Below are 110,299 nucleotides of genomic sequence, written 5' to 3'. Positions count from 1 at the left end.
GCCCCGCTGCCCCGCTGCCCCGCTGCCCCGCTGCCCCGCTGCCCCGCTGCCCCGCTGCCCCGCTGCCCCGCTGCCCCGCTGCCCCGCTGCCCCGCTGCCCCGCTGGTCCCGTGAGGTGCCGCGGCTCGTCCGCGCCGTCCGGCCGCCCGCTCCACCGCTTCCCCTGATGGAGGTCGACACCTACTGCGCGTCCCCGCCGGCTTCCTGACGCCCGGAAGGGTCCTCGCCGTCGGGAGCGGGGAGGCCGGTCGTGGCGTCGTTGCCCTCGTCCGAGCCGGCCGTCGCGGTCTCCGGGAGGGCGGGCGGCTCGTACCGGGGGCTGGGCGGCTCCAGCGGGTCCGGGCGTACGGCTCCGAGGACCGGGTTGGCCGCGATCGGGGACACCTTCACCGCGGCCCCCGGTCGCGGAGCCTGGACGACCCTCCCCCCGCCCAGGTAGATCGCGACGTGCGTGGCCTCGGGGAAGTAGACGACCAGGTCGCCGGGGCGCAGTTCGGCCAGGGGGATGTGTTCGAGTTCGGCCCACTGCTCCTGGCTGGTGCGGGGGATGGGGGAGCCGGCGGCCCGCCAGGCCTCGGAGGTGAGGCCCGAGCAGTCGTAGGACGCCGGGCCCTCCGCGCCCCACTCGTACGGTTTGCCGAGCTGGCGCACGGCGTAGCGCACCGCGCGGTCGCCCTCCTCGGACGGGTTGCGGTCGTCGCTCAGCGTGCCGGAGGCCATGATCTCGGCCTGGGCCTCGGCGACGCCGTCGCGTTCGAGGCGGGCGAGGGCCGTGAGCTGGTCGGCGGTGAGGGAGGAGAGGAGTTCCTCCACGTCGTCCAGCCGGCGGCGCACCGCGTCGCGTTCCTTCTTCCGGCGCTCGGTGAGGGTGAGCTGCTCGTCGAGGGCGGCGCGGGCCCGGCGGGCGAGGCCGTCGGCCTTGCGTTCGCTGCCCTCCAGCCGCCCCACCGTCTCCACGCGCTCGCGCGCCAACCGGCCGATCACATGGCCCTGGTCGAGGGCCCGTTGCGGGTCGCGGGCGAGCAGCAGCCGTACGTAGGGGGAGAGGTCGGTGCTGGTCTGGTACTGCCGGCTGGCCAGCCGGCCGGCCGCGCCCCGGCTCTCCTGGAGGGACAGGCGCGTCCTGGCCAGCGCAGCGGCGAGACGATCGGCCTCGGCCCGGCGTTCCTTCAGCTTCTCCTCGGTGGCGTTGTAGGTCTCGGTGGCCCGTTCGGCCTCCCGGTACAGCTTCTGAAGGTCCGTCAGCAGGTCGGCCACCGACCGTTCGCCGTCCGTCGGCGGTTCCGGCGCGGCCGCGGCGACCCCGGGGGCCAGCAGTACCTGCGCGGCCAGCGCCGTCGTACACACCAGGCGCAGCAGCCTTCCTGACACGTCATCACCTCCGCCGCGGGGCGGCCCCTCCGCCCCGCACGGCGAGCATCAGGTGTGCGTGCGGATCCCGCGCGCCGGGTGTGAGCGGTTCGGCGCAACGGCGTCACCCGTCGGCGTCGTCCCGCTCGCCTCACGGCGTGGCGGCGGGCTTCCGTCCCTCACGGCGTGGCGTCGGGCCTCGGCCCTTCCGGCGCGGCGCCGGGCCCGGCGTCCGGCTTCGACCACGGCCACTTCAGCCGGGTGTCCTTCTTCCCGCCCTCCGGGTCGTAGGCGTACTTCCAGCCCCGTTGCAGGCCGAGCTTCCCGCCGGGTCCGCGCGGCACGCGCCGGTAGACGAGGACGGTGGGCGGGCCGCCGGCGGCGTCCGGCACCGGGATGCGGTACGTCTTCGGCGGGTGGCCGGTCGGACCCAGCAGCACGGGGAGGACGCGGCCGTCCATGGGGCCGCCCTCGAAGGGGGTGTCTTCGCTCTTCACCGCACCAGTGTCGATCAGGTCTCCGCCGCGAGCGCACCGTGGAGCAGCTCGGCGGTCTGGGCGTCCCGCTCCGCGGTCACCGCGAGGACGGCGACGAACTGGTCGACCAGCCAGTCCCGCAGCTCGTCGGCGGGCGGCTGCTTGTCCTCGTCGAGCCAGATCAGCGAGGCCGCCTCGACCGCCGTGATCCACATCCGGACGGTCATCCGCAGCCGGGGCCCGGGATCGGACACGTCCAGGTGGCTGTAGATGCGCTCGGCCGCGGCCCGCCGTACGCCGTCCACGATGGCGGTCGTACGGGAGGTCTCGACGACGCTGCCGCCCTGGAGGAGGGCGCTGAAGCCGGCGTCGTGCCGGCCGACGAAGGTGAGGTAACGGTCCAGGGCGCGGGCGAGCCGGGGGAGCGGCGGGCCCTCGTGGGGCTCGTCGAAGCAGTCCCGCAGCTCGTCGGCGGCGGTCCGCAGCGCGGCCTCGTACAGCTGCTGCTTGCCGCCGGGGAAGTACCGGTACACCAGGGGCCGGGAGACCCCGGCGGCCTCGGCCACGTCGTCCAGCGAGACGTCCTCGGGGACGCGGTGCGCGAACAGCGACAGGGCGGCCTCCAGCAGCTGGCTGCGGCGCTCCTCGACGCTGAGGCGACGGTAGGCGGGGGCGGCGGGGCTCATGACGTGCAGCGTAATCGCCCGCCCCCGCGGCGCGCCTAGGGCGTGTTTCGAAAGTCCCGTCTGCCCGGCGGCGTCTGGCACGCACGCTCGCCGCGTTGTCGGGATCACCCCGATACAACCAGTATCGGGGCGACCCTCCGCCTTGCGATCGCACGCACCAGACGCCGCCGGGCCTGCCCTTCGGGCAGACGACGCCACTTTCGAAACACGCCCTAGGCCAGCAGCCCGGAAGACTTCCACAGTCGCCGTCCCACCCCGCGCAGCACGCCGATGTCGTCGAGGAAGTCCGTCAGGCGCTTCGCGCCGGTCTGCATGACCTCGCGGCGGTGGCCGCTGGCCCTGACCTGGGCGAGCGCCTCCCGCTTGTCCAGGCCGACGTTGGTGTAGACGTCGGGGTTCACGAAGGCCACCGAGAACACCCGGGCGAACTCGCCGGAGGTCACCCGCGTGAACTCCTGCGACCACTTCGGCGCGGTCACCATCTGCCGGCGCAGCTCCTCACGGGCGTACCGCACGTGCCGGGCCTCCTCCACCACGTGGATGCGGGTGACCCCCCGGATCAGGGTCTGGACCCGCTCGTCTGGGAAGGTCAGCCGCTGCATCCAGTCGAGGATCTCCTCGCCGAGCAGCGTGGCCGTGAAGGAGCCGGGCGTGGTGGAGACGGTCTTGAACAGGCGGCCGAGGTGCTGGTGGGCGCGGCTCACCGGGTACCAGGGGGTGCCGCCCTGCGCGATCAGCCGGGCGAACATCTTCGAGTGCCGGCACTCGTCCTCGATCTCGGTGAGCGCGTACCGCACGTGCGCGCTCGTCGCCGCCTTGTCGTAGATGTGCCGGCACAGCAGCTGCATCAGGATGATCTCGAACCAGATGCCGAGCGAGGCGAGTGCGGCGGCCTCGTGCTGGGACAGCAGGATCCGCTGCTCCTCGCCCATCTTCTTCCACAGCGGGGTGTCGTACAGCGACACCAGTTCCGGCGGCCAGAACCACTTGCCCTCCTCGAAGGGCGCGTCCCAGTCGAGCTCCCGGTCCGGGTCGAAGGAGTGCTTGGCGGAAGAGGCGAGCAGCCGCTCGGCCACCTGCTCCCGGTCCTTGAGCAGTCCGAGCGCGTCGCGCAGGCCGTCCAGCGCGTCGGCTTCCGTCAGGGTCGTCATGGCTGATCCACCTCGTCGTACGGGGGCGGGTACGGGGTCGTACGGCAAGTGGGCCGGGTCCAGTGGGGTCGGGTACGCGGTCGTGCGGGGGTTACCGGCGGTTCACTTGCCCAGTGCTCTTATGAGACTGCTTGTCAGCAAGCTCGTCAATCCCCTTCGCGGCAACGGTTTCCTCCCGGACCGCCCGACGGACCGCCGGACGGACCACCCGACGGACCGCCGGACGGAGCGGCCGACCGCCCGGCGACGCGGCCACGTCAGCCGGCGAGGGCACGGCCGCCCGCACCCGTGCCGGTGCGGGAAGCCCCCGTCTCACGGGGTGAGCACCGCCTCCATGACCGACCGCGCGATCGGCGCCGCGAGCCCGCCCCCGGTGATGTCCCGCCGCCGCGCCGCCGAGTCCTCCACCACCACCGCGACCGCCACCTTCGGCTCCATGTCCCGGTCGCCCTGCGCCCAGGAGACGAACCAGGCGTACGGCGTCCCGGCGTTGCCGATGCCGTGCTGGGCGGTGCCGGTCTTGCCGCCGACGGTCGCGCCCGCGATCGCGGCGTTCTTCCCGGTCCCCTCGCGCACCACGTCCGCCATCAGCTCCCGCAGCCGCCGCGCGGTCGACGGCCGCAGCACCTGCCGCGCCGGACGCGGACCGGCCGAGGCGACGGTCGCCCCGCCGCCGCGCGTCGTCCGCTCCACCAGGTACGGCGTCCGCAGCTGCCCCCCGCCCGCGACGGCCGCCGAGACCATCGCCATCTGGAGCGGCGTGGCCCGCGTGTTGTACTGCCCGATCGAGGACAGGGCCAGCTGGGCCCGGTCCAGCGAGGTGTCGAAGGTGCTCTGCGCGACGGCGAACGGGATCCGTACGTCCGCCGCGTTGAACCCGAATGCCTCCGCCGTGCCCACCATGTCGGCGAGCCCCACATCCACGCCGAGTTTCGCGAACACCGTGTTGCACGACCACATGAACGCCTCTCGCAGCGGCGCGTCCTCGCAGCCCTCGCCCCCGTTCGCCAGCAGCGTCCTCGTCCCGGGCAGCCGGTACGGCGCCGGCGAGTCGGTCGGCGCGTCCAGGTCCCTGATCACCCCCGCGTCCAGCGCCGCCGCCGCGGTGACCACCTTGAACGTCGACCCCGGCGGGTACGTCTGCCGCACCGCCCGGTTCAGCATCGGCCGGTCCGGGTCGGAGTTCAGCCGCGCCCACGCCCGCTCGACCTGCGGCCCGTTCCCGGACAGCACGGCGGGGTCGTACGACGGTGCCGACACCAGCGCCAGGATCCGTCCCGTCGACGGCTCCACCGCAGCCACCGCGCCCTTGCGCCCGGCCAGCCCCTCGTACGCCGCCCGCTGGGCCCGCGGGTTCAGGGTCGTCACCACGTTCCCGCCGGCCGACAAGGACCTGGTGACGTCGTTCCACAGCGGCAACGGCGCGAGCCGGGGGTCCGTACCGGAGAGGACGCCGTCGTGCGCGTGCTCCAGGAACGTCGTCCCGTACACCTGTGAGGAGAAGCCGGTCACCGGTGCGTACAACGGGCCGTCGAGGTAGGTCCGTTCGTAGCGCAGCTGCTCCCTGGTGTCCCGGGAGCCGGTGACCGGCACGTCCTCCACCAGGATGTCCCCGCGGGGCTGGCCGTAGCGGGCGATGGAGGCGCGCCGGTTGGCCGGGTTGCCGTCGTAGGTGTCGGACCGGACGACCTGGACGCGGGCGGCGTTGACGAGCAGGGCCACCAGGAGGAGGGCGCAGAAGAACGCGGCGTGGCGGATGTGACGGGACATCACGCGGTCACCTCGGATCGCCGGTGGCGGCCTCGGCGCGCGGCCGTGCCCCCCGGGCGGGACCTCCCGCCCTGCGGGAACCCCTCGCGCCGCACGCCGGTTCCCCCGGCCGTCCGCCCGCACGTCCGCCGAAGTCCGTTCACGGAGCTGCCTTCCCGTCGTACTGGCGTCGTGCCGAATTGCTGACGCGGATCAGCAGCGCCACGATCGCCCAGTTGGTGACGACCGAGGAGCCGCCCTGCGCGAGGAACGGCATCGCCATCCCGGTCAGGGGGATCAGGCCGGTCACCCCGCCCGCGATCACGAACACCTGGAGCGCCCAGATCGAGGCGAGCCCGACCGCCAGCAGCCGTCCGAAGGGGTCGCGCAGGGCCAGCCCGGCCCGGTAGCCGCGCTCCACCAGCAGCCCGTACAGCAGGAACAGCGCGGAGAGCCCCGCCAGGCCCAGTTCCTCACCGGCCGTCGCCAGGATGAAGTCCGACTTGACGGCGAAGCCGATCAGGACGGAGTGGCCGCGCCCGAGACCGGTGCCGAAGGTGCCGCCGGCGGCGAAGGAGAACAGCGACTGCGCCAGCTGGTTGGGGCCCTCGCCCGCCTCGATCGACGCGAGCGGGTGCAGCCAGTCCTCGACCCGGCCGTGGACGTGCGGCTCCAGCAGGCCGACGGCGGCCGCACCCAGCGAGGCCAGCACCAGCCCGACCGCGGTCCATCCGACACGGCCGGTGGCCACGTACAGCATCACCACGAACAGGCCGAAGAAGAGCAGCGAGGTACCGAGGTCGCGTTCCAGGACGAGGACGCCGACGCTCAGCAGCCAGATCGCGACGACCGGCCCGAGGACCCGGCCGGTCGGCAGCTGCATGAACCGGATCCGGCGGCCCGCGTGGGCGAGCGCCGTGCGGTTGGCCGCGAGGTACGCCGCGAAGAACACCGCGAGCAGGACTTTCGCGAACTCTCCTGGCTGGATGGAGAATCCGGCGACCCTGATCCAGATCCGGGCGCCGTTGACCGCCGGGAAGAAGATCGGCAGCGTCAGCAGGGCCAGCGCGGCGACCACGCACACGTACGCGTACCGCTGGAGCACCCGGTGGTCGCGCAGGGCGGCGACGACGAAGACGAACAGGGCCACGCCCAGCGTCGACCAGACGAGTTGGGTGGGCGCCGCCCGGTCACCGGGCGTCTCCAGGTCCAGCCGGTAGATCAGCACCAGCCCGATCCCGTTGAGCAGCACCCCGATGGGCAGCAGCAGCGGATCGGCGTACGGCGCGCGCAGCCGGACCGTCAGATGCGCCAGCAGCGCGAGCACCCCGAGCCCGGCGCCGTAGCCGGCGGCCCCGGGCGGGACGGTGCCGTTCCTGGCGAGGCCGACGGCGCAGTAGCCGTACACCGACAGCAGGACGGCCAGGACGATGAGGGAGAGTTCGACGCCGCGGCGCCTGGGCAGGCGCGCCACCGGGGCCGGCGTGTCCGCCGTCGGGGCGATGACTTCGGCTCCGGCGTGCATCATGTCCGGAACTTACCCAAATGGGGCTCCTTGTGGGCCTTGGTGGACGGTCGGTGTCAGCAGCGGCGCGGCGTGGGCCCGAGGTCGCGGATGTAGCGTGCCGCGCCGTAGGCCCACGCGCCGTCCCTGAGGAGTCACCACTGGGAGTTGCCGTCCACCTTCTGGCCGGTGGTCCGGCAGTGGACGGTGACGAGGTCGTCGCGGAAGGCGACGCGGACCACCTTGCCGCCGCGGTTCGGCGCGTTGCGCAGCAGCTTGTTCGCGGTGACGACGCCCTTGTACAGGCGCGGGGTCTGACGGTGGGTGCTGCCCTGACCGCCCTCGCTCGCGGTGGCGGGGGTGACGGCGGCCGCGGTGGCGGGGGTGACGGCGGCCGCGGCGGCGAGGGTGCCGGCGGCACGGGCTATGGCGAACCGGGTGAGGGCGGAGCGCAGGGGCATGGGGTGCCTCCGACAAGGGGGCGGAACCGACTTGCCGCCACATTAGGAGGAGTCGCTTCCGGCCGCCCGTCACGCTGCGCCATCGGGGAGACCGTGGCCGCCGGGGGGTGTGGTCCCGTCACGGGGAACCGTCTCCGGGGGGCGGTGTGTGAGGCAGCGTCAGCGTGGCCACCGCGCCGCCGTCCGGCGCGTTGGAGAAGGTCAGCCGGGCGCCCAGCACCTCCGCCTGACCGGCCGCGATCGTCAGCCCGAGGCCGTGCCCCCTGGCGCCCCCCTCGGTGCGGAAACGTTGCGGCCCGTGTGCCGTCAGGTACTCCGGATAGCCGTCCCCGTGGTCCCGCACGGTCACCACCGGCCCGTCCACCGTCAGCACCACCGGTGCCCGCCCGTGCAGGTGTGCGTTGGCGACGAGATTTCCGAGCACCCGCTCCAGGCGGCGCCGGTCGGTCTCGACCCGGGCGTCGCGCACGACCCTGACCTCGGTGCCGGTGTGCGTGCCGGTGCCGGTGCCGGTGTGCGTGCCGGTGCCCGTGATCGGGTGGGTGCCCGGGGAGGCGCTCGACGGGGCGCCGGAGGGGGCCGCCGCCGCCCGTACCACCCGGCGGGCCACCGCCCCCAGGTCCTCGGTGTCCGGCTCCAGCCGCTCGCGGCCGGTGTCCAGGCGGGAGATCTCCAGCAGGTCCTCGGTGAGCGTGCGCAGGGCGGCCACCCGGTCGCGCACCAGCTCCGTGGGCCGGCCGGGCGGCAGCAGCTCGGCCGCCGCGTGCAGCCCGGTCAGCGGGGTGCGCAGCTCGTGCGCCACGTCGGCGGTGAAGCGCTGCTCGCTCAGCAGCTTGCCCTGGAGCGAGGACGCCATCGAGTCCAGTGCGACGGCGACGGCGGCCACCTCGTCCTGCGGGCGGGTCGGATCCTTGGTCCGGGGGTCGTCCACGCGCGCGTCCAGATCACCGGCACTGATCCGCCGGGCGACCCGCGCGGTGGCGTGCAGCCGCCGCGTCACCCGGGTCACCGCGAACGCGCCGACCAGCAGCGTCGCCCCGATCGCCAGCGCCGACGACCACAGGATCGCGTTGTCCAGCGCCTCGATGGTCCGGGCGCTCTGCGCGTAGTCGACGGCGACCGCGAGGGCCCTTCCCCGCCCTCCGGGCTGGGGGACCCCCAGCTCGCTCCGCTCGCCGTCGGCCGGCCCGGCGGCCCACATCGTCGGCCGCCCGAGGTGCTCGGCGACCATCGTGCCGCGCTCTCCCGCCAGCGCCAGGTCCCGCAGCGCCGCGGGCAGCCCCGGCGGGTCGACGCCCGCGCCGGGGCCGAGCGTGTCCCCCGCCTCGAACGCCGTCGTGGCGTCCTCCAGCCGCGACAGCGCGAGATCGCGGGCCTCACCGACGGTCTGGTGGGTCACCGAGACGTGTACGAGGACGCCGAGCAGCGCGGCGAGCGCACAGCACATCACCGTGATGAACACGGCGGCCTTCACGGCGAGCGTGCCGGACCACCGGGGGAGCGCGAGCCTCATCGGCCGCTCACGGAGGTCGAGGGGGAGGCCCCCGGGGCGGACGTCGGCCGGAGCGGGTGGGTCGGCCCGTCGCCCCGCCGCTCGGTCCGCACCATCTCGTCGTGCGTGAGCAGCATCGCCCGCTGGTCCTGGTCCCACGTCCACTGGAGGCGGTACTCGTACCCGGCGACCTCGGAGGGCGAGCGGATGATCACCGACCGCCCGGCCAGCTCCACCCCGCTGACGGCGTCCTCCCACCCCATGACCTGCACCAGCCGGTGCTTGTCGACCGTGTACACGCGGACGGCCGTCAGGTCGCCGGGCAGCCGGCGGAAGCCCAGCGCCAGTTCGTCCCGTCCGTCACCGGTCAGATCCCGGTAGTACGGCCGCAGCACCGGGCAGGGGGTCCGCCCGGCGCCGCCCTGGTCGCAGTCGGCGATCCGGTCGGCCGTCTCGCGGTACGGCGCCTCGGAGCCGTCGTAGTCGCCCGGATGCGCGGCGATCTCACGGCGTACGACATCCACCGGGTCCACCCGGTGGATGTCGTCGGCGGGAACGGCGATTCCCTTCACGACCTCGGTGTTCACCTCGTCGATGTCGAACGCCGGACTCGACGCCGCCGGCAGGTCCGGCCACAGTTTCTCCGGACTGACCGCCGTCGGCGTCGCCCCCGCGCTCCGCAGCCCGCCGGCGTCGCCGCAGGCCGCGGTCGCCGACGCGAGCAGGGCGACGGCCGCCAGCGCGAGGGCGGTGCGGGTGGGACGCAGGTGCGGCACGGGGCTCCTGTGATCAGGGTGACGGGCGGCCCCGTACACCTTATTCATGGGGAAGTCCTTTTTGCGTACCGGTCGGGTGCCGGTCGACGGGCCGCTCGGGACATTCGGGACACTCGGAATGCTGGACGGATGGAGGGCCGGCGGGCCGGCGGCTGTCCGGCGTCCGTCCGTCCGGCGGCTGTCCGGCGTCCGTCCGTCCGGCGTCCGTCCGGCGTCCGTCCGTCCCGCGGCCGGACGACCGGAGAGCCGCGGGAGAACGGCTGCGGGACGGACGGGAGAACGGCTGCGGGACGGCCGGGAGGGTGGCCGTGGACCGCCGGGAGAAACGATTACTCGGCCAGCTCCTCCAGCAGCCGGGCCGTCGGCAGGCCCGCCTGCAGGTACTCGACGAACAGCTCGTTGTGCAGGGCCCAGGGAGAGCGCCGCGACCGTATCAGCCCGATCGCCTCGTCGGGCGAGTGGCCCCGGCCCACCAGCGCGTGGGCGACGACCAGGCCCGAGCGGTTGTATCCGTGCCAGCAGCGGACCAGCACCGAACGGCCCTCGTCCAACGCCTCACCGGCCGCCTCCGCCAGCCGCATCACCCCGGCGAGCTGGGTGCCGTCCAGCGGCCCGTCCGGTATGGGCCAGACATGATGCGGAACGCCCCGGTCGGGCCCGTGTCCGGGCAGCCGCAACAAGGTCTGGACGAGATCGAACTCGCCCCGTACCACCGCGAACTCCGGCTGTCCGCTCCGGCCGCGGAACTCGTGCCCGCCCATCCACAGGCCCGGCACGATCTCGCTCCACGGACTGTCCGGAGCCGGTACGTCGGGTTGCTTCCTGCGGGTCCGCAACGGCGCCTCCCCAACCGCGTCCCTGGGGCATGCCCAACTCCTCTCCAAGGTAATCGCCTCCTTGCCCCGCGGCACCCCGCCTGTTCCCATGGTCATGGGGTGATGGTGCATGAACGGACTGCGCGTCGTACCGACCTGGCACCACGGCCGGGAGCGGCTGTACGTCTGCCTGAAGGACGGCAGGAACATCGCCTGGTACGACAGGGAGGCCGGCCGGGTCAGCATCCTCGGCGACGATCGCCGGGCGGACGTCCTGGAGGTGCTCGGACCCTTCCTGACCGGCTCCGTCACGGTGGGCCCGCCCCCCGTCCCCACCCCCGCCGAGCTGGCCCGCCTCACCCTCCACCCCGACGACGACCTCGCCCCCAACCGCCCCGGCGAGGCCCTGCTGGTCGACCTGGACCGCGACCCCGGCCCCGCCCGCCTGCTGCGGCCCGACCCGCGCCGCCGCGCCCTGGAGGCCGAGCAGACGGTGGGCGAGCTGCTGGACCGGCTGGACGGCGCCGGCTGGCACACCCTGCACTCCGTCCCGCTGCCCGGCGGCGATCGTGTCCACCACCTGGCGATCGGCCCCGCCGGGCTGTTCGCCGTGCGCACCGTGTACGCCCGCAGGCAGCGGGTCCGCGTCGCCGACCCGGAGGTCGCCGTCGGCCGCCACGGCCCCCGGCCCCTGCTGCGCCGGGTCCGCGCCGACGCCGACCGCGCCTCCCACACGCTGACCGCCGAGGTCCGCCCGGTGCTGGTCCTGGTCGGCCCGGCCGACGTGCGCCTGGTCGGCGCCCCGCGCGAGGTGCGGGTGCTGCGGGACACGGAACTGGCGGGACTCGCACGACTGGGCGGCGTACTGAAACCGGCGGACGTGGAGGCGCTGCACGCGATGGCGCGCGACAGGAGGACCTGGACCTCCGGGGGCTGAGCGGTGCCGTGTGAACCGCGTCGTGCGCGCGAGCCTCGTGAAGGGGCGCGGGCGGACGCCCTTCCCCTTCCGTGAGGGCGCCGTACGATGAGGATCGCGTGAATAATGGCCATATGTCCTATGTGTGACTTTCGTCGGAGAGGTCAGGAGGGTGCTGCACGTGCGATCCCTATGGAACGGCGCCATCTCGTTCGGCCTCCTCAGCATCCCGGTCAAACTGGTGAACGCCACCGAGAGCCACTCGATCCCGTTCCGCCAGGTCCACATCGAGGACGGCGGGCGCATCCGCCACCGCAAGGTCTGCGAGCTGGAGGACCGCGAGGTGAGCCAGGCGGAGATCGGCAAGGGCTACGAGGCGGCCGACGGCACGATCATCCCGATCACCGAGGACGACCTGTCCCGCCTGCCGCTCCCCACGGCGAAGACGATCAAGATCGTGACCTTCGTGCCGGCCGACCGGATCGACCCGCTCCAGATGGACGCCGCGTACTACCTCCAGGCGGGCGGCGTCCTCGCGGCCCAGCCGTACACGCTGCTGCGGGAGGCGCTCAAGCGCAGCAACAAGGTCGCCGTCACCAAGTACGCGCTGCGCGGCCGTGAGCGCCTCGGCATGCTCCGCGTCGTCGGCGACGCGATCGCCATGCACGCCCTGCTGTGGCCCGACGAGGTCCTCGCCCCCGAGGGCATGGCCCCCGCCGCCGACGTCACGGTCCGCGCCAGGGAACTCGACCTCGCGGACACCCTGATGGACATCCTCGGCGAGGTCGACCTGGAGGACCTCCACGACGAGTACCGCGCGGCCGTCGAGGAGGTCGTCGCCGCGAAGGTGGCCGGCGAGGCGCCTCCCGAGGCTCCCGGCACCGCCCCCGGCGGCAGGGTCCTCGACCTGACGACGGCCCTGGAGAACAGCGTCCGCGCCGCGAAGGAGGCGCGCGGCGGACCGGCGGGGCGCGAGGAGGCCGGGGCAGGACACGGGGCGGCCCGCACGGCCCCGAAGCGGACCGGCGGCAAGAAGTCCACGTCGACGGCGAAGAAGACGGCGGCGTCCGCAAAGACGGCGGCGTCCGCGAAGACGGCCACGAAGTCCACCCAGCCGGCGAAGAGGACGGCGTCGACGAGCAGGAGCACGACGACGAGGAAGACGGCGGCGACCGCGAACAGCACGACGAAGAAGACGCCGGCGAAGAAGACGACGGCCCGGAAACGGTCGGCGTGAGAGTTCCGGCTTCGGTCGGCGTGAGAGTTCCGGCTTCGGTCGGCGTGAGGGTTTCGGCTTGAGCCTGACGCGCCCCGGGCCACCTCGAACACCTTGTCGCGACCGACCCGTGGCTGCCGGGCGGCGTATGCCTGGAAGCCGCCACGGCGTCCGGCGTCATCCACGTCCGCGATTCCAAGGCCCCCGCGCGCGCCCAACTCACCTTCTCCGCCCCGGAGTGGACGGCTTTCCTGACGTTCGCGGTCCGCGACTGACGACCGTTCGAACCCGGCGGTGCGCCTCGTCGGACCGAGGCCGCCGCCGGCCCCGGTGAGCGGTGCGGGCGCGACTGCCGAAAAGGCTCGCCGCACACGACGACCCTGACGGTCCGCGAACGCGGCCGGATCTCTTGACGCGTGAATTGTTACCGGTAACATCACCGTCGTCGGAGATTGTGCACCGCACTCCCACGCTCCCGTCGCGGGCCGGCCGGCCTCGGGAGTTCGCACGGCGGAGCAGCCCACGGCGCAACGCGCGAAGGCCGCACAGGGCGACCCGCACCGCCGGCCCTCGCCATCCGCACCGCCGGCACCGGCCCTCGGCCCTCGCCCTCAGCCGCCAAGCCCCCGAAGGGACCGCACATGTCCGCCCTGACCACCACCCCCGACGGCTTCCTCCTCGACGGCGCCCCCCTGAGGATCATCTCCGGCGCCCTCCACTACTTCCGGGTCCACCCGGACCACTGGCCCGACCGCCTCCGCAAGGCCCGCCTGATGGGGTTGAACACGGTGGAGACCTACATCCCCTGGAACCTCCACCAGCCCGAGCCCGGCACCCTCGTCCTCGACGGCCTCCTCGACCTCCCCCGCTTCCTGCGCCTCGCCGCCGGCGAGGGCCTGCACGTCCTGCTCCGCCCCGGCCCGTACATCTGCGCCGAGTGGGACGGCGGCGGCCTGCCCCACTGGCTCACCGCCGACCCCGGCATCCGCCCGCGCAGCAGCGACCCCCGCTTCACGGACGCCGTCGACCGCTACCTCGACCTCCTCCTCCCCCCGCTCCTCCCGCACATGGCCGCGTCCGGCGGCCCGGTCATCGCCGTACAGGTGGAGAACGAGTACGGCGCCTACGGCGACGACACCGCCTACCTCAAGCACCTGGAGGCCGCCCTGCGCACCCGCGGCGTGGAGGAACTCCTCTTCACCTGCGACCAGGCCGACCCCGAACACCTCGCCAAGGGCAGCCTCCCCGGCGTCCTCGCGACCGGCACCTTCGGCAGCCGGATCGACCGATCCCTGGAACGACTGCGCGAGCACCAGCCCCAAGGCCCGCTGATGTGCTCGGAGTTCTGGATCGGCTGGTTCGACCACTGGGGCGGCCCGCACCACGGCCGGGACGCGGCCGACGCCGCCGCCGACCTGGACCGCCTGCTCTCCGCGGGCGCCTCGGTCAACATCTACATGTTCCACGGCGGCACCAACTTCGGCTTCACCAACGGCGCCAACCACCACCACACCTACGCCCCCACCGTCACCTCCTACGACTACGACGCCCCCCTCACCGAGCACGGCGACCCCGGCCCGAAGTACCACGCCTTCCGCGAGGTCATCGCCCGCCACGCACCGGTCCCGGACGAACCGGCCCCCGCCCCCGCGCGCAAACTCCCGCCGACCACAGTGGAGTTGACCCACCGCAGGCCTCTCCTGACGTCGACCGTGGCGAAGGCCGTCCCCGCGCCCGCGGACCCCCTCTCCGCCGACGCCCTCGGCCGGCGCGCCGGCTACGTGCTGTACCGCACCACACTCCCCACGGAGGGACCCGGCCTGCTCCACTTCACCGGCGGGGTGGGCGACCGCGCCCAGCTCTTCGTGGACGGCGCCCCCGTCGGCGTACTCGAACGCGAGCGCCAGGAGGAGACCCTGCCGATCCGGGTGCCGCGGGCCGGAGCCGAACTCCACGTCCTCGTCGAGAACATGGGGCGGGTCAACTACGGTCCCCGCATCGGCACCCCCAAGGGCCTGCTGGGGCCGGTCACCTTCGACGGCACACCCCTGCACGGCTGGGACTGCCACCCCCTGCCCCTGGACGTCCCGCCGCCGCTGCCCTTCGAACCGGACCCCACCCCCCGGTCGGCGGAACCGGCCTTCCACCACGGCACCTTCGAGGTCGGGACCCCTGCGGACACGTTCCTCTCCCTGCCCGGCTGGACCAAGGGCCAGGCGTGGATCAACGGCTTCCACCTGGGCCGCTACTGGAACCGGGGCCCCCAGCGCACGCTGTACGTCCCGGCCCCCGTCCTGCGCCCCGGCACCAACGACCTGGTCCTCCTGGAACTCCAGGCGACCACCACCACCCGCGCCCACCTCACGGACGCACCGGACCTCGGCCCGGCGGCGCACTGACCCTCCCCGGCGCCGCCGCCCCGCTCCCGCCACCTGCCCACAGCCCCCGGCACCGCCCGGCCTATCCTGTGGACCGGCGGGAGCGGGCCCCGACGGCCGCGCCGCCACCCACACCACGGCCACCCCCCCCGCTTGCCCGCACCACCAGAACCGGACCCGCACCCGGGCCCGGACCGGAACCCGGACGGAGACCCGGGCCCGGACCTGGACCGGAACCCGGACGGGGACCTGGGCCCGGACGGAGACCCGGGCCAGGCCCGGGACCCGGGCCCGGACGGGGACCCGGACCGGCCGCATTCGGCGAAGGACGGAAGAGGGCACCCGATGACCCCGAGCGCCGCCGGCGACCCGGCGACCAAGGGAGGCCGCAGCCGCCGCAACTTCGCGGGCGCGCGCCCCGTGATGGCCGACGTGGCGCACCTGGCCGGCGTCTCCAAGCAGACGGTCTCGCGGGTGCTGAACGACCACCCGGCCGTACGCCCGGAAACCCGTGAGGCGGTCCTCGCGGCGATGCGTACGCTCGGCTACCGCCCGAGCCGCAGTGCCCGCTCGCTGGCCAGCGGGCGGACCCGGATGCTCGGGGTGATCTCGTTCGACGCGGCCCGCTACGGCCCCGCCTCCACCCTGACCGCGATCAACACGGCCGCGCAGGACGCCGGTTACCTGGTCAGTTCGATCGCGCTGGACACCGCCGACCGCGACACGGTCGTACGGGCGGCGGACCGTCTGTCGGCGGAGGGCGCAGACGGCGTGATCGCGATCGCCCCGCAGCTGCGCGTGGCGAAGGCGCTGGCGGAGGCCCGCCTGGACACCCCGCTGGTGGTCCTGGACAACGACCTCGGCGACGGCACCCCGGTGGTCACCTCGGACGCCCGCACCGGCGCCCGCAAGGCCACCGAACACCTCCTGTCCCTCGGCCACAGCACGGTCTGGCATGTGGCCGGCCCGAGCGGCTGGGCCGCGGCGGACCGCAGGGCGGAAAGCTGGCGGGCCACCCTGGAGACCGCGGGCGCCCCGGTCCCCGCCCCCCTCCTCGGCGACTGGAGCGCCGACTCCGGCCACGACCTCGGCCGCGAGCTGGCGCGAAACCCGGAGATCACGGCGGTCTTCGTGTCCAACGACCAGATGGCCCTCGGCGTCCTGCGCGCCCTGCACGAGGCGGGCCGCCGCGTCCCCGACGACGTCAGCGTGGTCGGCTACGACGACATCCCGGAGGCCGCCCACTTCCTCCCCCCACTGACCACCGTCCGCACGGACTTCACCGACATCGGCACCCGCGCCCTCCACGTCCTCCTCGACCGCATCGACACCCCGGCGGCGCCCCCGCCACCCCTGACGGTCACCCCCGTGGACCTGATCGTCCGCGACAGCACGTCGACACCGGCGCCGCGGGGCTGAGCTGCCTTCAAGCCGCCCCCAGCCCGAGCCACACCGCCCGCTGGCACGGAGCCGGACGCCGCCCTGCTGCCTTCAAGCCGCCCCCAGCCCGAGCCGCTTTGAGCGGCATGCCCGGCCGCCCGGGAGGACCATGGAGGAAAGAGACGGCATTCCACTGCGACCGAGGAGGTGGCGATCATGGTGGGACCCCTCGACCCTGCGGACTCCCACGAGCCACGGACGGCGCTGAAGAGGGAATGGGCCCACGAACGGCTGGAGAAGAAGCGCAAGCTCCGGGCCGACTTCGCGGCCTACGCCGTGATCAACGCGTTCCTGATCGTGGTATGGGCACTGACCGGAGCGGGGTACTTCTGGCCGGGATGGGTTCTCGGGGGATGGGGCGTCTTCCTCCTGCTCGACGCCTGGCAGGCGTACTTCCGCAGGCCCATCACCGAGGAGGACATCGATCGGGAGCTGCGCAGCATGCACTGACGGGCGGCACCCCGCGGGGAGGGACGGGCATCCCGGCCTGCCTGCCCGCGCCGCGTGCCTGCCGTGGAACGACGACCAGTACGGCCCGCTGCATCCGGCCGCCGCACGGCTGCCGCAACCGTGCGGGTACGGGTGGGGCTGTTGGTGCTGCTGGGACGTCGCAGCTTCAGTGACTGTTGTGGCGGCACAGACGATCGATCTCCGGCGGGCGCGGACGGTGCGAAGGCAGGCCCGTGACTAAGCGGGGTGAGCAGTGCTAGAAAGGGCGGATGGGAGACCGTTTTGCCCGAGTTGCGCACATATCGCGGCTATGGTCACTGGTGCGGAGGAACACGCGAAGCGTCGCGGGGCAGATGTTCCTCATGCAGGTGACCCTGGTGGTGCTGCTCGTGGCATTCGCCGTCTTCGCCCTCGTCCTGCAGTCACAGCGGCACACCAACGCCGAGGCCAAGCGGAGATCCACAGCCGTCGCGCAGACTTTCGCGCACTCCCCGGGCATGCTGTCCGCACTGCGAGCCCCCGATCCTTCGGCAGTCCTGCAGCCGCTGACCGAGGCCGGACGCAAGTCCGCGGGCGTCGACTTCGTCGTGGTGATGGACACCAAAGGGATCCGCTACACCCACCCTCTGCCGGACCGGATCGGGAAGCGGTTCGTGGGAAAGATCGAGCCGTCGCTGGCGGGAAGGGTCTACACCGAAAGCGTGGACGGCCCCCTCGGCCGGGAGGTCCAGGCGACCGTGCCCGTCCAAAACACCCGTGGCCAAGTGGTGGCCCTCGTCTCCGCCGGGCTGAAAGTCAAGAACGTGACCAGTCTGGTGGAGCGGCAGATACCGATCATCCTGACCGCCGGGGCGGGTGCACTCGCAGCGGCCACCGCCGCCACGGTGCTGGTGAGCAGGCGGCTGCGACGGCAGACCCACAGCCTGGCCCCGAACGAGATGACCCGCATGTACGAGCACCACGACGCAGTGCTGCACTCCGTGCGCGAAGGGGTGCTCATCGTCAATGACGAGGGGCGACTGCTGCTGGCGAACGACGAGGCCCGGCGGCTCCTGGAGCTGCCCCCGGAGGCGGAGGGACAGCACGTGTCCCGGATGCCGGCCCTCGAACCTGAAATCATGTCGCTGCTCAGCTCCGGCCGCGAGGCCAACGACGAGGTGCACCTGGCCGGACCTCGGCTGCTGGTGGTCAACCAGAGGCTCACGGACTGCGGCGGAGGCCCCAAGGGCACCGTGGTGACGCTGCGCGATTCCACGGAGCTGCGGGCCGTGTCGGGCAGGGCCGAGATCACAGGCGAGCGGCTGAAGCTGCTCTACGACGCCGGACTGGGCGTCGGTACCACCCTGGACGTCGTCCGAACGGCCGACGAACTCGCCCGGATCGCCGTCCCCCGCTTCGCCGACTTCGTCACCGTGGACCTGGCCGACGCCGTACTGCACGGCGAGGAACCGGAGACCACGGCAAAGGGGATGAGACGTGTCGCCGTATGCGGCATCCGCGACGACCATCCCCTCTACGAGAAGGGCCGGCTGATCGACTTCCTGCCCTCCACGCCCCAGGCACGCGGCTACGGCACCGGCCGCTCGGAACTGGTGGCCGACCTGTCCACCGCAACGGGCTGGCATCTGCAGGACCCGGATCGCACCGAACAGATCGTGGGCTACGGCATCCATTCGCTCGTAACGGCTCCGATCCAGGCCCGCGGTGTCGTGCTGGGCATGGTCAACTTCTGGCGCTCCGAGGAGCACGACCCCTTCTACCAGGAGGAGCTCTCACTGGCGGAGGAACTGGTGGCCCGTGCCGCGGTCAGCATCGACAACGCCCGCCGGTACACGCGCGAGCACGCCCTGGCGGTCACCCTCCAGCGCAGCCTGCTGCCCCGAGGCCTGCCCGAGCAGAGCGCCCTCGACGTCGGCTACCGCTACCTCCCGGCCCAGTCGGGTGTGAGCGGGGACTGGTTCGATGTGATCCCCCTGCCGGGCAGCCGCGTGGCGCTGGTCGTCGGTGACGTGGTCGGCCACGGCCTGCACGCCGCTGCGACCATGGGGCGGCTGCGGACCGCGGTGCACAACTTCTCCACCCTCGACCTGCCGCCCGACGAACTGCTCAGCCATCTGGACGACCTGGTCGGCCGCATCGACCAGGACGAGGCGGGCACGGACAGCCCCGCCGCCGTCGTGGGCGCCACCTGCCTGTACGCGATCTACGACCCCACGACGCGCCGCTGCACCATGGCACGCGCAGGACACCTGGCTCCCGCGCTGGTCGATCCCGACGGAAACGTCACCTTTCCCGACCTGCCGCCGGGCCCACCACTGGGTCTCGGCGGCATGCCCTTCCAGGCCGCCGAGCTGGACATCGCCGAAGGCTCCCAGCTCGTCCTCTACACCGACGGTCTCATCGAGGACCGGACCCGCGACCTCGACGAAGGAATGGAACTCCTGCGCAAAGCCCTGGCGGGTCAACCCGAGCGCGCGCCGGAGGAGAGCTGCCAGGCCGTGCTGGGATCCCTGCTGCCCGAACGCCCCACGGACGACGTGGCGCTGCTCATCGCCCGCACCCATGCGCTGCCGCCGGACCGGATCGCCGAGTGGGACGTGCCGCCCGATCCCGCTGCCGTCGCCGGGGTACGCGCCGCGGCGACCGACAAGCTCGACGAGTGGGGGCTGTCCGAACTGGGCTTCAGCACGGAACTGGTGCTGAGCGAACTCGTCACCAACGCCGTCCGCTACGGCTGCGACCCGATCCGCATGAGGCTGATCCACGACCGCACGCTGATCTGCGAGGTGGCCGACGGCAGCAGTACCTCGCCCCACCTGCGGTATGCCGCGACGACCGACGAAGGCGGCCGGGGCCTGTTCCTGGTGTCGCAGCTGACCGAGCGCTGGGGAACCCGGTACACCCCCCAGGGCAAGGTGATCTGGGCCGAACAGACACTGCCCGAACCCTGAGACGCCGCGTTTCCGCGCCCGGGGCGCCTCCAGCACTTCCGGACGCCGTTCCGACGCCCGCCCGGAGCGGGCCCGTAGGCGGACGCACACGCGAAGACCCCGGCTCCAGCGTTTCCGCTGGTGACGGGGTCTTTGGGCACCTCATGCAAGGTGCCCCCGGCAGGATTCGAACCTGCGCACACGGCTCCGGAGGCCGTTGCTCTATCCCCTGAGCTACGGGGGCGTGTCGGTCGCGTTGCTCGCGGCGACGGACAGAACACTACCAGCTCCCTCGGGGTGATCAGGAACGGGTTTCTCGGGGTGGGGGCGGGGCGGGTCCCCCGGAGGGGGTGGAAGTGGGGAAAACCCGGACGCGGTGGCCGGGCCCGACCTACTCTCGAGTTGTGTCAGGCGCTTCGGGCCGGGTGCTTGTTGTCGACGACAACAAGGTCATCCGGCAGCTGATCAGGGTCAATCTCGAGCTGGAGGGCCTCGAGGTCGTGACCGCGTCCGATGGTGCCGAGTGTCTGGAAGTCGTGCATCAGGTGCGGCCCGATCTCGTGACCCTCGATGTCGTCATGCCCCGGTTGGACGGTCTTCGGACCGCCGCGCGGCTCCGCGCCGACCCGCGCACCCGCGACCTTCCGCTCGCCATCATCAGCGCCTGCACGCAGTACGAGGTCGAAGCCGGCCTCGAAGCGGGCGTCGACGCCTTCCTCCCCAAGCCCTTCGATCCTGCCGATCTCGTCAGCCTCGTGCGCCGGCTCATCGAGGGGAAGCGGGGGGAGGGGAGCGGTGGTGACGCTCCTGGCGGTCTGGCCCGCGTTGACGGGGGACTGGGGCTCGACACCTCTCTCGGCACGGCCCCCGGTCTCACCTTCGGCGCAGCCTCCGGAGCCTGTCGCAGCACGGGTCCCGGTCTTGTCCACGGCCGCGGCTCCGGAGCCGCCCACACCCTGAGCCATGACCATGCCCCCGGCGGTGAAGGTGAAGACGAGGGGGAGGGCGACGGCGAGGGCAACGGTGCCGGGATGAGCAACGGGCACGGGCAGCGGTACGGGCACGGGCAGGGCTACGGACAGGGGCAGGGGCAGGGACAGGTCTACGGGCAGGGGCGTCTCGGTGGACCTCCGCCCGGTCACGGTCACCTCCACGGCCCCGGCCCTGCCCCCGCCTCCGCTCCCGGCTCCACTCCCACCCCCCTGGTCGAGCCCGTCGCCGAATGAGCCACTGGCTGCCTTCCTCCTCCCGGGGGCACCCCTCACCCGTCCACATCCCGGACACCCCCAAACCGGCTCGCATACTCACCCCCCTCCTCCCCTAGGCTTGTCCCGTGACCCCCGTCGAGTTGTCCCGCACCGTGCTGCACGCAGTGCGGTGTGCTGTCGACGACGGGGCGCTGAGGGTGGTCGTTCCCTCGCGGGTGGTGGTCGGGCCGCCCGGGGCGGGAGGGTGCGGGGACTACGCCACCAACGTCGCCCTCCAGCTGGCCCGCCCCGCCGGGCAGCCCCCGTTGCGGGTCGCCGCGCTGCTCCGGCCGTACCTCGTGCGTGAAGCCGGTGTCACCGACGTCGCGATCACCGGGCCGGGGTTCCTCAACATCAGCCTCGACCGGGCCGTCACGTCCGCCGCACTGGTCCGGCGGATCCTCGACGAGGGGCCGGGGTACGGCCGTACCGACGCCCTCGCCGGTCGGGTGTTCGTGTTGCGCGTGCCGTACGAGGTCCGTGCCGAGGTGGTGGCCGACGTGCTCGCGCGGATGGTCGGCTCGCAGGGCGGGCGCGTCGAGATCGCGCACGGCGACGGGGTGAACCTGCGGCCCGTGCCGGCGCCGGAGGATCCCGCTCCGCTCGGGCCGGACGCCGCCCGCTGGGCCCTGCTGCATCCCGCCCCGCACGACCGGCCCCGCATCACCGCCGATCATCTGGTCCAGAGCGAGAGCAACCCCCTCTTCCGGATCCGTTACGCCCACGCCCGCATCCGCGCCGTCGGCCGCAACGCCGCCGACCTCGGATTCCACGCCGCCACCCGGCCCGAGACGGCCCCGGCCGCAGCGGACCCGGTGGCAACGGACGCGGAGACGCCGGATGCCCCGGACACCACGGTCACCCCGGTCACCCCGGACCTCGTCGCGCTGCTCGCCGACCACCCCCGCGTCCTCGCCACCGCAGGCGGGCTCCCGCACCCCGATGCCCTCGCCGCTCCCTCCCGGCTCAGCCGGCACCTCCTGGCCCTCGCCGACGTGACCCTCGCCCACCTGCCCGCCGTGCTGCCCCGTGGGGACGAGAAACCCTCGGCCGCCCACCGGTCCCGGCTCGCCCTCGCCGAAGCCGCCGGGACGGTGCTGGCCGGCGGCCTGTCCCTGCTCGGCATCGACGCACCCGACCACCTCTGAGAGAGCACGCCCACGATGAGCCGTTCCGCACACCCCGCCGGGCCCCGTCACGCCGACGTCCTGCCGGAGGGGCACTATTCGGCACCGCCCGCCGACCTCAACTCCCTCGACCCCAAGGTGTGGTCGCGGACCGTCACCCGTGACGCCCTCGGGGTCGTCACCGTCGGCGGGATCGACGTGAAGACGCTCGCCGAGGAGTACGGCACCCCCGCCTACGTCCTCGACGAGGCCGACTTCCGGGACCGGGCCCGTGCCTGGCGCACCGCCTTCGGGACCGAGGCCGACGTCTTCTACGCCGGAAAGGCGTTCCTGTCGCGCGCCGTCGTGCGGTGGCTGCACGAGGAGGGGCTCAACCTCGACGTCTGCTCCGGCGGCGAGCTGGCCACCGCGCTCTCCGCCGGCATGCCCGCCGACCGCATCGCCTTCCACGGCAACAACAAGTCGACGGAGGAGATCGAGAGGGCCGTCCGGGCCGGTGTCGGGCGGATCGTCCTCGACTCCTTCCAGGAGATCGTGCGCGTCGCGCACATCGCCCAGTCGCTCGGCAGGCGGCAGCCCGTGCAGATCCGCATCACCGTCGGCGTCGAGGCGCACACGCACGAGTTCATCGCCACCGCCCACGAGGACCAGAAGTTCGGGATTCCGCTCGCCGGGGGGCAGGCCGCCGAGGCCGTGCGGCGCGCGCTGAAGCTCGACGGGCTGGAGCTGATCGGGATCCACTCGCACATCGGGTCGCAGATCTTCGACATGTCCGGCTTCGAGGTGGCCGCCCACCGGGTCGTCGGACTGCTCAAGGACATCCGCGACGAGCACGGCGTCGAGCTGCCCGAGATCGACCTCGGCGGCGGGCTCGGCATCGCCTACACCAGCGACGACGATCCGCGCGAGCCGCACGAGATCGCCAAGGCGCTGACGGAGATCGTCACCCGCGAGTGCGAGTCCGCCAGGCTCCGCACGCCCCGCATCTCCGTCGAGCCCGGCCGCGCCATCGTGGGGCCCACCGCCTTCACGCTGTACGAGGTCGGCACCGTCAAGCCGCTCGACGGACTGCGCACGTACGTCTCCGTCGACGGCGGCATGTCCGACAACATCCGCACCGCCCTGTACGACGCCGAGTACAGCGTGGCGCTCGTCTCCCGCTCCTCCGACGCCGAGCCGATGCTCGCGCGCGTCGTGGGCAAGCACTGCGAGAGCGGGGACATCGTGGTCAAGGACGCGTTCCTGCCGGCCGACCTGGCACCGGGTGACCTGATCGCCGTCCCCGCCACGGGGGCGTACTGCCGGTCCATGGCCAGCAACTACAACCACGTGCTGCGGCCGCCGGTCGTCGCCGTGCGCGAGGGCGAGGCCCGCGTCATCGTCCGGCGCGAGACGGAGGAGGACCTCCTGCGGCTCGACGTCGGATAGGCGCAGGCCGGCCGGATGGAAGATCTCCTGTCCGCCACCCCGTGGAAATGAAATAGATGTCTCACGATCCGGACCGGGGGCAGAAACCCCGGTCCGGTGAGTGAGACTGGAGCAACCGTAGACGGTATGAGGAAACGAGGTCGGATGATGCGTACGCGTCCGCTGAAGGTGGCGCTGCTGGGCTGTGGAGTGGTCGGCTCAGAGGTGGCGCGCATCATGACGACGCACGCCGACGACCTCGCCGCCAGGATCGGGGCCCCGGTGGAGCTGGCCGGAGTGGCCGTCCGGCGGCCCTCCAGGGTGCGCGAGGGAATCGATCCGGCGCTCGTCACCACCGACGCCACCGCGCTGGTCAAACGGGGCGACATCGACGTGGTCGTCGAGGTCATCGGCGGGATCGAGCCCGCCCGCACCCTCATCACCACCGCCTTCGAGCACGGCGCGTCGGTCGTCTCCGCCAACAAGGCGCTGCTCGCCCAGGACGGCGCCGCCCTGCACGCCGCCGCCGACGAACACGGCAAGGACCTCTACTACGAGGCCGCCGTCGCCGGCGCCATCCCGCTGATCCGCCCGCTGCGCGAGTCGCTCGCCGGCGACAAGATCAACCGTGTCATGGGCATCGTCAACGGGACGACCAACTTCATCCTCGACAAGATGGACTCCACCGGGGCCGGCTACCAGGAGGCCCTCGACGAGGCCACCGCCCTCGGGTACGCCGAGGCCGACCCCACCGCCGACGTGGAGGGCTTCGACGCCGCGGCCAAGGCCGCCATCCTCGCCGGGATCGCCTTCCACACGCGCGTGCGCCTCGACGACGTCTACCGCGAGGGCATGGCGGAGGTGACCGCCGCCGACTTCGCCTCCGCCAAGGAGATGGGCTGCACCATCAAGCTGCTCGCGATCTGCGAGCGGGCCGCCGACGGGGGATCGGTCACCGCGCGCGTGCACCCCGCCATGATTCCGCTGACCCACCCGCTCTCCTCCGTGCGCGGCGCCTACAACGCCGTGTTCGTCGAGTCGGACGCGGCCGGTCAGCTCATGTTCTACGGCCCCGGCGCCGGCGGTGCTCCCACCGCCTCCGCCGTGCTCGGCGACCTCGTCGCCGTGTGCCGCAACCGGCTCAGCGGGGCGACGGGGCCCGGCGAGTCGGCGTACGCCGCCCTGCCGGTGTCGCCGATGGGTGACGTCGTCACCCGGTACCACATCAGCCTCGACGTCGCCGACAAACCGGGCGTCCTGGCGCAGGTCGCCACCGTGTTCGCGGAGCACGGGGTGTCCATCGATACGGTGCGCCAGCAGGGTAAGGACGGCGAGGCCTCCCTCGTCGTCGTCACCCACCGCGCGTCCGACGCCTCCCTCACCGGGACCGTCGAGGCGCTGCGCAAGCTCGACACCGTGCGGGGTGTCGCCAGCATCATGCGGGTTGAAGGAGAGTAACCAGCAATGACCCACCAGTGGCGCGGAATCATCGAGGAGTACCGGGACCGGCTGCCGGTTTCCGACAGCACGCAGGTCGTGACGCTCCGCGAGGGCGGCACGCCCCTCGTGCCCGCGCAGGTGCTCTCCGAGCGCACCGGCTGCGAGGTCCACCTCAAGGTCGAGGGCGCGAACCCCACCGGCTCCTTCAAGGACCGCGGGATGACCATGGCGATCACCCGGGCCAAGGAGGAGGGCGCGAAGGCGGTCATCTGCGCCTCCACCGGCAACACGTCGGCGAGCGCCGCCGCGTACGCCGTGCGCGCCGGCATGGTCTCGGCCGTCCTGGTCCCCCAGGGCAAGATCGCGCTCGGCAAGATGGGGCAGGCCCTCGTCCACGGGGCGAAGATCCTCCAGGTCGACGGCAACTTCGACGACTGCCTCACGCTGGCCCGCTCGCTGAGCGACAACTACCCCGTGGCGCTGGTCAATTCGGTCAACCCGGTGCGTATCGAGGGGCAGAAGACGGCCGCCTTCGAGATCGTGGACATGCTCGGGAACGCCCCCGACATCCACGTCCTGCCGGTCGGCAACGCGGGCAACATCACGGCGTACTGGAAGGGGTACAAGGAGTACGCCGCCGACGGGATCGCCGGGCGCACCCCGCGCATGTGGGGGTTCCAGGCCTCCGGCAGCGCGCCGATCGTGCGCGGCGAGGTCGTCAAGGACCCGTCGACCATCGCCACCGCGATCCGCATCGGCAACCCCGCGTCCTGGCAGTACGCGCTCGCGGCGCGGGACGAGTCCGGTGGCCTCATCGACGAGGTGACGGACCGTGAGATCCTGCGCGCCTACCGGCTGTTGGCCGCCCAGGAGGGCGTCTTCGTGGAGCCCGCCTCCGCCGCGTCGGTGGCCGGTCTGCTCAAGGCCGCCGAGCAGGGCAAGGTCGACCCGGGCCAGACGATCGTGTGCACCGTCACGGGCAACGGTCTGAAGGACCCCGACTGGGCCGTGGCCGGCGCTCCGCAGCCGGTGACCGTCCCCGTCGACGCGGTGACCGCGGCCGAGCGCCTCGGGCTCGCCTGAGCGACGCCCGCGGGAAGCGGGGACGCCACTCGGCGACGCAGCCGCCCCCGTGCAGGAATGAAGGGCCTCACCTGGGGAAGTTCCTCCACGGAGGACTTTCCCCGGCGAGGGTGCACGGGGGGCTTGCGACACGCATCGTGCGCCTCCTGTGCGCCCTATGTCGCCACAGAACCTTCCTTCGATAGGCTGTACCGAACCCGCCTACCGCATGTGCCTCCGCATCTCGCGCGGGCACCGGTGCCGCGCCGTCATCAGCGGCCCGAGGGTCTTCGTACGTCATCGAAGCCGATCGAAGTCATTCGACCATCACGCAGCTCAAGGAGAGTCAACGAGCGATGGCCGGTCCAGCGTTCCGCGCCGCCGCCGTCCGGGTGCGCGTCCCCGCCACCAGCGCCAATCTCGGTCCGGGCTTCGACGCCCTGGGCCTCGCGCTGGGGCTCTACGACGACGTCGTCGTCCGGGTGGCCGACTCAGGGCTGCACATCGACATCGCGGGTGAGGGCAGCCAGACGCTGCCGCGCGACGAGAAACACCTCCTCGTCCGCTCCCTGCGCACCGCCTTCGACGTCCTCGGCGGCCAGCCCCGCGGCCTCGAGATCGTCTGCGCCAACCGCATTCCGCACGGCCGCGGCCTCGGCTCCTCCTCCGCCGCCATCTGCGCCGGGATCGTCGCCGCCCGCGCGGTGACCATAGGCGGCGAGGCCCGCCTCGACACCGCCGCCCTGCTGGAGCTGGCGACCGAGATCGAGGGACACCCCGACAACGTCGCGGCCTGTCTGCTCGGCGGGTTCACGCTCTCCTGGATGGAGGCCGGCGCCGCGCGGGCGATCAGGATGGAGCCTTCGGATTCCATCGTTCCGGTGGTTTTCGTGCCCGGGAAGCCGGTCCTGACCGAGACCGCGCGCGGACTGCTCCCGCGTACCGTGCCGCACGTCGACGCCGCCGCCAACGCGGGCCGTGCCGCCCTGCTCGTCGAGGCCCTGACCAGGCGCCCCGAGCTGCTGCTGCCCGCCACCGAGGACCGTCTCCACCAGGAATACCGCGCTCCCGCCATGCCGGAGAGCGCCGCACTGGTGGAGCGGCTGCGCGCCGACGGGGTTCCCGCGGTGATCTCCGGCGCCGGGCCGACCGTGATGGCCCTGGCCGACGCGGAGTCGGCCGACAAGGTCGAGCGGCTGGCGGGTGCCGAATGGGCCGCCAACCGGCTGAGCCTGGACCTTCAGGGGGCGAGCGTGCTGCCGCTCGCGCCCTCCGGCGACCTGTGAAAGCACACGGTTGCCGGATTTCGAGAGGGGGAATGTTTGTTGGATCCGGTAGTGTTAACCTCAAGTCTGCACCCGACCCCACCATGGCGAGGTGCTTCATGTCCCCCTCCGGGACAGACATTCTTCCGGGAGCTCCCCAAGCCGCACTGCGTTCCGTACGTCGTACCTGGGCAGTACGCCGTGCAGCGACGCTGAGCGGTCCGACGGGCACGCTCCGGAATAGGTGCGACCACGCCACGTGACACCGGGTGTCACGGATCGTCGCGGAAGCGCCATCACCAGAAATCTCTTCCGCCGCTTTGGCGGACCACCGCCCCGGCTTCGCCACAGCAAGGACCGAAGCCGGACAGCACAACCGGTCGCCGAGCCAGACAGGCCGACGTCCGCTCCAGGGAAGGACCCTTCGTGAGCGACACCACCGATCTGATGGGCGCACGTGTCGAGGAGACCGCTGCCGCGCCCGCCACGGACGCCTCCGCGCCTGCTGCCGGTGCCGGCTCCCGGCGGCGCCGCGGTACCGGCCTCGAGGGCATGGTGCTGGCCGAGTTGCAGCAGGTCGCATCCGGCCTCGGCATCAGGGGCACCGCGCGGATGCGCAAGAGCCAGCTGATCGAGGTCATCAAGGAGGCGCAGGCGGGCGGGGGCACCTCCGCCGCGAAGGCCCCCGCCGCGGACGCCACCGAGACCAAGCCCAAGCGCCGTGCCACCTCCAAGGCCCGCACGGGTGAGGACGCCGCCGGGAAGAAGGCGGACGCCGCCCCGGCCGAGGCCCCCGCCGAGAAGGCCGTGGCCCAGCAGCAGATCGAGATCCCCGGCCAGCCGGGTGGGGGCAACGAGGCCCCCGTCGAGCGCCGCCGCCGCCGGGCCACCGCCGACGCGGGCAGCCCCGAGACCGTCACGGCCGAGGCGAAGAGCGCCCCGAAGGCCGACACCGCGGTCGCCACGCAGACCGAGCAGGCCCAGCCGCAGGGCGACGCCAGGAGCGACGCCGACGGCGCCGAGGGCCGCCGCCGCGACCGCCGTGAGCGCGGCCGTGACCGCGACCGCCGCGGCAAGGGCGACGACCAGCAGGGCCAGGGCGGTCAGCGCCAGCAGCAGGGCCAGCAGGGCGGCGGCCGTCAGGACCGCCAGGACCGCCAGGACCGTCAGCGGGACAACGGGCCGCAGGACGACGACGACTTCGAGGGCGGCCGGCGCGGCCGTCGCGGGCGTTACCGGGACCGCCGCGGCCGCCGTGGCCGTGACGAGATCGGCGCGGCCGAGCCGCAGGTCGCCGACGACGACGTCCTGATCCCCGTCGCGGGCATCCTGGACATCCTCGACAACTACGCCTTCATCCGCACGTCGGGCTACCTGCCGGGGCCGAACGACGTGTACGTCTCCCTCGCCCAGGTCCGCAAGAACGGCCTGCGCAAGGGCGACCACGTCACCGGCGCGGTCCGTCAGCCGAAGGAAGGCGAGCGGCGCGAGAAGTTCAACGCGCTCGTGCGTCTCGACTCCGTCAACGGCATGGCGCCCGAACACGGCCGCGGCCGCCCGGAGTTCAACAAGCTCACCCCGCTGTACCCGCAGGACCGCCTCCGTCTGGAGACGGACCCGGGTGTCCTCACCACCCGCATCATCGACCTCGTGTCGCCGATCGGCAAGGGCCAGCGCGGTCTGATCGTGGCCCCGCCGAAGACCGGCAAGACCATGATCATGCAGGCGATCGCCAACGCGATCACGCACAACAACCCCGAGTGCCACCTGATGGTCGTCCTGGTCGACGAGCGTCCCGAAGAGGTCACCGACATGCAGCGGTCGGTCAAGGGCGAGGTCATCTCCTCGACCTTCGACCGCCCGGCCGAGGACCACACCACGGTCGCCGAGCTGGCCATCGAGCGCGCCAAGCGCCTGGTGGAACTGGGCCACGACGTCGTCGTCCTGCTCGACTCGATCACCCGTCTGGGCCGTGCGTACAACCTCGCCGCCCCGGCCTCCGGCCGCATCCTGTCCGGTGGTGTCGACTCGACCGCGCTCTACCCGCCGAAGCGCTTCTTCGGTGCCGCGCGCAACATCGAGGACGGTGGCTCGCTCACCATCCTGGCGACCGCGCTCGTCGACACCGGGTCCCGCATGGACGAGGTGATCTTCGAGGAGTTCAAGGGCACCGGCAACATGGAGCTCAAGCTCGACCGGAAGCTCGCCGACAAGCGGATCTTCCCGGCGGTGGACGTGGACGCGTCCGGCACCCGCAAGGAAGAGATCCTGCTCGCCCCCGACGAGCTCGGCATCGTCTGGAAGCTGCGCCGGGTGCTGCACGCCCTCGACCAGCAGCAGGCGGTCGAGCTGCTTCTCGACAAGATGAAGCAGACGAAGTCGAACGCCGAGTTCCTGATGCAGATCCAGAAGACGACGCCGGCGCCGGGCAACAACGACTGACGCGTTTCCTCGCAAGAGGGCCGCCCCCTTTCCGGGGGCGGCCCTTTTCGCTGTTCGGGGGAGGGGTACGATCACGCCCTTCGGTCATCTTTTCGACCAAGATCTTCCTGAACTCCAGATCCCGAGGGGGGACTTGAGCGGGTACACCCACGCCCGGGAGCGGACGGCACAGACGCCGGATCCGCATCGCCCTGCCCGTCGTCGCGGCCGGTGTCGCCACCGCCGTGGCCGGCGCGCTGTTCATGTCGAGCGCACAGGCCGCCGAGACCCCGCCGTCGCCCGCCCACAGCGGCCCGTCGGCCAAGGAACTGCGGCAGCGCCTCGCCACCGCCGTCACCGGTGACGACCTGCCCGGACAGACCGCGAAGGCCTCCCTGAGCGCCGGCACCGCCACCACCATCGATCCGAAGATCATCGGTGGCACGACGACGACCATCACCACCGCGCCCTGGATGACGCAGCTCTGGTACGGCGACGACCGGGGGACCGCCACCACCAGCGACGACATCGGCTTCTTCTGCGGCGGTGCCGTCATCGCGCCGACGAAGATCCTCACCGCCGCGCACTGCGTCAAGGGCTACAACTGGCACGCCCACGGCGCCGTCGTCACCGGCGCCACCCAACTCGCCACCGACACCGACCTGTACGGCGGGACCGTGACGGGCGTCTGGCGCCAGTGGAACCACCCGTCGTACAACGCGACGACCATCGACAACGACATCGCCGTCCTCACCCTGGCGAACCCTGTCAGGGCCACGCCGATCCGGATGACGACGGCCGCCGACACGGCCTCGTACAAGGCCGGGACGGACGCCAAGCTCTACGGCTGGGGGCGGACCACCTCCACCACCCAGGACATCTCCACCACCCTGAAGACGGCCACGCTGCCGATCCAGGCCGACGCGACCTGCGCGGGCTTCTACGGCGCCGACTTCGCCAAGGGCCACATGGTGTGCGCGGGCACCCCCGCCACCGGTGGCGACGAGGGCACCACCTCCGCCTGCAACGGCGACTCCGGCGGGCCGCTCGTGGTGAACAACCGCATCGTCGGCGTCGTCTCCTGGGGCGTGAGGGACTGCGTGGAGAACGGCGCGTACAGCGTCTTCAGCAAGGTCTCCACGTACGTCGGCGCCGTCTACCCGCGCGTCGACGACACCAACCTCAGCAATGACCAGTACGCCGACCTGTGGATGCGCAACGCCGCCGACAAGACCGGCTACGAGCGAGACTCCAAGGGCACCTCGCTCGCCGCGCGCGAGTCCTGGGGCAACTGGAGCGGGGTCAACCTCGTCCTGCAGACCGACCTCGACCGGGACGACTTCCAGGACCTGCTGGTGCGCCGCGCCTCCGACGGCGACGTCTTCTGGAAGCACTACGTGCCCTCCAGCGGCACCTGGGCCACCAAGCTGGTCGGCGACAACTGGAAGACCCGGCTGAGCATCGTCGCCCCCGGCGACGTCACCGGCGACTACCTGCCCGACCTGGTCTCCGTCGACTCCGGCGGCGCCCTGTGGGTCTACCCGGGCAAGGGCAACGGCTCCTTCGCCTCCCGCGTCAAGGCGGGCGTCGGCTGGAACTCGTTCAACGCCGTGCGCGGCCACGGCGACTTCAACGGCGACGGTCTGGCCGACCTGATCGCCCGCAAGAAGACCGGCGGCGCGGTGTACCTGTACAAGGGCCGCGGCAACGGCACCTTCGCGGCGGGCGTCAAGGTCGCCACCTGGAGCAACACCACGTACAACATGCTCGCCACCGTCGGTGACGTCAACGGCGACGGCAAGGCCGACCTCCTGGCCCGCACCCCCGCCGGCACGCTCTACCTCTACCGGGGCACCGGAAGCAACGGGAGCGCGGTCTTCTCCGCACGGCTCTCGCTGGGGACGACCTTCAAGCAGTACGACATCCTCGGCTGACCCCGCGGGTGAGCGGGGCCGGCCCCGCCCACCCGGTGACGCCGTGACGCCGTGACGCCGTGACGCCGTGACGCCGTGACGCCCTGTGCCCGACCTCCCGCAGGCCGGGCACAGGGCGTCACGCGGCCCCGTGCCGAGTTTCTCCCTCCGACGTGGCGGAGGACGATGGTGAGGATCACCCGAGACGTGAGGAGCACATGTCCGCCGAGAGCACGCCGGAGCCCGGCATACCGGGGGAGTCCGGCACACCTGACGAGCCGGGTGCCAGAGGCCCGCGGCAGTCGGCCACGGGCCGGCGCCGCGGGTCCCGCGCCCGGCGCAGGGGCCTGCTGATCGCGGCGTGGACCGCGGCGGGAGTCGTCGTCCTCGGCGGCGCCGGCCTCGGATACGTGTACGTCAGGCTCAACGGCAACATCCACAGCCTCGACATCGACCACGCCCTCGGCACCGACCGGCCCACCAAGGCCGACAACGGCTCGCAGAACATCCTCGTCCTCGGCTCGGACACCCGCTCCGGCGCCAACAAGAAGCTCGGCGGCGGCGCCGACGACGGCAGCGCCCGCTCCGACACGGCGATGATCGTCCACGTGTACGAGGGCCACGAGAAGGCCAGTGTGGTCTCCGTCCCGCGCGACACCATCGTCGACCGCCCCGCGTGCACCGACACCGAGGGCGGCAGCCACGACGCCGCGACCGGTGTGATGTTCAACTCGGCGTACACCACGGGCGGCGCGGCGTGCGCGGTCAAGACCGTCGAGGCGATCACCGGCATCCGGATGGACCACTACCTGGAGGTCGACTTCGCCGGCTTCGAGAAGCTGATCGACGAGCTGGGCGGGGTCGACATCACCACCACCGAGGACATCAAGGACCCCGACAGCCACCTGGACCTGAAGGCCGGCACGCACACCCTCGACGGCGAACAGGCGCTCGGCCTGGTCCGCACCCGGCACGGCGTCGGCGACGGCTCCGACCTCGGCCGCATCCAGCTCCAGCAGGCCTTCCTCAAGGCGCTGGTCAGCCAGATCGAGGACATCGGCCTCCTGAGCAGCGGCACGAAGCTGTACGCCCTCGCCGACACCGCCACCAAGGCCGTCACCACCGACTCCGACCTCGGCTCCCTGAACTCCCTGATGTCCTTCGCCGGCGGCCTCAAGGGCATCGGCGCGGCCGACATGACCATGGTCACGATGCCGGTGCGCTACGACCCCGCGAACCGCAACCGCGTCATCGTCGAGAAGGCGAAGGCCCGGCAGGTCTGGACGGCCCTGAAGGAGGACCTCCCGATCCCGAGGTCCGCCACCGAGGGCAACGCCACGGGCGAGGCCGCGGGCGTCGTGTCCCCGTCCTGACCGTCCGGGGTCCTGACCGTCCGGGGTCCGGCACCGGCAGTCCGGGGTCCGGCACCGGCAGTCCGGGGTCCGGCACCGACTGTCCGGGGTCCGGCACCGGCCGCGAAACCCGCCGGGAATAGATCGCCCCGCCCCCCCGGTTTTGGGGGATGCGGCCAGTCCTGGCAGACTGGTACGTCGGCTCCGGTTCACGCTTCCGCATCCCGCGGACGGCGACCCGGCGCCCTCCCGAAACCTAGGAGACACCTTGAAGCGCGACATCCACCCCGAGTACGTCGAGACGCAGGTCAGCTGCACCTGTGGCGCGTCGTTCACCACCCGCAGCACCATCGAGTCCGGTGCCATCCGTGCCGACGTGTGCTCCGAGTGCCACCCGTTCTACACGGGCAAGCAGAAGATCCTCGACACCGGTGGCCGTGTGGCCCGCTTCGAGGCCCGCTTCGGCAAGGCCGCCGGCTCCCAGAAGTAGCGAGCCTCATTTCGCCGGTCCACGGCCGCGCCCCCGCCCGGGGCGCGCGCCGGGACCGGCGTTTTTGGTCGCCCGCCTTCCCTTTCGTCCGCAGTACAGGAGCCCAGAGATGTTCGAGGCCGTCGAGGAACTCGTCGCGGAACACGCCGACCTGGAGAAGAAGCTCGCCGATCCGTCGGTCCACTCCGACCAGGCCAACGCGCGCAGGCTGAACAAGCGCTACGCCGAGCTGACCCCGATCGTCGCCACGTACCGCTCCTGGAAGCAGACCGGCGACGACATCGAGACCGCGCGCGAGTTCATCGCCGCCGACCCGGACTTCGCCGCCGAGGCCAAGGCGCTGGAGAAGCAGCGCGAGGAACTGACGGAGAAGCTGCGGCTGCTGCTCGTCCCGCGCGACCCGAGCGACGACAAGGACGTCCTGCTGGAGATCAAGGCGGGCGCGGGCGGCGACGAGTCCGCGCTGTTCGCCGGCGACCTGCTGCGCATGTACCTGCGCTACGCCGAGCGCGTCGGCTGGAAGACCGAGATCATCGACGCCACCGAGTCCGAGCTGGGCGGCTACAAGGACGTCCAGGTCGCCGTGAAGACCAAGGGCGGCCAGGGCGCCACGGAGCCCGGTCAGGGCGTGTGGGCCCGTCTCAAGTACGAGGGCGGCGTGCACCGCGTCCAGCGGGTCCCGGCGACCGAGTCCCAGGGCCGTATCCACACCTCCGCGGCCGGTGTCCTCGTCACGCCCGAGGCGGAGGAGGTCGACGTCGAGATCAACCCCAACGACCTCCGCATCGACGTCTACCGCTCCTCCGGGCCCGGCGGGCAGTCCGTCAACACCACCGACTCCGCGGTGCGCATCACGCACATCCCCACCGGAGTCGTCGCCTCCTGCCAGAACGAGAAGAGCCAGCTGCAGAACAAGGAGCAGGCGATGCGTATCCTGCGCTCCAGGCTGCTCGCCGCCGCGCAGGAGGAGGCGGAGCGGGAAGCCGCCGACGCCCGCCGCAGCCAGGTCCGCACCGTCGACCGCTCCGAGAAGATCCGCACCTACAACTACCCGGAGAACCGCATCTCCGACCACCGGGTCGGCTTCAAGGCGTACAACCTGGACCAGGTCCTGGACGGCGACCTCGACGCGGTGATCCAGGCCTGCGTCGACGCGGACTCGGCAGCGAAGCTGGCAGCCGCGTAAGGCACGTACGCACGACCGAGGACGACACGGAGGACTTGCGTGCAGCAATCATCTGGGGGACGTACCCCGAGCCCCCGCAGCCTGCTGCTCGCTGAGGTAGCTCAGGCCACCCAGCGGCTGGCCGACGCCGGCGTGCCCTCGCCGCGCAACGACGCGGAGGAGCTCGCCGCGTTCGTGCACGGGGTGAAGCGGGGCGGACTCCACTCGGTGAAGGACTCCGACTTCGACGCCCGGTACTGGGAGGTCATCGCCCGGCGCGAGCAGCGCGAGCCGCTCCAGCACATCACCGGGCGCGCCTACTTCCGGTACCTGGAGCTCCAGGTCGGCCCCGGCGTCTTCGTGCCGCGTCCCGAGACCGAGTCGGTGGTCGGCTGGGCCATAGACGCCGTGCGCGCCATGGACGTGGTCGAGCCGCTGATCGTCGACCTGTGCACCGGCTCCGGCGCCATCGCGCTCGCCCTCGCCCAGGAGGTCCCGCGCTCGCGCGTGCACGCCGTGGAGCTGTCCGAGGACGCCCTGGTGTGGACCCGCAAGAACATGCAGGGGTCCAGGGTCGACCTGCGGCAGGGCAACGCCCTGGACGCCTTCCCCGACCTCGACGGCCAGGTCGACCTGGTGGTCTCCAACCCGCCGTACATCCCCCTCACCGAGTGGGAGTACGTCGCCCCCGAGGCCCGCGACTACGACCCCGAACTGGCCCTGTTCTCCGGCGAGGACGGCCTCGACCTCATCCGGGGCATCGAACGCACCGCGCACCGCCTGCTGCGGCCCGGCGGCGTCGTCGTCATCGAGCACGCCGACACCCAGGGCGGCCAGGTGCCGTGGATCTTCACCGAGGAGCGGGGCTGGGCCGACGCGGCCGATCACCCCGACCTCAACAACCGGCCGCGCTTCGCCACCGCCCGCAAGGCGCTGCCGTGACCTTCCCCCGGACTTCGTCCGCTCCATCTGCTTCATCCGTTCCATCCGTTCCATCTGCTTCATCCGCTTCATCCGAGAGTTACGTGCACGAGGAGGCCCGCTAGACATGGCACGGCGATACGACACCAATGACGCGACCGACCGCGTGACGGGTCTGCGCGAGGCGGCGTCCGCCGTCCGCCGTGGCGAGCTGGTCGTCCTCCCGACCGACACGGTCTACGGCATCGGCGCCGACGCCTTCTCCAAGGAGGCCGTCGGCGACCTGCTGGAGGCCAAGGGCCGGGGCCGCAACATGCCCACGCCCGTCCTCATCGGCTCCCCGAACACGCTGCACGGTCTCGTCACGGACTTCTCCGAGCTGGCCTGGGAGCTGGTCGACGCCTTCTGGCCGGGTGCGCTCACCCTCGTCGCCAAGCACCAGCCGTCCCTGCAGTGGGACCTGGGGGACACCCGTGGCACCGTCGCCGTCCGGATGCCGCTGCACCCGGTCGCCATCGAGCTGCTGACCGAGGTCGGCCCGATGGCGGTCTCCTCCGCCAACCTCACCGGCCACCCGGCGCCGGAGAACTGCGACTACGCCCAGGAGATGCTCGGCGACTCCGTCTCCGTCTACCTGGACGGCGGCCCCACCCCCGGCAACGTCCCGTCGTCGATCGTCGACGTCAGCCGCGAGGTGCCGCTGCTGCTGCGGGCCGGCGCCGTCTCGGAGGACGAGCTGCGCAAGGTGGTACCCGACCTCGAGGTGGCGAATTGACAGCCCCTGACGCGGGGCGTGGCATAGGCAACGGGGAGCGTGCCGCGGAACAGACGACGACGTTCGGGTTCCCGCGCGACACCTTCCGCATCCTCCACGTCAGCACCGGCAACGTCTGCCGCTCGCCGATCACCGAGCGGCTGACCCGGCATTTCGTGTCGCAGCGGCTCGGGGTGCTCGGCGGCGGGCTGATCGTGGAGAGCGCGGGCACCTGGGGCCACGAGGGCGCGCCGATGGAGGCCAACGCGGAGACCGTGCTGGCCGACTTCGGCGCGGACGCCTCCGGCTTCACCGGCCGCGAGCTGCTCGACGAGCACGTCATCATGGCCGACCTGGTGCTGACCGCCACCCGGGACCACCGCGCCCAGGTCATCTCCATGGGCCACTCGGCGGGCCTGCGCACCTTCACGCTGAAGGAGTTCACCCGCCTGGTCGACGCGATCGACCCGGTCACCCTTCCCCCGCTGGAGGAGGGCGTGGTGATGCGGGCCCGCGCCCTGGTCCGCGCCGCCGCCGCGCTCCGCGGCTGGCTGCTGGCCCCCACGGCGGAGGCGGACGAGGTGTACGACCCGTACGGCGCACCCCTGCCCTTCTTCCGCTCGATCGGCGACGAGATACACCAGGCGCTGGATCCCGTGGTGACGGCGCTGACGGGAGTCCCGGCGCGGGCCTGAGACGCACACGACCCGCCGGGGGAAGCACGGGGTGCGCGAGGAGGCGGGAAGCGGGCGGCTGGAGCGGTGGCGGCCTACATTGGACGTACGTCACCGTCGACGCCCCGGAGCCCACCATGCCGGTCACCCATGCCATCGAGGCCGACGTCCTGCACCGGCAGGACCCCGCGCTCGCCGAGATCCTGCTCGGGGAACGCGAGCGGCAGGCGTCGTCGCTGCAGCTGATCGCCGCCGAGAACTTCACCTCGCCCGCCGTGCTGGCCGCGCTCGGCTCGTCGCTGGCCAACAAGTACGCCGAGGGCTACCCGGGCGCCCGCCACCACGGCGGCTGCGAGATCGTGGACATGGCCGAACGCCTCGCCGTGGAACGGGCCAAGGCGCTGTTCGGGGCCGAGCACGTCAACGTCCAGTCGCACTCCGGCTCCTCGGCCGTCCTCGCGGCCTACGCCGCCCTCCTGCGCCCCGGTGACACCGTCCTGGCCCTGGGCCTGGCCCACGGCGGCCACCTCACGCACGGCTCGCCGGCGAACTTCTCCGGCCGCTGGTTCGACTTCGTGCCGTACGGGGTGGACGCGGAGACCGGTCTCATGGACCACGAGCAGGTCCGCACGCTGGCCCGCAGCCACCGCCCCAAGGCGATCGTCTGCGGCTCCATCGCCTACCCCCGGCACATCGACCACGCCTTCTTCCGCGAGGTGGCCGACGAGGTCGGCGCCTACCTCATCGCCGACGCCGCCCACCCCATCGGCCTGGTCGCCGGGGGAGCGGCCCCGAACCCGGTGCCGTACGCCGACGTCGTGTGCGCCACCACGCACAAGGTGCTGCGCGGGCCGCGCGGCGGCATGATCCTGTGCGGCGCCGAGCTGGCGGAGCGGGTGGACCGGGCCGTGTTCCCGTTCACGCAGGGCGGCGCGCAGATGCACACCATCGCCGCGAAGGCGGTCGCGTTCGGCGAGGCGGCGACGCCGGCGTTCGCCCGGTACGCCCATCGGGTGGTCGCCAACGCGAGGGTGCTGGCGGCCCGCCTGGAGGCGGAGGGGATGGCCGTCACCACGGGCGGCACGGACACCCACCTCATCACCGTCGATCCGTCGCCCCTCGGCGTCGACGGACGGACCGCCCGCGGCCTGCTCGCGGCGGCCGGGATGGTCCTGGACTGCTGCGTGCTGCCCTACGGCGGAGCCGGCGGTGTCGCGGCCGCCCACCTGCGCGGACTGCGTCTGGGCACGGCCGCGGTGACCACGCAGGGCATGGGGGAGACGGAGATGGCGCGGATCGCCAAGCTGATGGCGGGCGTGCTGCGGGGCGAGGCCGAGGGCGGGCAGGTACGGGAGGAAGTGCGGGAACTGACAGCGGTGTTTCCGCCGTATCCCGGCTGAAGCGGGGCAGGCGCCGACCCGTGCACAGCCGCACGTGCAACCATCGTCGCTACCCGGAAGTCCCCAACCATATGCGTGCATCGCTAGGGTGTGGGGCTGAGATGGCCAGCGAGACCTGTGGGGAAGCCTGTGCGTGAATACCTGCTGACGCTCTGCGTGACGGCCGCGGTGACGTATCTGCTGACAGGGCCGGTACGGAAGTTCGCGATCGTCGCGGGGGCGATGCCGGAGATCCGGGCCCGTGACGTGCACCGGGAACCCACTCCGCGCCTCGGCGGGATCGCCATGTTCTTCGGCCTGTGCGCGGGCCTGCTGGTCGCCGACCACCTGACCAACCTCAACCAGGTCTTCGAGAAGTCGAACGAGCCGCGCGCCCTGCTCTCCGGCGCGGCGCTGATCTGGCTGATCGGCGTGCTCGACGACAAGTTCGAGATCGACGCCCTGATCAAGCTGGGCGGCCAGATGATCGCCGCCGGCGTCATGGTCATGCAGGGTCTGACCATCCTGTGGCTGCCGGTCCCCGGCGTGGGCACGGTCGCGCTGACCCCGTGGCAGGGGACCCTGCTGACGGTCGCGCTGGTCGTCATCACCATCAACGCGGTCAACTTCGTCGACGGCCTGGACGGCCTCGCCGCCGGCATGGTGTGCATCGCCTCCGCCGCGTTCTTCATGTACGCCTACCGCATCTGGTACTCGTACGGCATCGAGGCCGCGGCCCCCGCCACCCTGTTCGCGGCGATCCTGATGGGCATGTGCCTGGGCTTCCTGCCGCACAACATGCACCCCGCGCGCATCTTCATGGGCGACTCCGGTTCGATGCTGATCGGACTGGTGCTGGCGGCGGGCGCGATCTCCATCACGGGCCAGGTCGACCCGGACGTGATGAACCTGTTCTCCGGTTCGGAGCGCGCCACGGTCCACCAGACGGTCCCCGTCTACATCCCGCTGCTGCTGCCGCTGACCATCATCGCGATCCCGGCCGCCGACCTGATCCTGGCGATCGTGCGCCGCACCTGGCGCGGCCAGTCGCCGTTCGCCGCGGACCGCGGGCACCTGCACCACCGGCTGCTGGAGATCGGCCACTCGCACAGCCGCGCGGTGCTGATCATGTACTTCTGGTCGGCGCTGATCGCCTTCGGCGCCCTGACCTACTCGGTCAACTCCGCGTCCATGTGGATCGTCCTCGGTGTCGTGATCCTCAGCGCGATCGGCCTGGGCCTGCTCCTGCTGCCGCGTTTCACGCCGCGCGCCCCGCGCTGGGCCGAGTCCTTCGTGCCGCCCCGCTACCGGCGCCGCAAGGTCCTGCCGGAACCGGCGCAGGTCCCGGCGGCGGAGGCCGGGGAGGAGCGCGGGGACGGCGCCGAGGACGAGGAGCGGGCGCACCGCACGCCCGTGGCGGTGGGTGTCTCCGGGGCCAACGGGGCGACCGCCGTCGGGCCCCGCTCGCGTGCGGCAAGGTAAGAATCTGACTAGAGCATTGCCAAGTCGTGGGGAAACCGCGGGTGGGCAAAGATGCCCAATACCAGACAAGTGGTCGCGGTTCCTGCGCAGACGCGCAGTCTCACTCTCATGTGTGACACCGGGCACACCATCCAGGTAAAGACCTCATCAAATAGTTTGTGATACGGTTCACGAGAACCCCGGATGGAACCGAAGGACCGTGTGCCACGGCCCCTCGGTCGCGAGGTCGGCGTGCGGTCCTTCGCCCCTCGGACGGGGACTACGCTCGTCCATGACGACACCCTGCCCCCCTTTGAAAGCGGAGTTGCCGCCATGCCGTCCAACGACGTCCGGATTCTGGCTCAGGCCGCCGTGCCCACGGCTGCCGTCGGCGCGATCGCCGCCGTCGTCAGCGGCGTGGTCGCGGGTGGCAAGGGTGCGATCGGGGCCGGTGTCGCGACAGTGGTGGTCATCCTCTTCATGGGGATCGGCCTCTACGTGCTCCAGCGCACCGCCAAATCGCTTCCGCACCTGTTCCAGGCCATGGGCCTGATGCTCTACGCGGCGCAGATCCTGCTGCTGTTCGTCTTCGTGGCCGCGTTCAAGAACACGACGTTGTTCAACCCCAGGGCGTTCGCGGTCTCCCTGCTCGTCTGCACGCTGGCCTGGATCGCTGCTCAGGCGCGGGCTCACATGAAGTCCAAGATCCTCTACGTCGAACCCGAGCCGAGCGCTTCCGTCAAGGGCGAGCAGTCCCACAAATCGGGGCACTCGTCGTGAGAGGTAGGGCCGGGATAAAGGCGCCTGAGAGATCCTGCTATCGTCCGGTGCCAACTGCGGCATCGCGGGCGCGGGCATTCGAGCTGACGCCTGCTCAATCGCGAGGCGAGATGCCCCCAAGCCGCCCCCACATCCGTAACACCAGTCCCGTGCCGAACCGCGGCCCCGCGCCGCGCCGACACAACGAGGTTGCCGTACCTATGCGCCACGCTGAAGGAGCCCGCGGTGAGTGCTGACCCGACGCAGGTGCTCGCCTTCGAGACCGACTGCCACATCTTCGACGGCTGTGGCTTCCCGGCCCCCGGCCTGCACTCGTTCCTGTTCGAGCCCTTGCTGGGCCACCAGGACGACGCCGTCTACTTCAACAAGACGATGCTGCTGGCGCTGCTCGGCTCGATCGTCGTCATCGGCTTCTTCTGGGCCGCCTTCCGCAAGCCGAAGGTGGTCCCGGGCAAGCTCCAGATGGTGGCCGAGGCCGGCTACGACTTCATCCGTCGCGGTGTCGTCTACGAGACCATCGGCAAGAAGGAAGGCGAGAAGTACGTTCCGCTCGTCGTCTCCCTGTTCTTCTTCATCTGGATGATGAACCTCTGGTCGATCGTTCCGCTCGCCCAGTTCCCGGTCACGTCGATCATCTCGTACCCCCTGGTACTCGCACTGATCGTCTACGTCCTGTGGGTGTCGCTGACCTTCAAGCGTCACGGGTTCGTCGGTGCCTTCAAGAACTTCACCGGATACGACAAGTCGCTGGGCGCGGTGCTGCCGCTGTCGATGACGATCGAGTTCTTCTCGAACCTGCTCGTCCGCCCGTTCACCCACGCCGTACGACTTTTCGCGAACATGTTCGCGGGCCACACGCTGCTGCTGCTCTTCACGATCGCCAGCTGGTACCTGCTGAACGGCATCGGCATCGCCTACGCCGGCGTCTCGTTCATCATGGTCATCGTCATGACGGCCTTCGAGCTGTTCGTCCAGGCCCTTCAGGCGTACGTCTTCGTGCTCCTGACCTGCAGCTTCATTCAGGGCGCGCTCGCCGAGCACCACTGAGCACCGCCACCTCCCAACCCCCAGACGTCCGATGGCCAACCTCCCCATCGGTCCTTGAAAGAGAAGGAAGAACTGGCATGTCCCAGACTCTCGCCGCTGTCACCGGTGACCTGAAGGCGCTCGGCTCCATCGGCTACGGTCTCGCCGCCATCGGCCCCGGCGTCGGCGTCGGCATCATCTTCGGTAACGGCACCCAGGCCCTGGCCCGCCAGCCCGAGGCCGCCGGCCTGATCCGCGCCAACCAGATCCTCGGCTTCGCCTTCTGTGAGGCGCTCGCCCTGATCGGTCTGGTTATGCCGTTCGTCTACGGCTCCTGATCACTCAGGCTGACGACCAGCAACCCAGACGAAAGGCAACGACATGAGCCAGCTGCTCATTCTGGCGGCTGAGGGGGAGACGGAAAACCCCCTCGTCCCGCCGATCCCCGAGCTTGTCATCGGCCTCATCGCCTTCGTCATCGTCTTCGGCTTCCTTGCCTGGAAGCTCCTTCCGAACATCAACAAGGTTCTGGAAGAGCGCCGCGAGGCCATCGAGGGCGGTATCGAGAAGGCCGAGGCCGCGCAGACCGAGGCAAAGAGCGTGCTTGAGCAGTACAAGGCTCAGCTCGCCGAGGCCCGGCACGAGGCCGCGCGTCTGCGCCAGGAGGCGCAGGAGCAGGGCGCGACCCTCATCGCGGAGATGCGCGCCGAGGGCCAGCGTCAGCGCGAGGAGATCGTCGCCGCCGGTCACTCCCAGATCGAGGCCGACCGCAAGGCCGCCGCGTCCGCGCTGCGCCAGGACGTCGGCAAGCTCGCCACCGAACTGGCCGGCAAGCTCGTCGGCGAGTCCCTCGAGGACCACGCCCGCCAGAGCCGCGTCATCGACCGCTTCCTCGACGAGCTCGAGGAGAAGGCCGAGGCGTCGCGATGAACGGAGCGAGCCGCGAGGCCCTGGCAGCCGCACGCGAGCGTCTCGACGCGCTGACGGACAACACGTCCGTGGACGCGGCGCAGCTCGCCGCCGAGCTGGCGGCCGTCACCGCGCTGCTCGACCGCGAGGTGTCGCTGCGTCGGGTCCTGACCGACCCGGCGCAGTCCGGCGAGGCCAAGGCCGAGCTGGCCCAGCGCCTGCTCGGCACCCAGATCAGCGGCACCGCCGCCGACCTGGTCGCCGGCCTGGTGCGTTCCCGCTGGTCGCAGTCGCGCGACCTGGTGGACGCGCTGGAGCAGCTGGCGGACGTCGCGGACCTCACCGCCGCGCAGCGGGCCGGCACGCTCGACGACGTCGAGGACGAGCTGTTCCGCTTCGGGCGGATCGTCACCTCGAACGTGGAGCTGCGCGCTGCGCTGACCGACCGGAAGGCCACCGCGTCGGCCAAGGGCGAGCTGCTGCGCAGCCTGCTCGGCGGTCGGGCGGACGCGGCCACCGAGCGTCTGGTGACGCGCCTTGTGACCGCGCCGCGAGGCCGTAGCCTGGAAGCGGGACTCGAGTCCCTGTCCAAGCTCGCCGCCGCGCGCCGGGACCGCATGGTGGCCGTCGTCACCTCGGCGGTGCCGCTGAGCGACCCGCAGAGGCAGCGCCTGGGCGCCGCCCTCGCGAAGCTCTACGGCCGCACGATGCACCTCAACCTCGACGTGGACCCCGAGGTCCTCGGCGGGATCCGGGTGCAGGTCGGTGACGAGGTGATCAACGGCTCGCTCGCGGACCGTATCGAGGACGTCGCCCGCCGCATGGCGAGCTAGCAGCAACTCAACACGTAGTAGTTCTTACGGCCCTGGTTGGGCCGTGCAGAGGATGCAAAGTTTCTGGGGGAGCCCCCAGATCCCCCAAAGAAACTTCGGGCCCAACAAGGAGAGCAGGGAACCCAGATGGCGGAGCTCACGATCCGGCCGGAGGAGATCCGGGACGCACTGGAGAACTTCGTCCAGTCGTACAAGCCGGACGCGGCCTCGCGCGAGGAGGTCGGTACGGTCAGCCTTGCCGGCGACGGCATCGCGAAGGTCGAGGGCCTCCCCTCGGCCATGGCCAACGAACTGCTGAAGTTCGAGGACGGCACCCTCGGTCTCGCCCTCAACCTCGAGGAGCGCGAGATCGGCTGCGTCGTCCTCGGCGAGTTCAGCGGCATCGAGGAGGGTCAGCCGGTCACGCGTACCGGTGAGGTCCTCTCGGTCGCGGTGGGCGAGGGTTACCTCGGCCGCGTCGTCGACCCGCTCGGCAACCCGATCGACGGCCTCGGCGAGATCGAGACGTCCGGGCGCCGCGCCCTCGAGCTGCAGGCCCCCACGGTCATGCAGCGCAAGTCGGTGCACGAGCCGATGGAGACGGGCTACAAGGCCGTCGACGCGATGACCCCGATCGGCCGTGGCCAGCGTCAGCTGATCATCGGTGACCGTCAGACCGGCAAGACCGCTCTGGCCGTCGACACGATCATCAACCAGCGCGACAACTGGCGCTCCGGCGACGTGAACAAGCAGGTCCGCTGCATCTACGTCGCCATCGGCCAGAAGGGCTCGACCATCGCGTCGGTCCGCCGCGCGCTGGAGGAGAACGGCGCGCTGGAGTACACGACCATCGTCGCCGCCCCGGCGTCCGACCCGGCCGGCTTCAAGTACCTGGCGCCGTACACCGGTTCGGCCATCGGTCAGCAGTGGATGTACGAGGGCAAGCACGTCCTCATCATCTTCGACGACCTGTCGAAGCAGGCCGACGCCTACCGCGCCGTGTCCCTGCTGCTGCGCCGCCCGCCGGGCCGCGAGGCCTACCCGGGTGACGTCTTCTACCTGCACTCGCGTCTGCTGGAGCGCTGCGCCAAGCTCTCCGACGACATGGGCGCGGGTTCGATGACCGGTCTGCCGATCGTCGAGACCAAGGCCAACGACGTCTCGGCGTTCATCCCGACCAACGTCATCTCCATCACCGACGGCCAGTGCTTCCTGGAGTCGGACCTGTTCAACGCCGGTCAGCGCCCCGCGCTGAACGTCGGTATCTCCGTCTCCCGAGTCGGTGGTTCCGCGCAGCACAAGGCGATGCGACAGGTCTCCGGCCGTCTCCGCGTCGACCTGGCCCAGTTCCGTGAGCTGGAGGCGTTCGCCGCCTTCGGTTCCGACCTGGACTCCGCGTCGAAGGCGCAGCTGGAGCGCGGTTCGCGCATGGTCGAGCTGCTGAAGCAGGCGCAGTACCAGCCGATGGCCACCGAGGACCAGGTCGTCTCCATCTGGGCCGGCACCACCGGCAAGATGGACGACGTGCCGGTCAACGACGTGCGCCGCTTCGAGAAGGAGCTGCTGGAGTACCTGCACCGCAAGGAGCAGGGCCTCATGACCTCCATCCGCGAGGGCGCCAAGATGTCGGACGACACCCTGGCCGCCGTCGCGGACGCCATCGCCGAGTTCAAGAAGCAGTTCGAGACCTCGGACGGCAGGCTGCTCGGCGAGGACGCCCCGTCCGCCGCCAAGTGACGTAGGAAGGGACCTGACTCATGGGAGCCCAGCTCCGGGTCTACAAGCGTCGCATCCGATCCGTCACCGCGACCAAGAAGATCACCAAGGCGATGGAGATGATCGCCGCCTCGCGTGTCGTCAAGGCGCAGCGCAAGGTGGCGGCCTCCACGCCGTACGCGGCCGAGCTGACCCGCGCGGTCACGGCGGTCGGTACCGGCTCGAACACGCGGCACCCGCTGACCACGCAGGCCGAGAAGGTCGTGCGGTCCGCGGTGCTGCTCCTGACGAGCGACCGCGGTCTCGCGGGCGCCTTCAACGCCAACGCCATCAAGGCCGCGGAGCAGTTGACGGCGCGCCTCGAGTCCGAGGGCAAGCAGGTCGAGACGTACATCGTCGGCCGGCGCGGTCTTGCCCACTACAACTTCCGTGAGCGCAAGGTCGCGGAGTCGTGGACGGGCTTCACCGACGAGCCGACGTACGCGGACGCCAAGAAGGTCGCGGCCCCTCTGATCGAGGCCATCGAGAAGGAGACGGCGGACGGCGGTGTGGACGAGATCCACATCGTGTTCACCGAGTTCGTGTCGATGATGACGCAGACGGCGCTCGGCGACCGTCTGCTGCCGCTCAGCCTCGACGAGGTGGCCCAGGAGTCGAAGGCGAAGGACGAGATCCTTCCGCTGTACGACTTCGAGCCGTCGGCGGAGGACGTCCTCGACGCGCTGCTGCCCCGCTATGTGGAGAGCCGCGTCTACAACGCGCTCCTCCAGTCGGCCGCCTCCAAGCACGCCGCCACGCGGCGCGCGATGAAGTCGGCCACCGACAACGCCGGAGAGCTGATCGAGACGCTCTCCCGGCTTGCCAACGCGGCCCGCCAGGCCGAAATCACCCAGGAAATCAGCGAGATCGTCGGTGGCGCCAGCGCCCTGGCCGACGCGACCGCGGGGAGTGACCGCTAATGACCACCACTGTTGAGACCGCGACGGCCACGGGCCGCGTCGCCCGGGTCATCGGCCCGGTCGTCGACGTGGAGTTCCCCGTCGACGCGATGCCGGAGATCTACAACGCCCTCCACGTCGAGGTCGCCGACCCGGCGAACGCGGGCGAGAAGAAGATCCTGACCCTGGAGGTCGCCCAGCACCTGGGTGACGGCCTGGTCCGCACCATCTCCATGCAGCCCACCGACGGCCTGGTCCGTCAGGCCGCCGTCACCGACACCGGTACGGGCATCACCGTCCCGGTCGGCGACTTCACCAAGGGCAAGGTGTTCAACACCCTCGGTGAGGTGCTGAACGTCGACGAGCAGTACTCGGGCGAGCGCTGGACCATCCACCGCAAGGCCCCGAACTTCGACGAGCTCGAGTCGAAGACCGAGATGTTCGAGACCGGCGTCAAGGTCATCGACCTCCTCACCCCGTACGTCAAGGGTGGAAAGATCGGCCTGTTCGGTGGTGCCGGCGTCGGCAAGACGGTGCTCATCCAGGAGATGATCTACCGCGTCGCCAACAACCACGACGGTGTCTCCGTGTTCGCCGGTGTCGGTGAGCGCACCCGTGAGGGCAACGACCTCATCGAGGAGATGTCGGACTCGGGCGTCATCGACAAGACCGCCCTGGTCTTCGGCCAGATGGACGAGCCCCCGGGCACCCGTCTGCGCGTGGCCCTCGCGGGCCTGACCATGGCGGAGTACTTCCGCGATGTGCAGAAGCAGGACGTGCTGTTCTTCATCGACAACATCTTCCGCTTCACGCAGGCCGGTTCCGAGGTGTCGACCCTGCTCGGCCGTATGCCCTCCGCGGTGGGCTACCAGCCGAACCTGGCCGACGAGATGGGTCTCCTCCAGGAGCGCATCACCTCGACCCGTGGTCACTCGATCACCTCGATGCAGGCGATCTACGTCCCCGCGGACGACCTGACCGACCCGGCCCCGGCCACCACCTTCGCCCACCTCGACGCGACGACGGTTCTGTCCCGTCCGATCTCGGAGAAGGGCATCTACCCGGCCGTGGACCCGCTGGACTCCACGTCCCGCATCCTGGACCCGCGGTACATCGCGCAGGACCACTACGACGCCGCCATGCGCGTCAAGACGATCCTGCAGAAGTACAAGGACCTCCAGGACATCATCGCGATCCTCGGTATCGACGAGCTGGGCGAAGAGGACAAGCTCGTCGTCCACCGCGCCCGTCGCGTGGAGCGCTTCCTGTCCCAGAACACCCACGTCGCCAAGCAGTTCACCGGCGTCGACGGGTCGGACGTGCCGCTGGAGGAGTCCATCAGGGCCTTCAACGCGATCTGCGACGGCGAGTACGACCACTTCCCGGAGCAGGCGTTCTTCATGTGCGGTGGTCTCGAGGACCTCAAGAAGAACGCGAAGGAGCTGGGCGTCTCCTGACCTCGGGAGCCGCTGAGTCCTGAGCTGTGAGTTCGTGTGAGGGGGCGGGGGCGTCCCGCCCCCTCTTCCACGCCTATTAGACTTGTAACCAACACCCGGCAGACCCGCCGGGTGGTGACCCGAGGAGCCACCTTGGCTGCTGAGCTGCACGTCGCGCTGGTCGCGGCCGACCGAGAGGTCTGGTCCGGCGAGGCCACCCTGGTCGTCGCGCGCACCACGTCCGGCGACATCGGCGTCATGCCCGGTCACCAGCCGCTGCTCGGTGTGCTGGAGTCGGGCCCGGTGACCATCCGTACGAGTGACGGCGGAACGGTCGTCGCCGCGGTGCACGGCGGTTTCATCTCGTTCGCGGACAACAAGCTGTCCCTGCTGGCCGAGATCGCCGAGCTGTCGGAGGAGATCGACGTCCAGCGCGCGGAGCGGGCGCTCGAGCGCGCGCATGCGGAGGCCGACGCCGCCGCCCAGCGCCGGGCCGACGTACGACTGCGTGCGGCGGCGGTCCACTGACCCGGCTCGCCGTGTGACGACGTCACTCAGCCGCGGCCGGCACCGGAGCGATCCGGAGCCGACCGCGGCTGAGGCAGATCTGGATGTTTTTTCCGTTCCGTTACCTATTTTCGGTACCTAGGAGACGAGGAGGTCGGTGTCGATGGTCCTCGCTCTGACTGTGTGCGGAATTGTCGTGGCCCTGGTGGTGCTGGGGCTGTTCGTCTTCGGCCTGCGCCGCAGACTCATCCAGCGTTCCGGCGGTACCTTCGACTGTTCCCTGCGCTGGGACGTCCCCGAGAACGCGGACACGAGCGGAAAGGGCTGGAGCTACGGCGTCGCCCGCTACAACGGCGACCGCATCGAGTGGTACCGCGTCTTCTCCTACGCCTACCGCCCGCGCCGCGTGCTGGAGCGTGCCTCGATCGAGGTGGCCGGCCGCCGGCTCCCCGAGGGCGAGGAGGAGCTGGCGCTGCTGTCCGACGCGGTCGTCCTCACCTGCGTGCACCGGGGCACGCGTCTCGAACTGGCGATGAGCGAGGACGCGCTGACCGGATTCCTCGCGTGGCTCGAGGCGGCCCCGCCCGGCCAGCGGGTGAACGTGGCATAGCGTGGCACAGCGACGTCGGGGGGCCCCCCGCCGGGGGCGGGGGGGGGGCCCCCCGGGGGGGGCCGGGGGGGGCGGGAGCCCCACCCCGGGTGGTGTGGCGCCCCCCCCCCCCCGGGGGCGCGGGGCCCGCGCGCCCCGTATCCGGGGGGGGCGGGGGGGGCCCCCCCCGGGCCGGGGGGGGACGGGGGCGGGGGGGGCCCCCCCCCGGGGGGGCCCCCCCGGGGGGGGGGGGGGGCCCCCCCGACGTCGCTTGACCGGGCGGATCCTTACGACAGTCCGCTGTTGATGGCGCTCACCAGCTCGCCGTTGCCGGTGTCGCCGCTGAACTCCCAGAAGAAGGCGCCGCCCAGGCCCTGGTTCTTGGCCCAGGTCATCTTTCCGGCGATCGTCGACGGGGTGTCGTAGGACCACCAGTTGGTGCCGCAGTACGCGTAGGCCGTGCCGGCGATGGTGCCGGTGACGGGGCAGGACGTCTTGAGGACCTTGTAGTCCTCGATGCCCGCCTCGTAGGTGCCGGGGGCCGCTCCGGTCGCCGTGCCGCCGGGGGCGGCCTGGGTGACGCCGGTCCAGCCGCGGCCGTAGAAGCCGATGCCGAGCAGCAGCTTGGCGGACGGGACGCCCTTCGCCTTCAGCTTGGCGATGGCGTCGGCGGAGTTGAAGCCCGCGGCCGGGATCCCGGCGTACGAGGTGAGCGGGGAGTGCGGGGCGGTCGGGCCGTCCTTGTCGAAGGCGCCGAAGTAGTCGTACGTCATCACGTTGTACCAGTCGAGGTACTGGGCGGCGCCGCCGTAGTCGGCCGCGTCGATCTTGCCGCCGGAGGAGCCGTCGGCGGTGATGGCCGCGGTGACCAGGTAGTTCGGGCCGAACTCGGCGCGCAGGGCCTGCGAGAGGGTCTTGAAGGCGGCCGGCCCGCTGGTGTCACAGGTCAGGCCGCAGGCGTTCGGGTACTCCCAGTCGATGTCGATGCCGTCGAAGACGTCGGCCCAGCGCGGGTCCTCCACGACGGCCTTGCAGGACTTGGCGAAGGCGGTCGCGTTGGCCGCGGCCTGGCCGAAGCCGCCGGAGTAGGTCCAGCCGCCGAAGGAGTACAGCACCTTGATGTGCGGGTACTTCGCCTTGAGCTGGCGGAGCTGGTTGAAGTTGCCGCGCAGCGGCTGGTCCCAGGTGTCGGCGGTGCCGCTGACGGACTGGTCGGCGGTGTAGGCCTTGTCGTAGGCGGCGTAGGTGTCGTCGACGGTGCACTGCCCGTTCTTGACGTTGCCGAACGCGTAGTTGATGTGGGTGATCTTCGCGGCGGAGCCGGAGGTCACCAGGTTCTTGACGTGGTAGTTGCGGCCGTAGACGCCCCACTCGGTGAAGTAGCCGAGCTTGACCTTGCCGCCGGCGGGCGGGGGTTCGGTGGTGCCGCCGGTGGTGCGCACGGCGCGGGCGCCGCTGACCGGGCCGGTCTGGTCGGCGGTGTCACGGGCCTGCACGGTGTAGGAGTAGTCGGTGCCGGCGGTCAGCGCGGTGTCGGTGTACGAGGTCGTCGTCACCGTGGCGACCTTGGCGCCGTCGCGCAGGACGTCGTAGTTCTTGACGCCCTTGTCGTCGGTGGCCGCGCTCCAGGCCAGTTTCACCGAGGTGTCGGTGATGTCGGAGGCGGTGGGGGTGCCCGGCGCGGAGGGGGCCGCGTCACCGGGGACCGAGGTGCCGTCGCAGCTGCCGCCGTTGAGCTTGCAGTTGGACGGGGAGCCGGTGCCGGCGCCGTTGAAGCCGAAGGAGACGGAGGCGCCGGGGGCGAGGGAGCCGTTCCAGGACTTGTTCTTGGCGGTCCAGTGGGTGCCGGCGGAGGTGACGTCGGCGTCCCAGGCGGAGGTGACGGACGTGCCGGAGGGGAAGTCCCACTCGACGGTCCAGGAGCTGATGGTCGTGGTGCCGGTGTTCTTCACCGTCCACTTGCCCTCGAAGCCGGTGCCCCAGTCGGAGGGCTTGGCGTAGGTGGCGGTGGCGGATGTCGCGGCCTGGGCCGGGCTCGCGAGGCCGACCAGACCGGCCAGGGGGAGCAGCAGGGTCGCGAGACCTGCCACGGCTCTGTGTCCGAAGCGCATGCAGCGCCTCCTCTGTGAAAGAGCGGGGGTGGGGGGTGTGACTGAGCCTTCACACCCACGGTGCCGCGAGAATAGAAAGGTCTGGACCACAGGTCAATAGGTCTGGACCACTCTGCGGTACCCGGTTCCGGCCCGGCTCTAGATCCCCAACTCCTGCGCCAGCACGGCCGCTTGCACCCGGCTGCGCAGCTCCAGCTTGCCCAGCACTCTGCTGACGTGCGTCTTCACCGTCGCCTCGGCCATGTCCAGACGCTCCGCGATCCCCGCGTTGGACAGCCCCTCACCGAGACAGACCAGTACCTCCCGCTCGCGCCGGGTCAGCGAATCCAGCACCGCCGGATCGGTCTTCGGCCCCGGCGCCGGGCTCGCCGCGAACTCCGCGATGAGACGCCGCGTCACGGCGGGCGCCACGACGCCCTCGCCGCGCGCGACGGTACGGACCGCCTCGATCAGGTCCCTCGCCTCGGTGTTCTTCAGCAGGAACCCGGCCGCGCCCGCCCGCAACGCCCCGAACACGTACGTGTCGAGGTCGAAGGTGGTCAGCACCAGCACGTCCGCGAGCCCCTCCTCGACCACCTTCCGGGTCGCCGACACCCCGTCCAGCCGCGGCATCTGCACGTCCATCAGCACCACGTCCGGCCGCAATTCGCGGGCCAGCGACACCGCCTGCTCCCCGTCGGCGGCCTCGCCGACCACCTCCAGGTCGGGGGCGCTGCGCAGGATGAGGACCAGACCGGCGCGGACGGCGGACTGGTCCTCGGCGACGAGGACGCGGATCATGTGGTGACTCCCTCGGTGACGGCGGTGACGGCGGTGACGGAAAGGGCTGAGAGGGCTGAGGGGGCGGAGCGGACGGCGGCGGGCTCGGGGGCGCGGCTCACTCGGGAGGGTCCCCCTCGGTGATCGGCAGCGAGGCGCGGACGGTCCACGACGTGTCCTCGGGACCGGCCGTGAAGGTGCCGCCCAGCAGCGTGGCCCGCTCCCGCATCCCGACCAGGCCGGCCCCGGAGCCGGGCGCACGAGGGCCCTCCCGGTGGCCGTACGGGCTGGTCACCCGCACGTCGAGCACCCCGTCCCGCCGGGCGAGCGTGACGGCGACCGGGCCCGCCGAGGCGTGCTTGAGGGCGTTGGTCAGGGACTCCTGGACGATGCGGTAGGCGGCCAGTTCGACCGGTGCGGGCACCGTGCCGTGGTCGGCGTGCAGGGTCACGTCCAGCCCGTTGGCGCGGGCGCCCTCCACCAGGTCGCCCAGTCCGTCGAGGGTGGGGGCGGCGGCCGGTTCGCGGTCCCCGCTGCCGTCCCGCAGGATCCCGATCAGCCGCCGCATCTCGGCCAGGCCGTCCACGCTGTTCTCCCGGATCACCGACAGCGCCTGCCGCGAGGTGTCCGGGTCGTCCAGGGAGAGCGCGGCCGTGGAGTGGATGGCGATCGCCGAGAGGTGGTTGGCGACTATGTCGTGCAGCTCGCGGGCCATCCGGGCGCGTTCCGCGGTCACCGCCTGGGTGCGGTCCATCTCGGCGAGCAGCGCGGTCTGTTCGGCGCGCAACCGGGCGGCCAGGGCGGCGTCGCGGTGGTTGCGGACGATCAGACCGGTGGAGGCGGGCGCGAAGGACACCACCCCGACGGCCACCCCGATCAGCAGCGCCTCGGGCACCCGCCAGATGGCGAACGGCACCACCGTCGCCGCCACCGTCAGCAGCCCGACGATCCACGGGACGCGCCGGGCCGCGGCGGGCGTGCCGTACAGCACGGCCGCGTACACGAGGTCGGTGAACATGATCAGTGTGACGACGCTGCCCCGGGTGACCGTGTCCAGGGCCAGCGCGGCCGTGCCGGTCAGCAGCGCGGTGCGCGGGGCGGCCCGGCGCAGCAGTTCGCAGCCGGCCATCACCAGGAGCGGCAGCAGGACCGGCCAGCGGCCGTCGAACAGCACGAGCGGATCGTCGGCCGGGCGGACGCCCAGGCCGATGCCCCACAGCAGCACTCCGCCCAGGAGCCCGCCGACGGCGGCGACCACGTCGAAGCGGTGCGGGCGGGGAAGTCGGACGGCCATGCCTCCATCCAACACGGCCCGCACGTCCGCCGCCTTGTGCCCGGGAACGGTTCCGCACTGCATCTTTCGACGTACCGGGGGTTCGTCACCGGCGACGACGAACCGGGCCGCTCCGCGCGGGAGCCTGAGGGGGTGAGCGAGAGGAGAGAACCGTGATCGTCTGGTTGATCGCCGCCTGTGAGATCGGCTTCTGGGTGCTGCTGGCCCTGGGACTGGCCGCCCGCTACCTGCTCGGGTGGCGGCGCACCGGAGTGGTGCTGCTGCTGTGCGAGCCGGTGCTGGAACTGGTCCTGTTCGCCGTCACGGCGATCGACCTGCGCAACGGCGCCGAACCCGGCTGGGAACACGGCCTGGCGGCGCTGTACATCGGCTGCACCGTCGCCTTCGGCCCCTACACGATCCGCTGGCTCGACGGCCATGCCGCCCACCGCCTCGCCGGCGGCCCGCCGCCGCCCCGGCCGCCCCGCCACGGCCGCGCCCGCGCCCGCCACGAGGCGAAGCTGTGGCTGCGGACCGTGTGCGGCGGAGCCGTCGCCCTGGCCCTGCTCGAGTGCGCCGTCCGGTACGTCGGCGACTCCGGCGACGTCAGCTCGCTGCGCGCGTTCCAGTGGACGGCCGTACGCGCGGTCGGCATCCACGGTCTGATCGCCCTGTCGTACACGGTCTGGCCCCGCAGGGCCCCGGCGGTCGGCCGCGCGGACGGGGACGGGTCCGCGAAGGCGAAGGACCGGCCGGCGCGCACCTCCGCCGACAACCGCTAGCGGGCCCTCAGCGCTCCCCGCCGGGAACCCACAGGACGTCGCCCGCGGCCTTGTTGGCCGACCGCGCCAGGATGAACAGCAGGTCCGACAGACGGTTGAGGTAGGTCGCCGTCAGGGGGTTCATCACCTCGCCGTGCACCTCCAGCGCGGCCCATGTCGAGCGCTCGGCGCGGCGGACCACCGTGCACGCCTGGTGCAGCAGGGCCGCGCCGGGCGTACCGCCGGGGAGGATGAAGGACCGCAGCTTCTCCAACTCCGCGTTGAAGCGGTCGCAGTCGGCCTCCAGCCTGTCGACGTAGAACTGCTCGACCCGCAGCGGCGGGAAGTCCGGGTTCTCCGCCACCGGCGTCGACAGGTCCGCGCCCACGTCGAACAGGTCGTTCTGCACGCGGGTGAGGACCGCGACGATCGCCTCGTCGAGCCCGCCCAGCGCGATCGCCGTACCGATGACCGCGTTCGCCTCGTTCGCGTCCGCGTACGCCGCGATGCGCAGGTCGGTCTTGGCGACCCGGCTCATGTCGCCGAGGGCGGTGGTGCCCTGGTCGCCGGTCCTGGTGTAGATGCGCGTCAGATTGACCATGCCGCCAATCTAGACCGTCCCCGACGCCGTGCGGCGTGCCGTCCGTCACGGCGGCCGGACGCCGTCCGGGAGGGGGCCAATCGGTGCGAATCCGGCAGGAATTGAGGACGTGACCGGCGTCTCACGCCCTGAGACGTGAAACGCGTTACTAACCGGTCACACAGCGCCTCACGCCCGCTAGTGTCCGGCCGAGAGCCATACGGAGGGGAGTTCGCTCCGCCGGCGCGGAATGCGCCGGATGGTTGACGCCGGTGATATCGGACGCCAGAGCGGGCAGGGCTTTCTGGAAGCGCTGAAACCGCACGGGCCCCATGGGCCTCACCCCTGCGGGTGAATTCGGTATCGGTTCGCTCACAGACGGCAACCTCTGACCGCTTGGCGCAGTCAGACGATGCAACACCGGACAATCACCACCGCGGAGCACGAGACGCACGCTTAGGGGAGCGCTATGCACATCAGGGGCGACCACGTCGAGCTGGCCGTCGGGGGCCGCCTCGACGTCCGCAGCGCGGCGGACGCCCGTACGGTCCTGCACACGGCGGTCGACGACGGCGTCGGCGACCTGGTGCTCGACCTGTCCGAACTCGACTCCTGGGACGCCACCGGACTCGGCGTCATCATGGGCGCCCACCGACGGGCGGGCCGCTGCGGCCGTCGCCTGGTGCTGCGGGACGTACCGCCCCAGATGCAGCGCCTCCTGGTGGCCACCCGGCTGCACCGGATCCTCGCCATCGAGGGCGGCATCGGAGTGGAGTCCCTCCCGCGCGTGTGAGACCGTCGCCGGCGGGCACCCGAGGCGCGCAAACCTCACATGTACGACGCGCGCAATCCTCACCGGACCGTGACGTCTCGGACGGCACGGCACCCCGGGCTGTCGCGGATACTGTGCGAAGGTTTACGGTTCGTCTGCCCGCGCCCGCAGCCCTCGAGCGGGCACCGGACCAGAAGCGACAGCGCAGTGTGCAGCGAGGCCGGGAGGGGCTGTCTCCACACCACGCTCTTGGGGGGCTTGACCTATGGACCCGACGCACCGCGGACCCGAGGAGTACGGCTGCGACGACGGGGGTCCCTCCCGGTCGAGCACATCCGAGAACGGGGGAGGCCACGCGCCGCGCCCGCGCCCTTCCAGGGACCCCCTCACACCCGATTTCGGACAGCACGGGCAGGCTCTCGCCCGCACCGTGCGACTCGTCGCCGGCGAGCACCTCCTCACCGTCAACCCGGTCGACGGCAGCGAGATCGAACTCTCCCCGCCCACCGGGCGGCCCGAACGCCCCGCCAAGCGCACCCTCGAGGAGCGCGCCGAGGTCGACGACGCGGCCCGGCCGCCCGCCCCCGCCGGACCCGCCCGGCCCGAACACCCCCTGCTCGGCCGCCAGGAGGAGCGCGAACAGCTCGTCCGGCTGCTGGCCCGCGGCCGTTCCGTCCGTCTCACCGGCCCCGCCGGCTCCGGCCGCACCAGCCTGCTCGACCTCGTCGCCGAGGACTGCGAGGACCTCGCGCCCGACGGTGTGGTCCGCCTCACCGGTTACCGCCGCACCACCGCCGACCTCCTCCACGACCTCTTCCACACCGTCTACGACGCCCCGCTGCGCCGCCTCGACGACGAGGAACTCCGCGCCCTCGTGGGCGAGATCGGCGCGGTCGTCGTGGTCGACGACCTGGAGTTCGGCGGCGCCGACCTCGACGGGCTGCTGGAGGCCACCCCCGAGTGCGCCTTCCTGTTCGGCACCACCCCCGACACCCCACCGCCCACCGCCGGTTCTGCCGTCGCGGAGGTCGCCCTGAGCGGCCTCGACCGCGCGGGCGGCGTCGAGGTGATCGAACGGGCCGTCGGCCGCGTCCTCACCGAGGAGGAGGCCAACTGGGCCGGCGACCTCTGGTTCGAGTCCGAGGGCCTGCCGCTGCGGTTCGTCCAGGCCGGCGCCCTGCTGCGGCAGCGCGACCGGCTGCGGGCCGACACCGCCGCGGTCGACGAGTTCGGCGTCTTCGAGGACGCCCGCCCGTTCACCGCCCCCGCCCCCGCCGACACCCCGCCCGGCGAGGCCGAGGAGATACCCCTGCCCTCGCTGGGCGAGGCCGCCGCGCCCGCCCCCCTGCTCGCCGCCCGGCTCAGCGCCTCCGCCCGCACCGCCCTGCGCTTCGCCGTCGCCCTCGGCGGCGAGGTCCCGCACCAGGCCCATCTGCCCGCCCTGGTCGGCGACACCCACGCCGACGCCGCCCTCGGCGAACTGGTCGCCTGTGGACTCGTCACCCCGGTCGGCGCCCGCTACCGTCTCTCCGCCGGCGTGCAGGCCCAGCTGGAGGCCGCCGGATACGCCGACGACGTCACCGCCCGCGCCCACGCCGCCGCCCAGCACTACGCCTGGTGGGCCGGACACCCCTCGGTCACCCCGGCGCGGGTGTGCGCGGAGGCCGACGCCGTGCTCGCCGCCCTGGCCGCGACCGTCCCGGCGACCGAACGGCCCGCCGAGGGCGAGCGGGCCACCGCGGTCGAGCTGGCCCGCACCGCGGCGCCCGCCTTCGCCGCCGGACTCCACTGGGGCGCCTGGGAGCAGGCCCTGCACGAGGGTGCCGAAGCGGCCCGCCTGGCGGGGGAGTCCGCCGACCGGGCCTACTTCCACCACGAACTGGGCGTCCTCGCCCTCTGCACCGGACAGCTCGACCGGGCCCGCTCCGAGCTGGAGGCCTCCATCGGACTGCGCGGCTCCCTCGCCGACAAGCGGGGCACCACCGCCGGCCGCCGTGCCCTCGCCCTGGTCGCCGACCGCTCGGGCGACATACCCGGCCTGGTCGTGGCCACGCCGGGCGAGGAGACGCCCGGCGCCCGCCGCGAGGATCCGGTGTCCCCGCCCCGCGGCATCCCCGCGGCCCTCCCGTCGGCGCCGCCCACCGGGCCCACCGTCGTCACCGGCCGGCCCACCGTCGTCACCGGCCGGCCCGCCGTCGCGCCCCCGGCCCACCGCGGCCGGGGCGGCCTGCGGGGCCTGGCCAAGCGCAACCTCGTCGCGGCCGGAGCGGGCGCCCTGCTCGTCGCCGTCCTCGGCACGGTGGTGACCCTCGGCGCCACCTCCGGCAACGACCCGAACGCCCCCTCCGACACCGGGCGCGTCAACCCCACCGTCGGCACGAGCGTCGGCGACGACGACCTCGACGGCGACACCCCGGGCGCCGACACGGGCGCCGGTGACACCGGGGAGGCCGCCGGTGCGCCCACGGATCCGGGACCGGACGGGACGATGGGGACGTCGGACGACCCGACGCCCACGGGAACGGCGCAGCCGTCGCCGTCGGCGAGCAGCTCGCAGGGGCCGGGCAGCGGCGCATCCCCCTCACCGACCAGGTCCCCGTCCGCCGGGCAGACGACCTCCCCGTCCGCCACGCCGTCCCAGTCCGCCTCCGAGTCGCCGAGCGACACGTCGTCGCCGTCCGGCACCCCGAGCACCCCGGAGCCGACCGACTCCCCGAGCGAGAGCGACTCCAGCTCGGCGACCAGCTCGTTCTCCTCCGCTCCCGTCGGTTCGGCCTCCCCGGGTGACGCGGACCCCGTGGACCCGGACCCCCTGATCTGACCCCGCGACAAAACCGAGGGGGCGGATCCCGCAAGGACCCGCCCCCGTTGTCGTACGCCCGCCTCAGAACAGCCGGAGCTTGTCGTCCTCGATGCCGCGCATGGCGTCGTAGTCGAGGACCTGGCAGCCGATGCCGCGGTCCGTGGCCAGCACCCGGGCCTGCGGCTTGATCTCCTGTGCGGCGAAGACGCCCCGCACCGGCGCCAGATGGGGATCGCGGTTCAACAGTTCGAGATAGCGCGTGAGTTGCTCGACGCCGTCGATCTCGCCGCGTCGCTTGATCTCTACCGCGACGGTCCGGCCCTCGGCGTCGCGGCAGAGGATGTCGACCGGGCCGATGGCCGTCATGTACTCGCGGCGGATCAGGGTGTAGCCCTCGCCCAGGATCTCGATGCGGTCGGCGAGGAGTTCCTGGAGGTGTGCTTCCACGCCGTCCTTGATCAGGCCGGGATCGACGCCGAGTTCGTGCGAGGAGTCGTGCAGGACCTCCTCCATCGTGATGATGAGCTTCTCGCCCGCTTTGTTGACGACGGTCCAGACGCCGTCCTCCGCGTCCGTGCCCTCCTTCAGCGTGCAGGGCGGCGACATCCAGTTGAGGGGCTTGTAGGCCCGGTCGTCCGCGTGGATCGAGACGCTGCCGTCCGCCTTCACCAGGATCAGACGGGGGGCGGAGGGGAGGTGGGCGGTGAGCCGGCCCGCGTAGTCCACGGAGCACCGGGCGATGACGAGGCGCATGGTCGGCAACGCTACTCGACACCCCGCGCGCCACGCGATTCGCCCACCTGTCTCCCCTCACCACCGTTCACGACGGCCCCGGGAGCCGCACGATTTCACCTGGAAAACACACGTTCGACAGTGGCCGATACTGCGCCCCACCACGGCTCCCTATGTGCCCGTTCTCCTGGTGCGGTCACGGTCCGTTGCCTACCGTAGGGAACGGGAGGTCGCGGTGCGTGTACGCAGCGTGCTCGGTGTCTGTGCGCGGCGAACTCCCTCTATCTGTCCGGCAACCCCTGCGCCTCGGGGGTGCGAGAGGAGTATCCATGTCGCTCGACGTCTCACCGGCCCTACTCGAGCAGGCCGAGCGAGGCGAGGTCGACGAAGCAGAATTCGTCGACTGCGTCCGGACCTCCCTGCCCTACGCATGGGAGATGATCAGTTCCCTGGTGGCCCAGCTGAAGGTGGACGGCGGCCGGTTCGCCGACAACCAGACGCCCCCGCCGGACGAGCAGGCACGCGGTCAGTTGCTGCGAGCCCTGGCGAGCGACGCGATACGCGGCGCCCTGCAGCGGCACTTCGGCGTCCGGCTGGCTTTCCAGAACTGCCACCGGGTGGCGGTGTTCCCGTTGGACACGTCGGTCGACGAGTCGCTGTCCCGCTTCACGTCGGTCCGCAGCCAGGTGCTCAACCAGTCCCCGGAATTCCGGGACTGCTGAGGCTCTCGCTTGCCGCTCCCGACCGGGGAGGACTCGGCACGGAGCGGCAGGCTTCCCGGCGGCGGGGCCGCTCACCGGAGGTGGGGGAGGACCTCCGAGCCCAGCCGCCGTACGTTCTCCTCCGTGGCCGCGAGGTCGCCGGAGCCCTCGACGAGCAGGGCGAAGCGCGAGATGCCGGTTCGCTCGCTGGTCGCCGCGAGGCGGTCGACGCACAGCCGCGGCGTGCCCACCGGGTGCAGCCCGCAGAGGAGTTCGGTGTACGCCACCGGGTCCCGCATGCCGCGGGCCCGGCCGTCCACCGTCACATGGGCGTCGAGGCCCTGCCTCAGCCAGCCCGGCATCGCCTTCACCAGCGTCTCCACGGCGTCGGTGCGGCGGTCCGCGATCTGGCAGACGCCCGCCGAGACGTGGCCGGCGCCCCGGATCTCCGCGGCCGGCCTGCCTGCCGCGCGCGCGTGCTGCCGCCACAGGGCGACCATCTCCGCCTTCTCCTCGTCCCCGACGTGCATGCCGAGCAGCATCGGCAGGCCCCGCTCGGCGGCCAGCCGCACACTCGCCGGGGAGGTGCAGGCGACGACCACCTCCGGGCCCGCCACGTCCGTCAGGGCCTCCGAGGGCCGTGGTACGACGGGTACCTCACGGAAGCGGAAACGCTCGCCGTCCGCCCCCACGGACGGGTCGCGCAGCCAGCGCACCAGCAGATCGAGTGATTCCGGGAACCCCGACTCGTACGCCGCCAGGCCCGAGCCGAACACCTCCAGGTCGACCCAGGGGCCGCCGCGCCCCACGCCCAGCGAGAAGCGGCCGCCGCTCGTCAGGTGGAGCAGCGCGGCCTGCTCGCCGAGGGCGACGGGGTGCACGGTGGGCAGCACGCTCACCGCCGTACCCACCCGCAGACGCCGGGTGCGGCCGAGCAGCAGTGCCGCCAGGGTGACCGCGGAGGGGCACGTGCCGTACGGCACGAAGTGGTGCTCGGCCAGCCAGACCGAGTCCAGCCCCGACTCCTCGGCGACCTCCGCGGAGCGGACGGCGCGGTGCAGCGCCTCCCCCTGGCCCTGCCCCGGGAACTGGGCCGCCAACACGAAACTTCCAACACGCATGGGACTTTCCTGCTTCCTTGGCTCCGACACGGAGCTCCCCCGCCCGGCATAACCGCCTGACACGTGCCGAGGTCACGGTCCGACGGGGAGATTTGCGGATTGTCTGGAGAATGCGCCGTCCGGCGGCGGTCCGGCGGCGGTCCGGCGGCATCGGTCCGCCCGGGTACCCGGGACGGCTCCGCGTAGGCTGGTCGGCAACCCTGCACCCTGTATAGCCCCGTGAGGTGTCCCTTGTCCCCGCGTCGCAACCGCCCCAAGGGTGACGACTCGTCCGGCCGGAGCGCGGAGGACGACCGCACGAGCCGGTACGGCGGCTGGCAGTCCAGCGTCAGCTGGGCCGGCGAGGAGTGGAGCGTGCGGCACGTGGCGGGCGCGAGCGCACAGGGCAAGACGTACCGCTGTCCCGGCTGCGACCAGCTCATCCCCGGCGGCGTGCCGCACGTCGTCGCATGGCCCGAGCACTTCGGGGTCGACGAGCGCCGGCACTGGCACAAGGCGTGCTGGAACGCACGGGACCGCCGCACCCCGGGGGTGCAGCGGTCCCGTAACGCGCCGAGGTTCTAGGGCCTCTCGTCCGGATCGGGCCGGATCAGACGTCGCGCTTCTGCAGCAGGACGAAGGCGCCGCCGAGGGCCGCCGCCGTCACGCCGAGCGCGATCCACAGCGGGTCCCAGCCGGACGGTCCGGTGTCGGTCAGCGAGGTGGAGTAGAACACGCTGAGCTGGTTCGGGATCGAGTACTCGAACAGGGCCTGGCGCAGGTCCTCCAGCGAGGACGAGAACATGAACAGCGCGATCACCAGCGGCGCCAGGACGAGGCCGATCATGATGGTGATGGCGCCCGCCGAGTGCCGGATGACCGAGCCCATCGCCAGCGAGAGCAGGCCGAGCAGCGCGATGTAGAGGGACACGCCGACGGTGCCCTTCAGCCATTCCGCGGTGGAGGGGTCCCGGGCCTCCGTCAGCAGCGCCACGTCCACCAGCGCGACGAGGAGGGACGACACCAGCGTCACCACGAAGGCGACCAGGAAGAACACGAGGGCCTTCGCGCCGAGCACGCGGCCGCGCGACGGGCAGGCCACCATCGTGGTCCGGATCATGCCGGTGCCGTACTCCGAGGTGGTGGTCAGCACGCCGAGCGTGATGATGCACATGCTGCCCAGGAGCAGCCCGAAGAAGCCGAACGACAGCGGGTTCTCGCCCCCCACGGCGCCCTCGGACGCGCTCGCGGAGACGATCGCCGCGGTCAGCAGCCCGATGCCGACGACCAGCAGGACGAACACGCCCAGCGTCCACATCGTGGAGCGCACCGACCGGATCTTCGTCCACTCCGAGGCGACGGCGTGCCCGAGATGCGTGCGCACCACCGGGATCGGCGAGGTGTAGCCGGGGTACGAGGGGCCGGGTGCCGCCTGCCAGGCGGGCGCGGCCTGCGGGGCCGGGGTCTGGGGCGTGCTCATCGGACGTCCTCGGTCGTGGTCGTGGTCGGGGCGGGTGCCTGCGGCGCGGCGGCGGGCCGCTCCGGCGCCTGCGGAGCGGCGGCCGGGGCCGCGGGGGCCGGTGCGGCAGCCGGCTGTGCGGGGGCGGCGGGCGGCTGCGCGGCCGACGGCTGCGCGGCGGGCGCGGGTGCCGGTGCGGGGGCCGCCGGCGCGACCGGCTGGGCGTACGGGTTGGGCATGCCGGGCACCCCGGCGCCGTACGGGCCCGGAGCGGCGCCCGGCGGGGACTGCGGCGGCGCGTAGCCCTGCTGCGGGGGCGGCGGGGCGTACCAGCCGGGCTGGCCCTGGCCGGGCACCGGCATCGGGGGCTGGACGCCCGGCGGCAGCGGCTGCTGGAGCCCGGCCTTCTGGTCGGTGGTCGACCGGTAGTCGACGGCCCCCTGCGTCATCCGCATGTAGGCCTCCTCCAGCGAGGCCTGGTGCGGCGACAGCTCCCACAGGCGTACGTCGGTGTCGTGGGCGATGTCGCTGATGCGGGGGAGCGGCAGGCCGGTCACGCGCAGCGCGCCGTCCTGCTCGGGCATGACGTGGCCGCCCGCCTCGGTGAGCGCACCGGCGAGCTTCTCGCGCTGCTGGGGCTCGGTGTGCGGGGTGCGCACACGCGCGAAGTCCGCGGAGTTGGCCGAGATGAAGTCGGTCACGCTCATGTCGGCGAGGAGCTGCCCGCGCCCGATGACGATCAGGTGGTCCGCGGTCAGGGCCATCTCGCTCATCAGGTGCGAGGAGACGAAGACCGTACGGCCCTCCGCGGCGAGCGACTTCATCAGGTTGCGCACCCAGAGGATGCCCTCCGGGTCGAGGCCGTTGACCGGCTCGTCGAACAGCAGGACCTGCGGGTCGCCGAGGAGCGCGGCGGCGATGCCGAGCCGCTGGCCCATGCCGAGCGAGAAGCCCTTGGAGCGCTTGCGCGCCACGTCCTGGAGGCCGACCACACCGAGCACCTCGTCGACCCGCCGGGCCGGGATGCCGGAGAGCTGGGCGAGGCTCAGCAGGTGGTTGCGGGCGTGCCGGCCGCCGTGCACGGCCTTGGCGTCCAGCAGGGCGCCGACCTGGCGGGGGGCGTTCGGCAGCTTGCGGTAGGGATAGCCGCCGATCGTCACCGAGCCCGCGGTCGGGTTGTCCAGGCCGAGGATCATGCGCATCGTCGTCGACTTGCCCGAGCCGTTGGGCCCGAGGAAGCCGGTGACGGCGCCGGGCCGTACCTGGAAGGAAAGGTTGTACACAGCGGTCTTGTCGCCGTAGCGCTTGGTCAGGCCGACTGCTTCGATCATGCTCCGCACCCATCGACAGGTTCAGGACAGCGGGGCACGCGCCCCCCGTAAGGCTTAGGAGGATATCGAGGCGCTGACGGTTCCGCTCACCTCAAAGCAAAGCCCAAAGCTTCACGCGTCGCGTTTCTTCAGCAGCAGGTACCCGCCCGCGAGCGCCGCCACCACCCAGGCCGCCATGATCGCCAGCCCGCCCCAGGGACCGTACGGGGTGTCGTCGTCGAGCGGGGTGACCACCTGCATGATCCTGCGGCCGGCCTGGTCGGGCAGGTACTGGCCGACCTTCTTCGTCGCGTCGACGTTGCCCAGGATCTGCGAGATCAGGAAGAAGAACGGCATCAGGATGCCCAGCGACAGCATCGGCGAGCGCAGCATCACGGCCACGCCCATCGAGAACACCGCGATCAGCGTCATGTAGAGACCGCCGCCGATCACCGCCCGCAGCACGCCGCTGTCGCCGATCGACGCCTTGTGCTCGCCGAGCATGGCCTGCCCGAGGAAGAACGTGACGAAGCTGGTCGCCATCCCCACGACGAGCGCGAGCCCGGTCGCCACCGCGATCTTGCTGAACAGGAAGGTGCCCCGCTGCGGCACCGCCGCCAGCGAGGTGCGGATCATGCCCGTGCTGTACTCGTTGGACACCACGAGCACCCCGAACACGATCATCGCGAGCTGCCCGAGACTCATCCCGGCGAAGCTGATGAACGTCGGGTCGAAGGAGAGCCGGTCGCCGCGGCTCATGTTGTCGAACTCGTTCCTCGACAGCGCCGAGATCAGCATGCCGAGGGCGATGGTGACCACCACGGCGAGGGACAGCGTCCAGACGGTGGACGCCACGGAGCGGATCTTCGTCCACTCCGAACGGATGACCTGGGTCGCCGCCATCTCAGTCCTTCCTCCGTCCGTCGCCCCACGGCTGCCGCTCCACGGGGCCGCCGTCGTGCGCGTGGTACTCGACCGACTCCGCGGTCAGCTGCATGAACGCCTCCTCCAGGGAGGCCCGCTGGGGGCTCAGCTCGTGCAGCACGAGCTGGTGCTGCGCGGCCAGCTCACCGATCCGCTCCGACTTGTCCCCGTCCACCTCCAGCACCTCGCCGCCGGACTCCACGACGGTGATCCCGGCCCCGTGCAGCACATCCAGCAGCCGCTCCCGCTGCGGGGTGCGGACACGGACGTACGACCGTGAGTTCTGGGCGATGAAGTCGGCCATCGAGGTGTCGGCGAGCAGCCGGCCCTGGCCGATGACGACGAGGTGGTCGGCGGTCAGCGCCATCTCGCTCATCAGGTGGGAGGACACGAACACCGTCCGGCCCTGCGCGGCGAGCGACTTCATCAGGTTGCGGATCCAGTGGATGCCCTCGGGGTCGAGACCGTTGACCGGCTCGTCGAACATCAGGATCCGCGGATCGCCGAGCAGCGCGCCCGCGATGCCCAGCCGCTGCCCCATGCCCAGCGAGAACCCCTTGGCCTTCTTCTTCGCCACCGACGTCAGACCGACGGTCTCCAGCACCTCGTGCACCCGGCCGGTGGGGATGCCGTTGCTCTGTGCCAGGCACAGCAGGTGGTTGAAGGCGCTGCGCCCGCCGTGCATGGCCTTGGCGTCGAGCAGGGCGCCGATGTACTTCAGCGGGTCCCTGAGCCGGTCGTAGCGCTGTCCGTCGATGCGGACGTCCCCGGCGGTCGGCCGGTCGAGGCCGAGCATCATCCGCATGGTGGTGGACTTCCCGGCACCGTTCGGACCGAGGAAGCCCGTGACGATGCCCGGTCTGACGGTGAAGGTCAGGTTGTTGACCGCCACTTTCTCGCCGTACCGCTTGGTCAGGCCCTCGAGCTCGATCATGCGGCCACGCTAGGGCCGGTGCGGGGCCGGCGCCAACCCGGCGGGCGAACGGCGGCCGAAACCGACGTGAAAGAGGCGGTGGGAACAGGTCCCACCGCCCCTCATCACCTTCGGCGACTACCGGGTCTGCTGCGCCGGCACACCGCGGGAGATCGGCTCGTCGTCGGCCGGGGAGCCGGCCGCGGCCACCGCGGCGCCCGTGAGGGTGGCGAGCATCTCGCGCACGTTCGTCAGCTGGGCGTTGATCGAGTCGCGGCGGTTGGTGAGAGCCGCCAGCTCGCGCTCCGATTCCGAACGGATACGGTCCGCCTTGGCGTTCGCGTCGGCCACGATGTCCTCGGCCTGGCGCTGCGCCGTCTCGACGGTCTGACGGGCCCGGCGCTCGGCGTCCGTGCGCAGCTTCTCCGCCTCCAGACGCAGCTGCTCCGCGCGGTGCTCGATCTCCGCGAGGCGCTTCTCCGCCTTCTGCTGACGCGACGCCAGGTCGCGCTCGGACTGCTCGCGGCGCTTGGCGAGGTTCGTCTCGAAGTCGGCGGCGGCCTGCGCGGCCTTGGCGCGGGTCTCCTCGAAGAGGGCGTCGGCCTCCTCGCGCTTGGACTGCGCGTCCTTCTGGGCCTCGGAACGCAGCTGCTGGGCGTCGCTCTTGGCCTTCTCGACGATCCGGACGCCCTCGTCCTCGGCCTTGGACTTGCGCTCCGCGGCGAACGACTCCGCGTCGTTGCGGACCTGCTGGGCCGCCGACTCGGCCAGCTCGCGGTGCTGCTCGGCCGCGCGGCGGGCCTCCTCGCGCAGATCCTTGGCCTCCTCCTCGGCGAGGCGGAGGATCTTCTCGACACGCGCGCCGAGACCGGCGTACGACGGCTCGGCGTCGCTCACCTGGGCCTGGGCGTTCTGCGTCTCGAGGTGAAGCTCCTCGATGCGCTTTTCCAGAGCAGTGATACGGGCCAGAGCGCTGTCACGGTCGGAGACGAGCTTCGAGATGCGTTCGTCCACCTGAGCGCGGTCGTACCCACGCCGCACAAGCTCGAAGCCGTAGGGGGAAGTGTCGCTCATGGGGTTCCTGTCGAATGAGACCGGTGAGGTGATAGGTGGAATCCTAGGGGCCGAAGCGGTGTGTCATCGAGCGGATGCGCGTTTGATACGGAGAATGAGACCCCTTTCGGGTGGCTGAGCGGCAGGGGCCTTGCGGAAGACCGGGGCAAATGCCCCAGACTTCAACGCAACGCCCCCGCTCGGCCAGGACCTGTCCGGCACGACCCGCCGGACACGGCCACAGCACTAGCGATCCGAAGGCTTGCCACCCGACCGGGGAGCACCCACCGTCGCACCCGCCTTCACGCCGCCGTCCTTGTTTCCCGGCGGGGCCTCGAAGGACTCCAGCGCCTCCAGCACATCCTGGACGCGCGAGATCTCGGCGTTGATGTCCTCACGCCGCCGCACCAGGACCTCCAGCTCGCGCTTGCCCTCCTCGACCGTGCGCCGGGCCTCGCGGATCGCCTCGGCCTTCAGCTCCTCGGCCTCGCGGATCAGCGTGGCCTTCTTCTGCTCGGCCTCCTTGAGCAGGCCCTCGGCCTTCTTCACGGCGGCGATCCGGACCTTGCCGGCCTCCGAGTTGGCCTCCGACACCAGCTCCTTGGCCTTCGCCTGAGCCTTGCCGAGCTGCTCCTCGGCCGCCTTGATGAGCGCGTCGCAGCGGTCGCCGGTCGACCTCATCGTCTCGGCGGCCTCGCGGCGGGCCCGGTCGTGCAGTTCCTCGATCTCGGAGGTGATGCGGTCGCGCAGCTCCTGTGCCCGCTCCCTTATGGCGGTCGCGTCCCGGCGGGCGCCGACGAGCAGCTCGTCCGCGTCCGTACGGGCCTTCTCCACCCGCGAGTTGCCCTCGACCGTCGCCTCGGAGACGAGCCGCTCGGCCTCGGAACGGGCCGCGCCGACCATCGTGTCCGCCTGCGCCTCCGCCTCCGCGGTGGTCTTCAGCGCCTGCTGCTGCGCCTCGGTGAGCAGCTTGTCCGCCTCGGCGGCGGTCTCCGTGATGAGCGTGTCGACCTGCTCGGCGGCCTCGGAACGCCGCTTGTTGGCCTCCTTGCGGGCCTCGTCGAGCGTCGAGTCCGCCTCGTCGCGGGCCACGCTCAGCATGCGGTCGGCCTCCGCCGCCGCCTCCCGCTTGACCCGCTCGGCCTCGGCACGCACCCGCTCGGCGTGCTGGCGCGCGGAACCCACCGTCTCGGCGGCCTCGGCGCGCAGCCGCTCCGCGTCGCCGGAGGCGTCCGCGATGAGCTTCTCCGCCTTCGCCACCGACTCGGCACGCAGCCGCTCGGCCTCCGCGGCCGTCTCCGACTGGAGCCGCTCGGCCTCGGCGATGGTCTCCGTCTGGAGCCGCTCCGCCTCGGAACGGGCCTCCGTGATGAGGGTGTCGGCCTGCGTCGCCGCGTCCGACCGGATGCGGTTGGCGTCGTCACGGGCGTCCGCCCGGGTGCGCGACGCGTCCTGCTCGGCCTGCGCGATGGTGTCCGAGGCCTCCGTGCGCACCCGCTGGGCGTGCGCGGACGCCTCCGAACGCAGCCGCTCGGCCTCCGCGATCGCGTCGCCGACGGTCCGCTCGGCCAGCGCGCGGGCGGCCTCCGTCTCCTGGCTCGCCTCGCGCCGCAGCCGGCTCGCGTCCTCCGCGGCCCGCTCCCGCTCGGAGTAGGCGTCGGCGCGGACCCGGTCCGCCTCCTCCTCGGCCTCCCGGCGGGTGCGGTCCGCCGCGTGCTCGGCGGCGGACCGCAGCCCGGCGATCTCGTCCTGCGCCTGCTCGTGCAGGCCGGCCACGGAGTCCCGCACCTGCTGCGCGTGCTGCTCGGCCGCCGACACCGCCTCGGTGGCCCGCCGGTCGGCCTCCTCCACCAGCCGTACGGCCTCGGCCTGGGCGTCCTCCACGCGCTTGCGCGCCGACGCCAGCAGTTCCTCGCTCTGCCGGCGGGCCCGCTCCCGCTCCTGGTCGGCCTCCTGGCGGGCGGTGCCGAGGTAGTCCTCGGCCTCGCGGCGGCGCCGGCCGGCCTCCTCCTGGGCGGCGGCCAGCGTCTCGGACGCCTCGGTGGCCAGCCGCTCGGCGGCGGCCTGCGCCTCCGCGCGCATCCGGTCGGCGGTCTCCTGCGCCTCGGTCCGCAGCCGCTCCGCCTCCGCGGCGGCCTCCGACCGCAGCCGTACGGCCACGGACTCGCCCTCGGCCCGTGAGGCGGACGCGTCCGCGGCGGCCTCGGTGCGCAGCCGCTCGGCCTCGGTCTCGGCCTGCTGCTGGAGCGTACGGATCCGCTCGGCTGCCTCGCCACGCAGCCGTTCGGTCTCCTCGGCGGCCTCGCGGCGGATCCGCGCGGCCTCCTCGCGGGCGTCGCCGAGCGCCTCCTCGGCGGCGGCGAGCCGGGCCTCCGCCTCGGTGTGCAGCCGGGTCAGTTCCTCGGTGGCCTCCGCCTGCCGCGCCTCGACGGCGCGCTCGGCCTCCTCGCGCAGGGCGAGCGCGGCCCGCTCGGCGTCGGCCGTGATGCCCTCGGCCTGCTCGACGGCCTCGGCGCGGTGCCGTTCGGCCTCCTTGCGGGTGCGCTCCAGGGTGTCCTCGGCCTGCCGGCGCAGCGTGGCGGCCCGCTCGATGGCCTCGGTGCGGACCTTCTCGCTGTCCGCGGTGGCCTTCTGGCGCAGCTCGTCGGCGTCCTGACGGGCCTTCGCCAGCAGCTCCTCGGCGGTCCTGGCCGCCTCCTCGATCTGCTGGACGGCCTCCTTGCGGGCCTCCGCGCGGATCTTCTCGCCCTCGGCGACCGCGTCGGCGCGCAACTGCTCGGCCTCGCCGCGCAGCCGGCGGGCCTCCTCCTGGAGCTCGACCGTCCTGGCCCGGTACTCCTTGGTGTCGTCCTTCGCCGCGCCCTTGAGCTCCTCGGCGATGTCGTGCGCCTCGGCGCGCAGCCGGTCGGCCTCGGTCTCCGCCTCCCGGCGGATCCGCTCGGCCTCCTCGGCGGCGGCCTTCGTGGTGCGCTGCGCGTCCTCCTGCGCCTTGTTGAGGACGTCCTCGGCGGTCTTGGCCGCCTTCGACAGCTGGGTGGCGCTCTCCTCGGCGGTGAGTGTGCGGGCCTTCTCCGCGGCTTCGGCGAGGAGTTTCTCGGCCTCGGCGCGGGCGTCGGCGACGAGCTGCTCGGCGTCCGCCCTGGTGGCCTCGGCCTCCTTGGTGGCCTCGCCGACCAGCCGGGCGACCTGCTCCTTCGCCGTGCGGGTGCGCTGCTCGTTGGCCGACTCGGCGCCGGCGAGGGTCTTCTCGGCGGCGGCCCTGGCCTCCGCGACGACCTTCTCGGCCTCGGACTGCGCCTTGCGCAGCGCCTCCTCCGCCTCGGCCATGCGCTGCTCGGCGGTCCGGCTCAGCTCGGTCGCCTGGCGGCGGGCCGCGTCGGACTCGGTGGCCGTGGAGCTGCGCAGCGCCTCGGCGTGCTCGGCGGCCTCCTGGGCCTGGGTGGAGGCGGCGTTCAGCAGGCGCTCGGCGTCCGTGCGGGCGCGGCGCAGCAGCTGCTCGGCCTCCGCGCGGGCCGACTCGGCCTCGCTCCGGAGCCGCTGCCGGGCCTCCGCGGTGACCCGCTCGGCCTCGGCGCGCGCGGCCGCCATGGCCTGCTCGGCCTCGGCGCGCGACTCCTCCAGGAGACGGCGGGCCTGGGCCTCGGTGCGGGCCCGCAGCTGCTCGGCCCACGCCACGTTCTCGTTGACGTGCGACTCGACGGTCTGCCGGCGCTCGGCCAGCTCCTGGTCGAGCTGCTGGCGCCGGGTGACCGCCTCCTGGTGCAGCTCCGCCTGGAGCCGGGCCGCCTGTTCGGCGTGCTCCTGGAGGATGCGCTGCGTCTGCGAGCGGGCCTGGCTCAGCTCCCGCTCGGCGTCCGCGCGCAGCTGGTCGGCCTGCATCTGCGCATTGCGCAGCAACTGTTCGGCCTGGTAGCCGAGGTCCCCGCCGTCGAAGGAGGGCCGGGACATGATGGTGCGCCGCGCCTCGTGCAACTTGGCGCGCAGCACCTCGACCTGGTAGCCGAGGTCCTCGGCGTGCTGGATCGCCTTTTCCCGCTCGGTCTTCAGCCGCTTCATCTCGGCTTCGAACCGAGTGAGGTGGTCGACGTCAGCCGCCGGATCCCGCTCCTGGCTCTCGTAGCCCCGCACTGCGCGGTCCCATCCGTCCCCTGGTCGCAAGCTTCTCCGTACGAGCTCCGTCCATCCGCCGAACGGGGCCCCCGGGGAATGGTGTCAGATCAACGGCGGAGCACGGGCTGCCGCCCCGACGCTCGTCCCCCGAAACCCGGACCCCGGACGGGTCCTGCCGACATGGCGACAGGACACCGGTCGCCCTGGCTGGAGCGGCGACCGACCCCAACCCTACCGGCCCATATGTACGAGGGTCAGTGCTCAGGTGACTCAACGGGGGCCGATGTGACCAGTTCTGTCAGGACTCCGTGGCAATCCTTTGGGTGAAGGAAGGTGATTCGTGACCCCATGGAGCCGCGTCGGGGCTCTTCGTACAGCACCCGTACGCCCTTGCCGCGGATGTCCGCCGAGTCCGCGTCGACGTCCGCCGTACCGAAAGCGATGTGGTGGACGCCCTCGCCGTTCTTGGCGAGCCACTTGGCGACGGTGGAGTCCTCCCGGGTCGGTTCCAGGAGCTGGAGGTACGAGGCGCCGCCGTCGGACGTATCGTTGATCTTGAGCATGGCCTCGCGGACGCCCTGCTCCTCGTTGATCTCGGAGTGGAACACCTCGAAGCCGTACGTCGCCCGGTAGAACTCGACGGTGGCGTCGAGGTCGTGGCAGGCGATCCCGATGTGGTCGATTCGCGTCAGCATGCTGTCAGTGCAGCGCGACGGAGGTGGTTACGCAACGTGCGCGCGATCACACCGACGGCCCGATGACGGGTGAAGTGCCTGTCAGTACATTCGAAGTAAACCCTCGTTCACTCCTCGGCCCGTGCAAGGCCGGTAAGGGGATCGCAGCTCATGACTGGAACCAGCAGCACGACCTCGGTGATCGTCGCGGGCGCACGTACGCCCATGGGACGTTTGCTGGGCTCGCTGAAGTCCTTCTCCGGAGCCGACCTCGGCGGCTTCGCGATCAAGGCCGCCCTCGACCGTGCGGGGATCGCCGGCGACCAGGTGCAGTACGTGATCATGGGCCAGGTGCTCCAGGCCGGCGCGGGCCAGATCCCGGCCCGGCAGGCCGCGGTCAAGGCCGGCATCCCGATGAACGTCCCGGCGCTCACCGTCAACAAGGTGTGCCTGTCGGGCCTCGACGCCGTCGCGCTGGCCGACCAGCTGATCCGCGCGGGCGAGTTCGACATCGTCGTGGCGGGCGGCCAGGAGTCCATGACCAATGCCCCCCACCTGCTGCCGAAGTCCCGCGAGGGCTTCAAGTACGGGGCGATCGAGATGCTCGACGCGATGGCGTACGACGGGCTGACCGACGCCTTCGAGAACATCGCCATGGGCGAGTCCACCGAGAAGCACAACACGCGCCTCGGTATCGCCCGCCCCGAGCAGGACGAGTTCGCCGCCCTGTCCCACCAGCGGGCCGCCGCCGCACAGAAGAACGGCCTGTTCGAGGCCGAGATCACGCCGGTGGAGATCCCGCAGCGCAAGGGCGAGCCGGTCGTCTTCGGCAAGGACGAGGGCATCCGCCCCGAGACCACCGCCGAGTCGCTCGGCAAGCTGCGCCCCGCCTTCGCCAAGGACGGCACCATCACCGCCGGCTCGGCCTCGCAGATCTCCGACGGCGCCGCGGCCGTGGTCGTGATGAGCAAGGCGAAGGCGCAGGAGCTGGGCCTGGAGTGGATCGCCGAGATCGGCGCCCACGGCAATGTGGCCGGTCCGGACAACTCGCTCCAGTCGCAGCCGTCCAACGCCATCCTGCACGCCCTGAAGAAGGACGGCCTGGAGGTCTCCGACCTCGACCTCATCGAGATCAACGAGGCCTTCGCCGCCGTGGCGGTGCAGTCGATGAAGGACCTCGGGGTGTCGACGGAGAAGGTGAACGTCAACGGCGGCGCCATCGCCCTCGGCCACCCCATCGGCATGTCCGGCGCCCGGCTCGTGCTGCACCTGGCCCTGGAGCTGAAGCGGCGGGGCGGCGGCATCGGCGCGGCCGCGCTGTGCGGCGGCGGCGGCCAGGGTGACGCACTGATCGTGCGGGTACCCAAGGCCTGAGTCCCCTGTACGTCATTACCCGAACGGAGCTGTGATGCAGGACGTCTCCTCGCTGGTCGCCCAGGCCAGGGAAGGCCGGCCCCGGGCCGTGGCCCGGCTGATCTCCCTGGTGGAGGGGGCGTCGCCGCAGCTCAGGGAGGTCATGGCGGCGCTGGCCCCGCTGACCGGCAACGCCTACGTGGTGGGCCTGACCGGCTCGCCCGGCGTCGGCAAGTCGACGTCCACCTCCGCGCTGGTCACGGCGTACCGCAAGCAGGGCAGACGGGTCGGCGTCCTGGCCGTCGACCCGTCCTCGCCGTTCTCCGGCGGTGCCCTGCTCGGCGACCGCGTCCGGATGTCGGAGCACGCCTCCGACCCCGGCGTCTACATCCGCTCCATGGCCACCCGCGGGCACCTCGGCGGCCTGGCCTGGGCGGCCCCACAGGCCATCCGGGTGCTCGACGCGGCGGGCTGCGAGGTGATCCTCGTGGAGACGGTCGGCGTCGGCCAGTCCGAGGTCGAGATCGCCTCCCAGGCCGACACCAGCGTGGTCCTGCTGGCACCCGGCATGGGCGACGGCATCCAGGCCGCCAAGGCGGGAATCCTGGAGATCGGCGACGTGTACGTCGTCAACAAGGCCGACCGCGACGGGGCCGACGCCACCGCCCGCGAGCTGAACCACATGCTGGGCCTCGGCGAGTCCCGCGCCCCCGGCGACTGGCGCCCGCCGATCGTGAAGACGGTCGCCGCCCGCGCCGAGGGCGTCGACGAGGTCGTCGAGGCGCTGGAGAAGCACCGCGCGTGGATGGAGGAGCACGGCGTCCTCGCCGAGCGCCGCCGTGCCCGCGCGGCCCGCGAGGTGGAGACGATCGCCGTGACCGCCCTGCGCGAGCGCATCGGCGACCTGCACGGCGACCGCCGGCTCAGCACGCTCGCGGAGCGGATCGTCGCCGGCGAACTGGACCCGTACCGGGCGGCGGACGAGCTGGTGACGGGGCTGACCCAGGGGCGGTGAAGCGCCCCGCGGGTGACCCGGCGGCCGCCGACCCGGTGCCGCCGCCGGTAGTTCGACGCCCGCGTTCCTCTTCCTGGCGCAGGGCACACCCCGCCACGGACCGGCCGGACCGTGGCCCCGGGTGTCCCCTTCTCCCGCCTCGCGTCGAGGAACTCACCCGCGTCCGCGCCCCTGTCGCGGCCGACCTGTGCCGCCGTGCTCCCCGTCCCGCCCGCCGCGCCTTCGCCGCCGCCCTCCTCGGACGGCTCGCCCACGGCCTCGTTTCCCTCTGCCTCTTCCCTCACCACGGCCCGCGCCACCGGCTCCTACGCCGTCGTCGGCACCGTCCTCGCCCTCTTCGGGACCTCGGCCGTCCTCCTGATGCCACTGCGCGCGGCCCTCGTCGACCGCCACGGCCCCCGGCACGCCCTGCCGCCCGTCACCGCCGCGTACGCCGTCCTGCCGACCGCGCTCGCCGCCGCGACCTGGCGGACGGGAGCCCGGCCGGTGGTGCCCGGCGCGCTCGCCGCGCTCGCCGGAGCCTGCGCGCCCCCGCTCGGGCCCGTCATGCGCGTGGCGCGGGCCGACCACGCCCGGGACCGGCGGCTGGTCCAGCGGGTGTACGGCCTCGACGGGGTCGCCGAGGAACTGCTGTACGTCTGCGGCCCGGTGCCGGTGGGGGTTTTGGCGCGGTGCGCGCCGCCCGCGGCGGGGGTGCTGCTCAGCGCCGCGCTGATCGCGGTGTGTTTCACAGTGGCGGGCGGCCCTCAGCCCCGCTGACGGCGGCGGCGGCCGGACGGGGCCGCTGAGGGCCCGGACGGGGGAGGGGACCGGCGGTGCCGTCGGGTGCCGGTGCCGTCCGCGTCGTCCCGGTCGCAGGGGGTGCCGTCCCCGTCTGCGTGGCCCGCCCGGTCGTCGTCCGGGTGGGCCACCATGAGCTTGCCGTCGTTCAGGGCGACGTTCCCGTCGTGCTCCTTCGGCGGCGAGCCGTCGGTCTCCGCCTCAGGGCCCGTGAACGCCGGAAGGCGGAGCCCGAACCGGTCTCCGCCTTCCGGCGTTCACGGGACTTTCGTCCGGACCGGGCCCGCTCAGGGGCGTCCCCGCTGCTCACGGAGGTGGTCCGCGATGGGTGTCAGGGCCTTGTCGAGTTCCGCCAGGGCATCGGGGGAGAGCAGGTCGATGAAGTGGCGGCGCACGGAGGCCACATGATGGGGCGCCACCTTCCGCATCGTCTCCATGCCGTGCTCGGTGAGGACCGCGAACAGACCTCGGCGGTCGGACTCGCAGTTCTCACGGCGCACCAGGTGGGCGTTCTCCATGCGGGTGATCTGGTGCGAGAGCCGGCTCTTGGACTGGAGGGTGGCGGACGCGAGGTCGCTCATCCGCATCCGGACGTCCTCCGACTCGGACAGATTCACCAGGATCTCGTAGTCGTTCATGGTCAGTCCGAACGGCTGAAGATCCTTTTCGAGCTGGTACGTCAACAGCCTGTTGACCTCCAGATGGGTGCGCCAGGCGCACTGCTCCGCTTCGGTCAGCCAGCGCGTGGCCGTGTCGGTCTCCATAAATGAAGTCTACCTAAAATGTTGAAAGGCGAACTAGTAAGGGTGGTGTGACAGTGCGCACGCGTTCGACGTCACACTCCGCAGACTACCGCTCACAGCCCGAAGCGACGCTGGAGGTCTCCCAGCTGTCCGGGAAGGCGCGGTGCGCCCGCTTGACCCCCGAAGCCGCCCGGCCCGCCGCCGCCGGGCACCCCCGGCTCGGGTGGAACCGCTCCCGCGGCCTGCTCGGCCATGAGGGTCTCGGTGGACTGCAGCAGCACCGTGCCGGCGCCCACGAACTCGAACTGGTGCTCCTCCCCGGAAGCCCCGCCCAGCCCTGTCAGCGCACGTAGGCCGCCCATCACGCCCGTCATGTACCCGTGGTCGTAGTGATGGCACGGGGACGGGCAGTCGGCCCAGCCGACGAGCGCCTGCGGGTCCACCCGGATCGGGGGTTCCATGAACACCACCGGGCCGTTGGACGCGGCGACGAACTTGCCGGTTCCGATCAGCGTCAGAAAACCCGGAACGATCGACTGCTTGAGTGCGAGAGTTGGCTGAAAAGCGAGCAGATTGCCCGAGCGAATGGTCAGGTTGCCGTCTTCGAGGTCGTACGAGTTCACGTCGAAGGCCCGGTCGGCGAGGAGCATCTTGCCCGAGCCCTCCGCCACGACCCAGTCGCTCGCGTGCAGAGGCGAATGGAACGACGTGCGCATCAGGCGGTCCAGCCGGCCGTGACCGACACCGTTGAAGTCGATCGAGCCGTAGTAGGCGATCATCTTCCCCTTCTGCAGGAACCACTGGCTCCCCTTCAACTCCACGCAGAAGGTGTACGCGTTCACGTTGTCGTCGGCCGGCAGGGTCATGGGGTCGAGGACGGTGGGGCCGGTGCCCGGGTAGGTGGTCACAGCTTCTCCTCCGACGCCTGGACGTACACCGTGCCGCTGCCGCTCAGCTCCAGCTGGAACGCCTCTCCCGAACCGCGGCCCACCATGTCCCGCCAACCGAGGGCGGTCGACAGCTTGTTGCGCACGTCGCCGTGGTGGGCGACGTAGGCCTGCGGGTCGACGTGGACCGGGCGCTGGGGGGTGATGGGGACCTCGAAAACGCCGCCGTGGGCCATCACGGCGACCGAGCCGTGGCCCGCCAGCGTCGTGGTGAACAGACCCTGGCCGCTGATCTGGCCGCGGACCATGCCCATGACGCCGCCCTGGGAACCCATGAACATGGTGCCCTGCTGCAGGGTGCCCTCGAAGGCGAGGAGGCGGTCCGCCTCCACGTAGAGCGTCTCGCCGGTGAGGCTGATGACCTGGACGTGGTGGCCGCCGTGTCCGAACAGGACCGTGCCACTGCCCTCGACGGACATCAGGGGCGTGTCCTCGTTCGCCAGGCGGCGGCCGATCATCGACATCACACCGCCCTGACCGCCCTGCGTGTTCGGGGTGAAGGACACCTCGCCCTTGTAGGCGAGCATCGCGCCGCGCTGACTGAACAGGCGCCGGCCGGGCACCACGGTGGCCTCGACCATCTTGGAGTTGATCTCGCGGAAGGACATGTCACACGTCCCCCGCGATCGTGTTCCGCTCGCTGGGCTGGACGTACACCAGGCCGTCTCCCTCGAAACGGATCTGGAAGGCCTCGCCGCCGCCCTCGCCCATCAGGGTGCGGAACGTCACACCGGACTGGAAGGACTGCCGGACGTCGCCCTGGTGGGCGACGTACGCCCCCGGGTCCACGGTCAGCGGGAACTGCGGGCTCACCCGGAGCACCACCGCCGGACCGTCCGAGGTGATCGCCGCCTGGCCGTGTCCCTCGACGGTCGTCGTGAACAGCCCGTTGCCCTGCGAGGCGCCGCGCAGGCCGGTGAAGGACGTGCCCGTCCTCAGCCCCGCGTCCGTCGCGAGCAGATTGCTCGACTCCACGTACAGCTTGTCCCCCTGGAGACTCACGAGGTTGATCTCGGAGGCGCGGTCCGCGAACCAGCAGGTCCCCTGTCCCCGCACCTCCATCACGGTCATCTGCTCGCCGGTGAGTCGCCGGGTGACCATCCCCCGCAGCCCCTCGCCGCCGCCGCTCATCTTCTTGAAGGCCATCTGCCCGTCGTACGCGACCATCGAGCCGTTCTTCGCCTTGACGGCGTCCCCGGTCATGTCGACGGCGAGCACCTTGCTGCCTTGGAGTCGAAACATCGCCACGCAGCGAAGGTAGCCCCTGGGGCGCCGCGCCGACAGGGCCTCCGGGTGGAGATCGTCCCTGAATGGACCCTTAGGGTCTGTCCGGCACGATCCGCCGTGCGGGGCCCCGGCCGCCGTCGGCCGCGGCCGGGTACCGCCCGGCCCCGCCGTACCCCGCCCGGCTCCCCGCCCCGCCCGTTTGTCACAATGGACAAACGCTTGTGCGTGCGTTCACAAACGACCGGATCAGCACCGCATCTCCCACCGAAGGTGACCCGTGGACCTCAAGACAGCCTCCGCCCTCCGCCGACTCCGCCTGGTCTCCGGACCCGAGGCGGTCTCGTTCCTGCTGCTGCTCGTCTGCTCGGTGCTCAAGCGCACCACGGACTTCAACGCGGTGCCGGTGATGGGCGCGGTCCACGGTCTGCTGTTCGTGCTGTACGTGATCTTCTGGGCGGACGCCTGGAACCGCGCCAAGTGGCCCCTGCGCACCGCCGCCCTCTACTTCGTCCTCTCGGTCCTGCCGACCGGCGGCTTCTTCGCCGAGCGCCGGCTCCGCCGTGAGGCCGAGGACGCGGTCATCGCCTCCCGCGCCCGGCGCGAGGGCGTGGTGGGGGCGTCGTGATCGTCGCCTTCTCCGTCACCCCGCTCGGCGTCGGCGAGGACGTCGGGGAGTACGTCGCCGACGCCGTCCGGGTGGTCCGCGAGTCCGGCCTGCCGAACCGCACCGACGCCATGTTCACGTCGATCGAGGGCGAGTGGGACGAGGTCATGGACGTCGTCAAGCGGGCCGTCGCCGCGGTCGAGGCCCGGGCGCCGCGGGTCTCCCTGGTCCTCAAGGCCGACATCCGCCCCGGCGTGACGGACGGCCTGACCTCGAAGGTGGAGACCGTCGAGCGGCACCTCGCCCCGCGGGGGGAGTAGCGACGGCCGGCCCGCCGGGGCCGGTCTCACCGCTTCCCCGACGCCCGCCGCAGATACTGCCGCACCGCCCGCTGGGCCACCGGCCCCAGCTCCTCCAGCGCGCCCACCAGCAGACCGATTTGCTCCAGCGCGTCCAGCGCCGACGCGGCGCCCGCGCCGTCGACCCCCTCGTACAGCTCGATGCCGACGAACGAGGCGGCGACCGCGCGGGCCAGCCCGGCCGGGTCGGTGAACTCGCGGAACGGCGTCCCCGCGAGCACCCGGTCCAGCACCTTCTCGATCTCCACGATCCACAGGTCGAGCCCCGCCGCCGTGGCCGGGCCGAGCGTGGCGTGGGTCTGCGCGCCGGCCAGCAACTGGCCCAGCAGCATCACATGGCCCCCCACCCGTTCCTGCTCGTGGATCTCCCGTCCGAGGGCGAGCAGTTCGGACAGCGTGCCGACCGCCGCGAAGCGGTCCCGGTAACGCGACACCGACCGCTGCGCGCCGTACCGGCAGGCCGCCGCGAGCAGTTCGTCCACCGAGCCGAAGTGGTAGAAGACCAGCGCCTGGTTGACTCCCGCGGCCGCCGCGACCGTACGGGCCGACGTCTTCGCGATGCCCTGCTCGGTGAGCGTGCGCAGCGCCCCCTCCAGCAGCTTCGTCTTCGTCTCCAGGGACCTGGCGGTCTCCGGGGTCACGCGCGGGCCTCCTCGCGCACCGGCCGCAGTCCCGGCCGCACGCCGCGGGCGCGGACGTCCGCGTACGTGGCGGTGAAGGAGCCCTCGTAGCCGAACAGCGGGCCGACGTACCGGTTCACCACCCGCACGCGGATCCGGAACCGTCCCGTCGTGTCGTCGTACGACTCCCGTACCTCCGCCCTCGCCCCGATCAGTTCCGGTACGCGCGCGTCGACCACGCCCTCCCGGAACCGGTGGGTGCCCGAGCGGATCAGCAGGGAGCCGTCCGGCTCGGCGTGGAAGTGCAGGTCGGTGGCGAGGTGCTGATGGGTGCCCAGGTAGTCGAGGACGCGGTCGCCCCTCGGACCGAGCACCATCTGGGCGTCGAACCGGCGGGCCCGGCCGGGCAGGTCGAATGTACGCACGAAGCTCACCGTCTCACGGCCGAAGGAGTCGGTGTACGGCACGTTCTCGATGACGAACGGCACCGCGCGTCCCGTGCGCGGGACGAGGATGTTGCGGGTGCCGCCCAGCGCCAGGAACGGCTTCACGAACGCCCCGCCGTGCCAGATGCGGTCCATCACGCCCCGGCCCGTGCAGGCCTCCCCGCTCGCCAGCCCCACCGAGAAGCGGCGTTGCAGCTGCGGGTGCAGACGGTCGAAGCCGGCTCCCATCGCCGTTCGGAAGATCGAGGTCATCGCGGGTCCTCCAGGGTGCGCAGGAGGCGGGGCGCACGCGTGCGTGCCGGTGGGGTGCGCAGGCAGCGGCGGGCGGCCGGGGTGCAGGCGAGGGGCGAGGTGAACAGGGCGAGGCAGACCACGACGCTCAGCAGCAGGGGGAGCAGGTACGCCGTCGACGCGGCGAACGGCCCCAGCAGGCGCAGGAACGACTCCCACCCGAGGCCCGTGCAGGCGACGGCGACGGCGACGGCGCGCAGGGCCAGCTCCGCGAGCCAGTTGCGCAGGGCGCGCTCCGGTGTGACGCCCCGCTCCAGCCACAGCCGCAGCCGGTCGAAGGACCACGCCGTCGCCCAGCCCATCAGCGGACGGAACACCAGCCGGTCGGCGAGCGCGCCGAAGGCGCCCCACCGGGGACGGTAGTCGTAGCCGGTGAGGAAGCGGACGCCGTCGCCGTCGGGGACGTAACGCCAGTAGCCGCTGCCCTCGGCGAGCAGCGAGAGCGGGTGCGGGGAGGCGAAGCGCAGGGCGGAGGTGCGGGTGCCGTCGGGGCGCTCCCGTTCCCCCGCCGAGACGCCCGTGCCCGCGACGGTCAGGAACGGCAGCACGCGCGTGGCGTACCGGAACCGCTGCGGCTCGCCCTCCGCGCGCGGGAGGTGGGTGATCTCGGTGAAGCGGAGGTCCCAGCGCTGATGCCGCGCCGGGTCCTGGGTGCGGATCCACAGGTCGTGCAGGTCGGCGCGGATGCGTGCCTCGACATAGAGCCCCATGTGAACTCCCCGGATCGGGCCGGTGTTTGAGCGTTCGCTCAACACTCCGGGAATGAAGGTACACGTGTTTGAGCGGTCGCTCAATCGAGCGACATCAGACGGGATTACGAGCCGCGGCGGACGGTTAATCTTCCCGGGAATCGATCAAGTCCCGTCCGAAGGGCGGGCATTCACGCGGAGGCGAAGTGGCAGCGCGGCGCGGGCCGGCAGGGGTGGGCTGGGCGAGGGCGGCGGCGGCCGTGGGGAGGGCGGTCGTGGCGGCCGCGACGGCCGTGTCACTGGCGGCGCCGGGCGGTGGCGCCGCCCTCCCGCGCGCGGGGGCGGGCGCCTGCGCCCTCGCGTCCGGCGCGCTGACCCCCGACGACCTGCCGGCCGGTTCCTCCGTGCTGGACTGCGCGGCCGTCGGCCGCCTCGTCACCCACGCCGGGGCCGGCGTCACCGTCCCCGAACCCGGCATGACGGTGAGCGTCGACGCCCTCACGGAGGACGGCTCCCTGCACGGCTTCACCCTGGCGGTGGCCGCCGACGGCACGGTCTCCTACGACCTGACCGACACCGGGGCCCACGCGGCCGCCCCCGACCACGCGCACGCCGGCGCGGGCGCCCCCGGCCGGGCGCGGGCCGCGTGCGCCGACGACGCCTACGCCACCGCCGACCACAAGGAGTACGACACCTACGAGTGGTTCCTCGGCGACGGCGCCCTGCCCGCGAACCTCGCCCCCGACGACGCCCGCCGCGCCTTCGAGGGCGCCATCGGCACCATCACGGCCGGCCGCAACGACTGCGGCCTCGGCGACGCGGTCACCGCCAAGGCACGGTTCCTGTCCCGCACCGCCAACGAGGCCGACATCGACCGCGACGCCCACTGCATGCCACGCGACGGCATGAGCGTCTGGGACGCCGGCGACCTCAGCGCCGGGGTCGTCGCGACGACCTGCTCCTGGAGCCGGGCCGTGTCCGGCGGCCCCGACGAACTGCGCGAGGCCGACGTCCGCTTCAACATCGGCGACCACGCCTTCACCGACCGGCTCACGGACACCTGCTCCCGCACCTACGACGTCCGCAGCGTCGCCACCCACGAGGCCGGACACGTCTTCGGCCTGGCCCACGTCGGCCGGGGCCACGAGAGCCAGACGATGTTCACCAACTCCTTCGCCTGCTCCACCACCGCCCGCACGCTGGGCCGCGGCGACGTCCTCGGCCTGCGCGCCCTGTACTGACCCGGCGCGGCTCGGCGCGGCCCCGGTGGACCGAAGGCCGAGACGGGGCTGACCGCCATATGACCGACGGGTAGGGTCTGGTGCCGTGCCGAAGCCGTCCAGCCTTTCCTTCGACCCCATCGCCCGCGCCGACGAGCTCTGGAAGCGGCGCTGGGGAAACGTGCCGTCCATGGCCGCGATCACCTCGATCATGCGCGCCCACCAGATCCTTCTCGCCGAGGTCGACGCGGTGGTCAAGCCGTACGGGCTGACCTTCGCGCGCTACGAGGCCCTGGTGCTGCTCACCTTCTCCAAGGAGGGGGAGCTGACGATGTCGAAGATCGGCGAACGGCTCCAGGTGCACCCCACCTCCGTGACGAACACCGTCGACCGCCTGGTGAGATCCGGTCTCGTCGCCAAGCGCCCCAACCCCAACGACGGCCGCGGCACCCTCGCCACCATCACCGACAAGGGCCGCGAGGTCGTCGAGGCGGCCACCCGCGACCTGATGGCCATGGACTTCGGCCTCGGCGTCTACGACGCGGAGGAGTGCGGCGAGATCTTCGCGATGCTGCGCCCCCTGCGCGTGGCGGCCCACGACTTCGACGAGGACTGAACCGGGACCGGACGCAGGAGCCACCCGGGGCAAGATCGCCCGGAACGCCTGGTTACGCTCGACGGCATGAAGAAGAGCGTGCTGACCCGCTACCGCGTCATGGCCTATGTCACCGGTGTGCTCCTGGTCCTCCTGTGCCTGTGCATGATCGGTAAATACGCCCTGCACCTGGACGGTGCCGCGGACGCCACCCGTGTCGTCTCCATCGCCCACGGCTGGCTCTACGTCGTCTACCTCGTCTTCGCCTTCGACCTGGGCTCCAAGGCCAGGTGGCCGGTCCGCAAGCAGCTCTGGGTGCTGCTGGCCGGGACCGTCCCGACGGCCGCGTTCTTCGTGGAGCGCAACGTCACGCGCGAGCTGGAGACCAAGGCCGCCGAGGAAGCGCCGGCGGTCGCCAAGGCGTGACCCCGCACCGCCGTACGCAGGTGTACGGCGGTCTCCCATCGACATTTACTAGGACGTCCTAGTAAATTCGATCGTATGGACGCTGACGCCATCGAGGAAGGCCGCCGACGCTGGCAGGCCCGGTACGACGCCGCGCGCAAGCGCGACGCAGACTTCACCACGCTCTCCGGCGATCCCGTGGAGCCGGTGTACGGGCCCCGGCCCGGGGACGCCTACGAGGGCTTCGAGCGGATCGGCTGGCCCGGGGAGTACCCCTACACCCGCGGGCTCCACCCGACCGGCTACCGGGGGCGCACCTGGACCATCCGGCAGTTCGCCGGGTTCGGGAACGCCGAGCAGACCAACGAGCGCTACAAGATGATCCTCGCCAACGGCGGCGGGGGCCTCTCCGTCGCCTTCGACATGCCGACCCTCATGGGCCGCGACTCCGACGACCCGCGCGCGCTCGGCGAGGTCGGGCACTGCGGGGTCGCCATCGACTCCGCGGCCGACATGGAGGTGCTGTTCAAGGACATCCCCCTCGGGGACGTCACCACCTCGATGACCATCAGCGGACCGGCCGTACCGGTCTTCTGCATGTACCTCGTCGCCGCCGAACGGCAGGGTGTCGACCCGGCCGTCCTCAACGGCACCCTCCAGACCGACATCTTCAAGGAGTACATCGCGCAGAAGGAGTGGCTCTTCCAGCCCGAGCCCCACCTGCGCCTCATCGGCGACCTCATGGAGTACTGCGCCGCCGGCATCCCCGACTACAAGCCGCTCTCCGTCTCCGGCTACCACATCCGCGAGGCCGGCTCGACGGCCGCGCAGGAGCTCGCGTACACGCTTGCGGACGGCTTCGGATACGTCGAACTGGGGCTGAGCCGTGGACTGGACGTCGACGTGTTCGCCCCCGGCCTGTCCTTCTTCTTCGACGCGCACCTCGACTTCTTCGAGGAGATCGCCAAGTTCCGCGCCGCGCGCAGGATCTGGGCCAGGTGGATGCGGGACGTCTACGGGGCCACGTCCGAGAAGGCGCAGTGGCTGCGGTTCCACACGCAGACCGCCGGTGTCTCCCTGACCGCCCAGCAGCCGTACAACAACGTGGTGCGTACGGCCGTGGAGGCGCTCGCCGCCGTGCTCGGCGGCACCAACTCGCTGCACACCAACGCCCTGGACGAGACCCTCGCACTGCCCTCGGAGCAGGCGGCCGAGATCGCGCTGCGCACGCAGCAGGTGCTGATGGAGGAGACCGGCGTCGCCAACGTCGCGGACCCCCTGGGCGGTTCCTGGTACGTCGAGCAGCTGACCGACCGCATCGAGGCCGACGCCGAGAAGATCTTCGAGCGGATCAAGGAGCGGGGGCTGCGGGCGCACCCCGACGGACGGCACCCGATCGGGCCCGTCACGTCCGGGATCCTGCGGGGCATCGAGGACGGCTGGTTCACCGGGGAGATCGCGGAGTCCGCGTTCCGCTACCAGCAGGCGCTCGAGAAGGGCGAGAAGCGGGTCGTCGGGGTCAACGCGCACACCGGATCGGTGACCGGGGACCTGGAGATCCTGCGGGTCAGCCACGAGGTGGAGCGGGAGCAGGTGCGGACGCTGAGCGCCCGCCGGGCCGTCCGGGACGAGCCGGCCGTGCGGGCCGCGCTGGACGCCATGCTGGCGGCCGCGCGGGACGGGTCCAACATGATCGGGCCGATGCTGGACGCGGTGCGGGCGGAGGCGACGCTGGGGGAGATCTGCGGGGTGCTGCGGGAGGAGTGGGGGGTGTACACGGAGCCCGCGGGCTTCTAGGACGGCCTTGTGGTGCCGGACGGGCCGGGGGTGCCGGACGGGCCTGTGGTGCCGGACGGGCCGGCCCCGGCCGGGGCTCCCGCCGGGCCGGCCGGGGCTCCCACCAGGCCGTGCAGCAGCAGCCGGGTCAAGTCCCGTACCCACTCCTCGTCCGCCGGTTGCGCGCTGACCAGGGTGCGGTGGACCACCGCACCCGCGACCACGTCGAAGATCAGGTCGATCGTGCGGGCCGCCTCCGCCGGGTCCGTCTCCGGCGGGAGTTCTCCTCTGGCCTGCGCGCGGGCCCGGCCCTCCAGGACCAGGTCCTTCTGGGGGTCGACGACGGACGCGCGGATGCGTTCGCGCAGGGCGTCGTCGCGGGTGGACTCCGCTACCACCGCCATCAGGCCGCTCCTGGCCTCCGGGCGGGCGAGGATCGCCGCGAACTGCAGGACCACACCCTCGATGTCGGCGGCCAGACCGCCCCGGTCGGGGAGTTCGAGCTCGCCGAAGAGTTCCGCGACCGCGTCCACGACCAGTTCGTTCTTGCCCGGCCAGCGGCGGTAGAGCGTCGTCTTGGCCACCCCGGCCCGGGCCGCCACGTCCCCCAGCGTGAGTTTGGACCAGCCGAGCTCGACCAGCGCCTGCCGGGTCGCGGACAGGATCGCGGTGTCAGCGGCGGCGCTGCGCGGGCGTCCGGTACGGCCGGCTGGCGTGCGGCTCTGCATCCTGCGACCCTATCCGGCCGGTTCCGTGCGGTCGTGAGGGAGATCACCGGGACGGGGCGGCGGGAAGGGCCCCCGCGGTATTACGCTACGACTCGTAGCGAAAGCTCGTGAACGGACGTACGCGAGCCGCGGCCGGACGGCGCGGGGTGGGGACCCCGGCGCTCATTTCCGATCGCTTTTCACGCACACGCGCGGACGGGGGAGGATAGACGCATGCAGCCACGGAACATGTCCATGAGCGGAGTCGTCGACCTCGCCGCGGTGAAGGCGGCCCAGGAGGCCAAGGCGAAGGCGGAGCAGGCTCGGGCCGAAGCCGCCCGGCAGGGCGGGACGGGGGCGGTGTCGCCCGCGGACCTCGTCATCGACGTCGACGAGGCCGGGTTCGAGCGGGAGGTCCTCCAGCGGTCCGCCGAGGTCCCGGTCGTCATCGACTTCTGGGCCGAGTGGTGCCAGCCCTGCAAGCAGCTCAGCCCGGTGCTGGAGCGGCTCGCCGTCGAGTACGACGGGCGGTTCCTGCTCGCCAAGATCGACGTCGACGCCAACCAGATGCTGATGCAGCAGTTCGGGGTGCAGGGCATCCCGGCCGTCTTCGCCGTCGTCGCGGGGCAGGCGCTGCCGCTCTTCCAGGGAGCCGCCGGCGAGACGCAGATCCGCCAGACCCTCGACCAGCTCGTGCAGGTCGCCGAGCAGCGCTTCGGCCTGACCGGCCTCACCGTCGATCCCGAGGCCCGGCCCGGCGAGCGCGCCGAGGTCACCGAGGCGCCGGCCGGCCCGTACGACGCCCTGCTGGAGGCCGCCGTACAGGCGCTGGACGCGGGGGACTTCGGCGGGGCGGTGCGCGCGTACCGGAACGTGCTGACCGACGACCCCGGCAACACCGAGGCCAGACTCGGGCTCGCGCAGGCCGAGTTGCTGCACCGGGTGCAGGAGATGGACCCGCAGCGGGTGCGCAAGGACGCCGCCGACAAGCCGGGTGACGCGCAGGCGCAGATCGCCGCCGCCGACCTCGACCTGGTGGGCGGACACGTCGAGGACGCCTTCGGGCGGCTCATCGACACCGTGGCCCGGACGGCGGGTGACGAGCGGGACGCCGCGCGGCTGCGGCTGATCGAGCTGTTCGAGGTGGTCGGGCCCGACGACCCGCGGGTGGCCGCGGCGCGCAGGGCGCTGGCACGCGCCCTCTTCTAGCAGGGCGGGCGCCCGGTTCTGACCAGTCGCTAAACGTCGGAGCCGGTGCCGCCCGTGGGGGAAAAATCAGCCGACACGGTTCCGTCGCGGCCGCGCTTTACCAAATCTTGGTAATCGCGGCCGCTGTTACTGGCAGTAAGTCAGGGTCGTTGTTCTGTCGGATTCTGTCCAGTGATCAACAGTTTTGTCCTGGGCATGGCTGCCACCGAGCGTCGCCGGTCGAGACCGGCGGGTCGTTGTTCGGTTATCCGGCCGTTACTAGCGAGTAACGAACCCCCTTGTGCGGGCGGCGAGAATGCACCACGATCGGCCACGCTCGGTCCGTTCCCGTACCCCGACAGCCGGTTGGGTCAACGGGTTTTCCTGGGTCCCCACCGAGCAGAGACGACGGCAGCAGTGCCGTCGGCTCTTGGGCAGGGGGGTCTTCGCCACGGTGAAGCCTGTCCAGCAAGGTTGTGCGTGATGCGTGTCAGGCGCGACCAGTGGTTGTCGCTCGGGGGTGATCGCCGGTGATTCGGGCGCGGTTCGCGCCACCGAGTGCAGGCGCTCCCCTTCCCGAGGACGTAGCACTTCTCCCATCCCTGCCCGGCTGAGCCGCCGTTCCGGGGGCGAGTCAGGGCCAGGAGATGTACGTCCGAGAAGGAGGAAATATGGAGTCCCAGGTGCGTGGCGGGACCAGATGGAAGCGGTTCGCTGTGGTCATGGTGCCCAGCGTCGCCGCCACGGCGTGCATAGGCGTCGCCCTCGCGCAGGGTGCGCTCGCCGCGTCGTTCAGCGTGTCGGGTCAGTCGTTCAAGGTCACCGCGGACAAGCTCGTCGGTACGGGCTTCTCGCAGTACGGCGCGATCGACTCGGGCTACACCCTCGACGGCAAGAAGACGGCTCACCCCGTCGCCGTCTCCGGGTTCAAGAGCGCGTCGATCACGAACATGTGTCAGTCCGTGGTCACGCCGAACATCCCGCTGCTCGGCTCGGTCAGCCTCACGCTGAAGGCCGGCGGCGGCGACACCCCGGTCCAGGCCGAGAACCTCTTCATCGACGTCGAGGACCTCGCGGCCGATGCGACGTTCAAGAACATCGACATCGGCGTCGCCGCCAAGGACCTGAAGAAGGGTCCGGGCATCAAGGACGGCGACACCGCGAACCCGTTCGGGTTCGCTCAGGAGGCCGAGTCGGCCGTCCTGACCGACGTGAAGCAGACGGCGTGGGCCACCACCGCCGGAACCTTCAAGCTCAGCGGCCTGAAGATGTCGCTGTCGACGGGTGTCAAGGAGTGCTACTAAGCACTCTCTGACGGGCGGGGGAGCCGGTGGCGCCCCCGCCCGTCCAGTCTCACCCGTCCGGACCGCAGCGCCCGCCCAGCCGTGAGCGCCGGTCCCCCTCGCAGGACAACCACCACAGCAACGCCGCACCAGGGAGCTGTTTTCCATGAGCGCCGAGACCCCTGTCGCCCCCGGCCAGTTCGACCTCCGGAGGCAGCAGTTCCGCGCCTGGCGGGGCACGCGGCCGTTCTGGGCCGGCCTGTTCATTCTGATCAGCGGGTTCCCCATCGCCTACTTCCCGTACGCGCACCTCCAGATCGGTCATCTGACCCTGGCGATGGCGACCACCGCCGGCGCCGGCTCGCTGATCATCGGTGTGCTGCTGGGGGTGCTGGGCGTCAGCCTGTGGTTCCAGAAGCACGTACAGGTCTTCGCAGGCGTCGCCGCGATCCTGCTGGGACTGGTCTCCATCCCGGTGTCCAACCTCGGCGGCTTCCTCATCGGTTTCCTCTTCGCCCTGATCGGCGGAGCGATGGCCATTTCCTGGGCGCCGGGCGCACCGCCGGCGGAGCAGGCGCCGGGCAGCGGTCCGGGCACGGGCACGACGCCCGCGGCCGCCTTCCCGCAGGGCCCGGGAGCAGCCGACCCGGCGGGGCCCGCCGAGAACCCGTACCGCACGGGTCCGGCCCTCACCAAGGACGCCGACGGCACGGACGAGCCGAACGAACTGTCAGGAACGAGCCCGGCGAACGGGGCGAACGGGAGGCACAGTGCCGGCTGACGAGGTGACCACCGGGAGCGATGTGGACGCTGCCCGCGTGAGAACCGGGCCGCGCCACGCGGCACCCAAGAAGCCGCTGTTCACCAGGTTCCACATGCCGGCCGGCAAGGCGATAGCCCTGGCGGCCATGCCGACGGCGGTCCTCATGGGCATGGGGTTCACGCCGACCCTCGCCAACGCCGAGGACCAGCCGGCGTCCAAGAGCCTCACCATCGACGAGTACAAGGACTGCGTCGCGGCCCTGGAGGACTCGCAGAGCGCCTCCGCGTCGCCCTCGCCGTCCGCCTCGGAGAGCGCGAGCGAGTCCGCGGACGACGCGAAGGACGACGCGAAGGACGGCTCCGAGGACGAGGAGACGGGCGGCAGTTCGGACTCCTCCGACGGCACGGACGGTTCGGGCGGCGCCACTTCGCCGGATTCAGGTTCCGGCGACGTGGCCGAGCCCGCCCCGGCGGCCTCGTCCGAGGCTTCCGAGCCGCAGAAGTCCGAGACCTCCGCCGGCACCCCGACGGCCGGCCCCTCGCCGTCCGAGACCGACAAGAACCTGCTGGAGACGATCGGCGACACGATCACCGATCTGTTCGACGGCAAGGACACCACCGGGACGGCCACCGCGAGCCCGACCCCGTCGGCCTCCGAGTCCGCCTCGACGGGCACCGGCGACACGGCGACGGACACCGGCTCCGGTTCCGGATCGGCGGACTCCGGACCGGCCGACCCCGCAGGACCGGCGGACTCGGGCAAGGACACCACCGACGCCGTGAAGGACACCGCCGACAAGGCGGGCGACACGGTGACGGACAGCGGGGAGAAGGCGGAGGAAGCGGCCGCGGACGCCGCCGGGGCCACCGCCTCGCCGAGCCCGTCCGAGAGCGCCACGACCGACGTGGACGACTGCCCGGTCGCCACCGAGGACGAGAGCGGCATCGACAACAAGACGCCGCTGCCGGACGACCCGTGGTATCTCAACGCCAGCTCGCTGCTCCTCAAGGGCGCCGACTACCAGGGCATCGTCGAGGTGAAGACGGCCAACGGGACCAGGAAGAAGGTCCTGAAGTACGTCATCTCCGACGGCACCGACATCGGCGACCTGCACCAGACGGTCAGCGACAAGCAGGCGGGCGTGACCTACCACGTCCAGGCCGGTCCGGGCACGACGTCGACCATCCGCAACGGCGACACGGTCATGTACACCGAGAGCATCTCGGGGAACCTGTTCGGTCTGATCCCGGTGACGTTCGACCCGGAGAACCCGCCTCCGCTGAACATCCCGCTGATCTACTTCACCAAGGTGAAGGTCGTCCAGGCGGGCCAGTTCGGCGGCGACCTCCACATACCGGGGATGCACCTCTACAACACCGAGTAGCCGTCCCCCGCAGTCCCTTCCGGGAGCCGCACAAAGGCCTGAGGGCGCCCCCTGGTGAAGGGGGCGCCCTCAGCGCCGTCCGTACGGCGGCCGGCCGCGGGCCGGGCCGGGTCAGGGCCGGGGTCAGTCGCGGGAGCCCTGGCCCAGGTGGTGGACGCGGACCATGTTGGTGGTGCCGGGGACGCCGGGGGGCGAGCCGGCGGTGATGACCACGATCTCACCCGGGTTGAAGCGGTTGAGCTTGAGGATCTCCTGGTCCACCAGCTCGACCATCTCGTCGGTGCTGTTCACGAACGGCACGATGTGCGACTCGACGCCCCAGCTGAGCGCCAGCTGGTTGCGGGTGCCCTCGTCGGTGGTGAAGGCGATGATCGGCTGGGTCGCGCGGTAGCGCGAGAGACGGCGGGCGGTGTCGCCGGACTGGGTGAACGCCACCAGGCCCCGGCCGCCGAGGAAGTCGGCGATCTCGCACGCGGCACGCGCGATCGAACCGCCCTGCGTGCGCGGCTTCTTGCCCGGCACGAGCGGCTGGAGGCCCTTGGCGAGCAGCTCCGTCTCGGCCGCGGCGACGATCTTCGACATCGTCTTCACGGTCTCGATCGGGTACGCGCCCACGCTCGACTCGGCGGACAGCATGACCGCGTCCGCGCCGTCCAGGATCGCGTTGGCCACGTCGGAGGCCTCGGCGCGGGTCGGACGGGAGTTGGTGATCATCGACTCCATCATCTGGGTCGCCACGATCACCGGCTTGGCGTTGCGGCGGCACAGCTCGATGAGCCGCTTCTGCACCATGGGGACCTTCTCGAGCGGGTACTCGACGGCCAGGTCGCCACGGGCGACCATCACGCCGTCGAACGCCATCACGACGTCCTCCATGTTCTCCACCGCCTGGGGCTTCTCCACCTTGGCGATGACGGGGACGCGGCGGCCCTCCTCGTCCATGACGCGGTGCACGTCGTGGACGTCCTTGGCGTCGCGGACGAAGGACAGCGCGACCAGGTCGGCGCCCATGCGCAGCGCGAACCGCAGGTCCTCGATGTCCTTCTCGCTCAGCGCGGGCACGTTGACGGCCGTGCCGGGCAGGTTGATGCCCTTGTGGTCGGAGATGACGCCGCCCTCGATGACGATCGTCCGCACCCGCGGGCCCTCGACGTCGAGGACCTTCAGCTCGACGTTGCCGTCGTTGATGAGGATCTGGTCGCCGCGCGAGACGTCGCCGGGCAGCCCCTTGTAGGTGGTGCCGCAGATCGTCTTGTCGCCGGGCACGTCGTCGGTGGTGATGGTGAACTCGTCACCGCGCACCAGCTCGACCGGCCCCTCGGCGAAGGTCTCGAGGCGGATCTTCGGGCCCTGGAGGTCGGCGAGGACACCGATGGACCGGCCGGTCTCCTTGGCGGCGGCCCGGACCCGGTCGTACCGGCCCTGGTGCTCGGCGTGGGAGCCGTGGCTGAAGTTGAAGCGGGCCACGTTCATGCCGGCCTCGATCAGCGACACGAGCATTTCGTGGGAGTCGACCGCGGGGCCGAGAGTACAGACGATTTTCGAACGGCGCATGGGGCGATCCTATCGGTTTGTTTCGCTGCGGAATATTCCGTCTGGTGGAAGATACAAATGGGCGGGAACGCGCTCAGTTGCTTTCCTGCTCGGTCGCCGCGCGCGGAGCCGCATATCGATTCCGCTCGACCAGCGCGTAGGTCTGCGTGGCGATCTCCAGTTCCTCGTCCGTGGGCACCACGGCGACCTTCACCCGCGCGCCCGCGGGCGAGATCAGCCGCGACCGGTCACTCCGTACGGCGTTCAGTTCGTCGTCCACGGCCAGTCCCAGGGTCTCCAGGCCCGCGACCGCGGCCGCGCGCACCCGCGCCGCGTTCTCGCCGACCCCGGCGGTGAACGCCACCGCGTCCACCCGGCCCAGCACGGCGTAATAGGCGCCGATGTACTTCTTCAGACGGTGAATGTAGATGTCGAAGGCGAGCTTCGCCTGTTCGTCGCCCTCGTCGATCCGCCGCCCGATCTCCCGCATGTCGTTGTCGCCGCACAGGCCGATCAGGCCGCTCTTCTTGTTGAGGAGAGTGTCGATTTCGTCGATGGACATTCCGCCAACACGTGCCAAATGGAAGATGACGGCCGGATCGGCGTCTCCGGAGCGGGTGCCCATGACGAGGCCCTCGAGCGGGGTGAGGCCCATCGAGGTGTCGACGCACTTCCCGCCCCGCACGGCGGAGGCGGACGCGCCGTTGCCGAGGTGCAGCACGATGACGTTCACCTCCTCCGGGGTCTTGCCCAGCAGCTCCGCGGTGGCGCGGGAGACGTACGCGTGCGAGGTGCCGTGGAAGCCGTAGCGGCGGATGCGGTGTTCGTCGGCGGTCCGCACGTCGATCGCGTAGCGCGCCGCCGACTCCGGCATCGTGGTGTGGAAGGCGGTGTCGAAGACGGCGACCTGCGGGAGGTCCGGGCGCAGCGCCCGCGCCGTGCGGATCCCGGTCAGGTTGGCCGGGTTGTGCAGCGGCGCCACCGGGATCAGCCGCTCGATCTCCGCGAGCACCCTCTCGTCGATCACGGTCGGCTCGGTGAAGTGCTTGCCGCCGTGCACCACCCGGTGCCCGATCGCCGCCAACTCCGGGGAGTCCAGGCCCAGTCCGTCCTTGGCCAGTTCCTCGGCGACGGCCTTGAGGGCCGCGTCGTGGTCGGCGACGGGTCCGCTCCGCTCGCGGGACACGCCCGTCGCGAGCGGAGTGTGCCGCAGCCGCGAGGTCTGCTCGCCGATGCGTTCGACGAGCCCCTGCGCCAGCCGGCTGCGGTCGCTCATGTCGAGCAGCTGGTACTTCACCGAGGAGGAACCGGAGTTCAGGACGAGGACGCGGGTGCCGCTCACTGCTGGGAGACCTTCTGCTCGGAGGACTGGGCCTGGATCGCCGTGATGGCGACGGTGTTCACGATGTCCTGGACGAGGGCGCCGCGGGACAGGTCGTTGACCGGCTTGCGCAACCCCTGGAGCACCGGGCCGACCGCGATCGCGCCGGCCGACCGCTGCACGGCCTTGTAGGTGTTGTTGCCGGTGTTGAGGTCGGGGAAGATCAGCACGCTGGCCTGGCCCGCCACCTCGGAGCCCGGCAGCTTGGTCGCCGCGACCGTCGGCTCCACGGCCGCGTCGTACTGGATCGGCCCCTCGATCTTCAGGTCGGGACGCCGCCGCCGTACCAGCTCCGTCGCCTCGCGCACCTTGTCGACGTCGGCGCCCGAGCCGGAGGTGCCCGTGGAGTACGACAGCATGGCGATCCGCGGTTCCACGCCGAACTGTGCGGCGGTCGCGGCCGCCTGGACGGCGATGTCGGCGAGCTGCTCGGCGTCCGGGTCGGGGTTCACCGCGCAGTCGCCGTAGACGAGGACCTTGTCGGCGAGGCACATGAAGAACACGGACGAGACGATGCCGGCGTCCGGCTTGGCCCTCCCGTCTCCCACCACCGCCCTGTCCGACGCGCTTCGCGCGGCCCCGCTTGTCTTGATGATCTCGAAGGCGGGCCGGATCGTCGCGGCCGTGGAGTGCACGGAGCCCGACACCATGCCGTCGGCGAGACCCTCCTGGACCATCAGCGTGCCGAAGTAGTTCACGTCGGAGACGACGTCGTACGCCAGTTCCACCGTGACGCCCTTGTGGGCGCGCAGGCCCGCGTACTTCTCGGCGAAGGAGTCGCGCAGTTCGCTGGTGGCCGGGTCGATCAACTGGCAGCCGCCCAGGTCGATGCCGAGGTCGGCGGCCTTCTTGCGGATCTGGTCGACCGGGCCGAGGAGGGTCAGGTCGCACACCCCGCGGCGCAGCAGGACTTCGGCCGCGTGCAGCACCCGCTCCTCGGTGCCCTCCGGCAGGACGACCCGGCGGCGGTCGGAACGGGCCTGCTCCAGCAGCTTGTGCTCGAACATCATCGGCGTGACGCGGTCGCTGCTCGGTGCGGAGACGCGGTTCAGCAGGTCGGCGGTGTCGACGTGCCGCTCGAAGAGGCCGAGCGCGGTCTCCGCCTTGCGCGGGGTGGCCGCGTTGAGCTTGCCCTCCAGGGAGAACAACTGCTCGGCCGTGGGGAAGCTGTTGCCGGCCACCGACAGCACGGGCGTGCCGGGGGCCAGGCGGGCGGCGAGCGTGAGGACCTCCTGGCTCGGCACCTCGCCCAGGGTGAGCAGTACGCCCGCTATCGGCGGGGTGCCGGCGCTGTGCGCGGCGAGCGAGCCGACGACCAGGTCGGCCCGGTCGCCGGGGGTGACGACCAGGCAGCCGGGCGTCAGCGCGTGCAGGAAGTTCGGCAGCATGGCGCCACCGAAGACGAAGCCGAGGGCGTCGCGGGCCAGCCCCGAGTCGTCACCGAGCAGCACCTTCGCGCCCAGGGCGGTGCTGACCTGGGCGACCGTCGGCGCCGACAGGGCGGGCTCGTCGGGCAGCACGTAACAGGGCACCGGCAGCCGGGAGGTGAGCTTTCCGGCGATCTCCTCGCGGTCCTCGCGGGCGACCCGGTTGGCGACCATGGCGAGGACGTCGCAGCCCAGGGCGTCATAGGCGCGGTAGGCGTTGCGGGTCTCGGCGAGCACCGACTCCGCGGTCTGCCCGCGGCCGCCGACGACGGGGATCACGGAGGCGCCGAACTCGTTGGCCAGGCGCGCGTTCAGGGACAGCTCGTCCGGGAACTGCGTGTCGGCGTAGTCGGTGCCGAGGACCAGGACGACGTCGTAGTCCCGGGCGACGTGGTGGAAGCGGTCCACGAGCGTGGACACCAGCTCGTCGACGCCCCGCTCGGCCTGGAGGGCGGACGCCTCGTGGTAGTCCATGCCGTACACGGTCCCCGGGTCCTGCGACAGCCGGTAGCGGGCCCGCAGCAGCTCGAACAGGCGGTCCGGCCCGTCGTGGACCAGGGGGCGGAAGACGCCCACCCGGTCGACCTGACGGGTCAGGAGCTCCATGACTCCCAGCTCCACGACCTGGCGGCCGTCGCCGCGGTCGATCCCGGTCACGTACACGCTGCGCGTCACGCGTGCTCTCCGTTCCTTCTGCGGGGCTGTTCGGCGGTCGGGCACCCGGCTTCCGCCCGGTGTCCGCCCGGCTCATAAAAATCGCCCACCGAGGTGAGCAGAACCCTCTTGACAGTACCTCCGCCCGCGGTTAAGGCGCCCGTCAGGAGACAGTCTCCTCGGGGGCATGGAACAATCGGCACTGGCTCACCGGCACCCACAGCGAGCAGGAGACAGAGCAGGATGCGCATCGGAGTCCTCACCGCAGGCGGCGACTGCCCCGGCCTGAACGCCGTGATCCGATCGGTCGTGCACCGCGCGGTCGACAACTACGGCGACGAGGTCATCGGCTTCGAGGACGGATACGCGGGTCTCCTCGACGGCCACTACCGGCCCCTCGACCTGAACGCCGTGAGCGGCATCCTCGCCCGCGGCGGCACGATACTCGGCTCCTCACGGCTGGAGCGCGACCGTCTGCGCGAGGCCTGCGACAACGCCTCGGACATGATCCACGAGTTCGGCATCGACGCGCTCATCCCGATCGGCGGCGAGGGCACGTTGACGGCGGCCCGCATGCTGTCCGACGCGGGTCTGCCGGTCGTCGGCGTCCCGAAGACCATCGACAACGACATCTCCTCCACGGACCGCACCTTCGGCTTCGACACGGCCGTCGGCGTCGCCACGGAGGCCATGGACCGCCTCAAGACGACGGCGGAGTCCCACCAGCGCGTGATGGTCGTCGAGGTCATGGGCCGGCACGCGGGCTGGATCGCCCTGGAGTCCGGCATGGCGGCCGGTGCCCACGGCATCTGCCTGCCCGAGCGCCCCTTCGACCCGGCCGACCTCGTGAAGATGGTCGAGGAGCGGTTCGCGCGCGGCAAGAAGTTCGCGGTGATCTGCGTGGCCGAGGGCGCCCACCCCGCCGAGGGCACGATGGACTACAGCAAGGGCGCGATCGACCAGTTCGGCCACGAGCGCTTCCAGGGCATCGGTACGGCGCTGGCGTACGAGCTGGAGAGGCGGCTCGGCAAGGAGGCCCGCCCGGTCATCCTCGGCCACGTCCAGCGCGGCGGTGTGCCGACGGCGTACGACCGTGTCCTCGCCACCCGCTTCGGCTGGCACGCGGTGGAGGCCGCGCACCGGGGCGAGTTCGGCATGATGACCGCGCTGCGCGGCACCGACGTGCGGATGGTGCCGCTCGCGGACGCGGTGACCGAGCTGAAGACGGTGCCGAAGAACCGCATGGACGAGGCGGAGTCCGTCTTCTAGTACCGTGCCGGGCCGGGCGTCGCGGGCCGGCGGACCTTTCCGGTCACAGCCCTGGCCCGGCCGTCCCACGGGTCCCGGGCCCGCCGGTCGGCGGCCCCGCCGGCCTCCTGTTCCCCGGGCCCGCCGGCCTCCTGCCCCCGGCCGTGCCGGGAAGCCGGCGGACCTGCTTCCGGTGCTCGGGGCGGCTCAGCGGCCGGCCGGCACCCACCGGTACACCAGCTCGGGCCGGCCCACCTGCCCGTACAGCGGCTTGCGTTCCGCCCTCCCCGCCTCCACCAGGTGTTCCAGATAGCGGCGGGCGGTGATGCGGGAAATCCCCACCGCCTCGGCCACGCCCGCGGCGGTCAGTCCCTGCGCCGCCTCCCGCACGGCCCCCGTCACCCGTTCCAGGGTCGGGCCGCTCAGCCCCTTGGGCAGCGCGACGGGGCCCGGTGCGCGCAGGGTGGCCAGGGCGCGGTCGACCTCGTCCTGGCCGCTCGCCTCGCCGGCCGCCCCGCGGAACTCCGCGTACCGCACGAGGCGGTCCCGCAGGGTGGCGAAGGTGAACGGTTTCAGCACGTACTGGACGACGCCCAGCGACACGCCCTCCCGCACCACCGTCAGGTCGCGCGCCGAGGTGACCGCTATCACGTCCGCGTGATACCCCGCCGCCCGCAGCGAGCGGGCGAGCTGGAGCCCGTGCCCGTCCGGCAGGTGCAGGTCGAGCAGCAGCAGGTCCACCGGCGTACGGTCCAGCAGCCGCCGCGCCTCCGCGCCGGTGTGCGCCTTGCCCACCGCCGTGAACCCCGGCACCCGGCCGACGTACAGGACGTGCGCGTCGGCCGCCACGGGGTCGTCCTCGACCACCAGGACCCGGATCGGCCCGTCGCCCGACCCGCCCGGAACTCCTGTCATTCCCCGCCTCCCGACACCGGCACGGCGGCGACCGCCGTGCGCAGGGGCAGCCGTACCACGAACTCCGCTCCGCCGCCCTCGGCCTCCGCCACCGACAGTGTCCCGTCGTGGCGGTGCACGGCCTGCCGGACGAGGGCCAGACCGAGGCCGCGGCCGCCGGGGCCGGACGGCTTCGTGGAGAAGCCCCGTTCGAAGACCTGCTCGGCGAGTGCCGGATCCACCCCGGCGCCGGTGTCCGCCACCCGCAGCACCAGTTCGCCGCCGCCCTCCGCCCGGTGCCCGGTGCACGCGGTCACCGTGACCCGCGCCCGCACGCTGCCCTGCGCCGCGTCCACGGCGTTGTCGATGAGGTTGCCGAGGATGGTGACCAGGTCACGGGCGGGCAGCGACTTCGGGAGCAGCCCGTCGTCGAGCCCGCTGCCCCGTGACACCACCAGCTCCACGCCCCGCTCGTTCGCCTGTGCCGTCTTGCCCAGCAGCAGCGCCGCCAGCACCGGCTCGCTCACCGCGGCCACCACCTGGTCGGTCAGCGCCTGGGCCAGCTCCAGTTCGGCGGTCGCGAAGTCCACGGCCTCCTCGGCGCGGCCCAGTTCGATGAGCGAGACGACGGTGTGCAGGCGGTTCGCCGCCTCGTGGGCCTGTGAGCGCAGGGCCTGCGTGAAGCCGCGTTCCGAGTCCAACTCGCCCATCAGGGACTGGAGTTCGGTGACATCGCGGAGGGTGACCACGGTGCCCCGACGCTCCCCGCCGGACACCGGCGAGGTGTTCACCGCCACCACCCGGTCCGCCGTCAGGTGCACCTCGTCCACGCGCGGTTCGGAGGACAGCAGGGCGCCCGTCAGCGGGGCGGGCAGACCGAGGTCGGCGACGGACCGGCCCACCACCTCCTCCGAGACGCCCAGCAGTTCACGGCCGCCGTCGTTGATCAGCGCCACCCGGTACTGGCCGTCCAGCATCAGCAGCCCCTCGCGCACGGCGTGCAGTGCCGCCTGGTGGTAGTCGTGCATCCGGCTCAGCTCGGCCGCGTTCATGCCGTGCGTGTGGCGGCGCAGCCGGGCGTTGACGACGTAGGTGCCGACCGCGCCCAGCGCGAGCGCGCCCGTCGCGACGCCGAACAGCGCCGTCACCTGGTCCTGCACCCGCTTGGTGATCGCCTCGACCTTGATGCCCGCGCTGACCAGGCCGACGACCCGGCCGTCGTCCCCCTCTACGGGGGCGACCGCGCGGACGGACGGGCCCAGGGTGCCGGTGTAGGTCTCGGTGAAGGTCTCGCCCCTCAGGGCCCGCGCGGTGTTGCCCCGGAAGTGCAGGCCGATCTGTTTCTCGTCCGGGTGGGTCCAGCGGATCCCCGCCGGATTCATGATCGTGACGAAGTCGACCTCGGTGTCGTGCATGATCCGCAGCGCGTACGGCTGGAGCCGCGCGGTCGGGTCCGCGGTGCCGATCGCCTCCCGCACCGAGGGGGAGTCGGCGACCGAGCGGGCCACCGCCGAGGCCTGCCGGCTCGCGGCCTCCTCGGCCTGGCTGCGGTCGCTGAGGTAGGTGAACAGCGCGTAACCCGCGACGACCACCGCTATCAGGACGGCCTGCATGGCGAACAGCTGGCCGGCCAGGCTGCGGGGTCGCGGGACGGGGATGCGCATGCCGTCAGTGTGCCTCCCGCGTCGGGCGTGAACTAAATGAACGGAAGGGTGACCGCCCTCACAGGGCGGGGGGATAGTCACGGCATCCCCCGAACCCCCGGACGTGAGCCGCACGCCGGTGATGCCGACGAAGACGTCAAGGAGGGCAGCCGTGGCCGCCAGCACCCCCGATACGGCATCCGCCGTACCCGCCGCCAAGCGGGACCGCACGCACTACCTGTACATCGCGGTGATCGTCGCGGTCGCCATCGGCATCGCCGTGGGCCTGATCGCTCCCGACTTCGCCGTCGAACTGAAGCCCATCGGTACCGGCTTCGTGAACCTGATCAAGATGATGATCTCGCCGATCATCTTCTGCACGATCGTGCTCGGCATCGGATCGGTCCGCAAGGCCGCCAAGGTCGGCGCCGTCGGCGGCATCGCCCTGGGCTACTTCACGGTCATGTCGCTGGTCGCCCTCGGCATCGGCCTCGTCGTCGGCAACATCCTGGAGCCGGGCACCGGCCTCGCCCTCACCGACGCGGTCAAGGAGACCGGTCAGGCGCAGGTGTCGGCGGAGGCCAAGGACACCACCGAGTTCCTGCTCGGCATCATCCCGACCACGATCGTCTCCGCCTTCACCGGCGGCGAGGTGCTCCAGACGCTGCTCGTCGCGCTGCTCGCGGGCTTCGCCCTCCAGGCCATGGGCCCGGCCGGACAGCCGGTCCTGCGCGGTGTCGAGCACATCCAGCGCCTGGTCTTCCGCATCCTCGCGATGGTGATGTGGGCCGCCCCGATCGGTGCCTTCGGCGCCATCGCCGCGGTCACCGGCTCGGCCGGCGTCGACGCCCTCAAGAGCCTCGCCGTCCTGATGCTCGGCTTCTACGTCACCTGCTTCCTGTTCGTCTTCATCGTGCTCGGCGCGCTGCTGCGGGTCGTCTCGGGGCTGAACATCTTCGTGTTCTTCAAGTACCTCCTCCGCGAGTTCCTGCTGATCCTGTCCACGTCCTCCTCCGAGTCCGCGCTGCCGCGCCTCATCGCGAAGATGGAGCACCTGGGCGTCAGCAAGCCCGTCGTCGGCATCACCGTCCCGACCGGCTACTCCTTCAACCTCGACGGCACCATGATCTACATGACCATGGCCTCCCTCTACATCGCCGACGCCATGGGGACGCCGATGTCGGTCGGCGAGCAGATCCCGCTGCTGCTGTTCCTGCTGATCGCCTCCAAGGGCGCGGCCGGTGTCACCGGCGCCGGTCTCGCGACCCTGGCCGGCGGTCTCCAGTCGCACAAGCCCGCCCTGGTGGACGGCATCGGCCTCATCGTCGGCATCGACCGCTTCATGAGCGAGGCCCGCGCCCTGACGAACTTCGCGGGCAACGCCGTCGCCACGGTCCTGATCGGCACCTGGACCAAGGAGATCGACAAGGAGCGCGTGGGCCGGGTGCTCGCGGGCGAGCTGCCCTTCGACGAGAAGACCCTGCTCGACGACGCCCACGGCGGTCAGGACGCCCCGGCGGTGGACGTGCCCGAGCAGCGCGAGGAGGGCGAGAAGGAACTCGCCAAGGCCTGACGCCCACGGCGGGAGACCCCCTCTACCCCGGGTGCCCGGCCCGGCCTGAACCCGGGCCGGGCACCCGGTACCCGCCCCGGTGGCCGTTCCACCCGGCGGTACCCGGCGGTGGCCGCCGGTGGCCGTTCCACCCGGCGGTGTCCGCCCCCCCCCAACGCCGGGCGGCCGAGTACTCCCCCGTAGCTCGGCCGCCCGGTTCTCCGTTTCCGCCCCGCAGGCCTCCGGTGTTTCGCGCACCGGGGGCCCGCGGCGTTTCCCGCCCGGCGGCGCGCCCGTCAGCCGGACTCGCCTGCCTCTGCCGCCCCGGCCGGCTCGCCTGCCTCTGCCGCCCCGCCCGGCTCGCCCGACTCCTCGGGCTCGCCGGACCCACCGGACTCGCTCACCTTCGCCACGAGGGCGGTGGCCAGGGTGGCGGGCACGCCGGCCGCGGTCAGCGCGGTGACGGCGGCCGAGCGGCCCGCCTCACGCGTGCTCAGCAGCCCGTCGTTCACGGCCTCCATCAGCGCGAACACGATCTGTTCGTGCACGTACGCCAGCGCCGGCGCCGGCAGCGGTGAGGCGAACGTCCCCTCGTCCAGGCCGCGCCGGAGCAGCCGGATCGTGTCCTGGCGCACCGGGGTGAGCCGCTCCCGGATGCCCTGCATGGTGACCGTGCGCTGGGCCAGCGCGACCAGCAGGCGGTAGCGGTCGGCGATCCGCCACACGGCCAGCACGGAACGGGCCAGCTCCTCCGCCGGGTCCCCGTCGCCCTCGCCCGCCCCCTCGTGGGCGGCGGCCAGCACCGCCACCGCCTCGTCGACCAGCGTGCTGATCAGCGCCTCGCGGCTGGGGAAGTGCCCGTACACCGTGCGCCGTACGACACCGGCGGCGCGGGCGATGTGGTTCATGGACGCGTCCGGGTCGCGCAACAGCTCGGCGAGGGCCACATCGAGGATGCGGCGTCGGTTTGCCTCCGCGCGACTGCTGTTGCCCGTGGTCATGGCGGCCATTGTGCCTGCCTTCCGTCGTGGCGCGTTCCGCTCCCTCGATTTGCACACGACTGTGCAGCAGACATACATTGCACACTGTTGTGCAATTGCCCCGGCGTCGTGCGACCAGAGTCCTGTACGCCGTCGGGTACGTCCCGAGGAAGGCGACCCCTGCCCATGCGACTCGTCATGAACGAACCGGTCGAACGGATGGAGGGCCCCTACCGCCGACGCTGGTGGGCGCTCCTCGTCCTCTGCCTGAGCCTGCTGATCATCGTGATGGCGAACACCGCCCTCACGGTCGCCGCGCCCGCCATGACCGACGACCTGGGCCTGACCAGCGCCGACCTCCAGTGGGTCATCGACGGCTACACGGTGCCGTACGCGGCGCTGATGCTGCTGCTCGGCGCGATCGGCGACAAGTACAGCCGGCGCGGAGCGCTCCTGCTCGGGCTCGTGGTGTTCGCCGGCGGCGCGGTCTCCGGCTACCTCGCCGACAGCGCCGGGGCCGTGATCGCGGGCCGCGCCGTGATGGGCGTGGGCGCGGCGCTCATCATGCCCGCGACGCTGTCGCTGCTCGCCGCGACCTTCCCGCGCGCCGAACGCGCCAAGGCGATCACCCTGTGGACGGCGACCGCGGGCCTCGCCATCGCGGCCGGACCGCTCGTCGCCGGCGCGCTGCTGGAGAACCACGGCTGGTCGTCGACGTTCCTCATCAACGTGCCCGTCGCCGTCGCGGCGATCGTCGGCGCGCTCGTCCTCGTGCCGCCGTCGAAGGCCGGGCACCACAACCGCATCGACTACGTCGGCGGACTGCTGTCGGTGGTCTGGATCGGCGCGCTCGTCTACATGATCATCGAGGGGCCGCACTTCGGCTGGGGCCCCAAGGCGGTCGGCGCGGCCGCCGTCGCCGCCGTGGCCCTGCTCGCCTTCGTCCTGTGGGAACTGCGCCACCCGCACCCGGTGCTGGACGTGCGCCGCTTCTCCGACCGCCGCTTCGCCGGGTCCAACCTCGCCGTGGCCCTGTTCTTCCTGGCCGTCTTCGGCGCCTTCTACTACCTCACCCAGCACCTTCAGTTCGTCCTCGGCCACGACGCCCTCGACACCGGCCTGCGCATGCTGCCCCTGGCCGGCGCGGTCTTCGTCGGCTCGGCCCTGACGGCCTACCTCACCCCGCGCGTCGGCATGAAGTGGACGGTCACCGCGGGCATGGTCGCCGGCACGGCCGCCCTCGCCCTCCTCACCCGGATCGACGCCGCGTCGTCGTACGGCGACTTCGTGGCGCCCCTCGTCGTCCTCGGCGTGGCGATCGGGCTCGCCCTGTCGCCCTGCACGGACGCCATCATGGGGGCGTTCCCCGAGTCCGAACTGGGCGTCGGCGGCGCGGTGAACGACACCTCGCTGGAGCTGGGCGGCTCCCTCGGCATCGCGATCCTCGGTTCGCTGCTGGGCACGTCGTACTCCGACCGCCTCGGGGACGCGGCGTCCGGCAGCGGCCTCCCGGCCGGCACCCTCGCCACCGCCCAGGACTCAGTCGGCGCCGGGTACGCCGTCGCGCAGGGCGTCGCCGACCGGGCGCAGCAGCTCGCTGCGCAGGCGGCACGGTCCAGCGACCCGCAGCAGGCCGCGCAGCTCAAGGCGCAGGCCGCCGAACTCACCGAGGCCTCCCGGCGGATGGCCGACTCGGTCGGCTCCTCCTTCGCGGACGCGGTGGCCCACACCAGCCTGGTCGGCGCGGTGGTCCTCGGCGTCGGCACCGTCCTGGTGGCGGTGCTGCTGCCGGGCAAGGGCACGTCGCTGCCGACCGGATCAAAGCAGACGGAGCAGACCGAGCAGACCGAGAAGACAGAGCAGACGGCGAAGGCGAAGGGCGGGGAGCGGGCGGTCGGCCGGGTGCGCTGAACCTCGCGGAGGCCCGCCCGACGCGGGCGGCGTGAGGGGCGCCCCCGGGGCCGGGGCGGCGTTCGGCCGGTGCCTCTTGCCTTGACGTCGGGGTCAAGCCGTACGTTCGTGGACATGCGAATCGGCGAGCTGGCCGCACGGGCCGGAACCACGACGCGGACGCTGCGGTACTACGAGTCGCGGGGGTTGCTGCCCGCGCGGCGCGACGAGCTGGGGCACCGGGCCTACGACGAGCGTGACCTGCGGGCGTTGCGGCAGATCAGGACGTTGCGGGACTTCGGGTTCGAGCTGGAGGAGACCCGGCCCTTCGTGGAGTGCCTGCGGGCCGGACACCCGGAGGGCGACTCGTGTCCCGCCTCGCTCGCGGTGTACCGGCGCAAGCTGGACGAGCTGGACGCGCTCATCGGGGAGCTGACGGCGGTCCGCGAGAAGGTCGCCGGGCAGCTCACGCGGGCCGAGCGGGCACGTGACGAGCTTGCCGCCGAGGCGCTGGTTCCGGGGGGTCCGGAGCCCGTGTGCGAACTGGGAGGGCGACAGCCGTGACCAAGGTGGCCGGAGTGGACGAGGTGACCGACGCGGACTTCGCGTCGGAGGTGCTCGCGGCGGATCTGCCGGTGCTGGTGGAGTTCACCGCCGACTGGTGCCCGCCGTGCCGCCAGATGGCGCCGGTGCTCGGGGCGCTCGCCGCGGAGGAGGGCGAGCGGCTGAAGGTGGTGCAGCTGAACGTGGACCGCAGTCCTGGGACGACGAACCACTACAAGGTGCTGTCGATGCCGACCTTCATGGTGTTCCGGGCCGGCGAGCCGGTGAAGGCGATGGTGGGGGCCCGGCCGAAGCGGCGGCTGCTGGAGGAGCTGTCGGACGTCCTCTGATCCCCGTCCCGCCCCGCTTTTCGCGGACCTGTACGAGAAAACCCCCGGACAATTGCGTCCGGGGGTTTTCTCGGCGTATATTCGATGATTCGCGACTTCGAGATATCGAATCGCGGAGAAGTTCGATAGCAACAGTATATCGGGGCGGGAGCGGATTTGTCAAACACCGGCGCAAGCACTCATCACGGCATCGGCACGGGCATCGATATGGGCAGGAATAAGAACACCGACGTGAGCACCGACGTGAACGCCGAATTCACCGACGGTGAAATGCGCGGCGAACAGGAATTCATCGACGGGCTGTACGCGCGCGTCGACGCACTGCGCGGTGTCACCGAGACCGCCGTCACCGACGCCCTCGCCCAGGGCAACACCTCCAGGCAGGCCCGCCTGGAGCGGGACGTCCTCGTCGCCGAACGCTCCGGACTGCTCGCCGCCCTGAACGCAGTGGACGGCTCGCTCTGCTTCGGCCGGATCGACCTGTCCTCCGGCACCAGCCACCACATCGGCCGGATCGGCCTGCGCCGGGACGACCCCGAGCGCACCCCCGTCCTCGTGGACTGGCGGGCCGACGTCGCCCGCCCCTTCTACCTGGCCACCGGTCACACCCCGATGGGCCTGCGCCGCCGCCGGCACATCACCACCGACGGCCGCCGGGTCACCGCCCTGCACGACGAGTTCCTCGACCTCGGTGACGCCACCCGCACCGGCCACGAGGACCCCGCCGGCGACGCCGTCCTGCTCGCCGCCCTCGACTCCGCCCGGACCGGCCGCATGCACGACATCGTGCAGACCATCCAGGCCGAGCAGGACGAGATCATCCGCGCCCCCCACCGCGGGGTGCTGGTCGTCGAGGGCGGCCCCGGCACCGGCAAGACGGCCGTCGCCCTGCACCGCGCCGCCTACCTCCTCTACGAGCACCGCGAACTGCTCGCCAAGCGGGCCGTGCTGATCGTCGGCCCCAACCCCGCCTTCCTCGGCTACATCGGCGAGGTGCTGCCCGCCCTCGGCGAGACCGGCGTGCTCCTGGCGACGGTCGGCGAGCTGTACCCGGGCGTGCGGGCGACGGCCGCCGACACCCCGGAGGCGGCCGCCGTGAAGGGCCGCGCGGACATGGCCGAGGTCCTCGCCGCCGTCGTACGCGACCGGCAGGCGCTGCCCGACCCGGTCATCGCGATCGAGCACGACCGGGAGGTGCTCATGCTCGACGAGGGCCTGGTGGGGGTCGCCCGCGAGCGCACCCGCGCCGCCAGGCTGCCGCACAACGCCGCCCGCGAGCACTTCGAGGGCCACATCCTCAACACCCTCACCGAGCTGTACGCCGAACGCGTCGGCACCGACCCCTACGACGGCTCCAGCCTCCTCGACCCCAGCGACATCACCCAGATCCGCGACGAGCTGGCCGAGAACCCCGAAGTGTGGTCGGCCGTGGACCAGCTGTGGCCGGTGCTCTCCCCGCGGCGGGTGGTCGCCGACTTCCTGGCCGCCCCCGAGGGCTACGTCTCCGACGAGGACGCCGCCGCCGTCCGCCGCCCGGTCACCCGGGCCTGGACGGTCGCCGACGTGCCGCTGCTCGACGAGGCCGCCGAACTCCTCGGCGAGGACGACCGCTCGGCGCGGGAGCACGCCGAGCGCGAGCGGGAACGACAGGTCGCCTACGCGCAGGGCGTGCTCGACGTCTCCTACGCCTCCCGCACGTACGAGTTCGAGGACAAGGAGGACGACGACCCCGACGCCGGCGAGGTCCTGTCGGCCCACGACATCATCGACGCCGAACGCTTCGCCGAACGCCACGAGGAGGACGACCACCGCAGCGCCGCCGAGCGGGCGGCGGCCGACCGGACCTGGGCGTTCGGGCACATCATCGTCGACGAGGCGCAGGAGCTGTCGCCGATGGCGTGGCGGCTGCTGATGCGGCGTGTCCCGACCCGTTCCATGACCCTGGTCGGCGACCCGGCGCAGACCGCGGAGGCGGCGGGCGTCGGCTCCTGGTCGGACATCCTCGAACCGTATGTCGGCGACCGCTGGGAGCACACCCGGCTGGGCGTCAACTACCGCACCCCCGCCGAGATCATGGACGTCGCGGCGGCCGTCGTCCGCGCGGAGCAGCCGGACTTCGTGCCGCCGAGCTCGGTACGGTCCACCGGCGTACGGCCCTGGGCGCGGGCCGTCGACGACCTGCCCGGCGCGGTCGCCGACGCGGTGGCGGAGCTGACCCCCGCGGAGGGCCGGCTCGCGGTGATCGCCCCTCGTGACCTGCACCGCCGGCTGGCGGCCCGCCTCGACGGAGTCACCGCGGACGCGGAGCCGGACCTCACCCGCAAGGTCGTCCTGCTGGACCCCCGCCAGTCGAAGGGCCTGGAATTCGACTCGGTCCTGGTGGTGGAACCGTCCCGCTACGGCACGAGCGACCTGTACGTCGCCCTGACCCGGGCCACCCAGCGCCTGGGCGTCCTGCACACGGGGACGCTGCCGGCGCCCTTGGCGGAGTCCCTCGGGTAGTCCTGCGCCCCCGGGGGCTCCACCTCGGATCCCCGGGGGCCGGCCCGGTGGGCCGTATCGCTCAGTCCGGCGCCCGAGGGCGGGCAACCGCTACGCCGGGCGCAGCCACACCGTCGACAGCGGGGGCAACGTCAGCCGGACGGACGCCGGACGGCCGTGCCACGGCTGGGGTTCCGGCTTCACCGGGTCGGCGTGGAACACGTCACTGCCCCCGTACCGCCCGGCGTCCGTGTTGAGCACCTCGAACCAGGCGGGTATGTCGTCCGGCACCCCCAGCCGGTAGTCCTGGCGGACGACGGGCGAGAAGTGCGACACCGCCAGCAGCGGCGTGCCGTCGGCGTCGCGGCGCAGGAACGCGAGGACGTTGTCGTCGGCGGCGTCCCCCACCACCCACTCGAAGCCGTCGGCGACGGTGTCGCGCTCCCACAGCGCGGGCGTCGACCGGTACACGGAGTTCAGGTCACCGACCAGCTCCCGCACGCCCCGGTGATCGGCCTCCGCCCCGTAGGCGGGGTCGAGCAGCCACCAGTCCGGCCCGCGTGCCTCGGACCACTCGGCCCCCTGCGCGAACTCCTGTCCCATGAAGAGGAGTTGTTTGCCGGGGTGGGCCCACATGTACGCCAGATAGGCCCGCAGGTTCGCGCGTTGCTGCCACCAGTCGCCCGGCATCTTCGACACCAGCGACTTCTTGCCGTGCACCACCTCGTCGTGCGATATGGGCAGCACGTAGTTCTCGCTGTAGGCGTACACCATCGAGAAGGTCAGCTCGCCGTGGTGGTACTTGCGGTACACGGGCTCGTGGCTCATGTACTGGAGCGAGTCGTGCATCCACCCCATGTTCCACTTCAGCCCGAAGCCGAGTCCGCCGAAGCCGCTCGGCCCCCGGTGATGCGTCGCGCGCGTCACGCCGTCCCAGGCCGTGGACTCCTCCGCGATGGTCACGACACCGGGGACGCGCCGGTACACGGTGGCGTTCATCTCCTGGAGGAAGGCCACCGCGTCGAGGTTCTCCCGGCCGCCGTGCTCGTTCGGCGTCCACTGGCCCGGCTCGCGCGAGTAGTCGAGGTAGAGCATGGAGGCGACGGCGTCCACCCGCAGCCCGTCGATGTGGAACTCCTCGCACCAGTACACGGCGTTGGCCACGAGGAAGTTGCGCACCTCGCGCCGCCCGTAGTCGAACTCCAGCGTCCCCCAGTCGGGATGCGCGGCCCGCAGCGGGTCCTCGTGCTCGTAGAGGGGCCGCCCGTCGAACTCCGCCAGCGCCCATTCGTCGCGCGGGAAGTGCGCCGGCACCCAGTCCATGATGACGCCGATGCCCGCCCGGTGCAGGGCGTCCACGAGGAAGCGGAAGTCGTCGGGTGTGCCGAGCCGGGCCGTGGGCGCGTAGAAGCCGGTGACCTGGTAGCCCCACGAGCCGCCGAAGGGGTGCTCGGCGACCGGCATCAGCTCGACGTGCGTGAAGCCCAGCTCCCTGACGTACCCGGGGAGCTGCTCGGCGAGCTGACGGTAGGTCAGCCCGGGTCGCCAGGACGGCAGATGGACCTCGTAGATCGACAACGGTGCCTCGTGGGCCGGGCGGTCCCCCCGGCTCGCCAGCCACTCCGCGTCGCCCCACTCGTAGTGCGAGGCCTCCACCACCGACGAGGTGGCCGGCGGTGTCTCCGTGCGGCGGGCCATCGGGTCGGCGCGCTGGGTGCGGGAGCCGTCGGGCCGGGTGATGTCGAACTTGTACAGTTCACCCTCGCCGATCGCGGGCACGAACAGCTCCCAGACCCCGGAGGAACCGAGCGACCGCATCGGATACCCGATGCCGTCCCAGAAGTTGAAGGTGCCCGCGAGCCGCACCGCGCGCGCGTTGGGCGCCCACACGGAGAAGCGGGTACCGGGCACTCCCTCGTGGGTCATCGGGTGCGCGCCGAGCACCGTCCACAGTTCCTCGTGCCGGCCCTCCCCGATCAGATGCAGGTCCAGGTCGCCGAGCGTGGGCAGGAAGCGGTACGGGTCCTCGGTCTCCTGGACCGTCCCCTCGTACGCGATGACCAGACGGTAGGCCGGGACCTCCCGCAGGGGGAGCAGGCCGGAGAAGAAGCCGTCGCCGTCGTCGTGCAGCTCGGCCCGCAGCTCGCCCATGACGACGGCGACCGACAGGGCGTAGGGGCGGAAGGCCCGGAAGACGATCCCGCCGGGCGCCGGGTGCGCGCCGAGCACGGCGTGCGGATCGTGATGGGTGCCGTGCAGCAGCCGCTCGCGGTCGCCGCCGTCCAGCGCGGGGGAGAGGGCGACCTCCATGGGCCCTGCCTGTGCGGTCCCCGCTTGCACGGGCCCTGCCTGCACGGGCCCGGCCGAGGGCGGGACGGGGGGCCGGGACGCGCGCTCCTTCGCGGAGGCGGGAGCCTTCTTCGCGACACCCTTCTTCGCGGCGCGCTTCGCCGGGGCGGCCTTCTCCGCGACGGTTTTCTTCGAGGCGGCTTTCTTCGGGACGGCCGTCTCCGTCCCGGCCGTCTCCGCCGCGACCGCCTCGGCCACGGTCTTCTTCGTCGCGGTCTTCTTCGCCACGGTCTTCTTCGTGACCGCCTTCGCCGCGACGGCCTTCTTGGCCACGGCTTTCTTGGTGACGGCCTTCTTCGCCGCGGCTTTCTCGGCGACGGTCCTCTGTGCCGGGGTCTCCTCGGCGGCGGCCTTCCCCCCGGCGGCCTCCTGAGGGGCGGCCTTCCGCCCGGAGGCCTTCACGGCGGCAGCCGCCGTCCTCTTGCCCCCCGCTTTCCTGGCCGCCGCTTTCTCGGCCACCGTCTTCTCGGCCACCGTCTTCTCGACCGCGGCCTTCGGGGCCGGGGTCTTCTTCGGGTCCTTCGGGTTCCCGGGGTCGGAACCGTGGGGGGACGGGGGGCTGGGAGTCACGGGGAAAGCCTCCTCAGGACGGGTCGGATGCGGCGAGCCGACGTATCGCGGACAGCGGGACGGAAAGCCAGTCGGGGCGGTGCCGGGCCTCGTAGACGACCTCGTAGACCGCCTTGTCCGTCTCGTAGGCCCGCAGCAGTACGGGGTCGGTGCGGGGGTCGGTGCCGGACACCTCGGCGTAGCCGGAGCAGTACGCGGCCCGGCACACCTCGGCCCAGCCGGGCGCCGGAGGGTCGGCCGAGAGGGCGGCGTAGTCGAAGGAACGCAGCATGCCGGCCACGTCCCGGACGGCCGGCTGCGGCATGCGGCGCTCGGCCAGCGGGCGGGCCGGCTCGCCCTCGAAGTCGATCAGCGACCACTGGCCGGAGGGCGCCCGCAGGCACTGCCCGAGGTGCAGGTCGCCGTGGACGCGTTGCGCGGTCCAGATCCGGCCCTCGGCCGCGAGGTCGGCCAGCGCCGAGAAAGCGGTGCGCAGGCCGGGGGCGTAGGGGCGCAGGGCGGGCACGGCCTGCGCCGCCGCGTCCAGCCGCTCGGTCATGCCGTCGACCAGCGGGCCGAGCTGGGCGTGACCGAGGGTGGCGGTGGGCAGGGCCCGGGCCAGCGCGGTGTGCACCTCGGCGGTGGCCCGCCCCAGCGCCCGGGCCTCGGCGCCGAAGTCCTCGCCCTTGGCCAGCTCCCGCAGCGCCAGCTCCCAGCCGTCCGTCGCACCCTGTACGAACGGCTGGAGGACGCCGAGGACGTACGACTCGCCGGCACCGTCGTCCAGGTCCGCCTGCAGCCATGCCGTCGGCGCCGGCACCCGGGAGGATCCCTCGCGGGCCAGGGCCAGCGGCAGCTCCAGGTCGGGGTTGACGCCGGGGACGACCCGGCGCAACAGCTTGAGAATGAACGTATCTCCAAAGACGACCGACGAATTCGACTGCTCGGCGGTCAGCCTCCGTGGCACGAGACCGGCGCGTATTTCCTGCGCGGGGTCCCGTTCGCAGCGCAGCACGCCGATCCGGGCCTCGGTGCGCAGCGCCTCCAGGAGGACCTCGGCGGGCCGGGTGTCGTACAGGGCGTCGTAGACGGTCCGGCCGCCGAGCGGTCCGTCCGGCACGTGCCCGATCAGCGCGGGCGCCAGCCGGGGCGGCAGCGCCTCGCGGGCGCCGATCAGGAGCTGGTAGCAGTCGCCGGGCACGGCGCCCTGGTGCGCGCGGACCAGCAGGTGGTAGAGGCCCAGCCTGGACGCGGCGGGCAGCAGCTCGGTGCCCGCCACCAGCGAGAATCCCGTGACCGGACTCCCCTTGCCGGCGAACCAGCGCTGCCGTGGCAGCCACTCCCGCAGCAGGGGGGTCAGTGACGCGAGGAGCCCGGGGCTGGTCGTGCCGGAGAGTGTGACCGTTTCCGCCATGGCGTCACGTCCTTTCCCCGGGGGGTCGGGGTGTTACTGATGCGTGCCCCGGGCGGGGCGGGAGAAACCGCCCCGCCCGGGGGTACTAGACGGTCTCCCTGCGCAGTCGGAACCAATAGAAACCGTGTCCCCCGAGCGTGAGCAGATATGGCAGCTCACCCACGGCCGGAAAACGGACTCCGCCGAACAGCTCGACGGGATGGCGCCCGCCGAACCGGCTCAGGTCCAGCTCGGTGGGCTGGGCGAAGCGGGAGAAGTTGTGGACGCACAGCACCAGGTCGTCCTCGTACTCGCGCAGGAAGGCCAGGACGGCCGGGTTGGAGGAGGGCAGCTCGGTGTACGAGCCGAGGCCGAAGGCGGGGTTCTGTTTGCGGATCTCGATCATGCGGCGGGTCCAGTG

95 protein-coding genes, 1 tRNA gene and 2 pseudogenes are annotated in these 110,299 nt (G+C 71.9%); 57 read left to right on the top strand and 41 right to left on the bottom strand.

What is annotated here, in order from left to right; genetic code table 11:
* Positions 1-180 precede the first annotated feature (180 nt).
* The 10 genes from ACIP5W_RS27575 to ACIP5W_RS27530 form a co-directional block, all read right to left on the bottom strand.
* Positions 181-1,371 carry an NlpC/P60 family protein gene (locus ACIP5W_RS27575; RefSeq protein ID WP_401478974.1) on the bottom strand — a complete coding sequence of 397 codons (1,191 nt, stop codon included), beginning with the start codon at positions 1,369-1,371 and terminating at the stop codon, positions 181-183.
* 158 nt (positions 1,372-1,529) lie between these two features.
* Positions 1,530-1,847 carry a hypothetical protein gene (locus tag ACIP5W_RS27570; RefSeq protein WP_401478971.1) on the bottom strand — a complete coding sequence of 106 codons (318 nt, stop codon included), beginning with the start codon at positions 1,845-1,847 and terminating at the stop codon, positions 1,530-1,532.
* 14 nt (positions 1,848-1,861) lie between these two features.
* Positions 1,862-2,512, bottom strand: coding sequence for a TetR/AcrR family transcriptional regulator (locus ACIP5W_RS27565; protein ID WP_401478968.1), 651 nt, complete (start codon positions 2,510-2,512; stop codon positions 1,862-1,864).
* A gap of 212 nt (positions 2,513-2,724) precedes the next feature.
* The gene (locus ACIP5W_RS27560; RefSeq protein WP_401478965.1) at positions 2,725-3,663 is read right to left on the bottom strand and encodes a diiron oxygenase; all 939 of its coding nucleotides are present in this window, start codon (positions 3,661-3,663) and stop codon (positions 2,725-2,727) included.
* A gap of 312 nt (positions 3,664-3,975) precedes the next feature.
* Complete coding sequence (locus ACIP5W_RS27555) at positions 3,976-5,433, bottom strand: peptidoglycan D,D-transpeptidase FtsI family protein (RefSeq protein ID WP_401478962.1); 1,458 nt, start codon at positions 5,431-5,433, stop codon at positions 3,976-3,978.
* Positions 5,434-5,572: 139 nt separating this feature from the next.
* On the bottom strand, positions 5,573-6,940 hold the full coding sequence (locus tag ACIP5W_RS27550) for an FtsW/RodA/SpoVE family cell cycle protein (RefSeq protein WP_401478959.1): 1,368 nt from the start codon (positions 6,938-6,940) through the stop codon (positions 5,573-5,575).
* A gap of 131 nt (positions 6,941-7,071) precedes the next feature.
* A complete protein-coding gene (locus ACIP5W_RS27545; protein ID WP_401478956.1) occupies positions 7,072-7,377 on the bottom strand; it encodes an SH3 domain-containing protein in 306 nt (101 codons plus the stop codon).
* Between the two features lie 118 nt (positions 7,378-7,495).
* Positions 7,496-8,890: an ATP-binding protein gene (locus tag ACIP5W_RS27540; RefSeq protein ID WP_401478953.1), complete on the bottom strand. Its 1,395-nt coding sequence runs from the start codon at positions 8,888-8,890 to the stop codon at positions 7,496-7,498.
* The gene (locus ACIP5W_RS27535) at positions 8,887-9,645 is read right to left on the bottom strand and encodes a hypothetical protein (protein WP_401478950.1); all 759 of its coding nucleotides are present in this window, start codon (positions 9,643-9,645) and stop codon (positions 8,887-8,889) included. Before ACIP5W_RS27535 ends, ACIP5W_RS27540 begins: the two co-directional genes overlap by 4 nt.
* A 329-nt stretch (positions 9,646-9,974) precedes the next feature.
* A complete protein-coding gene (locus ACIP5W_RS27530; RefSeq protein WP_401478947.1) occupies positions 9,975-10,481 on the bottom strand; it encodes a protein phosphatase in 507 nt (168 codons plus the stop codon).
* A 109-nt stretch (positions 10,482-10,590) separates the two neighbouring features.
* Between ACIP5W_RS27530 and ACIP5W_RS27525 the strand changes: the two genes are divergently transcribed.
* The 7 genes from ACIP5W_RS27525 to ACIP5W_RS27495 all read left to right on the top strand — a co-directional run bounded on the left by ACIP5W_RS27525 (position 10,591) and on the right by ACIP5W_RS27495 (position 19,811).
* Positions 10,591-11,397, top strand: a complete 807-nt coding sequence (locus tag ACIP5W_RS27525; protein WP_401478944.1) for a nuclease-related domain-containing protein — start codon at positions 10,591-10,593, stop codon at positions 11,395-11,397.
* A gap of 151 nt (positions 11,398-11,548) precedes the next feature.
* Positions 11,549-12,613 (top strand): Ku protein, encoded by a 1,065-nt coding sequence (locus ACIP5W_RS27520; protein ID WP_401478941.1) that lies wholly within the window; start codon positions 11,549-11,551, stop codon positions 12,611-12,613.
* Positions 12,614-12,726: 113 nt separating this feature from the next.
* Positions 12,727-12,867, top strand: a complete 141-nt coding sequence (locus tag ACIP5W_RS27515; RefSeq protein ID WP_401479073.1) for a DUF397 domain-containing protein — start codon at positions 12,727-12,729, stop codon at positions 12,865-12,867.
* Positions 12,868-13,233: 366 nt separating this feature from the next.
* Positions 13,234-14,991 carry a glycoside hydrolase family 35 protein gene (locus ACIP5W_RS27510; protein WP_401478938.1) on the top strand — a complete coding sequence of 586 codons (1,758 nt, stop codon included), beginning with the start codon at positions 13,234-13,236 and terminating at the stop codon, positions 14,989-14,991.
* Between the two features lie 324 nt (positions 14,992-15,315).
* Positions 15,316-16,389, top strand: coding sequence for a LacI family DNA-binding transcriptional regulator (locus ACIP5W_RS27505; protein ID WP_401478935.1), 1,074 nt, complete (start codon positions 15,316-15,318; stop codon positions 16,387-16,389).
* Between the two features lie 177 nt (positions 16,390-16,566).
* Entirely contained in the window at positions 16,567-16,860 is a 294-nt protein-coding gene (locus tag ACIP5W_RS27500) for a 2TM domain-containing protein (protein ID WP_401478932.1), read from the top strand.
* A 353-nt stretch (positions 16,861-17,213) separates the two neighbouring features.
* Positions 17,214-19,811 (top strand): SpoIIE family protein phosphatase, encoded by a 2,598-nt coding sequence (locus ACIP5W_RS27495; protein ID WP_401478929.1) that lies wholly within the window; start codon positions 17,214-17,216, stop codon positions 19,809-19,811.
* 151 nt (positions 19,812-19,962) lie between these two features.
* Here ACIP5W_RS27495 and ACIP5W_RS27490 read toward each other — a convergent pair.
* Positions 19,963-20,034 (bottom strand) — tRNA-Arg (locus ACIP5W_RS27490).
* A gap of 112 nt (positions 20,035-20,146) precedes the next feature.
* Here ACIP5W_RS27490 and ACIP5W_RS27485 point away from each other — a divergent pair.
* From ACIP5W_RS27485 to ACIP5W_RS27360, 26 genes and pseudogenes are all read left to right on the top strand, one after another.
* Positions 20,147-20,632: pseudogene (locus ACIP5W_RS27485) on the top strand (response regulator); the annotation flags it as partial.
* A 491-nt stretch (positions 20,633-21,123) separates the two neighbouring features.
* Positions 21,124-22,185, top strand: a complete 1,062-nt coding sequence (gene nrtL, locus ACIP5W_RS27480) for an ArgS-related anticodon-binding protein NrtL (RefSeq protein ID WP_401478927.1) — start codon at positions 21,124-21,126, stop codon at positions 22,183-22,185.
* Between the two features lie 15 nt (positions 22,186-22,200).
* Positions 22,201-23,592 carry a diaminopimelate decarboxylase gene (gene lysA / locus ACIP5W_RS27475; protein ID WP_401478924.1) on the top strand — a complete coding sequence of 464 codons (1,392 nt, stop codon included), beginning with the start codon at positions 22,201-22,203 and terminating at the stop codon, positions 23,590-23,592.
* Positions 23,593-23,736: 144 nt separating this feature from the next.
* A complete protein-coding gene (locus ACIP5W_RS27470; RefSeq protein WP_401478921.1) occupies positions 23,737-25,029 on the top strand; it encodes a homoserine dehydrogenase in 1,293 nt (430 codons plus the stop codon).
* Positions 25,030-25,035: 6 nt separating this feature from the next.
* On the top strand, positions 25,036-26,094 hold the full coding sequence (gene thrC, locus ACIP5W_RS27465; protein ID WP_401478918.1) for a threonine synthase: 1,059 nt from the start codon (positions 25,036-25,038) through the stop codon (positions 26,092-26,094).
* A gap of 335 nt (positions 26,095-26,429) precedes the next feature.
* The gene (gene thrB / locus ACIP5W_RS27460; RefSeq protein WP_401478915.1) at positions 26,430-27,359 is read left to right on the top strand and encodes a homoserine kinase; all 930 of its coding nucleotides are present in this window, start codon (positions 26,430-26,432) and stop codon (positions 27,357-27,359) included.
* A 405-nt stretch (positions 27,360-27,764) separates the two neighbouring features.
* A complete protein-coding gene (rho, locus tag ACIP5W_RS27455) occupies positions 27,765-29,780 on the top strand; it encodes a transcription termination factor Rho (RefSeq protein WP_401478912.1) in 2,016 nt (671 codons plus the stop codon).
* Positions 29,781-30,022: 242 nt separating this feature from the next.
* Positions 30,023-31,693: a trypsin-like serine protease gene (locus ACIP5W_RS27450; RefSeq protein WP_401479070.1), complete on the top strand. Its 1,671-nt coding sequence runs from the start codon at positions 30,023-30,025 to the stop codon at positions 31,691-31,693.
* Between the two features lie 197 nt (positions 31,694-31,890).
* Positions 31,891-33,045 (top strand): LCP family protein, encoded by a 1,155-nt coding sequence (locus ACIP5W_RS27445; protein WP_401478909.1) that lies wholly within the window; start codon positions 31,891-31,893, stop codon positions 33,043-33,045.
* 247 nt (positions 33,046-33,292) lie between these two features.
* A complete protein-coding gene (rpmE, locus tag ACIP5W_RS27440) occupies positions 33,293-33,514 on the top strand; it encodes a 50S ribosomal protein L31 (RefSeq protein ID WP_356567605.1) in 222 nt (73 codons plus the stop codon).
* A 109-nt stretch (positions 33,515-33,623) separates the two neighbouring features.
* On the top strand, positions 33,624-34,700 hold the full coding sequence (prfA, locus tag ACIP5W_RS27435) for a peptide chain release factor 1 (protein ID WP_401478906.1): 1,077 nt from the start codon (positions 33,624-33,626) through the stop codon (positions 34,698-34,700).
* Between the two features lie 81 nt (positions 34,701-34,781).
* The gene (gene prmC, locus ACIP5W_RS27430; protein ID WP_366057225.1) at positions 34,782-35,621 is read left to right on the top strand and encodes a peptide chain release factor N(5)-glutamine methyltransferase; all 840 of its coding nucleotides are present in this window, start codon (positions 34,782-34,784) and stop codon (positions 35,619-35,621) included.
* 106 nt (positions 35,622-35,727) lie between these two features.
* Positions 35,728-36,375, top strand: a complete 648-nt coding sequence (locus ACIP5W_RS27425; RefSeq protein ID WP_401478903.1) for an L-threonylcarbamoyladenylate synthase — start codon at positions 35,728-35,730, stop codon at positions 36,373-36,375.
* Positions 36,372-37,049, top strand: a complete 678-nt coding sequence (locus ACIP5W_RS27420) for a protein-tyrosine-phosphatase (protein ID WP_366057091.1) — start codon at positions 36,372-36,374, stop codon at positions 37,047-37,049. The genes ACIP5W_RS27425 and ACIP5W_RS27420 overlap by 4 nt, the downstream gene beginning before the upstream one ends.
* A gap of 116 nt (positions 37,050-37,165) precedes the next feature.
* Entirely contained in the window at positions 37,166-38,428 is a 1,263-nt protein-coding gene (gene glyA, locus ACIP5W_RS27415; protein WP_401478899.1) for a serine hydroxymethyltransferase, read from the top strand.
* A gap of 129 nt (positions 38,429-38,557) precedes the next feature.
* Positions 38,558-39,889, top strand: a complete 1,332-nt coding sequence (locus ACIP5W_RS27410; RefSeq protein WP_401478896.1) for an MraY family glycosyltransferase — start codon at positions 38,558-38,560, stop codon at positions 39,887-39,889.
* 312 nt (positions 39,890-40,201) lie between these two features.
* The gene (locus ACIP5W_RS27405) at positions 40,202-40,648 is read left to right on the top strand and encodes a hypothetical protein (protein WP_401478893.1); all 447 of its coding nucleotides are present in this window, start codon (positions 40,202-40,204) and stop codon (positions 40,646-40,648) included.
* A 210-nt stretch (positions 40,649-40,858) separates the two neighbouring features.
* Positions 40,859-41,695, top strand: a complete 837-nt coding sequence (gene atpB / locus ACIP5W_RS27400; RefSeq protein ID WP_366057223.1) for a F0F1 ATP synthase subunit A — start codon at positions 40,859-40,861, stop codon at positions 41,693-41,695.
* A gap of 77 nt (positions 41,696-41,772) precedes the next feature.
* Positions 41,773-42,012: an ATP synthase subunit C gene (locus tag ACIP5W_RS27395; RefSeq protein WP_005311859.1), complete on the top strand. Its 240-nt coding sequence runs from the start codon at positions 41,773-41,775 to the stop codon at positions 42,010-42,012.
* 43 nt (positions 42,013-42,055) lie between these two features.
* Positions 42,056-42,604: a F0F1 ATP synthase subunit B gene (locus ACIP5W_RS27390; RefSeq protein WP_401478889.1), complete on the top strand. Its 549-nt coding sequence runs from the start codon at positions 42,056-42,058 to the stop codon at positions 42,602-42,604.
* Positions 42,601-43,416, top strand: a complete 816-nt coding sequence (locus ACIP5W_RS27385) for a F0F1 ATP synthase subunit delta (RefSeq protein WP_401478886.1) — start codon at positions 42,601-42,603, stop codon at positions 43,414-43,416. Before ACIP5W_RS27390 ends, ACIP5W_RS27385 begins: the two co-directional genes overlap by 4 nt.
* A 126-nt stretch (positions 43,417-43,542) precedes the next feature.
* Positions 43,543-45,132, top strand: coding sequence for a F0F1 ATP synthase subunit alpha (gene atpA / locus ACIP5W_RS27380; RefSeq protein WP_401478883.1), 1,590 nt, complete (start codon positions 43,543-43,545; stop codon positions 45,130-45,132).
* A 20-nt stretch (positions 45,133-45,152) separates the two neighbouring features.
* Entirely contained in the window at positions 45,153-46,070 is a 918-nt protein-coding gene (locus ACIP5W_RS27375; RefSeq protein WP_401478880.1) for a F0F1 ATP synthase subunit gamma, read from the top strand.
* Positions 46,070-47,506: a F0F1 ATP synthase subunit beta gene (gene atpD / locus ACIP5W_RS27370; protein WP_401478877.1), complete on the top strand. Its 1,437-nt coding sequence runs from the start codon at positions 46,070-46,072 to the stop codon at positions 47,504-47,506. The genes ACIP5W_RS27375 and atpD overlap by 1 nt, the downstream gene beginning before the upstream one ends.
* 132 nt (positions 47,507-47,638) lie before the next feature.
* Complete coding sequence (locus tag ACIP5W_RS27365; protein ID WP_398096783.1) at positions 47,639-48,013, top strand: F0F1 ATP synthase subunit epsilon; 375 nt, start codon at positions 47,639-47,641, stop codon at positions 48,011-48,013.
* Between the two features lie 142 nt (positions 48,014-48,155).
* Positions 48,156-48,602 (top strand): DUF2550 domain-containing protein, encoded by a 447-nt coding sequence (locus ACIP5W_RS27360; protein ID WP_363090944.1) that lies wholly within the window; start codon positions 48,156-48,158, stop codon positions 48,600-48,602.
* A 266-nt stretch (positions 48,603-48,868) separates the two neighbouring features.
* Here ACIP5W_RS27360 and ACIP5W_RS27355 read toward each other — a convergent pair whose 3' ends face one another.
* The 3 genes from ACIP5W_RS27355 to ACIP5W_RS27345 all read right to left on the bottom strand — a co-directional run bounded on the left by ACIP5W_RS27355 (position 48,869) and on the right by ACIP5W_RS27345 (position 52,745).
* The gene (locus ACIP5W_RS27355) at positions 48,869-50,692 is read right to left on the bottom strand and encodes a glycosyl hydrolase family 18 protein (protein WP_401478872.1); all 1,824 of its coding nucleotides are present in this window, start codon (positions 50,690-50,692) and stop codon (positions 48,869-48,871) included.
* Positions 50,693-50,830: 138 nt separating this feature from the next.
* Positions 50,831-51,472 (bottom strand): response regulator, encoded by a 642-nt coding sequence (locus ACIP5W_RS27350; protein WP_401478869.1) that lies wholly within the window; start codon positions 51,470-51,472, stop codon positions 50,831-50,833.
* A 97-nt stretch (positions 51,473-51,569) separates the two neighbouring features.
* Entirely contained in the window at positions 51,570-52,745 is a 1,176-nt protein-coding gene (locus tag ACIP5W_RS27345) for a sensor histidine kinase (RefSeq protein WP_401478866.1), read from the bottom strand.
* A 152-nt stretch (positions 52,746-52,897) separates the two neighbouring features.
* Here ACIP5W_RS27345 and ACIP5W_RS27340 point away from each other — a divergent pair, with 152 nt between their 5' ends.
* Positions 52,898-53,506, top strand: coding sequence for a hypothetical protein (locus tag ACIP5W_RS27340; protein WP_401478863.1), 609 nt, complete (start codon positions 52,898-52,900; stop codon positions 53,504-53,506).
* 7 nt (positions 53,507-53,513) lie between these two features.
* On the opposite strand, the gene ACIP5W_RS27335 is transcribed toward ACIP5W_RS27340, so the two are convergent.
* Positions 53,514-54,086 (bottom strand): cob(I)yrinic acid a,c-diamide adenosyltransferase, encoded by a 573-nt coding sequence (locus ACIP5W_RS27335; protein WP_401478860.1) that lies wholly within the window; start codon positions 54,084-54,086, stop codon positions 53,514-53,516.
* Between the two features lie 448 nt (positions 54,087-54,534).
* On the opposite strand from ACIP5W_RS27335, the gene ACIP5W_RS27330 reads away from it, so the two are divergent.
* A complete protein-coding gene (locus ACIP5W_RS27330; RefSeq protein WP_086770578.1) occupies positions 54,535-54,858 on the top strand; it encodes an STAS domain-containing protein in 324 nt (107 codons plus the stop codon).
* 244 nt (positions 54,859-55,102) lie between these two features.
* Positions 55,103-57,658 (top strand): ATP-binding protein, encoded by a 2,556-nt coding sequence (locus ACIP5W_RS27325; protein WP_401478856.1) that lies wholly within the window; start codon positions 55,103-55,105, stop codon positions 57,656-57,658.
* A 63-nt stretch (positions 57,659-57,721) separates the two neighbouring features.
* Here the strand turns inward: ACIP5W_RS27325 and nucS are convergent, their stop codons facing one another.
* The gene (nucS, locus tag ACIP5W_RS27320; protein WP_363090937.1) at positions 57,722-58,393 is read right to left on the bottom strand and encodes an endonuclease NucS; all 672 of its coding nucleotides are present in this window, start codon (positions 58,391-58,393) and stop codon (positions 57,722-57,724) included.
* Between the two features lie 308 nt (positions 58,394-58,701).
* Here nucS and ACIP5W_RS27315 point away from each other — a divergent pair, with 308 nt between their 5' ends.
* A complete protein-coding gene (locus ACIP5W_RS27315; RefSeq protein ID WP_319260298.1) occupies positions 58,702-59,094 on the top strand; it encodes an SCO5389 family protein in 393 nt (130 codons plus the stop codon).
* 71 nt (positions 59,095-59,165) lie between these two features.
* Here ACIP5W_RS27315 and ACIP5W_RS27310 read toward each other — a convergent pair whose 3' ends face one another.
* Positions 59,166-60,194, bottom strand: a complete 1,029-nt coding sequence (locus tag ACIP5W_RS27310; RefSeq protein ID WP_401478851.1) for an LLM class flavin-dependent oxidoreductase — start codon at positions 60,192-60,194, stop codon at positions 59,166-59,168.
* A gap of 231 nt (positions 60,195-60,425) precedes the next feature.
* Between ACIP5W_RS27310 and ACIP5W_RS27305 the strand changes: the two genes are divergently transcribed.
* On the top strand, positions 60,426-60,758 hold the full coding sequence (locus tag ACIP5W_RS27305) for an ATP/GTP-binding protein (RefSeq protein ID WP_401478848.1): 333 nt from the start codon (positions 60,426-60,428) through the stop codon (positions 60,756-60,758).
* A gap of 25 nt (positions 60,759-60,783) precedes the next feature.
* Here ACIP5W_RS27305 and ACIP5W_RS27300 read toward each other — a convergent pair whose 3' ends face one another.
* The 7 genes from ACIP5W_RS27300 to mce all read right to left on the bottom strand — a co-directional run bounded on the left by ACIP5W_RS27300 (position 60,784) and on the right by mce (position 70,637).
* Positions 60,784-61,653: an ABC transporter permease gene (locus ACIP5W_RS27300; protein WP_401478845.1), complete on the bottom strand. Its 870-nt coding sequence runs from the start codon at positions 61,651-61,653 to the stop codon at positions 60,784-60,786.
* Positions 61,650-62,963: an ATP-binding cassette domain-containing protein gene (locus ACIP5W_RS27295; protein ID WP_401478842.1), complete on the bottom strand. Its 1,314-nt coding sequence runs from the start codon at positions 62,961-62,963 to the stop codon at positions 61,650-61,652. The genes ACIP5W_RS27300 and ACIP5W_RS27295 overlap by 4 nt, the downstream gene beginning before the upstream one ends.
* Before the next feature lie 111 nt (positions 62,964-63,074).
* Positions 63,075-63,845, bottom strand: coding sequence for an ABC transporter permease (locus tag ACIP5W_RS27290; protein WP_401478839.1), 771 nt, complete (start codon positions 63,843-63,845; stop codon positions 63,075-63,077).
* A gap of 1 nt (position 63,846) precedes the next feature.
* Positions 63,847-64,800, bottom strand: coding sequence for an ABC transporter ATP-binding protein (locus ACIP5W_RS27285; protein ID WP_401478836.1), 954 nt, complete (start codon positions 64,798-64,800; stop codon positions 63,847-63,849).
* A 117-nt stretch (positions 64,801-64,917) separates the two neighbouring features.
* The gene (locus tag ACIP5W_RS27280; protein ID WP_401478832.1) at positions 64,918-65,853 is read right to left on the bottom strand and encodes a cellulose-binding protein; all 936 of its coding nucleotides are present in this window, start codon (positions 65,851-65,853) and stop codon (positions 64,918-64,920) included.
* Positions 65,854-66,078: 225 nt separating this feature from the next.
* Complete coding sequence (gene scy / locus ACIP5W_RS27275; RefSeq protein ID WP_401478829.1) at positions 66,079-69,960, bottom strand: polarized growth protein Scy; 3,882 nt, start codon at positions 69,958-69,960, stop codon at positions 66,079-66,081.
* A gap of 236 nt (positions 69,961-70,196) precedes the next feature.
* Positions 70,197-70,637, bottom strand: a complete 441-nt coding sequence (gene mce, locus ACIP5W_RS27270; RefSeq protein WP_382783893.1) for a methylmalonyl-CoA epimerase — start codon at positions 70,635-70,637, stop codon at positions 70,197-70,199.
* Between the two features lie 150 nt (positions 70,638-70,787).
* On the opposite strand from mce, the gene ACIP5W_RS27265 reads away from it, so the two are divergent.
* From ACIP5W_RS27265 to ACIP5W_RS27255, 3 genes are all read left to right on the top strand, one after another.
* Complete coding sequence (locus ACIP5W_RS27265) at positions 70,788-71,990, top strand: acetyl-CoA C-acetyltransferase (protein WP_401478825.1); 1,203 nt, start codon at positions 70,788-70,790, stop codon at positions 71,988-71,990.
* A gap of 34 nt (positions 71,991-72,024) precedes the next feature.
* Entirely contained in the window at positions 72,025-72,984 is a 960-nt protein-coding gene (gene meaB, locus ACIP5W_RS27260; protein WP_401478822.1) for a methylmalonyl Co-A mutase-associated GTPase MeaB, read from the top strand.
* 195 nt (positions 72,985-73,179) lie between these two features.
* Positions 73,180-73,743 (top strand): hypothetical protein, encoded by a 564-nt coding sequence (locus ACIP5W_RS27255; protein WP_401478819.1) that lies wholly within the window; start codon positions 73,180-73,182, stop codon positions 73,741-73,743.
* Positions 73,744-74,051: 308 nt separating this feature from the next.
* On the opposite strand, the gene ACIP5W_RS27250 is transcribed toward ACIP5W_RS27255, so the two are convergent.
* The 4 genes from ACIP5W_RS27250 to ACIP5W_RS27235 form a co-directional block, all read right to left on the bottom strand.
* Complete coding sequence (locus tag ACIP5W_RS27250; RefSeq protein ID WP_401478816.1) at positions 74,052-74,528, bottom strand: MarR family winged helix-turn-helix transcriptional regulator; 477 nt, start codon at positions 74,526-74,528, stop codon at positions 74,052-74,054.
* Positions 74,529-74,620: 92 nt separating this feature from the next.
* On the bottom strand, positions 74,621-75,373 hold the full coding sequence (locus tag ACIP5W_RS27245) for an AIM24 family protein (RefSeq protein WP_401479066.1): 753 nt from the start codon (positions 75,371-75,373) through the stop codon (positions 74,621-74,623).
* Positions 75,374-75,411: 38 nt separating this feature from the next.
* Positions 75,412-76,062 (bottom strand): AIM24 family protein, encoded by a 651-nt coding sequence (locus ACIP5W_RS27240; RefSeq protein WP_401478813.1) that lies wholly within the window; start codon positions 76,060-76,062, stop codon positions 75,412-75,414.
* Between the two features lies 1 nt (position 76,063).
* A complete protein-coding gene (locus tag ACIP5W_RS27235) occupies positions 76,064-76,696 on the bottom strand; it encodes an AIM24 family protein (RefSeq protein ID WP_382783919.1) in 633 nt (210 codons plus the stop codon).
* A gap of 262 nt (positions 76,697-76,958) precedes the next feature.
* Between ACIP5W_RS27235 and ACIP5W_RS27230 the strand changes: the two genes are divergently transcribed.
* Together ACIP5W_RS27230 and ACIP5W_RS27225 are read left to right on the top strand one after the other, a co-directional pair.
* Complete coding sequence (locus ACIP5W_RS27230) at positions 76,959-77,306, top strand: DUF3817 domain-containing protein (RefSeq protein WP_401478810.1); 348 nt, start codon at positions 76,959-76,961, stop codon at positions 77,304-77,306.
* On the top strand, positions 77,303-77,605 hold the full coding sequence (locus tag ACIP5W_RS27225) for an MTH1187 family thiamine-binding protein (RefSeq protein ID WP_366057056.1): 303 nt from the start codon (positions 77,303-77,305) through the stop codon (positions 77,603-77,605). The genes ACIP5W_RS27230 and ACIP5W_RS27225 overlap by 4 nt, the downstream gene beginning before the upstream one ends.
* A 26-nt stretch (positions 77,606-77,631) precedes the next feature.
* On the opposite strand, the gene ACIP5W_RS27220 is transcribed toward ACIP5W_RS27225, so the two are convergent.
* The 3 genes from ACIP5W_RS27220 to ACIP5W_RS27210 are packed head-to-tail and all read right to left on the bottom strand — an operon-like array spanning position 77,632 to position 79,711.
* Positions 77,632-78,285, bottom strand: coding sequence for a TetR/AcrR family transcriptional regulator (locus ACIP5W_RS27220; protein WP_401478805.1), 654 nt, complete (start codon positions 78,283-78,285; stop codon positions 77,632-77,634).
* Positions 78,282-78,962, bottom strand: coding sequence for a DUF4166 domain-containing protein (locus tag ACIP5W_RS27215; RefSeq protein ID WP_401478802.1), 681 nt, complete (start codon positions 78,960-78,962; stop codon positions 78,282-78,284). Before ACIP5W_RS27215 ends, ACIP5W_RS27220 begins: the two co-directional genes overlap by 4 nt.
* Complete coding sequence (locus tag ACIP5W_RS27210; RefSeq protein WP_401478799.1) at positions 78,959-79,711, bottom strand: hypothetical protein; 753 nt, start codon at positions 79,709-79,711, stop codon at positions 78,959-78,961. The genes ACIP5W_RS27215 and ACIP5W_RS27210 overlap by 4 nt, the downstream gene beginning before the upstream one ends.
* Positions 79,712-79,965: 254 nt before the next feature.
* On the opposite strand from ACIP5W_RS27210, the gene ACIP5W_RS27205 reads away from it, so the two are divergent.
* The 4 genes from ACIP5W_RS27205 to ACIP5W_RS27190 all read left to right on the top strand — a co-directional run bounded on the left by ACIP5W_RS27205 (position 79,966) and on the right by ACIP5W_RS27190 (position 83,707).
* Positions 79,966-80,931 carry a matrixin family metalloprotease gene (locus ACIP5W_RS27205; RefSeq protein ID WP_401478796.1) on the top strand — a complete coding sequence of 322 codons (966 nt, stop codon included), beginning with the start codon at positions 79,966-79,968 and terminating at the stop codon, positions 80,929-80,931.
* Between the two features lie 85 nt (positions 80,932-81,016).
* Complete coding sequence (locus ACIP5W_RS27200; protein ID WP_401478793.1) at positions 81,017-81,526, top strand: MarR family winged helix-turn-helix transcriptional regulator; 510 nt, start codon at positions 81,017-81,019, stop codon at positions 81,524-81,526.
* A gap of 66 nt (positions 81,527-81,592) precedes the next feature.
* Positions 81,593-81,931 carry a DUF3817 domain-containing protein gene (locus tag ACIP5W_RS27195; protein ID WP_401478790.1) on the top strand — a complete coding sequence of 113 codons (339 nt, stop codon included), beginning with the start codon at positions 81,593-81,595 and terminating at the stop codon, positions 81,929-81,931.
* A gap of 75 nt (positions 81,932-82,006) precedes the next feature.
* Positions 82,007-83,707 carry a methylmalonyl-CoA mutase gene (locus ACIP5W_RS27190; RefSeq protein ID WP_401478787.1) on the top strand — a complete coding sequence of 567 codons (1,701 nt, stop codon included), beginning with the start codon at positions 82,007-82,009 and terminating at the stop codon, positions 83,705-83,707.
* Here ACIP5W_RS27190 and ACIP5W_RS27185 read toward each other — a convergent pair.
* A complete protein-coding gene (locus ACIP5W_RS27185; protein ID WP_401478784.1) occupies positions 83,704-84,414 on the bottom strand; it encodes a TetR/AcrR family transcriptional regulator in 711 nt (236 codons plus the stop codon). The two genes, ACIP5W_RS27190 and ACIP5W_RS27185, sit on opposite strands and share 4 nt — an antisense overlap.
* 213 nt (positions 84,415-84,627) lie before the next feature.
* Between ACIP5W_RS27185 and ACIP5W_RS27180 the strand changes: the two genes are divergently transcribed.
* The 4 genes from ACIP5W_RS27180 to ACIP5W_RS27165 all read left to right on the top strand — a co-directional run bounded on the left by ACIP5W_RS27180 (position 84,628) and on the right by ACIP5W_RS27165 (position 89,011).
* A complete protein-coding gene (locus tag ACIP5W_RS27180) occupies positions 84,628-85,602 on the top strand; it encodes a tetratricopeptide repeat protein (RefSeq protein ID WP_401478781.1) in 975 nt (324 codons plus the stop codon).
* 650 nt (positions 85,603-86,252) lie between these two features.
* Entirely contained in the window at positions 86,253-86,885 is a 633-nt protein-coding gene (locus ACIP5W_RS27175) for a DUF6230 family protein (RefSeq protein WP_366057046.1), read from the top strand.
* Positions 86,886-87,030: 145 nt separating this feature from the next.
* Positions 87,031-87,645 carry a DUF6114 domain-containing protein gene (locus tag ACIP5W_RS27170; protein WP_401478777.1) on the top strand — a complete coding sequence of 205 codons (615 nt, stop codon included), beginning with the start codon at positions 87,031-87,033 and terminating at the stop codon, positions 87,643-87,645.
* A complete protein-coding gene (locus ACIP5W_RS27165) occupies positions 87,635-89,011 on the top strand; it encodes a hypothetical protein (protein ID WP_401478774.1) in 1,377 nt (458 codons plus the stop codon). Before ACIP5W_RS27170 ends, ACIP5W_RS27165 begins: the two co-directional genes overlap by 11 nt.
* Positions 89,012-89,134: 123 nt before the next feature.
* Here ACIP5W_RS27165 and pyk read toward each other — a convergent pair whose 3' ends face one another.
* The 3 genes from pyk to pta form a co-directional block, all read right to left on the bottom strand.
* Positions 89,135-90,565, bottom strand: coding sequence for a pyruvate kinase (gene pyk, locus ACIP5W_RS27160; RefSeq protein WP_401478772.1), 1,431 nt, complete (start codon positions 90,563-90,565; stop codon positions 89,135-89,137).
* A gap of 73 nt (positions 90,566-90,638) precedes the next feature.
* Positions 90,639-91,886, bottom strand: a complete 1,248-nt coding sequence (locus ACIP5W_RS27155; RefSeq protein ID WP_401478769.1) for an acetate kinase — start codon at positions 91,884-91,886, stop codon at positions 90,639-90,641.
* Complete coding sequence (gene pta / locus ACIP5W_RS27150) at positions 91,883-94,027, bottom strand: phosphate acetyltransferase (RefSeq protein WP_401478766.1); 2,145 nt, start codon at positions 94,025-94,027, stop codon at positions 91,883-91,885. The genes ACIP5W_RS27155 and pta overlap by 4 nt, the downstream gene beginning before the upstream one ends.
* 222 nt (positions 94,028-94,249) lie before the next feature.
* Here pta and ACIP5W_RS27145 point away from each other — a divergent pair, with 222 nt between their 5' ends.
* Positions 94,250-95,275, top strand: a complete 1,026-nt coding sequence (locus tag ACIP5W_RS27145) for an ATP-dependent 6-phosphofructokinase (protein ID WP_401478763.1) — start codon at positions 94,250-94,252, stop codon at positions 95,273-95,275.
* A gap of 186 nt (positions 95,276-95,461) precedes the next feature.
* On the opposite strand, the gene ACIP5W_RS27140 is transcribed toward ACIP5W_RS27145, so the two are convergent.
* Together ACIP5W_RS27140 and ACIP5W_RS27135 are read right to left on the bottom strand one after the other, a co-directional pair.
* The gene (locus ACIP5W_RS27140) at positions 95,462-96,169 is read right to left on the bottom strand and encodes a response regulator (protein ID WP_366057039.1); all 708 of its coding nucleotides are present in this window, start codon (positions 96,167-96,169) and stop codon (positions 95,462-95,464) included.
* Positions 96,166-97,812, bottom strand: coding sequence for an ATP-binding protein (locus tag ACIP5W_RS27135; protein WP_401478759.1), 1,647 nt, complete (start codon positions 97,810-97,812; stop codon positions 96,166-96,168). The genes ACIP5W_RS27140 and ACIP5W_RS27135 overlap by 4 nt, the downstream gene beginning before the upstream one ends.
* Before the next feature lie 121 nt (positions 97,813-97,933).
* Between ACIP5W_RS27135 and ACIP5W_RS27130 the strand changes: the two genes are divergently transcribed.
* Positions 97,934-99,364, top strand: coding sequence for a cation:dicarboxylate symporter family transporter (locus tag ACIP5W_RS27130; protein ID WP_401479063.1), 1,431 nt, complete (start codon positions 97,934-97,936; stop codon positions 99,362-99,364).
* 377 nt (positions 99,365-99,741) lie between these two features.
* Here ACIP5W_RS27130 and ACIP5W_RS27125 read toward each other — a convergent pair.
* Positions 99,742-100,353: pseudogene (locus ACIP5W_RS27125) on the bottom strand (TetR/AcrR family transcriptional regulator); the annotation flags it as partial.
* Between the two features lie 156 nt (positions 100,354-100,509).
* Between ACIP5W_RS27125 and ACIP5W_RS27120 the strand changes: the two are divergent.
* The 4 genes from ACIP5W_RS27120 (at position 100,510) to ACIP5W_RS27105 (ending at position 105,608) form a co-directional block, all read left to right on the top strand.
* Positions 100,510-102,234, top strand: a complete 1,725-nt coding sequence (locus ACIP5W_RS27120) for an MFS transporter (RefSeq protein WP_401478756.1) — start codon at positions 100,510-100,512, stop codon at positions 102,232-102,234.
* A 114-nt stretch (positions 102,235-102,348) separates the two neighbouring features.
* Positions 102,349-102,777, top strand: a complete 429-nt coding sequence (locus ACIP5W_RS27115) for a MerR family transcriptional regulator (RefSeq protein ID WP_401478753.1) — start codon at positions 102,349-102,351, stop codon at positions 102,775-102,777.
* Entirely contained in the window at positions 102,774-103,106 is a 333-nt protein-coding gene (locus ACIP5W_RS27110; RefSeq protein WP_401478750.1) for a thioredoxin family protein, read from the top strand. The genes ACIP5W_RS27115 and ACIP5W_RS27110 overlap by 4 nt, the downstream gene beginning before the upstream one ends.
* Before the next feature lie 270 nt (positions 103,107-103,376).
* Positions 103,377-105,608, top strand: a complete 2,232-nt coding sequence (locus ACIP5W_RS27105) for a HelD family protein (RefSeq protein WP_401479060.1) — start codon at positions 103,377-103,379, stop codon at positions 105,606-105,608.
* Positions 105,609-105,698: 90 nt separating this feature from the next.
* On the opposite strand, the gene glgB is transcribed toward ACIP5W_RS27105, so the two are convergent.
* From glgB to ACIP5W_RS27090, 3 genes are all read right to left on the bottom strand, one after another.
* Complete coding sequence (glgB, locus tag ACIP5W_RS27100) at positions 105,699-108,506, bottom strand: 1,4-alpha-glucan branching enzyme (protein WP_401478747.1); 2,808 nt, start codon at positions 108,504-108,506, stop codon at positions 105,699-105,701.
* A gap of 13 nt (positions 108,507-108,519) precedes the next feature.
* Complete coding sequence (locus ACIP5W_RS27095; RefSeq protein WP_401478744.1) at positions 108,520-109,899, bottom strand: maltokinase; 1,380 nt, start codon at positions 109,897-109,899, stop codon at positions 108,520-108,522.
* Positions 109,900-109,984: 85 nt separating this feature from the next.
* A partial coding sequence (locus ACIP5W_RS27090; protein ID WP_401478741.1) for an alpha-glucosidase C-terminal domain-containing protein occupies positions 109,985-110,299 on the bottom strand: 315 nt, incomplete at its 5' end.

This window comes from Streptomyces sp. NPDC088766 (genome assembly GCF_044750845.1).
Taxonomy (GTDB): Bacteria; Actinomycetota; Actinomycetes; order Streptomycetales; family Streptomycetaceae; genus Streptomyces.
This window is presented reverse-complemented; position numbering and strand designations above follow the sequence as displayed.

Coding starts and splice junctions, on each gene's coding strand:
- ACIP5W_RS27565 (WP_401478968.1), bottom strand. CDS start 2,512: ATGAGCCCCGCCGCCCCCGCCTACCGTCGCCTCAGCGTCGAGGAGCGC.
- ACIP5W_RS27560 (WP_401478965.1), bottom strand. CDS start 3,663: ATGACGACCCTGACGGAAGCCGACGCGCTGGACGGCCTGCGCGACGCG.
- ACIP5W_RS27555 (WP_401478962.1), bottom strand. CDS start 5,433: ATGTCCCGTCACATCCGCCACGCCGCGTTCTTCTGCGCCCTCCTCCTG.
- ACIP5W_RS27550 (WP_401478959.1), bottom strand. CDS start 6,940: ATGATGCACGCCGGAGCCGAAGTCATCGCCCCGACGGCGGACACGCCG.
- ACIP5W_RS27545 (WP_401478956.1), bottom strand. CDS start 7,377: ATGCCCCTGCGCTCCGCCCTCACCCGGTTCGCCATAGCCCGTGCCGCC.
- ACIP5W_RS27540 (WP_401478953.1), bottom strand. CDS start 8,890: ATGAGGCTCGCGCTCCCCCGGTGGTCCGGCACGCTCGCCGTGAAGGCC.
- ACIP5W_RS27525 (WP_401478944.1), top strand. CDS start 10,591: ATGAACGGACTGCGCGTCGTACCGACCTGGCACCACGGCCGGGAGCGG.
- ACIP5W_RS27510 (WP_401478938.1), top strand. CDS start 13,234: ATGTCCGCCCTGACCACCACCCCCGACGGCTTCCTCCTCGACGGCGCC.
- ACIP5W_RS27505 (WP_401478935.1), top strand. CDS start 15,316: ATGACCCCGAGCGCCGCCGGCGACCCGGCGACCAAGGGAGGCCGCAGC.
- ACIP5W_RS27500 (WP_401478932.1), top strand. CDS start 16,567: ATGGTGGGACCCCTCGACCCTGCGGACTCCCACGAGCCACGGACGGCG.
- ACIP5W_RS27495 (WP_401478929.1), top strand. CDS start 17,214: ATGTTCCTCATGCAGGTGACCCTGGTGGTGCTGCTCGTGGCATTCGCC.
- lysA (WP_401478924.1), top strand. CDS start 22,201: ATGAGCCGTTCCGCACACCCCGCCGGGCCCCGTCACGCCGACGTCCTG.
- ACIP5W_RS27470 (WP_401478921.1), top strand. CDS start 23,737: ATGATGCGTACGCGTCCGCTGAAGGTGGCGCTGCTGGGCTGTGGAGTG.
- thrC (WP_401478918.1), top strand. CDS start 25,036: ATGACCCACCAGTGGCGCGGAATCATCGAGGAGTACCGGGACCGGCTG.
- thrB (WP_401478915.1), top strand. CDS start 26,430: ATGGCCGGTCCAGCGTTCCGCGCCGCCGCCGTCCGGGTGCGCGTCCCC.
- ACIP5W_RS27450 (WP_401479070.1), top strand. CDS start 30,023: ATGTCGAGCGCACAGGCCGCCGAGACCCCGCCGTCGCCCGCCCACAGC.
- ACIP5W_RS27445 (WP_401478909.1), top strand. CDS start 31,891: ATGTCCGCCGAGAGCACGCCGGAGCCCGGCATACCGGGGGAGTCCGGC.
- prfA (WP_401478906.1), top strand. CDS start 33,624: ATGTTCGAGGCCGTCGAGGAACTCGTCGCGGAACACGCCGACCTGGAG.
- ACIP5W_RS27425 (WP_401478903.1), top strand. CDS start 35,728: ATGGCACGGCGATACGACACCAATGACGCGACCGACCGCGTGACGGGT.
- glyA (WP_401478899.1), top strand. CDS start 37,166: ATGCCGGTCACCCATGCCATCGAGGCCGACGTCCTGCACCGGCAGGAC.
- ACIP5W_RS27405 (WP_401478893.1), top strand. CDS start 40,202: ATGCCGTCCAACGACGTCCGGATTCTGGCTCAGGCCGCCGTGCCCACG.
- ACIP5W_RS27395 (WP_005311859.1), top strand. CDS start 41,773: ATGTCCCAGACTCTCGCCGCTGTCACCGGTGACCTGAAGGCGCTCGGC.
- ACIP5W_RS27390 (WP_401478889.1), top strand. CDS start 42,056: ATGAGCCAGCTGCTCATTCTGGCGGCTGAGGGGGAGACGGAAAACCCC.
- ACIP5W_RS27385 (WP_401478886.1), top strand. CDS start 42,601: ATGAACGGAGCGAGCCGCGAGGCCCTGGCAGCCGCACGCGAGCGTCTC.
- atpA (WP_401478883.1), top strand. CDS start 43,543: ATGGCGGAGCTCACGATCCGGCCGGAGGAGATCCGGGACGCACTGGAG.
- ACIP5W_RS27375 (WP_401478880.1), top strand. CDS start 45,153: ATGGGAGCCCAGCTCCGGGTCTACAAGCGTCGCATCCGATCCGTCACC.
- atpD (WP_401478877.1), top strand. CDS start 46,070: ATGACCACCACTGTTGAGACCGCGACGGCCACGGGCCGCGTCGCCCGG.
- ACIP5W_RS27360 (WP_363090944.1), top strand. CDS start 48,156: ATGGTCCTCGCTCTGACTGTGTGCGGAATTGTCGTGGCCCTGGTGGTG.
- ACIP5W_RS27355 (WP_401478872.1), bottom strand. CDS start 50,692: ATGCGCTTCGGACACAGAGCCGTGGCAGGTCTCGCGACCCTGCTGCTC.
- ACIP5W_RS27350 (WP_401478869.1), bottom strand. CDS start 51,472: ATGATCCGCGTCCTCGTCGCCGAGGACCAGTCCGCCGTCCGCGCCGGT.
- ACIP5W_RS27345 (WP_401478866.1), bottom strand. CDS start 52,745: ATGGCCGTCCGACTTCCCCGCCCGCACCGCTTCGACGTGGTCGCCGCC.
- ACIP5W_RS27335 (WP_401478860.1), bottom strand. CDS start 54,086: ATGGTCAATCTGACGCGCATCTACACCAGGACCGGCGACCAGGGCACC.
- ACIP5W_RS27330 (WP_086770578.1), top strand. CDS start 54,535: ATGCACATCAGGGGCGACCACGTCGAGCTGGCCGTCGGGGGCCGCCTC.
- ACIP5W_RS27325 (WP_401478856.1), top strand. CDS start 55,103: ATGGACCCGACGCACCGCGGACCCGAGGAGTACGGCTGCGACGACGGG.
- nucS (WP_363090937.1), bottom strand. CDS start 58,393: ATGCGCCTCGTCATCGCCCGGTGCTCCGTGGACTACGCGGGCCGGCTC.
- ACIP5W_RS27315 (WP_319260298.1), top strand. CDS start 58,702: ATGTCGCTCGACGTCTCACCGGCCCTACTCGAGCAGGCCGAGCGAGGC.
- ACIP5W_RS27310 (WP_401478851.1), bottom strand. CDS start 60,194: ATGCGTGTTGGAAGTTTCGTGTTGGCGGCCCAGTTCCCGGGGCAGGGC.
- ACIP5W_RS27300 (WP_401478845.1), bottom strand. CDS start 61,653: ATGAGCACGCCCCAGACCCCGGCCCCGCAGGCCGCGCCCGCCTGGCAG.
- ACIP5W_RS27295 (WP_401478842.1), bottom strand. CDS start 62,963: ATGATCGAAGCAGTCGGCCTGACCAAGCGCTACGGCGACAAGACCGCT.
- ACIP5W_RS27290 (WP_401478839.1), bottom strand. CDS start 63,845: ATGGCGGCGACCCAGGTCATCCGTTCGGAGTGGACGAAGATCCGCTCC.
- ACIP5W_RS27285 (WP_401478836.1), bottom strand. CDS start 64,800: ATGATCGAGCTCGAGGGCCTGACCAAGCGGTACGGCGAGAAAGTGGCG.
- ACIP5W_RS27280 (WP_401478832.1), bottom strand. CDS start 65,853: ATGAGCGACACTTCCCCCTACGGCTTCGAGCTTGTGCGGCGTGGGTAC.
- mce (WP_382783893.1), bottom strand. CDS start 70,637: ATGCTGACGCGAATCGACCACATCGGGATCGCCTGCCACGACCTCGAC.
- ACIP5W_RS27265 (WP_401478825.1), top strand. CDS start 70,788: ATGACTGGAACCAGCAGCACGACCTCGGTGATCGTCGCGGGCGCACGT.
- meaB (WP_401478822.1), top strand. CDS start 72,025: ATGCAGGACGTCTCCTCGCTGGTCGCCCAGGCCAGGGAAGGCCGGCCC.
- ACIP5W_RS27250 (WP_401478816.1), bottom strand. CDS start 74,528: ATGGAGACCGACACGGCCACGCGCTGGCTGACCGAAGCGGAGCAGTGC.
- ACIP5W_RS27245 (WP_401479066.1), bottom strand. CDS start 75,373: ATGACCCTGCCGGCCGACGACAACGTGAACGCGTACACCTTCTGCGTG.
- ACIP5W_RS27240 (WP_401478813.1), bottom strand. CDS start 76,062: ATGTCCTTCCGCGAGATCAACTCCAAGATGGTCGAGGCCACCGTGGTG.
- ACIP5W_RS27235 (WP_382783919.1), bottom strand. CDS start 76,696: ATGTTTCGACTCCAAGGCAGCAAGGTGCTCGCCGTCGACATGACCGGG.
- ACIP5W_RS27215 (WP_401478802.1), bottom strand. CDS start 78,962: ATGACCTCGATCTTCCGAACGGCGATGGGAGCCGGCTTCGACCGTCTG.
- ACIP5W_RS27210 (WP_401478799.1), bottom strand. CDS start 79,711: ATGGGGCTCTATGTCGAGGCACGCATCCGCGCCGACCTGCACGACCTG.
- ACIP5W_RS27195 (WP_401478790.1), top strand. CDS start 81,593: ATGAAGAAGAGCGTGCTGACCCGCTACCGCGTCATGGCCTATGTCACC.
- ACIP5W_RS27190 (WP_401478787.1), top strand. CDS start 82,007: ATGGACGCTGACGCCATCGAGGAAGGCCGCCGACGCTGGCAGGCCCGG.
- ACIP5W_RS27185 (WP_401478784.1), bottom strand. CDS start 84,414: ATGCAGAGCCGCACGCCAGCCGGCCGTACCGGACGCCCGCGCAGCGCC.
- ACIP5W_RS27180 (WP_401478781.1), top strand. CDS start 84,628: ATGCAGCCACGGAACATGTCCATGAGCGGAGTCGTCGACCTCGCCGCG.
- ACIP5W_RS27175 (WP_366057046.1), top strand. CDS start 86,253: ATGGAGTCCCAGGTGCGTGGCGGGACCAGATGGAAGCGGTTCGCTGTG.
- ACIP5W_RS27170 (WP_401478777.1), top strand. CDS start 87,031: ATGAGCGCCGAGACCCCTGTCGCCCCCGGCCAGTTCGACCTCCGGAGG.
- pyk (WP_401478772.1), bottom strand. CDS start 90,565: ATGCGCCGTTCGAAAATCGTCTGTACTCTCGGCCCCGCGGTCGACTCC.
- ACIP5W_RS27145 (WP_401478763.1), top strand. CDS start 94,250: ATGCGCATCGGAGTCCTCACCGCAGGCGGCGACTGCCCCGGCCTGAAC.
- ACIP5W_RS27140 (WP_366057039.1), bottom strand. CDS start 96,169: ATGACAGGAGTTCCGGGCGGGTCGGGCGACGGGCCGATCCGGGTCCTG.
- ACIP5W_RS27135 (WP_401478759.1), bottom strand. CDS start 97,812: ATGCGCATCCCCGTCCCGCGACCCCGCAGCCTGGCCGGCCAGCTGTTC.
- ACIP5W_RS27130 (WP_401479063.1), top strand. CDS start 97,934: ATGCCGACGAAGACGTCAAGGAGGGCAGCCGTGGCCGCCAGCACCCCC.
- ACIP5W_RS27120 (WP_401478756.1), top strand. CDS start 100,510: ATGCGACTCGTCATGAACGAACCGGTCGAACGGATGGAGGGCCCCTAC.
- ACIP5W_RS27115 (WP_401478753.1), top strand. CDS start 102,349: ATGCGAATCGGCGAGCTGGCCGCACGGGCCGGAACCACGACGCGGACG.
- ACIP5W_RS27105 (WP_401479060.1), top strand. CDS start 103,377: ATGCGCGGCGAACAGGAATTCATCGACGGGCTGTACGCGCGCGTCGAC.
- ACIP5W_RS27095 (WP_401478744.1), bottom strand. CDS start 109,899: ATGGCGGAAACGGTCACACTCTCCGGCACGACCAGCCCCGGGCTCCTC.